Origin of the sequence: Variovorax sp. SPNA7 (genome assembly GCF_033807855.1) — a bacterium.
In the GTDB taxonomy this organism is placed as follows: Bacteria; Pseudomonadota; Gammaproteobacteria; order Burkholderiales; family Burkholderiaceae_C; genus Variovorax; species Variovorax beijingensis.
This window is the reverse complement of record NZ_CP138513.1, coordinates 4,432,309-4,545,240: the sequence shown is the minus strand read 5'-3', so window position 1 is coordinate 4,545,240 and position 112,932 is coordinate 4,432,309. Positions and strand designations below refer to the sequence as shown.

Genomic DNA, 112,932 nt, shown 5'->3' with positions numbered 1-112,932 from the left:
TGCTGTCCATCCTGGCGGGCGACCTGTTCCGCAACACGCCCATCGGCCCGCGCTTCTGGGGCTTCAAGATCACCTACTACGCCTCGTGCATCGGCATCCTGCCGCAGGCCATCAAGACCTGGGCATGGCGCCGGCGCAACCTGAAGGAATCGCTGGAGACCGCAAAGACCTGAGCTTCAGTCCGGGGTTACCGTGTGCTGCGCCAGCGCTTCGAGTGCACGCACCAGCGCCGAGTGGTCCTGCTGGCCATGGCCCAGTGCGGCGCAGGCGTTCATGAGCTGCGCCGCGCCCGCCGTCTGCGGCAGCGCCACGCCCAGCGCCCGTGCGCTCTGCAGCGCCAGGTTCAGGTCCTTCTGGTGCAGCGAGATGCGAAAGCCCGGCGCGAAGGTGCGCTTGATCATGCGTTCGCCGTGCACCTCGAGGATGCGCGAGCTCGCGAAGCCGCCCATCAGCGCCTGCCGCACCTTGGCCGGATCGGCGCCCGCCTTGGAGGCGAACAGCAGCGCCTCGCCCACGGCCGCGATGTTCAGTGCCACGATGATCTGGTTGGCCACCTTGCAGACCTGGCCGTCGCCCACGTTGCCGACCAGCGTGACGTTCTTGCCCATCTTCTCGAGCAGCGGCCGCACCTGGCCGAAGGTGCCTTCGTCGCCGCCGCACATGATGGTGAGGCTGGCGGCCTTGGCGCCCACTTCGCCGCCCGAGACCGGCGCGTCGATGTAGCCGCAGCCCAGCGCGATGATGCGCTTGGCGAAGCCCTTGGTGGCAATCGGATCGATGGAGCTGCAGTCCACCACGATCTTGCCGCGCGAGTCCTTCAGGCCCTCGGCCACGCCCTGCGTGCCCGGCTCGCCGAACAGCACTTTTTCCACGTCGGGCGTGTCGGGCACCATGATGAAGATCACGTCGGCCTGGCGTGCCACCTCGGCCGCCGAAGCGCAGATGGTGGCCTTCGAGATGAAGGGCTCGGGCGTGTTGCCCTGTGTGTTCACGAAGAGCTGGTGCCCCGCGTCGAGCAGGTGGCCCGCCATGGGCGCGCCCATGATGCCGAGGCCGATGAAACCGATCTTTTGCGATTGCGACATGTCTCTGTTTCCGATCTGAAGTTGTCTTTTATTGCGTAAGCGCTTCGCGCCAGCCAAGGCCGTTCACGGTGTCGCTGCGCGGCTTGTATTCGCAGCCGATCCAGCCGTCGTAGCCGATCGAGTCGATGTGCCTGAAGAGCCATGGGTAGTTGATCTCGCCCGTGCCCGGCTCGCCGCGCCCGGGGTTGTCGGCCAGCTGGATGTGGCCGATGCGCGCGAGGTGCTTCGTGAGCGTGTTGCCGAGTTCGCCTTCCATGCGCTGCGCGTGGTAGATGTCGTACTGCACCCGCAGGTTGGAAGAGCCCACCTCGTCGATCAGCGCGAGGGCCTGGTCGGTGCGCGTGAGAAAGAAGCCCGGGATGTCGAAGGTGTTGATCGGCTCGATCAGGAGGCCGAGGCCCGCCGACTCGAGCTCGCCGGCGGCAAGGCGCAGGTTCTCGACCACCGTCCGGTGCGCGGCCTCGGTGCTCACGCCGGCCGGCACCTTGCCGACCAGGCAGTTGAGCTGCGGGCATCCCAGCGCGGTGGCGTAGTCGATGGCCATGGCAATGCCCTCGCGGAACTCGCCGGTGCGCTCCGGATGGCAGGCGATGCCGCGCTCGCCCTTGTCCCAGTCGCCGGCCGGCAGGTTGTGCAGCACCTGCTGCAAGCCATTGGTGCGCAGCGCGGCCGCGAGCTCCTTCTTTTCGAAGGGGTAGGGGAACAGGTATTCCACCGCCTCGAAGCCGGCCTTGGCGGCGGCCTCGAAGCGCTGCATGAACGGCAGCTCGGTGAAGAGCATCGTGAGGTTGGCTGCAAACTTGGGCATGGCGTGTCGCTCCTCTTCAGTCCAGCATCTCGGCCGCGACGGCGGTCGGTGCATCGGCCGGATGCTCGGCCAGCGGCTCGAACTCGGTGATGTTGTCGATCTCGGTGCCCATCGCGATGTTGGTCACGCGCTCCAGCATCACCTCGATGACGACCGGCACGCTGAACTCGGCCATCAGCGCCTCGGCGCGCTGGATGGCCGGTGCGATCTCTTCCTGCCTGTTCACGCGGATCGCCTTGCAGCCCAGGCCCTCGACCACTTTCAGGTGGTCCACGCCGTAGCTGCTTTCGATGCCCGCATCGGGCCCCGCGTTGATGTTGTCGAACGCGAGCTGCACGCAGTAGTCCATCTCGAAGCCGCGCTGCGCCTGGCGGATCAGGCCGAGGTAGGAGTTGTTGACCACGATGTGGATGTACGGCAGCTTGAACTGCGCACCCACCGCGAGCTCCTCGATCATGAACTGGAAGTCGTAGTCGCCCGAGAGCGCGACGATCTTGCGCGTCGGGTCTGCGGCGCGCACGCCCAGTGCGGCCGGAATGGTCCAGCCCAGCGGGCCGGCCTGGCCGCAGTTGATCCAGTGGCGCGGGTTGTACACGTGCAGGAACTGCGCAGCCGCGATCTGCGAGAGGCCGATGGTGCTCACGTAGCAGGTGTCGTTGCTGAAGTTGTTGTTCATGCACTGGTACACGCGCTGCGGCTTCATCGGCACTTCGTCGAAGTTGGTCTTGCGCAGCATGGTCTTCTTGCGCTCGATGCACGACCTGGCCCACTCGCGGCGGTCGCGCAGCCTGCCGGCGGCCTTCATCTCCTCGGCCACTTCGACGAAGAGCGCGAGCGCGGCCTTGGCGTCGGACACGATGCCGAAGTCGGGCGTGAACACGCGGCCGATCTGCGTGGGCTCGATGTCCACGTGCACGAAGGTGCGGCCCTTGGTGTAGACGTCGACCGAACCCGTGTGCCGGTTGGCCCAGCGGTTGCCGATGCCCAGCACGAAGTCGCTCGCGAGCATGGTCGCGTTGCCGTAGCGGTGGCTGGTCTGCAGGCCGCACATGCCGGCCATCAGCGGATGGTCGTCGGGAATGGCGCCCCAGCCCATCAGCGTGGGAATCACCGGCACGCCGGTGGTCTCGGCAAAGCGCACCAGCAGGTCGGCCGCGTCGGCGTTGATGACGCCGCCGCCGGCCACGATCAGCGGGCGCTCGGCGGCCTGGAGCATGCCGATGGCCTTCTCGATCTGGGCGCGCGTGGCGGCGGGCTTGTAGGGGGTGAGCGGCTCGTAGCTGTCGATGTCGAATTCGATCTCGGCCATCTGCACGTCGAAGGGCAGGTCGACCAGCACCGGGCCCGGACGGCCCGAGCGCATCAGGTGGAAGGCCTGCTGGAACACCTGCGGCACCTGGCCGGGCTCGCGCACGGTAACGGACCACTTGGTGACCGGCTTGGAGATCGACTCGATGTCGACTGCCTGGAAGTCTTCCTTGTAGAGCCGTGCGCGCGGCGCCTGGCCGGTGATGCAAAGAATGGGAATCGAATCGGCCCAGGCCGAGTACAGGCCCGTGATCATGTCGGTGCCCGCGGGGCCCGAGGTGCCGATGCACACGCCGATGTTGCCGGCCACGGCGCGGGTGTAGCCCTCGGCCATGTGCGAGGCGCCCTCGACGTGGCGCGCGAGGATGTGCGAGATGGTGCCGCGCTGGCGCAGCGCGGAATACATCGGATTGATGGCCGCGCCGGGCACGCCGAAGGCCTGCGTCACGCCTTCCTTTTCCATCACCAGCACGGCGGCCTGGACCGCTTTCATTTTTGCCATGGGACTGTCTCCTTGAGTGGCGTCCACTGTAGGAAGCGCGGGCCATTCGAAGAAGACGGCTGCGGGCCATAAAACCTATTCCAATGTGGAATAAGTGATTACGATGCCGGCCATGGACAGATTGTTGGCAATGGAAATGTTCGTGCGCGTGGTCGAGACCGGCAGCTTCTCGAAGGCGGCGCTCGAGTTCCACACCACCCAGCCCACCGTGACCAAGCAGGTCGCGGCCACCGAGGCGCGGCTGAAGGTGCGGCTGCTCAACCGCAACACGCGCGGCGTGAGCCTCACGGAGCCGGGCGCGCTCTACTACGAGAAGTGCAAGAACATCGTGCGCGAGGCCGAGGAGGCCGAGAGCATCGTGCAGCTGCGCCAGAACCAGGCGCAGGGGCTGCTGCGAATCGGCACCTCGGTGGCCTTCGGCCGCCGCGTGGTGGTGCCGCTGGCGCTCGAATACATGCGCCGGCATCCGCAGGTGCAGCTCGACCTGAGCTTCGAGGACCGCTACGTCGACCTCATCGCGCAGGGCATCGACGTGGCCATCCGCATGGGCAAGCTGGCCGATTCGTCGCTGGGCGCGCGCTACCTGGGCACCAACCCGTGGGCCATGGTCGCGGCGCCGGGCTACCTCAAGAAGCACGGCACGCCCAGGCGCGCGCAGGACCTGAGCGCGCACGTGGCGCTGATCTACAGCAGCGTGGTGGGCGACGAGTTCTGGCGCATGCACACGCCCAAGGGCGATCCGGTGACGGTGCCGGTCTCGGGGCGCTTCCGCTCCAACAACCTTTCCGCGGTGCTGGCCGCGGCGCGCGACGGCCTGGGCATTGCGCTCATGCCGCGCTACGTGGCGAGCGAATCGCTGGCCTCGGGCAAGGTGCTCGAAGTGCTGGGCGATCACAAGCTGCCCGAGCAGGAGATCCACGCCGTCTTTCCCTCGCCCAAGCTGGTGCCGGGCAAGGTGTCGGGTTTCGTCGCCTTCCTGCAGGGGCGCTTTGCCGAAGGCTGGTGGGGCGGCTGAGCGCGCCCACCGCCTGCTTCAGGCCGGCACGAAGGCGCCGTGCAGGCCCAGCGGAAGGGCGTAGGGCAGGGTGGCTTGTGCCACTGGGCCCGCCGCCAGCTGATCGGCCGCGAAGCACGACAGCACGGTCTTCTGCCGGCCGAAATCGAGCACCGTGCCCAGCACCCAGCCCGGCCTGGTGCCGTCCGGCACGAAGACGTGCTCTTCCACCATGGCCTGCGCGCCGTAGCTGAAGCGCTGGCTGCGGCCGCTTTCGACGTCGGTTCGCGCGATTGCGCCGAAGCCCGGCACGTCGAGGCGCGTCTGGGTGGCATGAACCACCTGGCGATGACGCAGGCCGACGCGCCGCGGGTCGATGCGCGGAAACTCGGCTTCCTGCGCCAGCGCCTGCTGCGTGGCCCGGCCGGTGCCGAGGTTCAGCGTGGCGACGGTCAGCCGCGGGTGGGTGCTCTTCACACGGCGCGCGCGCATCACTTCGCGGTTGGCCGTGAACACCGAATCGGCGTTGTCCGAACGCACGTAGTCGATGTGGATGAGAGTGCCGCGCGGCGTGTCTTCTTCCCAGGCATTGCCGACGTGGAACAGGAAGCCGGCCGGCAGCGCGAGCAGCTGGCGCCGCTCCCAGTTCTGCTTGTCGACCACCAGGACGCGCATGCCGAGTTCCGGCCGCCAGACATGGGCGTCGAGAAAGCTCGCACCCGCCTCCTTGCGCTTGCCGTCGTAGACCAGCGGCGGCATCAGGAACACCAGGTGCCGCTCGGTCACGGCGAAGTCGTGGACCATCGGCATGTCGGCCACCGGCACCACGGCTGCGCGCCGCAGCGTGCCTTCGGGCGCAATCTCGTACAGCGCCAGCAGGCCCTGGCCGGAGCTCACGCCAAAGTTCCACACCGTGCCGTCCGGATCGACCTTGGGATGGGCCGAGAACGGCATCCCAGCGAGGTCGGCCCGCCAGGTCTTCACGCCCAGCGTGTCCAGCGTGCGCGCATCGACGCGCGTGGCCGAGCCGCCTTCCCAGAGCGCCAGCACCTCGCCCTGCATCGGCAGCACGCTGGTGTTGGCGACGTTGATGCTGTCGGCCGAGGTCGGCGGCTCGACGCCCGGCGGCATGGTGCCGAAGGCCTCGAACAGGCGGCGCCCGGCCCGCACCTCGGCCACGCGCTTGGGCGTGGCGACATAGCGGCCCTGGTGCCGCACGTCGGCGCCGTCGATCACGAAGCGGTGCACCATGCCGTCGCCGTCGAACCAGTGGTGGTAGCGCTCGCCGCCCAGGTCGTGGCCGGCCGGGCCGATGCGGAAAAGCGTGCCGGCCACGGCATCGGGAAAGCGCCCGCGCACCGTGGCGCGGGTCAGCGGCAGGTCGTCCGGGGGCGTGGCGAAGCCGGTCTTCCAGGGCGCATCGGCGGCTTCGAACCGGGCTTGCCAGTCGTCGGCAGTGCCGGCCGCACGGGCCAGCGGTGCCAGGAGGGGCAGGGCGCCGGCCGAGGCCAGCAGGCGCAGGAGTTCGCGTCGTTCCATGGCGTCTTGCTCCTCAGCGCAGGTGAATGACGGTCTGCAGGCCGGCGTCGACGCTGATCGCCGCGGCCTCGAAGGCGGGCGCGGCGCGGTTGCCCTTCGCGTCGTTCGAGAAGCCGTAGCGCTCGGTCGGCATGCCCATGAGGTTGGTGTCGAGCTTGCCATTGCCGTTCTCGTCGGCGAACGCACGCAGCGCGTACCGCCCCGGCGCCAGTCCTGTGAACACGAGCCGGGCCTTGCCGCCCTGCATCGGCGCGGTCTGCGAGGCTGCGGCCTTGCTGTCGGCGTAGCTCGTGGCGTCGTTGTACAGCGCCACGTACAGCGTGGCGTCGGTGGCCGGCCCGTCGGCCACGTTCACGTTCAGGTCGGCCGCGAGCGCGGCCAGCGGGGAGAGCAGGGCGGCGGCGTACAGGGCGCGCAGGCCCGGCCGGGGCAGAAGAATGTTCATGAGAGAGGCCTCGTCGGAAGTTGGAGGCCCCGACGATCCCGCAAGCGCCGCGCGCCGCCCAGCGCCATGCGACGAAGCGCGCCAACACCCGCGCGAAATGCACCCGGCCGGCGCAGGGCGTGCCCGCTTCGGCGGCCTCTCGGGCCCGCGGCCGCGAGCCAGCCGGGCTTCAGCTGCCCTTCTTGTCTTCGCCCGGGCTGGTCTCCAGCTGGCCCGACTCCACGAACAGGCTCCACGCCGCCATGAACAGCGCCGCGATCACCGGACCGATCACGAAGCCATTGATGCCGAAGATCGCCATGCCGCCGATGGTCGACATCAGCACGATGTAGTCGGGCATCTGCGTGTCCTTGCCCACCAGCACGGGGCGCAGGATGTTGTCGACCAGGCCGATCACGAACACGCCCACGAAGACCAGGATGCCGCCCTCCCAGAAATGGCCGGTGGCCAGGAAATAGATGGCCACCGGCCCCCAGATGAGCGCCGCGCCCACCGCGGGCAGCAGCGAGAGAAAGGCCATCAGCACGGCCCACAGCAGCGCGCCCTGCACGCCCAGCAGCCAGAAGGCCAGCCCGCCGATCGCGCCCTGCGCAATGGCCACCGCCACGTTGCCCTTGACGGTGGCGCGGATCACGGTGGTGAACTTGTTGAGCAGGTAGTGCGTGTGCGGCCTGGCAAGCGGCACGGCCTCGCGCATCGACTTGGAGAGCGCCGAGCCGTCGCGCACCAGGAAATAGAGCAGGTACAGCATCACGAAGAAGCTGATGACGAAATCGAAGGTGTTCTGGCCGATGGTCAGCGCCTGGCCGGCGATGAGCTGGCTGCCCTGCGCCGCGCCCGCGGAGATGCGGGCCTGCCAGGCCTGCATGTCGCCAAGGTTGAACCGGTCGAACAGGCTCAGCAGCCACTGCGGCAGGGCGTTGAGGATCTGCTGGAAGTAGGCCGCGAAATTGATCTGCCCCGAACGGATGCTCTGCGTGACCTGCACGATCTCCTGCACCAGCGACACGCCCACCATGGCCAGCGGAAGAATCACGATGAAGAGGCAGATGGCCAGCGTCGACAGCGCCGCGGCGTTGTGCCAGCCGGGCATGGCCTTCAGCAGCCGCTTGTAGAGCGGCGTGAACAGGATGGCCAGGGCCACGCCCCACAGCACCGCGCCGAAGAACGGCATCAGCACCCAGAGGAAGGCGACCGTGACGGCGGCGAGCAGGGCGAGGAACACGCCGCGCTGGAGTTGGGGTGAATTCATAGGTGATTCGGACTGTAGCCGAGCCTGAATGCACCCCCGTGTCGGTCGGCACGCCCTTGTGCGGCGCTGCTGCCGGAGCGCCGGCGGGTCAGCGCCTGGCGCGCGGCAGCGCCACCGGCGCCAGCGTGGCGCGCAGCCGGGCGGGCGCGTCGGGCCCGGCCGTGGTTTCGACCTCGAGCGAGCGCTCGACATTGCCGATGTGCTCGATCATCAGCTGGCGCGCCCGGGCCGTGTCGCCGGCCTCCAGCGCAGCGACGATCGCGCCGTGCTCCGCGCAGGACTGCCCGGCCTCGTGCCTGGACTGGTAGAGCGTGGCGGCCAGCGTGGTGCGGGCCGTGAGGTCGCGCAGCACGTCGACCAGCAGCTGGTGGCCCATCTGCTCGGCCAGGCAGACGTGGAAATCGGCCAGCAGGAAGGCGCGCGTGGCGGCATCGGCGCCCTCGATGGCGCGCTGCTCGTCGGCAATGTGGTCGCGCAGCTTGCGGATGGCCTGCTGCAGCGGCCGGCCCTCGCTTTCGGCCAGGATGCCCGCCTCCACGATGCGCCGCGCCGAGAAGGCGTCGCGCGCTTCCTCGGCCGAGGGCTCCACCACGTACCAGCCGCGGCGCGACTGCACCTCGACGAAGCCGCGCGCCTGCAGTTGCATGAGCGCCTCGCGCACCATGGTCCGGCTCACCGCGAAGTTCTCGGCCAGTGCCTGCTCGCCCAGCCGTTCGCCCGGCGCGAGCTTTTGCGCCAGGATGGCCTCGACCACGCGCTCGGCGATGGAGGTGGGATTGACGTCGGTGGCCATCGCGCGTTTTCAGCGGCCGCCGGCGCCCGCGCCCAAGGGGGCTGCCGGCACGTCGGGCTCGGCCAGCGGCTCGTCGTCGGGCGAGTAGCTGCCGTCGAGCACGGCATGGGCCCGCTCGCGGTCGATGTCGCCTTCCCAGGCCGCGATGGCCACCGTGGCCACGCAGTTGCCGATCAGGTTGCCCAGCGCGCGCGCAATGCCCATGAACCAGTCGACCGAGAGCACCAGCACCAGGCCGATGGCCGGAATGGCGGGAATCGCGTGCAGCGTGGCGGCCAGCACCACGATCGCCGAGCCCGGCACGCCGTGCGCGCCCTTGGAGGTGACCAGCGCAATCGCCAGGATGGTCAGCAGGTCCGCCATCGAGATCGGCGTGTTGGTGGCCTGCGCGATGAACACCGCCGCGAGCGTGATGTAGATCGAGAAGGCGTCCAGGTTGAACGAGTAGCCCGTGGGAATCACCAGGCCCACCGTCGAGTCGCGGATGCCCATGCGGCGCAGCTTGGCCATGATCTGCGGCAGCACGCTGTCCGACGAGGTGGTGGCGAAGACGATGGCGAGCTCCTCGCGCAGGTAGCGCAGCAGCTTCCACAGGCTGAAGCCCGACATGCGCATGACCAGCCCGAGCACCACGAACACGAAGACCAGCACCGCGCCGTAGAACAGGGCCACCAGCATGCCCAGCTGCTTGAGCGAGCCGATGCCGTACTTGCCCACCGTGAAGGCAATGGCGCCCAGCACGCCGAGCGGCGCCAGCTTGATGATGATGCCCATGATCTTGAACAGCACCAGCGACAGCGCGTCCACCACCGCGCCCACCGGCTTGCCGCGCTCGCCCAGCAGCGACAGCGCGCAGCCGAACAGCACCGCGAACAGCAGCACCTGCAGCACGTCGCCGGTGGCAAAGGCGGCGACCACCGTGGTGGGGATCAGCTTCATCAGGAACTCGACCGTGCCGCCGCTCGTGAGCTTGTCGGCGTTCGAGGCATAGGCGCTCATGGCGGCGGCGTCGAGCTTGCCCGGGTCCACGTTCATGCCCACGCCGGGCTCGAACACGAAGGCCAGCACCAGGCCCATGGCCAGCGCGATGGTGGTGAGCACCTCGAAGTAGATCAGCGCCTTCACGCCGACCCGTCCCACGCGCTTCAGGTCGCCCGCGCCCGCGATGCCGTGCACCACCACGCAGAACACCAGCACCGGGATGATCATCTTGATCAGCTTGATGAAGCCGTCGCCCAGCGGCTTGAGCTTGACGGCGAACTCCGGCATGAAGAGCCCGGCGAGCACGCCGAGCACCAGGGCGATGACGACCTGGCCGAAGAGCGATTTGGCGAAGCGAGGCATGGAAGTCTCCTTGTATGTCTTGGCGGTGGTTGCATGCAAGGATCGCTTCTCTTGCATACAAGCAATGTAGGCAAGAAGACTTCCAGGGAGCCAGAGGGTATTCCCGGCTTCCAGTGTTGTTAACAGTCCTCAGGAATGTAACCAGACTGTTCACGTCATTTATCGAGAGTTACATTCACTGGAACACTCGAGAGCGACATGAACGAAGAAGGCCAGAAGGCGCTGCAGCCAATGATTTACCTGCCCGTATCGGGCAAGTTTGTTATTGCGTTGATTGGCGCCTGCGCCTGGATGTGGTTCTCGATATGGGCCGCGGGCCCCTGGCTGGCCGACCTGACGGATCGGGTGGGGATGGCCCTGGCCATTTTCCTGGTGTATGGCATTGCCGTTGTTCCGGGCTTCATGAATGCATTCCTGGCCATCAGCCTGCTGCTGGACAAGAGGCCGGCGCATCCCGCGTTGGCCGTCTATCCCCCGATCTCCATCCTGATTGCCGCCTACAACGAGGAAGCGTCCATCGACGAGACGCTGGTCAGCATCGATCGGCAGAACTACCCGGGCGAACTGCAGGTGATCGTGATCAACGACGGGTCCGCGGACGGCACGTCGCTGGTCGTTCAGCGTGCCCGGGAGCGGTACCCGTGGCTGACCTTCCTGGACCTGGAAAAAAACGGCGGCAAGGCGCGCGCGCTGAACATCGGATTCAAGGAGGTGGCGCACGACCTGGTCATCACCGTCGATGCCGACTCCTTCCTTTACCGCGGCGCTTTGACCAGCATCGTCGAGCGCTATCGCGCCGACCCGCCCCATACGCGGGCCGTGGCGGGAAAAATCCTGGTCCGCAACTCGCGGCTGAACTGGATCACCCGCTGCCAGGAATGGGACTACTTCCATGGCATTGCCGCCATCAAGCGCGTGCAGTCGCTGTTCCAGGGCACGCTGGTTGCGCAGGGTGCGTTTTCCATCTACGACCGGGCTGCGCTGATCGAGGTTGGCGGATGGCCCGAATGCGTGGGCGAGGACATCGTGCTCACCTGGGCCCTGCTGAAGGCCGGCTACCGGGTGGGCCACTGCGAGGACGCGTGCCTGTTCACCAATGTGCCCACCACCGTCAAGCAATTGGTCAAGCAGCGCCAGCGGTGGGCGCGCGGCATGGCGGAGGCCTTCATCAAGCATCCGGGGATCCTGGTCAAGCCGCGCCTGTCGACCTTCTTCATCTATTGGAACCTGCTGTTTCCGTGGCTGGACCTGGCATGCACCATCGGCTTCATTCCCGGAATCATCCTCGCGTTCTTCGGCCACTACTGGATCGTGGGAATCATGACCCTCGCCTTGATCCCGGCCACATTCGCATTGAGCCTGCTCATGTTCCGGATCGAACGCCGCATGTTCAGGAAGACGGGCCTCGTGGTGCGAAAAAATGTCCAGGGCTTCTTCGTCTACGTCCTGCTGTACAGCCTGATCCTGCAGCCCGCCAGCGTGCTCGGCTATCTCGATGAACTGTTCAGGAAGCCCAAGGCCTGGGGCACCAAATGACGGGGTTGCCGAGGTATCTTGCCGTCGCTTCCCTGGGGTGCCTGGTGCTGGCCGCTCCCTGCAGGGCGGAGGAAGAAAAGGCAAACGAGAAGCCGGCCGGCATGGCCTTTGGCCCGGAGTTCTTCCTCACCGGCGACAGCGACAATTTCCAGTCGCGGCGGGTGTCGGTGGAGTTCTTTCCCGCCTTTGAAAACGCCGACCGCTACCTGGGGTTCCGGCTCGGCGACTACCAATACAAGCAGGACAACTGGCAAAGGGCCGGCAAGAAGATCTCCTTCCTGGCCCGCTCGGTCGAAACGAAGACCACCGACGGAGGCGCGATCGAGGTCGGCGCGTTCGAGCAGGGCGGGCACACGCTGCTCACCCTCGACGGCAGCTACCGCCTGTCGCCCACGAAGAGCACGGCGGTGGAGTTCCTGGTGACGCGCGACTGGGTGGAGACCCCGAAGTCGCTGGACCGCGGCATCGATTTTTCGTTTGTCGGGGTGGCCGTCGACCAGGGGCTTGGAAGCCATGTGACCCTGGTCGGTCTCGCGGCGCAGCAGTATTTCTCGGACGGCAACCGGCGCGACCACGGCCGCCTGCGGCTGATCTACCAGCCGTCGCTCGACCTGGGCCTGACCCTGCAGGCGCGCTATCGAGCCTACCGCAGCAGCCACGAGGACGTGGACAGGGCCTATTTCAATCCGAAGAACTACAGCGAGGCGATGCTGGCGGTCGGCTGGCGGCAGCGTTTTGCGGGCTGGACCCTCGCGGTCACGGCGGGGCTCGGCACCGAGACGATCAATCACGAATTCCGGCAGCCGACGCGGCTGCTGGACGTGAACCTGCAAAGCCCCGTGAGGGGATCGCAGGTCTTTCGCTTCGGCGCCGGCTACAGCCGCAGCACCACCTTCTCGGGGCCCAGCTACCAGTACCGGTACCTGCGCGGGGAGTGGGTAATCCTTTTCTGAGGCCGGGCGCCTCTTGCCCGGCTACTTGTCGTGGTGCAGGTAGGTCGCCTGCTTCGGCAGCAGCAGGCTCACCATGAAGGCCACGCCCATCATCGCGGTCACGTACCAGTAGAAGTACGACTCGTGGCCGATCGACTTCAGGCCCAGCGCCACGTATTCGGCGCTGCCGCCGAAGATGGCGTTGCCCACCGCATACGACAGGCCCACGCCCAGCGCGCGCACTTCGGGCGGGAACATCTCGGCCTTCACGATGCCGCTGATCGAGGTGTAGAAGCTCACCACCGCGAGCGCCAGCGTGATCAGCACGCCGGCCATCAGCGGGCTGCCCACGCTCTGCAGGTTGCTCAGCACCGGCACCGTCATGAGCGCGCCGAGCGCACCGAACAGCAGCATGTTGCTGCGCCGGCCGATGCGGTCCGACAGCGCGCCGAACAGCGGCTGCATGCACATGTAGATGAACAGGCAGGCGGTCATCACGTTGCTGGCGGTCTTGATCGACATGCCGGCCGAGTTCACCAGGTACTTCTGCATGTAGGTGGTGAAGGTGTAGAAGATCAGCGAGCCGCCGGCCGTGTAGCCCAGCACCACGAAGAAGGCGCGCTTGTGGTGCCTGAACAGCTCGGCGACGCTGCCGGCGCCCTTGGCGGCGCGGGTCTGCGTGCTGGCGGTCTCGGTCAGCGTGCGGCGCAGCATCAGCGCCACGATGGCCGCCACGGCGCCCAGCACGAAGGGAATGCGCCAGCCCCAGGCCCTGAGCTCGGCTTCGTCGAGCACCTGCTGCAGCACCACCACGACCACCACGGCCAAGAGCTGGCCGCCGATGAGCGTGACGTACTGGAACGACGAGAAGAAGCCGCGCTGGCCGCGCATGGCCACTTCGCTCATGTAGGTGGCGGTGGTGCCGTACTCGCCGCCGACCGACAGGCCCTGCAGCAGGCGCGCGGCCAGCAGCAGCGCGGGCGCCCAGGCGCCGATCTGCGCATAGGTGGGCAGGCAGGCAATGACCAGCGAGCCCACGCACATCATGACGACCGAGGTCACCATCGAGGTCTTGCGGCCCTTGCGGTCGGCCAGCCGGCCGAACAGCCAGCCGCCGATCGGGCGCATCAGGAAGCCGGCAGCGAACACGCCCGCCGTGTTCAGCAGCTGGACCGTGGGGTCCGACTTGGGAAAGAACGAGGGCGCGAAATAGATCGCGCAGAAGGCGTAGACGTAGAAGTCGAACCACTCCACCAGGTTGCCGGACGAGGCGGCAAAGATGGCGAAGATGCGCTTGCGCTTTTCCTCGAAGGTGTAGGGCGTGGTGTTGGGCGCGTTGGCGCTGGTCGCGTCCGGGCTGGAGGCACCGGCGGTGGCGCTGGCAATGGCGGTCATTCGGGGGTCCTTGTCTCTGGCTGGGGCCCCCCGCGGAGCCGCGGAAAGCCGTGCCGGCAAGTCTGTCCGGCCGGGGCCGCGCTGTCGTCCGTAGCCGCCCGCCGCGGCGCTACGTACGTGTACGCAAGGGTAAATACCTAGAAAAAGTTACAAATCGTGCTCGCGCAGGAAGCGGTCGAGCTCGTGGCTGTTCGACAGGCCGAGCTTGGCGAACACATGGGCGCGGTGCGTTTCCACCGTGCGCTGCTCCAGCGGCGCGAGCTCCAGCGCAATGCGCTTGTTGGGCAGGCCCTGGGCGACCAGCCGGGCCACCTGCATCTCGCGCGGCGTCAGCTTGGACCACAGGGCCTCGGCGGCCTGGCGGGCCTGCCGGCGCACGGCGATCTCCTCGGCCTTTTGCAGCGCCTTGGCGATGCTCTCGAGCAGGCGCTCGTCGTTGCAGGGCTTCTCGAGCCAGCCGAAGGCGCCGTTCTGCACCGCCTCGACCGCCATCGGAATGTCGCCGTGGCCGGACAGGAAGATCACGACCAGCGGGCTGTCCTGCGCGCGCAGCGCATCGAACACCTGCAGCCCGCTCATGCCCTCCATGCGCAGGTCCAGCACGACGCAGCCCGGGCGCTGCAGGTCGGCGCCGGCCAGGAAGGCCTCGCCCGAGGCAAAGGCCTGCACCGCATGGCCGCGCGACAGCAGCAGGAGGCCCAGCGAGCGGCGCACGGCCTCGTCGTCGTCGACGATGCACAGGTGGTTGGCAAGGGCGGTCACGGGGCTGAGATTTCCAGTTCGAGGGTGAAAACTGTGCCACCACCGGCCCGGTTGGCAAAGGACAGCCGGCCGCGGTGGGCTTCGACGATGGTGCGGCAGATGTTCAGCCCCAGCCCCAGCCCGCCGGCCTTGGTGGTGAAGAAGGGCGCGAACACCTGCTCGGCCAGCGCGGCGTCGATGCCGGAACCCCGGTCCGCCACGCGGATGTGCACGCGGCCTTCGAGCAGCTCGGCCTCGACCTCCACCACGCGCTCTTCGGGCGGCGTGGCCAGCATGGCGTGCAGGCTGTTGGACAGCAGGTTCAGCAGCACCTGCTCGAGCAGCACACGGTCGCCGCGCACCGGGGGCAGCGAGGGCGCGATGCGGACCTCCGCGCGCGCCTGGCGCAGCCGCATCTCGCCCTGCAGCAGTGCCAGCGCATTGGTGACCAGTGCCGCCACCGCGCAATCCTCGGTGCCGGCGGTGCGCTGGCGCACGAAGCCGCGGATGCGCCGCACGATCTCGGCGCTGCGCCGGGCCTGCGCCACGGTCTCGTCGAGGCTGCTGGCCAGCAGCTGCTGGTTGCCCTGTTCCGCGAAGGCCTTGGCCGCGCTCGCGAAATTGCTCAGCGCCATCAGCGGCTGGTTCAGCTCGTGGGCCAGCGTGGAGGCCATCTCGCCCAGGCTGGCGAGGCGCTGCGCATGCTGCAGCTGCTCGTCGTTCTGGCGCTGGCGCAGCTCGGCGCGCTTCTGCTCGGTGATGTCCACCACCGAGCTCATCCAGCCGCTGTGGCGGCCGTCGGCATCGATCAGCGGCGCGGTGTAGACCATGGTGATCACCTCGTGCCCGTCGCGGTGCTGCAGGCGCGACTCGAAGCCCGAGCGCGCGGGCTGCCCGCTCATCATGGCCTGGTAGTGCAGCCAGTGCTGCGCCACGTCGTCGGGATGCCAGTAGGGGTAGGGCGGCAGGCGGCCGAGCAGTTCGTCGGCGCCGTAGCCGGTCATCTCGCAGAAGGCGGGGTTGACGTAGATGATCCGTCCTTCGAGGTCGCGTGCGCGCATGCCCACCAGCAGCGAGTCTTCCATCGCCTTGCGGAAGGCGTGGGCCTCGTCCAGCGCGTGCGTGCGCTCGCGCACCCGCAGCTCCAGGTCGCGCCGCGCGTCGCGCTGCTCGGCGAAGCGGCGCTCGCGCAGCTGCCAGTACAGCCCGCCCAGCAGCAGCACGCCCGCGCACAGCAGGCCCAGCATCCAGGTGCGCTCGCGCGCGCGGGCGACCTCGGCGTGGTCGGCCATCACCGTCAGCGTCCAGCCCAGGTCGGGCAGCGGCTCGTCCAGCGCGAGGAAGCGGCGCGCCTTGCCGCCGACCTCTGTGCGCACGAGGTAGCCCGGATGGCCCTTCTCGCGTTCCGCCGTCCACGGCAGCGGCGAGAAGCCGGTGCGGGCGCCGTACTGCTGCTCGCGCTTCATGCGGTCCAGGTCGGCGGCGGCGAGCGGCCGCGTGGCCTGGTACATCCAGGCCGGCACCGAACTCAGGAACACGATGCCGCGCGCGTCGGTCAGCAGGATCGGCTCGCGCGCAAAGGTCCAGGCCTCCTGGAGCTGGCGCAGGCTGATCTTGACCGTCAGCACGCCCAGCACCGCGCCGGCCTCGGAGCGCACCGGCGCGGACATGAAGAGCCCGGGCTCGCCGGTGGTCTGGCCCACGCCGTAGAACAGGCCGCTGCGGCCCGCGCGTGCGTCGATGAAGTAGGGCCGGTTGGCATAGGACTCGCCGACAAAGCTCTGCGGCGTGGCCCAGTTGCTCGCTGCCAGCGTGAGGCCCTGCAGGTCGATCAGGTAGAGCGCATCCGAGCCCGCATGGCGGTTCACCTCCTCGATGTAGCGATTGGCGCGCTGCTGCGCCGCCGGGTCGCGCGGATGGGCCAGCACGTCGAAGACATCGGGGTGCATGCCTGCGGTGCGCGGCAGGTAGCCGTACTTGCCGGCGGCATCGCGCAGGCCCAGCGCGTGGACCTCCATCGCGCGGCGGATCGAGTCCGCCTGGAAGCTCGCCTCGCGGGCCGCGGCCCACTGGCCCGCCGCGCCGATCAGCAGCAGCGCCACGGCCACGGCGGCCGTCCAGGCGAGCAGCGTGCGCCAGCGGCGGGGGCGCGAGCGGGCCGTCGGTGTGGCGGGCGGGAGGGGAGGCAGGGGCGGCATTGGGGTGGGCCGACCGGGGCGGCGACCGGGGATTTTGCCCCGATACCCGGATCGGCCGGCGGGGCCGCCGTACCATCGCGGCCATGCGAACCCTTTCACTCCCGGCCGGCGGCGAGATGCCGGTGCTCGGCCTCGGCACCTGGCGCATGGGCGAGATCGCCAGCCGCCGTGCGGCCGAGGTTGCCGCGGTGCGCGAAGCCATCGCGATGGGCTACCGGCTGATCGACACCGCCGAGATGTACGGCGAGGGCGGCGCCGAAACCGTGCTCGGACAGGCCATGGCAGAGGCCCTGCGCGCGGGTGACGTGCGGCGCGAGGCGCTCTTCATCGTCAGCAAGGTCTACCCGCACAACGCGAGCTGGCGCGGCACGCCCGAGGCCTGCGAGCGCAGCCTGAAGCGGCTTGGCCTCGACACGATCGACCTGTACCTGCTGCATTGGCGCGGCAGCCATCCGCTGCGCGAAACGGTCGATGCGATGCAGGCGCTGGTGGCCAAGGGCCGCATCGCGCGCTGGGGCGTGAGCAACTTCGACACCGACGACATGGAGGAGCTGGCGCCGCTCGTCGGCTCAGGCCCCGGCTGCGCGGCCAACCAGGTGTACCTGTCGCTGGCCGAACGCGGCCCGGAGTTCAGCCTGCTGCCCTGGCTGCGCGAACGCGGCATGCCGCTGATGGCCTACAGCCCGATCGACCAGGGCGCGCTGGCTTCGGACGACGCATTGCAGGAGCTGGCCGCGCGGCTCGGCATCAGCGCCGCGCAGCTCGCATTGGCCGCGGTGATCGCGTGGCCCGGCGTTGCCGCGATCCCGAAGGCCGTGCGCAGCGCGCACCTGCAAGAGAACCTCGCCGCCGCCGACCTCGAGCTCGATGCGGCAACCCTCGCCGAACTCGACCGCCTGCATCCGCCGCCGCGCCGCAAGGCGCCGCTCGCGATGATCTGAGCAGGCCCTAGTGCGCTTCGGCCTGCTTGGCGGCGGCGATCACGGCCTCTTCGTCGTGCTTCGCGCCATTGAGGAACAGGTTCAGCAGCACCGCGCTGATCGATGCCAGCAGGATGCCCGACTCGATCAGCGAATGAATCGCATGCGGCATCCACTGCTTGAAGTTGGGCGCAATGAGCGGAATCATGCCGATGCCGATCGACACCGCCACGATCATCGCGTTGTGGCGGTTGGTCTTGAAGTCGACGCCCGAAAGAATGCGGATGCCCGTGGCCGCCACCATGCCGAACATCACCAGGCCCGCGCCGCCGAGCACCACCGTGGGCAGCGATTCGATCAGCGCCGCCATCTTGGGCAGCAGGCCCAGCACGACCAGGATCACGCCGCCGGCCACGCAGACATAGCGGCTCTTGATGCCCGTGACGGCCACCAGCCCCACGTTCTGCGAAAAGCTGGTGTACGGAAAGGTGTTGAAGATGCCGCCGATCAGCGTGCCGAGGCCGTCGGTGCGCAGGCCCTTGGCCAGGTCCTTCTGCGTGATCTTCCGGTCGGTCATTTCGCCGAGCGCGAGGAACATGCCGGTCGACTCGATCATCACCACGATCATGATCAGCGTCATCGTGAGGATCAGGACCGGATCGAACTGCGGCATGCCGAAGTGAAACGGCAGCACCACGTCCACCCAGGCCGCCTTGCCGACCTTCTCATAGGTCATGAGCCCGGTCGCCGAGGCCACCACCGCGCCGATCACGATGCCCAGCAGCACCGAGATATTGGCGATGAAGCCCTTGGCGTACTTGACGATCAGCAGGATCGACACCAGCACCAGCGCGGCCACGCCGAAGCCCGAGAGGTCTGCGTACTTGGGGTTGGGCACGGTCGGCATGATGGCAAAGCCCTTGGGCACCGCAGGGATCGAGCTGCCCGGCGAGGTCACTTCGGCCAGCCACTTCGCATACACCGGGTCCACCAGCGCGGGCGCCGTCGGCCCCACCGGGTTGCCGAAGATCCAGTTGATGCCCACGCGCATCAGGCTGATGCCGATCACCGCGATGATGGTGCCCGTGACCACCGGCGGAAAGAAGCGCAGCATGCGGCTCACCAGCGGCGCAATCAATATCGACACCACGCCCGCGCCGATGATCGCGCCGAATAGCAGCTGCGCGCCGTTCTGGCCCGGGTTCGCGTTGGCAATGGCCACCATGGGCGCGACCGATGCGAAGGTCACGCCCATCATCACCGGCAGCCTGATGCCGAACCACTGCGTGGCGCCCAGCGCCTGGATCAGCGTGGCGATGCCGCAGCAGAACAGGTCGGCCGAGATCAGTAGCGCCACCTCGTCGGGCGAGAGCTTGAGCGCGCGGCCGACGATCAGCGGCACCGCAACGGCCCCCGCGTACATCACCAGCACATGCTGGAGGCCGAGGGCCGCGAGCTTGCCCGAAGGCAGTCGCTGGTCCACCGGATGGACTGTGGAAAGGGTGTCGGCCGTCATTGCGTTTCTCCTGCAGCGGCAAGGGGAAAGGTGCGTGGACGGCGCGGTGCCCGTGGCGTCCACTCGTTGTGTACGCCAAACTGTATACAATTTATGCCGCAATCCGGATGCAGGTAAACCCGGATCAGTTTTCCATCTTCAGCCGCCGCATGAGCCAGTCCGCGGTGAACTCGAAGTGCTCACCCATGTTCGACTCCGCCGTGTGGCCGTCCTCCCCGAACACCAGTTGCGTCACGTTGAAGCCCAGCGCCGCAAGGGATGCGGGCTCGTCCCTGGAGACGAGGTCTTCGCGCGCGCCGTTCACCATGAGAATGGGTTTGCGCAGTTGCGCCGCGGTCGGCTTCTTCAGCTGGCGCGAGAGCTGGAATGCTTCGTAGTACTCGCACATCGCTTCGCGCGGCGTGGTCTGCGGATTCATGTTCGCAAACATGGTGTAGGGCGCGACGATCCATGCAGGAGCCACCTTGCAATGCGCTTGCCCAAAGCTCGAATCGCTGGGGCCGCCCACATTGACGATCGCCTTGTAGAAGTCGTTGCGCAGGCCGCCAAGCGTTCCCAGGTAGCCTCCCATGCTCCAGCCGTACACGGCCGCCCGGCTCGCGTCCAGGTCGCCGCGGGCCTTGATGTAGTCCGCCACCGTGTCGAACATCGCATGGGACTCCGGACGGAAACCGAGCTGGTTCTCCCCGGTGTCCGGGTTCTCCACAATGATGGTGGCGAAGCCGCGGCCCATGAAGTAGTCGCTGTGCCGGATCATCTCGGTCTTCATGTTGTCGAGGCCCCCAAGAATGACCAGCACCGGCAGCTTCTCGTTGCCGCCCGGCTGTGCCGGCGGTGCCCGGAAGTAGCCGATGAATTCCTTCGCGCCGGTCTTGAATGCGATCCGCTGCAGCGGCTTTCCCAGCAGCGCGTGGGCTCGTTCGGTCGCCTGCAGGTCCGCCGCGGGAACACGCTTGGGAAGCCGGTTCATCCGAAGGTAGAAGGCGGCCTTCCTGTATTCGGCCGATGCGGCGGCGCCGTTGCCCCGCTCTTCGAGTGCGCGGGCCCGTTCCAGGTGCACCTGGGCCGGCTTGTTGAAAGTTGCTTGCCAGGCTGCCTGCGACGGCCCGGCGTGTTCCGGCAGCGCCGCGGCGATCTCGTCGAAGCTGCGTGCTTCGATGCCGGCATCCTCGAGCCACCAGCAGATGTTGAATTTGAACGAAGGATGCATGCGGGCGATGCCTCCCGGGTACTCCGCCTGCCCCTTGCTGCAGAACTCGGCCATGCTGCCTGCGGTCCTGGCGGCAGGGAGGCCCTGGGCCGCGGAATTCTGCGGCGCTGCCGCGATGCAAAGAACGGCTGCGAAGGCCGTCGAGAGTTTCATGATCAGTCTGTTGGTCACGGTCTTTTTCCCTTGTTCAGGACTCGGTTCGGGTCGGCACGCCGGGCAGCCAGCCATTGCCGCGATACCAGGCGAGCGTGTCGGCAACGGTCTGCTCGATCGGGCGAAACTTCAGCTGGAGCTTCTGTTCGCTCTTCGCGTGATTGAAATGGCTGCGCCCCGCCTCCTTGCGCATCAGCCGCACAGTGGCCAGGCTGAGCAGGATGGGCTTGCCGGTGATCCGCGCGTAGAGTTCCTGCACCGCCGCCAGCAGATAGAGGAGCGGAAAGGGCAAATGGCGCGTCGGCGTCTTGATGCCTGCGATCTTCCCCACCAAGGGCACCAGTTCCTGCATCGTCATGTGGCGGCCGGCCGCCAGGTAGCGTTCGCCGCGCTGCCCGTGCTCCGCGGCCGAAATCAGCGCCCTGGCCACATCGCGGGCGTCGACGACGGAAAAGCTGCCGGGTACCAGCCCGGGCAGTTTTCCGAGCACCACGTCGTTGACGAATTGTCCTGACGAGGTGGGGCCGATATCGGCCGGTCCCCACATCCATCCTGGCAGGACGAAGCTCGCATGCATGTCCGGGTGCGTGCCCAGAAAGGCCGACACGACCTGGTCGGCCAGTATCTTGCTGCGGTAGTAGTCGTCGCCGGCGTCGGCCAGGTCGCGCAGGCAGGTCTCGTCCATGGGCACGCCCGGCTCGCCGTTGAGCACCGCGATGGACGAGGTCTGGACGAAGCGCCGGATGCCGGCACCGTAGGCCTTCTCGATGAGCTGCCGCGTGCCGTCCACATTGATGCGCTTGAGCTCTTGCCAGTGGCTGCCGCCCTTGAAGTTGTCCCGGAAGAACGCGGCGGTGTGGAACACCACGTCGCATCCTTGCAGCGCGCCGGCGAAGGCGGGCACATCGGCCATGTCGCCCAGCACCAGTTCGACGCCTTTCATGCCCGCAAACTGCTGCTGGCCCTTGGCCTGCGAGCGCACCAGGGCCTTGACGGAGACGCCTTGCGCGACCAGTTCGCGCACCAGGTTGTTGCCGAGAAGGCCGGTAGCGCCGGTGACGAACGCGGACCTCAAGGCCTTGGTTTTTTCCATATCAATCGAATTTCAAAAATCAAACGAGTTTTGAATGTAGCCGCGGCATTTTCAAATATCAAGTGATTTCTGAATCTTGGCGGGCCGATATCCAAAGTTCATGTGATATCTTTTGAGGCATGAGCCCGACGACAGCAAGAACGCGTCTGACCCGCGAGGAAAGCCGGGCGCAGACGCGCGAGCGCCTGATCGAAACCGCGCAGCAGCTGTTTGTGTCGAACGGCTATGGGGGCGCATCGATCCGCGACATCGCGGACAAGGCGGGCTACTCCCAAGGCGCCTTCTATTCGAACTTCTCGAGCAAGGAGGACGTCCTCCTGGAGTTGCTGCGGCGGCACATGGAGGCGGAAGCGACGCAGCTTTTCAGGGTCATGGGCAACGCGCAGCAAGAGCCCGGCCAGATGCTGGCCGAACTGGAAGCCTGGGCTTCCACGCTCAATCACGATGCCGACTGGTGCATGCTTTCCATCGAACTTCAGCTGCATGCCAACCGCAGCCGAAGCTTCGCTGCGGAATACCAGAAGGTGTGGGTCAGGCACCGGTCCGAGCTCGGCGCCGTGATCGGCCAGTTGTTCGACAAACTCGGGCGCACGCCTCCTGCCGCACCGGACGAACTGGCCGCTGCCTTCATGGCCCTGTCGCATGGGCTGGCACTGCAGAGGATCAGCACGCGCCCGGATCCCTCGGGACGGCTGATCATGGTGTTCCTGCGCGGACTGATCGCAGGTGCGGAAGACCTGGGAACGGCCGCTGCCGCACCGGCCGGCTCTCCTGCGCGCGCGCCAGGGAAGCGCGCTCCGAAAGCCAGGCGCTGAATTGCCCCCGCTAGGCGAGCAGGGCCTTCACCAGGTCGAGCTGGCGGTCGGGCTTCTCGGTGCCGAGTTCCAGGCTGGCCTCGATGCGCTCGAGGTGGTCGATCATGCAGAGCACGGCGCCTTCCACGTCGCCCTTGCGGCAGATGCGAAGGAAGTCCGAGTGCTCGTCCGACGAGCAATGCGGGTCGTTCGACGAGTGGTAGAGCATCGCGATCAGCGAGCTGCGCGCCACCAGTTCGCGCACCAGCTCGGCCAGCGTCTTGTTGCCCGTGGCCTCCGCCAGCGCCACGTGGAAATCGCCCAGCACCTTCTCGCGCACCGTGCCCGTGGTGGTGGTCTGGCGCAGCGCGGTGCGCTCGAACTTGATGTGCTGCTCCAGCACCTGGTAATCGCGCGGCCGTGCACTGGCAATGAACAGGCGCACCACTTCGCTTTCGAGGATGCGGCGCACCGCGAACACCTCGCGCGCCTCCTGCACCGTGGGCTGGCACACGAACGCGCCTTTGTCGGGAATCATCTCGATGAGCTTGTCCTTCGAGAGCATCAGCAAGGCCGCGCGGATCTTGGTGCGGCTCACCGAATAGACCCGGCCCAGCGCCTCTTCGCGCAGCCAGGTGCCGGGCGGCAGGCGCTTCTCGACGATGGCGGTGGCGATGTCCTGCGCGATGCTTTCGATGGAGCTGCCCTTGTCGGTGGCGGTTGCGCCGTTCTCGGCCGCAGCGGCAGTGGACGTGGCAGGGGAGGCGGTGGATTTGGTGCTGGCGCGGGGCATGCGCAGATTGTGGCTCAGCGGGTGGCTGCCGCGTTCGCGCCGGGCGCCGCCGTCAGCCGCGCAGCGTGAAGCCCTCGAGTGCGCCCTTCATGGCCTTGGGCAGCGGATGGGCCAGTTCGCCGCGCTTGCTGGTCGAGAGCTTCAGCGCGACCAGCGATTCGACCAGCCTGGTGGCCGCGGCCACGCCGTCGATCACCGGCACGCCGAGCAGGCCACCGATGTGCTCGCACAGGTCGGTCATGCCGGCGCAGCCCAGCACGATGCAGTCGGAGCCGTCTTCCTCGAGCGCGCGGCGGCATTCGTCGACGATGCGCTCGCGCGCCTTGGAGCCGGGCTCCTCGAGTTCGAGCACCGGCAGCTCGCAGGCGCGCACCCTGGCGCAGAAGCGCTCCATGCCGTAGACCTCGGCCAGGTGCCAGGCCTGGCCCATCGTGCGGCCGAGCGTGGTCACCACGCTGAAGCGGCTGCCCACCATGCTGGCCAGGTGCATCGCGGCTTCGGCAATGCCCACCACCGGACCGCGTGCCAGTTCGCGCGCGGCCTTCAGGCCTGGATCGCCGAAGCAGGCGATCACGTAGCCGTCGATGCCCTCGCGCTCGCCGGCCGCAATTTCCTGCAGGAGGCCGGGCACGGCCAGCGCCTCGTCGTAGTGGCTTTCGATGGAAACCGGCCCCATGGCCGGGCTGACCGCGACGATCTCCGTGCCGGCGCTCGCCACCGCGCGAGCGCAGGCGCCGATCTTCTCGGTCATGCTCCAGGTGGTGTTGGGATTGATGATCTTGATGCGCACGGCGCGGCCCTTTCTCTTTCAGTGTTTCAAGTCTTGTAGTTGCGGTTCAGCAGGGCGTAGATGACGAAGCCCAGTGCCATGCCGATGAACCATGCATAGTTCGCGCCACCGCGCAGCACCGGCACCATCACGCAAAGGATCGGCACCAGCGCGGAGGGGACCAGCGCCTGGATTGCCTTCGGGTTGTAGCCGCCGCTGTACCAGTATTCGCCCTTGGGACTCATGGTGTAGAGCGCGTCCACGTCGATGCGCTGCTTGCGCACGATGTAGTAGTCGGCAATCAGGATGCCGAACAGCGGGCCGATGAACGAGCCCAGCACGTCGAGCGTGTAGTGGATGACCTCGGGGCTGTTGTAGAGGTTCCACGGCGTGAGGAACACCGAGCCCACCGCCGCGATCATGCCGCCCGTGCGCCAGCTGATGTGCTGCGGCGCCACGTTGGAGAAGTCGAAGGCCGGCGAGACGAAGTTGGCCACGATGTTGATGCCGATGGTGGCAATCATGAAGGTCAGCGCACCCAGCACCACGGCGGTGGTGCTGTCGATCTTGCCCACGGTGTGCACCGGATCGGTGATCAGCTCGCCGAACACGGGCAGCGTGGCCGCGGTGGTGATCACCGTCAGCAGCGAGAAGAACACGAAGTTGATCGGCAGGCCCCAGAAGTTGCCCTTCTTCACCGCGTCGAAGCTCTTGCCATAGCGCGAGAAGTCGCCGAAGTTGAGCATCGGGCCGCTGAAATAGCTCACCACCAGCGCAATGGCCGAGAGCATCACCGGCAGCGCGTCCCAGCCCTGGAACTTGATGCCGCCCAGGTTCAGGTCGATGTTGCTCCAGCCGGCCTTCCACACCAGCCAGCCGCACAGGATGGCCATCACCACGTACACCGCCGGGCCGGCCCAGTCGATGAACTTGCGGATCGCTTCCATGCCGTGCCAGAACACGAAGGCCTGCAGCACCCACATGATCATGAACGCCAGCCAGCCCAGCATCGACAGGCCCGCAAAGCCGTGCTGCGCCACGTCGGCATACGGTGCGAGGTTCGGGAACATGTGCAGCGCCAGCACCATGAAGGCGGCCGAGGCCAGATAGGTCTGCACGCCGTACCAGGCCACTGCGATCAGCCCGCGGATGATGGCCGGGATGTTGGCACCCAGCACGCCGAACGAGGCGCGGCACACCACGGGGTAGGGCACGCCGGTCACCTGGCTCGGCTTGGCCACCAGGTTGCAGAAGAACTGCACGATCACGATGCCCACCAGCAGCGACACCAGCACCTGCCAGCTCGACAGGCCGAGCGCAAACAGGCTGCCGGCCGTGATGTAGCCGCCCACGCTGTGCACGTCGGACATCCAGAACGCAAAGATGTTGTATTGGCCCCAGGTCTGCTTGCGCAGCGGGGCCAGGTCTTCGTTGGTCAGCCGCGGGTGGTAGCCGGGCTTGATCAGCGCATTGGATTCGGCATGCGGCGCATGGCCGGCTTCGCTCGCCCCCGCGGGGGCCTGGCTGACGACTGTGCTCATGGTCTTTCCTCGTGCGAATGGGTGGATGGAGGGACCGTTTCCAGCGCAAATTTCCGCACCGGCTATCGGGTGCGTTATTTGTATACAAAAACCGTGTGCAATCAAGTCCATCCGGCAAATCATATATCCGTAGATTCCCTGAGATGGTGCTGATGCTCAATAAAGTGCGTCGGGAAAATAAAGTGCGTCGCCATGTCGACGATTCCGTCGCGGGGCTGGGGAGTTCGCTGCGCCTAGTAGCGAATGGCTGTTTTCATCTGTCGATGCGACCGCAGTTACACATACTTCTCCGACAACACCAGAGGCATCGCAGGAAAGTCGAATGGGTCGATGCTTCCGATCTCTACGCCTGTACTCTCTGACCCAAGCTGACAAGGACCTTGTAGCGTTCGGTGTAAAATACTGTATATAAATACAGTAAAAATGCGTCCAGCCACCGTCACTACCGAATTCATGCCGAGCGCGCGCAGGCCAGTGCCGAGCGCGGGGGCGCTTGGTCGAGCTTGGCAAACTGTGCAATCGGAGAGAAGACCGATATCGGAAGACACAGTCCCCCTCGCAGGCGCCTATGGTCGGCCGTTACCTTCATTGAGGGGGCCTCGCCCGCCTAACGAAAACGTGCGTAACAAGTTCGATACAGTCGGCCTCATCGCCAGACAAAGGTGGAGGGGGAACTGCATGGGAACAAAGAAGCTTGCAATAGAGCTGCTTTTGAAGCGCCAGGACGTGATTCCATACGTGCGGCAAGTCGTCGAGGCAGCAGAGAGCGATCGGGCAGCACTGGGGTGGTTTCCATTCAAGGTATTTGAAGAAGCCGCGATAAGCGAGAAGCTGATCGTGACGCTCGCTCGTGAGGGTGATCAGGTCAGCTACGCTGGACATCTGCTGTTCGCCACCACGTTCCCGCGCGGGCATATCATGCAAATCCATGTGTCTTCCAGCTACCGCCGGCAGGGAGTCGCAAAGAAGCAACTGGATTTCCTCAAGAGTCATTTGGCGGGACTCAACTACATCTCCATCGGGGCTCGAGTCGCCGAAGACCTACGCATGTCGCAGGAGTTCTGGCAAAGCCAGGACTTCTATGCCCATGGAACAACTCCGGGCGGAAAAACCCGCGGCCGAACTCTGGTCCTGCGCAGCCACGAACTGCCGACCCGGCAGCTCTTTGCGACGAGCGGGCTGACGCACCGAGATCCGCTTGGCCTGGCGGTCGACCCCGCGACTGCGACGAAGCTGTACCTGCTGGACCTCAACGTCCTGTTCGACCTTGGACCGCGGAGGGCGCGACATCAGGACGTCGTCGACTTGTTTGCACTCGAGCGTCTAGGTGTCTGCCGCTTGGCACTGAGCACGGAGTTCGATGCCGAACTAGCTGTGAAGCGTCAAGAGGTTGTTTCTTGACGAGTTGAGTCTGGACATGGGCGCGATGCCGCCGATACCGCTGTGCGGGCGATGCCAGTTGTAGTGGTGTTGCCAGCTTGCCAGGGCATCGGTTCGATGGGCCGAGTTCTGGTAGGTCCAGCCGTAGGCCCACTCTCGCAACGCGGACTGGATGAACCTCTCTGCCTTGCCGTTGGTCTGCGGCCGGTAGGGCCGCGTGAAGCTGTGCTTGATGCCCAGTTCAATGCAGGTTGCCCGGAAGTCGCGCGAGCGGAAGGCTGAACCGTTGTCCGTCAGCAACCGCTTTACGATGATGCCCAGGCGGGCGTAGTAGGCCACCGCATTGCGCAGGAACAGGACCGCCTGCGCTTGCTTCTCGTCCGGGTGCATGGCGGTGAACGCCAGCCTGGCGTGGTCATCGATGGCCACGAACAGCGTCTCCCAGCCCGCGCCGTCGACCGAATCTCGCCGATTGCCGGTGACGCGGTGGCTGGGCCGCTCGATGCGCCCGAGCTTCTTGGTGTCGATATGCAGCAGATCGCCGGGTGCTTCGTGCTCGTAGCGCACGACGGGCTCCACAGGCTGCAGGTCGCTCAGCTTGGACATGCCGGCGCGTGCCAGGACGCGGCTGACCGTGGACTCCGAGACGCCCACGCTGCGCGCAATGCGAGCCTGCAGCATTCGACGTTTGCGCAGTTCGACGATCAGCAGGGCCTTGCCCGCATCGATGGCCCTGGGAGAGCGCATGGGCCTGGAGGACGCATCGGCCAAGGCGGCCTCACCGCCCGCAAGGTAACGGCCAAGCCACTTCCTGGCCGTTGGCGCAGTGACGCCGTGTGCAGCCGCGGCTCGCACGGCATCCAAGCCTTCACGAGTCATCTGTTTGACCATCTCAAGTCGGCGGGCAAAGGTAAGTCGGGCATGCTTATGGGTGTTCATCCGGTTGGGCGTCCTGAGTGGATTGGGTGTTTGGCGACTTCCAGTCTCTCAAACCCAATCCGGATGAACACCGGATACAACCTATTGGAGCTTCACAACTAGCCCGCTCGGCGACCAGCGGCAAAACGGATCCGATGCAAGGCCTGGGTCAAATCTTTCCGAAGTTCGCAGCACCTTCAGGCGATGACTGGGATCAGTTCGTCAAAGAAATCGGCCCCATGGTGTTCCCGGAGCGCCATGCGGCAGAGAAATTGACGAAGAACGACCTGTCGGACTTGCGCCATCTCGCGACTGTCATTCATCACAATCTTGCGGGTCTGGTCACGAGCGATGGTTCGATCCGTGATGCCGCAGCGATGCTGCGCATCCGCTACGGGATCGAGGTTCTCTCTCCCGCAGCTTTCAAGATTCTTGGGGAGCTGGATTCCGGGATCGGTGCCATCACTGCAAGTACCCGAGTCACATTGGATCTGGAAGAGCTTGCATCGGGTCAGGAGCAGGGTGTTCGAGCCCTGTTGACCGATCTGGGCGTCTCGGTGAGCGGCCAGTCAAGCCATTGGGCTGCGGATGATGGACGCAACAGAGCATGCCATCGCTACATCGTGCTGGAAGGACCGCGCGTCATCGGCTATCTCATGTGGCCCAGCAGCTTCCGGGGTAGTACATGCGATGCCTTCATCGCGATCGATGAAAGCTCGGCATGTGCCAAGGATGCTGCACGCCTGATGATCGTTCACCTCACGGGGCGAGCAAAGGAGCAGGTTCAGCGCGTTCGTCTGAACCTCGCCCCGCAACAGGCTTCAGTGAGAGAAATCGCGTTGGAAATCGGTTTCACTGGCACAGACAAGACGCAGGAGCTGAACAAGGTTTCATTGAACGGTGTTCTTGTTCCCGAGAACTGGGCCGCACTGCGCGCCGAACTGTTGAAGGTGAGTGAGATTGGGCTCCCGAAAGCGATGCCCACTTTCCGGGATGCGGACCAATACTTCGAGCTGCAGCGCCCGGATGGCCAGCGTACGCAGTTGACAACCTTCGCCCTGGAAACCTTGCTCTCTCCGGCATTGATTTGCATGGCCGGCAGACCGGGTGTGCTCGTGCCGATTCAGCGGGATTATTCCGAGCATCTTCTCGATCACCTCGATCAGATGCAACTGCTCCCGCATGGCAAAGCGTTGCTGTATCAACAGCGCCACTACCTGAGTGCTCCCAGGACGCTCAAAGTGTTCCAGCGCGGCAGTCTCATGCTCTTCTACGAGTCGAACAAGGGTAAGGGCCTGAAGGCCGTTGTCGCAATCGCAAGAGTGATAAATGCGTACCTGAGCTCAGAAGGCGCCGTCGAGAGAGCAGACCTGGAGCGATCCGCGCTGGAACCAAGCGACCTCGTGGCGATCGGAAAATCTGAAACCAAAGCCGTGGTCGTCTTCGACAATCTGATGAAGTTGCCGCATCCGGTGCCGCTCGAAAGCCTCCGACGATTCGGTTGTGGCCAGGCAACCCAATTGCTCACGAGTCGTCCACTCACTCCTGATCAAATCCGAAACATTCTCCTTGAAGGACTCCAACATGAGCGCTCCGCAGAACGTCCTGATCTCTCTTGAAGAGCGGCACGCGGAAAAAATTCTTGATGGAACAAAGACCGTCGAGCTGCGCCGTCGCCCCATGCACGTCGCAATCGGTGCGACTGTCTGGTTCTATGTGAAAGTGCCGGTTGGCAGCGTGATCGGATGCGCCAAGGTGGCGGGCGTCCACACGCTTGCACCAAGCACGCTCTGGAATCGTTTCGGCCCGGTCTCTGGCCTTCAGCGCCGTGAATTTTTCGATTACTTCTCCGGGTTGCCGACGGCGTTTGCCCTGAACCTCAAGGAGCCCTGCAGGCTTGCAAAGCCGATTCCACTCAGCGAGCTGCGCGATGTTTCGAGCGGATTTCACCCACCGCAGTTCTTCGCGAACGTCGCGAGTGATGGCCCTCTGCTCTTGGCCATGAGTCGCGGTCTGCAGTCAAAGCGCTCAACTGGGCTGCGGCACGAACCAGCCCTTTCCCTCGTGTAGTTCCCTAGCGATCAAGTTGCGAACGCCATCTAACTCGGTGCCCCTAAGTCGGCTTTCTTCCACCACCATACTTGTGCAACGTCATCTGTGTGGGAATGGCTGAGTCGTTGTCATCATTGAGTTATTTGCTCCGTGCCGTACTACTTCACGGAGTAATTAAAGTGCGCATGAAAAATTAAAAAATCATGTGTGCGAAATAGTTTCCTCTACAAGAAGAGCGGCGATGTCATTTGATCGGAGGGTGGCAGCATTTCCACCTGGCGCAGAAGAAGAGTGGGGAATCGTCATCGACCAGTTGCGTGCACGCAGTGTCAGAAGCTAAGATGGCTCGGCATAGATCACTTTTGACTTTACGAATCCCCCATGTTCAAGCTCTCGGCCACTACCGCCAAATGCGTCAGCATCGATGCAGGTGTGGTTATGCGCGTGGTGATTCGCTCGGGATGTTCAGGCCAGTCGGCGAACCGAATAGCAGTGGTGGCATCGCCTCTTCTCGCTCTCGTTCCCCAGTCTTAAGGAGCTGACATTTTTGGCTCCATCTAGGAGCCCAGAATGTTCAGCCGAATCAGTTTTCTCCTCCTCTCTCCCTTGGGCACGCTGCCCAAATTGATGTTCCTTGGCGACTCGGCCGTAGTCAGGAAATCAAGCGGCTCAATCCCACGCAGATCGCCGACCTATGAGACACCACTGTTTCTGCTGGGGGCGAGGCCTCAATGGTGAAAGCGATGCCGATCCATGACGCCCCCGGCCGCGCCGGTGACTCCATCGATCTGCTGTTCCTGGATGTAGACGGTGTTCTTCATCCTGTCGGCGGGGACTACTCGTTCAGCAGCAGGTTCTTCAGCCATTTACCGCGGCTGGAAGCGCTTCTTCGAGAGTTCGAGTCTGTCGACGTCGTCATCTCGTCGGATTGGCGTCTGGCCGAAAGCATCGAACAACTGCAGCGGTATTTCAGCGATGACATCCGGCACCGGATCATCGGAGCGACGCCGCAGATTGACCCAAGTGTCGTCATCCGACACCGACGCCAGTTGGAGATCCAGGCTTGGCTCGACGGGAACGGCCGTAGCGACGCAGAGTGGGTCGCGCTTGACGATTGGCCCTCGAGCTTCGACGCAGGCTTCGCGCGGCTCGTGCTCACCGATCCCAAGCGGGCATTTGATCAGGACAGCTTCCAAGAGCTGCGCTCGCACTTCCTGCGGTTTGCGGCTGACCGATGCTTCGTCGCCACTTCGGCGCACATGAAATGAAACCACTTACCCCGTCAGGCCCCCATGCGCGATCCGAGCACAAGCAGTCAGCGCCAAAGCTGATGTTCTTCGGTGACCCTCACGGCGACTTCGCGCCCGTGATCACCGCGGTCGAACGCTTTCGGCCCGAGGCCATCGTGCTGCTGGGCGACATCCAGGCGCGCCAGCCCCTGCATGTCGAACTGCAGTCGATCCTGGACCTCACCGAGGTCTGGTTCATCCACGGGAATCACGATACGGACTCGGGCTCGGACGCCGCCTACGACAACCTGTGGGGATCGAAGCTCGCGCATCGAAATCTCGATGGCCGTGTGATCTCCGTCGCCGGGTACAGGGTCGCGGGCCTGGGCGGCGTCTTCCGCAGCAAGATCTGGGATCCGCGACGGCCGATTGAGGAAGCTGCGTTCCAGTCGAGCGATGCCATGCGCCGAACCATGAAGCGCGAAGAGCGCTGGCGCGACGGCATCTCGCGTCGGCACCGATCATCGATCTTCCCAGCCGTCTACCAACACCTACTGCGGAGCGGTCCTGCCGACATCCTGGTGACGCACGAAGCGCCTTCGGCTCATCCGCACGGCTGGCGGGTGATCGACCAGCTTGCCGAGAAGCTCGGCGTTCTGTTGGTGGTACATGGCCATCATCACCAGAACATAAATTATGCCGAGGAGGGCTTGATGCCCGCTGCGGCACCGTTTCGCGCCTTCGGGGTAGACATGGACTCGTACCTAGCATGGCCACGGGATCCGCACGAGAAGACTGGGTTTGGAAGTCCTTCACAAGACTTGCTGAATCTCGCTGAGCAAGTGTTCGGCGCAGAGGCCCGAGTATGGCTGGACAAGCCGCACGAATGGCTCGATGGCCAAACGCCAGCAGCGTTCGCCGCCGGAGGCGGTTCGAAGAAGGTGCGATCGATCCTTAACGCGATTCAAAACGGCGGGGTCGTGTGATCAACGCCGCGGCGCCCTTCTGCGCCTTCGACGCCGACATGGGCTTGTGCGTGACGTGGCCACTTGGCGGAAGCCGGCTGGGAGGTCCGGAGTGATCCTGTTCCTCGACTTCGACGGCGTGCTCCATCCCGAAGGGGAGGACCACATCCACAATGGCGGCGTCGACTTCTGCTTCCTGCCCCGGCTCGAGGCGCTCCTGCGCGAATTCCCGCATGTGAGGATCGTCATCAGCTCGAGTTGGCGCGAACAGCTTGCCTACCAGACACTCCTCAAACCGTTCTCCGAAGACATTCGAATCCGAATCATCGGCGCGACACCGCCTCGCGAATTCGGGCTTCCCCACCCATTCGCCCATCGCGAAGGAGAGATCCTCGCCTGGCTGCAGCTTCATGATGCCGTCGATGAGTCATGGGTGGCACTCGATGACGCCGCATGGCAGTTCGACAGGTACAAGGATCACCTGGTCGTCTGTGGGTCGTTCATTGGATTCGACGACAAGGCGAGTGCGGCGCTTCGGGCTCGCTTCGAAGAGGCATCCCGATGAAAGTACTGGTTCTTTCAGACCTTCATCTCGAGTTCGCCCCCTTCGAGCCAGCACCTGATCTCCAGTTCGATGTCGCCATCCTCGCCGGTGACATCCATTCGCCAGCAGCGGCTGCCCTCGAGTGGGCAGCGGACCGGTTTCGCGGCAAGCCAATCATTCAGATCGCTGGCAATCACGAGTACTACCAGTCAGTGATGCACCGAGAGCTGGTGGAGATGCGAAGCCGCGCCAAGGAACTCGGCGTCCATTTTCTCGATTGCGACGAGGTCGTGATCTCCGGCGTGCGCTTTCTTGGCTGCACGCTGTGGACTGACTTCCGCCTACGCATCGAAAATCCAGGCTTCGCGGGGCAGCCAGTGCGTCTGCTGTCCGATCGCCAGCGCTCCATGACGGAGAGCGCACGATACCTTGCCGACTACTCCGCCATCCGCATCGACGATCCGCAGACCTCCAACTCCCGCGGCACGCGGCGCTTGGTGCCGGCGGACACCTTGGAGATCCATCGGCGGCACCGCTCGTGGCTACGGGCGAAGCTGTCCGAGCCATTCAACGGGTCTACGGCGGTCGTCACCCACCACGCGCCGCACCGCAACTCTCTGGCTCCCCGGTTCGCTGGTGACTGGCTTTCGGGTGGATTCGTCAACGAGATGCCGCCCGACTTCTTCACGGTCCCGACACTCTTCGTGCACGGGCATACGCATGACAGCTTCAATTACGGAGTGGGCACATGCCGGGTGGTGTGCAACCCGCGCGGGTACTTGAACCGGAGGGGGCAATTCGAGAACAAGGATTTCGATCCTGGGCTTGTCATCGATGTTCAATCCTGCGCGTGAGACCACGATCGTTCAGATCCATCTGCGCGGCGAATGGCGCGCCGCTGCCACCGTTCAGGCCCTGGGCTCTAACCGTTGCCGCGTGGAATATCTTCCGGAGTACCTCTTCGGCGTCGACGACCCGGTGCCGATCGCATCCGGTCTGCCTCTCGAGTTGGAGCCGGACCGGTTCGTTGACGGCCCGACCGGGCAGGAGGTCGATCGGCGAGCCAGTGCATTCCTCTACGACCTCGTTCCGCAAGGAGAAGGTCGAAAGCACCTCCTCCAACGCTTACGACTCCAGGACGCAGAGAACCTGGTTTTGCCGCTCGTCATGGCCGGCGCCTTCAATCCCATCGGCTCCTTGAGATTCGACTCGGCGCTGCGGTTCTTTGATGAGGGGACACGGAACGCCGCCGGCACAGCAAAGACAGCTGGCTTCTCGGCGGAAGAGGTACTCGGACCCACCGATGAATTCCTCAACCATCTATCGACGCATGCAATGCTGGCATCTGGTACCACCGGGGTCCAGGGCGTGTCCTCCAAATACCTTCTAAGCACCGACAAAGAGGGGCGTTGGTTTCCAGATATGGCGCTGCCTGATGACCGTGCGCGCACTCATTGGCTTCTCAAGCTGCCACGCGGCAAGAGCACCGCGGATCGAACCGTGCTGCGAAACGAAGCCGCTTATCTGCGTTTGGCTGCGGCATGCGGGCTGTGCATGACTTCGGCACCGGAAGTGCGCGGCGACGTGCTGTTCGTGCGTCGCTTCGATCGCCAATTGGTGGAAGACCGCCTGCACCGCTTGCATCAAGAAAGCCTGGCGAGCGTGTGCGATCTGCGCGGTTTTGGATTTCCCAGAAGTCAGCAGACGCTATTGCGCGGACTGCGGTCCGTGGTGACCGATCCGCTCGGCGAGACGATCGAGTTCATGTTGCGCGACGTCCTGAACCTTGCCATGCGCAACACCGACAATCATGCGCGCAATACTGCTGTTCAGCGGCTGCCGAACGGCGTGGTGCAACTCACGCCCATCTTCGACTTTGCTCCGATGTTTCTTGATCCCGAGATCATTTCGCGTAGTTGTCACTGGCGAGCCGACGACGGCAAGGTGCAGCGCGTCTGGACGGAAGTTGTCGAAGGCCTGCAAGTAGATGACTGTGAGCGAGGCGCGATCGCGGAGGCCCTGCATCGCTTCGCGCCCAAGGTGGCAGCTCTGCCCGAAATGGCGAAAGATTGCGACGTCCAAGCGCAGGTCATCGAGGCCTGTCGGATGACCATTGATGCCCAGGCGCAACAACTCGAAGAATTGGCAGCCTTGATGCCCAGAAGGAAGGGATCAGTGACTAGTGTCATTAAGGAACGTCTGATCAAGTCCGCCGATGAACGATCGGAACGTTGATCACGCCTCGCAGCCGGAGATCGCCAAGTTGCTCGCGAGCCATGCGGAGTTCCGGCTGCCCGGCTCCTATCCGCGGAAATATTGAAGTCACCATCGAGCGACGCCGGCAGGGCCTGCCCGGCCCCCGGTCCGATCGCCGGGAAGAGAAAGTCCGCTCAGGGGTCTTTCTCCAGCATGCAGTCGATGAAGGCGCGCAGTGCGGCAGGGAAGTGGCGCCGGCTGGGGTGGTACAGGAACAGGCCAGGCCTTGCAATCGACCAGTCGGCGAGAACCTCCACCAGCCGCTCCTGGGTGAGCAGTGCATCGACGCGTTCGCGATCGAAGGCATAGACGATCCCCAGCCCTTGGAGTGCCGCAGCGACGCCAGTGTCCGAGTGGTTGGTGACCAAGGGTCCTTCCACCGCCACTTCGATCCGCTTGCCCTTTTTTTCGAACTCCCAGCGGTAGGCACTCCCGTCGCCCTGCAGGCGCCAGTTGATGCAGGCGTGGCCGTGTAGGTCGGCGGGGGACCGCGGTTTGCCGCGACGCTCCAGATAGTCCGGGGATGCCACGGCCACCATCTTCACGTCCGGCGTCAAGCGCACCGCGATCATGTCCTTCTCCAGCTTGCCCCCGACGCGGATGCCCGCATCGAAGCGACCGGCGACGATGTCGCTCAGGCCGTTGTCGACCACGATGTCCAGTGTCACTTCCGGGTGCGTCCGGTGAAACCGGCCCAGCCGGGGGCCGATCACCTGCCAGGCGGCCATGCCGAGGGTGTTGATGCGCAGCGTGCCGCGCGTCTGACCCGCCATCGCGCTGGCTTCATTCACCGCATCGGCCATGTCCCGGAAGAGCGGCGCGATGCGCCCGTACAGCTGCGCCCCGGTCGCGGTGGGGGCCACGCTGCGGGTCGTGCGGTTCAGCAGCCGCGTACCCAGCCGCGTTTCCAGCTGTCGGATGGTCTGACTCAGCGCCGAAGCAGACAGCCCCAGATGCTCGGCGGCGCGGGCAAAGCTCGCGCGTTCCACCACGGCAGCAAAGGCCTTGAGCTCGGCAAACTCCGATCCGCGCATTCTGTATCACCTTCTACATAGCTCGTGAAGATTCTAGGCGATTCACTTATTGATGCTCGGCGCGCATCCTGAGGTCTTCACATCCAAGGAGTCGTCACCATGAGTACCCTGATCCTTCCCGCTCCGATCGCCGCCTACTTCGCGGCCGATCGGCAGAACGCCGAGGCCCTGGCCCGCTGTTTCACGCCTCAAGCCATCGTGAAGGACGAGGGCCGCACCCACACCGGCCGCCGCGCCATCCAGGAATGGAAGAGCGCGACATCCACGCAGTACGCGTACACGGTCGAGCCATTTGCGCTGGACCACGCGGGGGAGTTCCAGGTCGTGCGGGCGCACGTGGCCGGCAATTTTCCCGGCAGTCCGGTTGATCTTCGATATCGCTTTCGCCTCGAACGCGGCTTGATTGCGTCGCTGGAGATCACGGCATGAGCTTCGATCTTCAACTCCAGGGCCAGCGCGCGCTGGTCACCGGCGGCACCAAAGGCGTTGGCGCCGCCGTCGTTCAAGGCCTGCGCGACGCCGGTGTGCAGGTGATGACCACGGCCCGCGCCGCGCCCGCGCGGCCCATCGGGGGCGTGATCCATGTGACCGCCGATCTGGCGACGGCTGAAGGCGCCGCCAAGGTGGCGCACTCGGTGCTCGGGCATTGGGCCGGCCTCGACATCCTGGTGCATGTGGTCGGCGGCTCCAGCGCACCGGGCGGCGGCTTCGCGGCCCTGGACGATGCCCAGTGGCTCGCCGAACTGAACCAGAACCTCATGCCGGCCGTGCGGCTCGATCGTGCGCTGCTGCCCGCCATGCTCGCGCAGGGCTCTGGCGTCATCGTCCACGTCAGCTCGATCCAGCGCCTGCTGCCACTGCCGGAATCGACGACCGCGTATGCGGCGGCCAAGGCGGCCTTGTCCACCTACAGCAAGGCGTTGTCGAAAGAGGTGACGCCCAAGGGCGTGCGCGTGCTGCGCGTGTCGCCCGGATGGATCGAGACCGAAGCGTCGGTGGCGCTGGCCGATCGCCTGGCCCAACAGGCCGGCACGGATTACGAGGGTGGCAAGCAGATCATCATGCAATCGCTCGGCGGCATTCCGCTGGGTCGACCGGCCAGGCCGCAGGAAGTTGCCGACTTGATCACGTTCCTTGTGTCACCCCGGGCGGGCTCGATCTCAGGGTCGGAACACCTGATCGATGGCGGGACCGTCCCGACGGTCTAGGCAAGGCCGCGGCCATCACCGGCACGGTACGAAAGCAGCTGGCTGCACACGCGTGCGATGGCGAGGGACTGCGTGCGTGGCAACGCCTCCCGCGGCGCCATTCGGATCGGACATCTTTATTGCGCATCTGCAGCGTGTCACGAAACGCCGTTTTGAAGAACAGCAATTCTTGCGCGTAAAGCTTCAACTTTGGCGTGATATTCGCAACCCTGTTCAACACGTTCTTTCCTACCATTTCGCTTCTCCCATCCACTCACAGGACATCCCATGAACTCACTGATTCGCAAGCTTTTGATCGCAGCCGCGACAACCGCCAGCATCGTCGGTCCCGGTGGCGGCGCCCATGCCCAACAGGTGCAGGCGAAAAACGTCGTGCTGGTGCATGGCGCCTTTGCCGATGGTTCGGGCTGGCGCGGCGTCTATGACGAGCTCATCGGCCGAGGCTACCGAGTCACCATCGTTCAGAACCCGCTGACGTCTCTGGCCGACGACGTGGCGGCGACGCAGCGCGCGCTCGCGCGCCAGGACGGTCCCACTATCCTCGTGGGTCACTCGTGGGGGGGCACGGTCATCACCGAAGCGGGCATCCATCCGAAGGTGGTGGGTCTTGTCTATGTCTCCGCGCTGTCGCCCGACGCCGGCGAGACCACAAGCGAACAGTACGCGGGATTCACGGCCCCCGACTTCGTGATCGACACGCAGTCGGACGGATTCGGATTCGTCAATCGGGAGAAGTTCAAGATCGGCTTCGCCGGCGATGCCAGCGATGCGGACGCCGCGTTCCTGCGTGATTCGCAGGTGCCGATCAACATGTCGGTGTTTGCGACCAAGCTCAATCACGCCGCATGGCGGACCAAGCCAAGCTGGGCGGTGATCGCGACCGAGGACAGGGCCTTCGACGTCCGGATGTTGCACAAGATGGCCAAGCGCATCGGCGCCACGGTTCAGGAGGTCAAGGCAAGCCATGCGGTATTCATGACCCAGCCGAAGGCAGTCGCCGACGTGATCGATCGAGCTGCCAGGGAGGGTGGGCGCCGGGCCCAGTGATTCCCTTGAATGCGAGATGGCCGTTGCGCGCTCGCTTCGTCTAAGGAAGGTCTGATCAAGAGCACGTTTCTTGCATGAATGACTGAACCCTGCAAAGGAGCAAGAGCGATGAGCCAGATCAGTTTTGCGGATGCCGAGCAAGCGGGCAAGAGGAAGAAGACGAGGCGCGAAGTCTTCCTTGCCGAGATGGAACTGGTGGTGCCGTGGAAGGCTCTTCTCAAAGTCATCGAGCCTCACTATCCAGTGGCAGGCCGAGGCCGCCGTCCCTACCCGCTGCAAGCCATGCTGCGCGTGCACCTGATGCAGAACTGGTTCGCCCTGAGCGACCCTGCGATGGAAGAAGCCTTGTACGAGATCGCCTCGCTGCGCACGTTCGCCGGACTCGGTCTGGAGGCGATCCCCGACGAGACGACCATTCTGAACTTCCGCCACCTGCTGGAAGCCAGCGATCTGGCCGAAGACATCTTCAAGCAGGTCAACGCCCACCTGGCCAGGAAGGGGCTGCTCCTGAAGCGCGGCTCCATCGTAGACGCAACCATCATCGCCGCGCCCAGTTCCACCAAGAACAGCACGGGCGAGCGAGACCCCGAGATGCACCAGACGAAGAAGGGCAACCAGTGGCACTTCGGCATGAAGGCGCACATTGCGGTGGATGCCGAGTCGGGACTGGTGCATACCGTGATGGCGACGGCCGCCAACGAAGCGGACGTGGAACAGGTGGCTGACTTGCTGCACGGCAAGGAAGAGCAGGTGTGGGCAGACTCTGGCTATCGCGGAGCACAGAGCCGAGTCAAGCGGGATGTGCAGTGGCACAATGCGGGCAGGCCCAGCGACATGGCGAAGATGCCCGAGGGCCGAGCCAAGGCCAGAGCACGCAAGCAGGAATACCAGAAGGCCAGCATCCGGGCGAAGGTGGAGCACCCGTTTCGGGTGATCAAGCGGCAGCTCGGCCTGGCGAAGGTGAGATTCAAGGGACTGGCCAAGAACACGGCGCATGTGATCACGCTGTTTGCGCTGTCGAACCTGTGGATGGCCAGGAAGAAACTGATTGCGATGATGGGACAGGTGCGCCTGCAGGCAGCGTGAAGGGAGCAAAGAGGCCTTCAAACACGTGGGATGCCCGGCGCGATGAGCCCGCAAGCGCGGCGGCACAACACGCACACTCGTCATCAAGCCAATTTACGACTTGATCAGATGGTATGGGCGCCCCCTCCCGCTGCTGCTTGCACCGCACTGCGGGTAGTGCCAGATTGACGATCCCACCGTCAACATCGAGATGGAGTTCATCATGGAACGTACCGTCATTGCCGTCGACATTGCCAAGAAGGTGTTTCAGCTGCACTGGGTCGAGATGGATACCGGTTGCATCGAGCGCTTGCAGTTGAAGCGCGCAAGGATGCTGGAGTGGTTTGCCAATCACGCTGCTGCGCTGGTCGTCATGGAAGCTTGCGGCGGCGCACACGACTGGGGTCGAGCTCTGATTGGATCGGGCCATGAGGTACGACTCGTCTCACCCAGGAAGGTGCGTCCGTTCGTGCAGAGGAACAAGACCGATGCCGCGGATGCGCAAGCAATCTGGACGGCGTGCCAGCAGCCCGGCATGCGCTTCGTTCCCGTCAAGACCGAGGCCCAGCAGATCGTGCTGTCGCTGCACCGGCTGCGCGCGCAACTCATGAAGAGCCGCATCATGCAGACGAACGAACTTCGGGGGCTGCTCTATGAGTTCGGCATCGTGCTACCGGAAGGTCACGCGGCACTGCTCAAGGCATTGCCTGACGCCATGTGCGATGCGAAGACCCGGCTGCCAGCGATGCTCATAGATAGCCTGGATGAGCAGCTCGTGCGGGTCCGGCAACTGCAGGCCGACATCGGCCTGATCGAGCGACGGCTCTCGCAGCAGATGCGGGAAATACCAGCCTGCAAGGCTGTCGCCGAAATCCCCGGCATTGGTCTTCTCACAGCCACGGCCGTCATCGCCAGCATGGGCACGCCGACAGCGTTCAAAGACGCCCGGGAGTTTGCTGCATGGATCGGATTGGTCCCTCGCCAGACCGGTACCGGTGGCCGGGTGCGGCAGTTGGGCATCAGCAAGCGAGGCGATGCTTACCTGCGAACGTTGTTGATGCACGGTGCACGAGCCGTCGTGATCAGATCCAAGGATGGACCGACATGGCCATGGTTGATCGCTTTGTTGCAGCGCCGACCGTACAGCGTGGCTGTCGCCGCGGTTGCGAATAAGCTGGCACGAACGATCTGGGCGGTTCTGGCACGCGGTCAAGCCTGGCGCCCCGAGGCGTGGCAGACCGCGCACTGACGACGAAGAGAACGAAGCAACCAGTTTGAAGGAGAGCAAGCGACCACGCGTGTGATGGGACAGACGGGTCGGACCGGGACGGGGACACTCCGATAGGGAACAAGAGCGCCAAGCTCGATGTTCAGATGGGAATCCCGTCAGCGAAAACCATCAGGGCCAGCGGGCATATCCGCCTGCACAACAGGCCGGATATAAGACTGCAGTCCTGCCTCCTGAATCTTCACACAGCGAGTTCTTGTAATCCCGGGGCGCCCATATAAGACATTCCCTAAGCCACGATACGCCAGCAATCTTTGCACTCGACTGGTCTTGAGGTCTGGCTGGAGCCCCCCGGGGGCTCCAGCCAACTCTTGCGCCACGCCGCTGCTTTGCACAGCAGTTTTCGGCTTTGAAAGTCATCATTCGAGTCCAAAGGCTGGCTGAGGATGCTTGGTACTGATCTGGGATCAGCAGCGATGCGTGGCCATCTTGATCAGGCGTGCTCAGGGCGTTAGAAATTTGTAGAGCGCTGCCGGATTTCGGACAAGCAACTGCTCCAGCAGATCGGGACTTGGCGCAATTTCCGCAAGCGCATCGACCAGAGCGCCATCGTCAGGAATATGGGTGTGGTTGGGGTGGGGCCAGTCCGAACCCCAGACGCAGCGATCCGCAAAGCGCTCGACCAGGACGCGTGCGAGCACCACGCCATGCCGGTAACGTGCCTCCCGCGGCGCCTTGGCGTCGATACGGTCGATGCCGCTCACCTTCACGTAGAAGCGTGGGTTGTTCAGCAGGCGCAGCAGCGCCTGGAAGTCCGCATGGTCCGGCCCGCGCGTGGCGTCCACGCGGCCCATGTGATCGATCACCACGGGCACCTGGCTGCGCTGGAGCGGATCGCTCAGTTCGTGCACCAGTTCGCTTTCGAAGTGCACCTGCAAGTGCATGCCCACCGCGGCCAGCCGCGGCGTGAGGGCCATCACGGCGTCGATGTTCGCGCCGTGGGCGATGTGCCGCATAAAGTTGAAGCGCACACCGCGAAAACCCAACTGCGCCAGGCGTTGCAGCTCCGCGTCGGGCACATCGGGGTCGACCAGCGCGATGCCCAGGTAGCGCCCTTCACCCGCTGCGATCGCGTCCTCGACCACGCGGTTGTCCGTACCGTGCACGATCGACTGCACGATCACGCAACGCTCGATGCCCATGCGACGGTGCAGTGCAAAGAGCTTTTCCTTGGGCGCTTCCAACGGTGTGGCGCGTCGATCCGCCGCGTAAGGAAAGCGGGATACCGGACCGAACACATGCACGTGGCTGTCGCAAGAAAGCGCGGGCAGTTGCAGGCGCGGCGTCGAAGGGTGTTCAAGATAAGTCCTGACGGGATCGGTGGCGTCGGCAATGGCGGTGGACATGAGGCAGGATCAAAGAAAGGAGGAGGAGGAGAGGCGGCGGTCGGTCGATCGACGCGAAATTCGTGGGGGTGCGCGCGCGTTCGGGGTTGACGCGCTTAGTGCGAGATGTTCAGCGCCACCAGAAAGCGCGACACCATGTTGTAGGCCGCCACGGTGGCGACCAGCTCGACGACGCCCTGCGGATCGTGGCGCGCATTGATGCGTGCCATCAGTTCCGCCGGCACCTTGACGTCGCGCGTCATGCGGTCGGTCAACTCCAGCAGCAGAAGTTCTTCTTCTGAGTACAGCGCAGCAGGCACCGCAGCCTCGCGCAATGCATCGATCTTGTGCTGGGCGAAACCGGCCTTCAGTGCGTGCGGCACATGCGCGTCGAACTCGAAGGCAGCGTCATTCAGCACGGCCACGCGCAGGATGACCATCTCGCGCAGGTCGGCTGGAACACCGGTGCGATTGCGCACCGCCGTCAGCATGGCCTCCCAGCCGGTGGCGATGGGTTCGCTGTTCAGCAGCACCTGGTACAGCAGCGAGATGCGTCCGCGCTCGGCCAGGATGCGCGATTCGATAGCGTTCAGTTCCGACCGAGTGCCGGGTTCCACCAGCGGCACGCGGATGTGGTTCGTGTTCATTCGTCGGCCTTCACGTTGCGTGACTTGATGAGTGTCGCCCACTTGGTCGTGTCGGCTTTCAGCAGCGCCGCCAGTTCCTGCGGCGACGACGACTTCGGTTCCGCGCCGCCGCGCAGCAGCTTGGCGCTGAGTTCGGGATTCGCCAGCGTGGCGCGCACGGCGGTGTTCAACTGCTCGCGCACCGGGGCCGGTGCCTTGGCCGAGGCGAACAAGGCGTACCAGTTGTTCGTGTCGACGGCCTTGATGCCTTGTTCCTCGAAGGTCTTGACCTGCGGCAGCGCCGGATGCCGCTTGCTGGACGCAATGCCCACGGCCTTGAGGCGGCCACCGTTCACTTGCGGTATCACCGCCGCAACGTCGGCGAAAACGCCCTTGACCTGGCCACCCATCAGGTCGGTGAAAGCCGGTGCCATGCCCTTGTAGGGCACATGCAGGAAGCGCGCGCCTGTCGATTCTTCGAGCTGGATCAGCGCCAGGTGCGGGATGCTGCCGGAGCCGGATGAGGCCATCGGGGTCGACGCCTTGTCGGCCTTCGCAGACTTCACGAAGGCGGCCGCATCGGTCGCCGGGTCACTGGCTTGGATGACCAGCACTTCGACGTTGTTCGCGACCAGCGACACGGGCGCGAAGTCGCGCTGCGTGTTGTAGGGCAGCTTGTCATGCAGCGACGGATTAACGGCCGCCGCGCCGACGCTGGTGATCCACAGCGTGCTGCCATCGGCCCCGGAGCGCAGCGTTTCCATGGCGCCCAGCGCGCCGTTGGCACCGGGCTTGTTTTCCACGATCACAGGGCGCTTGAGTTCATGGCTCAGCTGTTCGGCCAGGGCGCGTGCAACGAAGTCCACCGGCCCGCCGGGACTAAACGAGCTGACGATGCGCAGCGGCTTGGCATTGGGTTGCGCAAACGCCGCAGGGACAAGCGCGAGTGCGGCTGTGGCCCATAGGATGTGTCGTTTCTTCACGGATTCGGTCTCCTCGATGCAGGGGGCTTAGTCGCAGCGCGCCGTCATGCCGCCGTCGACGATCAGCTCGGTGCCGGTCACGAAGCGGGCTTCGTCGCTGGCCAGGTACAGCGCGGCGCTGGCCGTGTCGCGTCCGTCGCCCATGAAACCCAGTGGAATACGTTTGACGCGCGAGGCGAGCAGCGATTCGACGTCGCCGCCGGTGCGTTGTTTTGCTAACCGCACTTCGACCATCGGCGTGTGCAACTGACCCGGCACCACGGTGTTCACGCGCACGCCGTCGGGCGCATGCTGCACGGCCACCACGCGCGACAGATGGATCACACCGGCCTTGCTCGCTGCGTAGGCGACCTGCGCGCTCCCGGTCCAGCGCAGTCCCGACGTGGACGCCACGTTGACGATCGCGCCGCGCTTGCGTTCAACCATCAGCGGCAGCACGTACTTGCAGGTCAGGAACACGCTCTTCAGGTTGATGTCGATCTGGCTGTCCCACGCCTCTTCGCTGAGTTGCACCGGCCCGCCCGCGGCCGAGCCGCCGACGTTGTTGATCAGGATGTCGGGTGCGCCGTATGCCTGCAGACAGGCCTGCACCATGGCCTGCACGCTGGAAGCGCTCGTCACGTCGCAGAGGCAGGTCGTGATGGAGGCTGCGGCATCGCCGGCCAGCGCCAGGGTCTCGTCAAGCCGGGCCTGGTCGCGATCGACCGCCAGCACCTTGGCGCCTTCTTCCGCCAGGCGAACCGCCATGGCGCGGCCGTTACCCCAGCCGGCGCCGACGCAGCCGGCGCCGGTGACGATGGCGACCTTGGATTCGAATCTGCTCATGCTTGCTCCTTGTTATACGCAGCGACGAACGACCTCGTCGCCCATCGGATACAGCAAGTGTCTGCAGGGCGGGCTCCTAGTTAAACTGGATAGCGCCTATATCGACTATGTTCGAAAGCTATGGACCTGAGACAACTCGAATACTTCGTGGCGGTCATCGAGCACGGCAGTTTCAGCCGGGCCGCGGCGGCGCTGAACCTTGCGCAGCCGAGCGTCAGCCGCCAGATCGCGGTGCTCGAGGAAGAGCTCGGCCAACGATTGCTGGAGCGCACGGGACGCGGCGTGACGCCGACCCCGGCGGGCCAAACGCTGCTGGCCCATGCACGAACCCTGCTGAACACCGCGAGCCAGGCCGTGGCCGACCTCAAGGAATTGCACGCCGAGCCCGTCGGCCGCGTGGTGGTCGGGCTACCGCATCGCGTGGCCATGGGGCTGTGCGTGCCGTTGATCCGGGAGTTCCGCCAGCGCCTGCCCAATGCACTGCTGTCGGTGGTCGAAGGGCTGAGCCTGTCGTTGCGCGACAGCATGATCGACGGCCGGATCGACGTGGCGCTGTTGTTCGATCCGGCGCCCACGCCCCTGCTGTCCTATGAGCCACTCATGCGCGAGCGCATGGTGCTGGTGGCACCGAAGAAGTACCGCCTGCCCGCCCAGGTCAGCCTGGCGGGGCTCGCCGCGTTTCCGCTGGTGCTGCCTGGCACGCACAACCCCATCCGTGCGCTGGTCGATGCCGTGCTGCTGCCGCGCCGCATCTCGCTCAACGTGGTGGCCGAGGTCGGTGCGGTGCACACCGCCATGACGGTGGTCGAGGAGGGGTTGGCCTGCTCGATCCTGCCGGACAGCGCTTTGCCGATGAGCCTGCATCCTGAATTGATCCAGGCGGTGCCCATCGGCCCGCCCGCCATGCGCAATTCGCTGGTGCTGGCCCTGCCGCGCGCGCGGCCGTCAAGCCGGCTGGTGACCGAGACGGTGAAGTTGCTGCGTGAACTCGATTTCCGGAAGCAGCGATCGGCCTGACGATTGCCGCGCGCGTCAGGTGGTGCCGGCGTTCGGCGTGGCTTCGAACATCGTCCGGCGCGTCTGCGTGAAGTGCGGCCGCATGCGTTCGCTCCAGGGCGTGTTCCGCACGGCCAGCCAGGCCGGCGAGCCGAGCGTCTGCGCGGTGACAAGGTCGTAGCAGGCCAGCGACTTCGGCCCCGCATCGTGGTTCCACCAACGCTGCGCCTGCACGCATCCCGGCACGCGCGCGAGGCCCGGCAAGTGCTCGGTGTCGTACCACTGCTGCAACTCGTCTTCGAAGCCGGGTTCGGGCGTCATCTCGACGGCGTAGTGGAAGGGCGCCGCCTGGCCGTGGCTGGTGCCTTCGAGCTGCTGCAGGCGTTCCAGCCGCGATACGCGGGCGTGCGGGCCCGCGCAGGCCTGGAGCGCGTCCATTGTCTCGGCCGACACCGCCAGGCGTCGCGCGAGCGGCAGGTACAGCCAGCCGCATTGCGAGTCATCCGACCAGGCGCCGCGGCCGATGCGGCAGGCGAGGGCGGTCCAGGCGGGCAGCTGCGACAGGCGCCGAGCGGTCTCCGGCAGATCGGGCTGCGTGAGCCGTAGCAGCAGCGCATCGCTGACCCGACAGTCGTCGGCCATGCGCTGTCTCAGCCTCGCTTGCACAGCAGCCCACCGTCGACCGGCAGGAGCACGCCAGTCACATACCGGGCCTCGTCGGAGGCGAGGAACACGGCGGCACTGGCAACGTCCCAGCCCGTACCCATGCGCTGCATGGGCACTAATGCCTCGCGCTCGGCGCGGACCACGTCGCGTGACACGCCGCGCTCCTGCGTGCGCCGCTCGATGGCCATGGGGGTATCGATCAGGCCCGGCAGGATGGCGTTGGCACGCACGCCGTGTCCGGCGTTCTCCATGGCCAGGTGTTGCGTGAACGCGTTGACGGCGCCCTTGCTGGTCTTGTAGGTCACCGTCGGCCGCGCGGCCATCGAGGCGGTTGACGAGACGTTGATGATGCTGCCCGCCCCTTGGGCCACCATCTGCGGCAGCACGTGCTTGCAGGTCATGAACATGCCCTTGAGGTTCATGGCCATGATCTCGTCCCACATGTCGGCATCCATCTCGGCCGTGCGCCGATCGCCCCTGGAGCGGCCGACGTTGTTGTGCAGGATGTCGATGCGCCCGAACCGCTCGAGGCAAGCGGCGGCGATGGCGCGGCAATCGTCCTCGCGGGTGATGTCGGCACGCAGCACGCTGGTGGGCTGCCCGTAGGCCACTACGGCCTCGCGCGTGGCCTCGGCCAGCTCCTGCCGGATGTCCACCAACAGCAGCGATGCCCCCTCCTGTGCGAAACGCTCGGCCACCGCTCGGCCATTGCCCACGGTGTCGCCAGGCAACTGTCCTGCGCCGACGATGATTGCGACCTTGCCCTGGAGCCGGCCCTGGAGGGTGTGTTGCATGCGGTGTTCCTCAATCGATGGTGACCTTGCCGTCGACAACGACCTTTCGCCAGCGCGCTTCTTCGATGCGCATCAGCCGGGTCATCTGTTCGGGTGTGCCGGCAGCCACGGTCAGGCCTTCGTGCGCGAGCCGTTCCCTGTAGGCTGGCGTACCTGCGGCCTTGCGCACCGCGGCGTTAAGTGTTTCGATCACGGCGGGTGGCGTGCCGGCCGGGGCGAACAACGCGTACCAGACATCGGCCTCGTAGCCCGGCAGCGTCTCGGCAATGGTCGGCACGTCCTTGTAGGCGGGGCTGCGCTGCGTCGAGGTGACACCAATGGGCCGCATCTTGCCGCCGGCCACCAGCTTCGCGACGCCCCCGGCCGTGCCGAACAGCAGGTCGACCTGGCCGCCGATCAGGTCGTTGTATGCCGGGCCCGCGCCGCGATAGGGCGCGTGCGCGATATCGACCTTGGCCATATGCTTGAAGAGTTCGCCAGCAAGGTGCACGGCAGACCCGTTACCCGACGAGGCGTAGGTCAGCTTGCCCGGCGCTGCTTTGGCCGCGGCGATCACGTCGGCCACGCTCCGGTACGGGCTTGCAGCGTGCGTGACGAGCACGCTGGGCCCGGTGCAGATCAGCGCGACCTCGGTGATGTCCTTCTGCGTGCTGTACGGCAGCTTCTTGACCAGGGAGTCGTTGATCGCGATGGCCGAGGTTGTCATCAGCAGTGTGTAGCCGTCAGCCTGCGCCTTGGCCACGATGTCGGTGCCGATGACCGTGCCGGCGCCCGGCTTGTTGTCGATGATGAGCGCCTGCCCCAGTGCGGCCTGCATGCCGGCGAGAAGCGTGCGGCCCACCACGTCGGTGCCGCCGCCCGGTGTGAAGGGTACGACGATGCGGATGGTGCGCGAGGGGAAGGGTACCGCGGCCGAGGCGCCGAGGCAGGCCAGTGTCAGCCCGGCGGGTGCCAGTGTGCTGGCGCGCAGCAAACGGCGGCGTGTGGCCGAGAAGCGAGGGGAAGGCATGGCGTGGCTCCCGCGGTTCAGAAATCGATGCGGATGCCCGCATCCTTCACGGCCTTGCCGATCTTGACCAGATCTTCGGCAATCAGCTGCTTGAACTGGGCGGGCGTGGACTGCGTGGGCACGAACGACATCTCGGCGAATTTGGCTTTGAGCGACGGCGCTTGCACGGCCTTGCCGATTTCGGCGTTGAGCTTGTCGGTGATCGCGGCGGGCAGGTCGGCCGGGCCCCAGATGCCGTACCACGAGAGCAGCTCGAACCCGGGCACACCGCTCTCGGCGAGCGTCGGCACATCCGGCAGCGACGCGAGGCGCGTCTTGCTCGTCACCGCCAGGGGGCGCAGCCGACCCGCCTGCACGAACGACGTCACGCCCGGCATGGGCGAGATGGCAGCCGAGACATGGCCCCCGACCACGTCGGTCAGCTGCGGCACGGCGCCCTTGTACGGCACGATCTCCATCTGCAGACCGAGTGCGCGGTTGACCATCTCTTCGCTCAGGTGGCTGGTGGTGCCCAGGCCGGACGTGGCCCAGGTGTACTTGCCGGGGTTGGCCTTGGCCAGGCGCACGAACTCCGCCATGGTCTTGGCCGGCACGGCGTTGTTGACCGCGACGATCAGCGGCACAAAGCCGATCTGGCCGATGGGCGTGAAGTCGCGTTCCGCGTCGTAGGTCTTCTTGGCCACCACCAGCGGCAGGTAGGCCTGGCTGGACGCATTGAACAGCAGCGTGTAGCCGTCGGCCTTGGCCTTTTTCACGTTCATCGCACCTAGCAGGCCCGAAGCGCCCGGCGTGTTCTCGATCACGATGGGCTGGCCGAGCTGGCGCTGCAGCTGGTCGGCCACGAGGCGGCCCACGTGGTCGATCGAACCGCCCGGCGTGTACGGGATGACCATGCGGATCGGCTTATGGGGGTAGTCCTGCGCGTGGGCGGCAGGGCCTGAGAACAGCAGTGCGGCGCTCGCGAGGGCGACCGTCAGGGCGGTGCGGTGGGTGTGCTTGAACATGGTTGTCTCCGTTGGAAAGTCGGGTGCGCTGCCCGCCGTTCTCGTGAGGGCGATGCGGCATGCCTTGGCAATCGGGTGCTCCTGGCCGAGGAGCCCCGTGCTTCTATGCGGCGGTCTGTGCGAGGTACACGCGGTGGGCGAACGCGCCGACGGCCAGCGCCATGGCACGCGGCTGCTCGGGCGCCATCGCATGGCCCGCGTCGCGGATCACCTGCTCGGTCACGCGCGCGCCCAGATAAAGCTGCATGACGTTCGGAATCACCACGGCATCGTGCTCAGCCTGGAGGTCCAGGATGGGCACCTGCGTGCCGGCCGAGAAGTAGTCGTCCACCGGTGTGTGGATGCGTGCATGGCTTTGCGCCTTGTGCGTGGCCGCACTCCAGCCGTCGAGCCACACGCGTGCGTCGTGGCCCGGCGCGAAGAAGGCGCGCTGCAGGCAGTCGAGGCGCTGGTGCTCGGGCAGCGTCATGTCGCCCGCGCCGTCGATCGCATCGCGCAGCCGGCTGTACGGCTGCTCGGCCGATCCCGGTGGCAACTTGCCGGCGGAGGCCGCTGCCATCACGACACCGCACACCAGGTCGGGACGGTCGGCCGCGAGCATGCGCGCGGGCTGGCTGCCCCAGGCATGGCCCACGACGACGACAGGTCCGGTCTTCTCGTGGTCGAGCACGGCGGCCACATCGGCCGCGAAGTCGTGCATGGTCAGCCCGTGCAGGGGGCCCTCGCTGCGCTTCATGCCGCGCGGCTCGGGACGGATCACACGGAAGCCGTCGATTTGCAGCAGTCTGGCGACCTCGTCGTAGTCGCTGCCCGAGCGCGCCAGCGACGGAAGGAGGCAGATCACCGGGCCCGCGCCCTGGTCGGCGTACTCGATCTGCACGTCTGCGTCGGTGGCCGGCGGGCGGTAGCGCACCAGGCGACGTGATGCTGCGTTTGTCTCTGTGGTTGCTGGGGTCATGCCCGAAGTCTCGTGGTGCAGGCAGATGGCGATAAGGATGATGCGCCTATAGCAGCTATGTTTTTTGCCTATCGAGCCGAGGTGCTCCAAAGGATGGAACGCATGCCTGTGCGCGGCGTACTTGCGTCGGTACAAGCGGCCGGTGCGAGCGGCTTCCAGAGCCCCGGACGACGGGATCAGTCCTTTGCCAGCGACTTCGCCACGCCACGATGAACACGGCGATCACCGGCCGATACGACGTTTCGCCGGGCTCGCGCACCGTGAGGCCGAAGTGGCGGCGCAGGTCGTCGTAGCGGCCGATGCGGCGCCCGTCGATGAAGACCTGCGGCGTGGTTTTCACGTGCAGTTCGGCCTTGAAGCCGTCGGTCTGCTGGCGTGTTTTCAGCCACCGGTCATCGACTTCGTAGCCCTTGCGCTCTTGTGACACAGTAAGATTAGGTTGAGGTGGCTCCTTAGATAATTCAAGTCAACCTGTGAACTTGGTGCCGTTGACTCGGATTGGCACTCCATTTTTTTCTCCTCCAACCCACGCGACTCATGCCTGCACTGGCATGCGGTGTAGCGCATCGTCCGCACGGACCTCTGCGGGCTTTAGAAGAAATGCGGAGAGCGCTGGCACCAGGACCAGTGCGCCTAGCATGTTCCACAAAAACATAAACCCGAGCAGCAGTCCCATGTCAGCCTGGAACTTGATCGGTGATAGTAGCCACGTGCCCACTGCGAGTCCCAGTGTGATCCCCGTCAGTAGCACGACCTTCCCAGTGAAGCTCAGCGCTTTGGCGTACGCCTCCGCTACCGTGGCACCGCCTCGCAACTGGGCGAGCATGACGCAAAGCACGTAAAGCGCGTAGTCCACACCGATGCCGACGCCCAACGCGATCGCGGGTAAAGTGGCAACCTTGACGCCGATTCCCATCCAGACCATGAGGGCCTCGCACATCACCGACGTCAAGGCCAGAGGGACCAGCGCCACGACCACCGCTCGCCACGAGCGAAACGTCACCAGGCACAGAAGGCCGACGGCGCCATAGATCCACCACAGCATCTTCCGCGATGCGTCCCGCACCACATCGTTGGTCGCCGCCTCGATGCCGGCGTTGCCCCCCGCCAACAGAAACTGCACATCCCTGCCGTTATGCTGCGCGGCAAAGCGTTCTACCGCTCGAGTGACTTCCGTCAGGGTGGCCGCCTTGTGGTCTTTCAGAAACACGTAAAGCGGCAGCAGATCGCAGCTCTGGTTGAACAGCCCGCGAGGCGCCCGTGTGGTGACGGCATTGAGTATGCCCTGGTTGGGCAGGAGGTCGTACCAGGCGAGATGACCCTCGTTCATTCCCACGATCATGTTCTTGCTCAGCCCAGCCAACGACCGGGTGCTTTCGACGCCCGGCAGTTCTCGCAGCGCATGTTCGAGCATGTCCATCGAGGCCTGCACTTCGTAAGTGGCGCACAGGTTATTCCCCGTCTTGACCATGATGACCAGAACATCGGAGCTAATCGAGTAGTTGGTCACGACAAAGTTGTTGTCCTGGTTGTAGCGCGAGTTCGGCCGTAGTTCTGGTGCCCCAGGATCCACGTCGCCGATCTGCAGCCGTTGACTCACGGCGTAGCTGCCGGCAGCAATCGCGCCGGCCACGAGGATGGTGACGGTGGCCCATCGCCGGCCAGTGAATCGCACCAGCAGGCGCTCGAAGCGGAGTGTGCGCGACTCGGCTCGCAGCTTGAGCGCTGCAGCCCGGACGCTCACGCCAGTGAAGCTGAGTAGGACAGGGAGCAATACCAGGTTCGTGAACACGAGCACTACAACGCCAATGCTCGAGGTGATCGCGAGTACGCGAATGGCCTGGATGTCGATGAGTGTCAAGACGGCGAAGCCCACCGCGTCGCAGATCAATGCGGTCAGGCCTGCCGCGAACAGCCGGCGGAAGGTATAGCGCGCAGCAACGAACTTGTGCATGCCACGGCCGATGTCCTGCATGATTCCGTTCATCTTCTGCGCGCCATGGCTCATGCCGATCGCGAACACCAGGAAAGGCACCAGCATCGAATATGGATCCACAGCCAACCCAAGAACTGGCATGAGCCCCAGTTGCCAGAGCACCGCCACCAGCGAGCAGAACACGACGATCAGCGTGCTGCGAACGCAGCGCGTGTACCAGTAGACCACTGCGGCGCAGACCAGGACCGCGGCCGCGAAGAATGCCGCGACCGTTCTGGCACCGTCGATCAGGTCGCCGATCAGCTTGGCGAAGCCGATGATCCGCACCTCGGTTCTGTCGTCGCTGTACTTCTGCCGCACCCGCTCGAACGCATCGGAGAGGGCGGCATAGTCGAGTGCCCGGCCGGATCGCGGGTCGGACTCGAGCAGCGGAACCTGCAGTGCGGTAGAGCGGTAGTTCGCGGCGACGAGCTGGCCGATCTCCCCGGAGCGCTCGACGTTGTGCCGGATCCGGGCCACGCTGTCGGGCGAGCCGTCGTAGTTGTCCGGTACTACAGGGCCGCCGTCGAGCCCCTCTTCGGTCACCGCGACCCAGCGCGTATTGGGCGTCCAAAGCGATCTCATGAAGGCCCGGTCAACGCCGGGGATTAGGAGCACGTCGTCATTGAGGCGTCGCAACCTGTCCAGATAAGCCGCATCGAAGATGCTGCCCCCCTTTGCCTCCAGCGTCAGCGTCACGCGGTTTCCGAACCCCTTCAGGTCGTCGCGATGCGCGAGCCAGTTCTGGATGTATGGGTGGTGCGCGGGGACCATGCTTTCGAAGCTGGCATTCACCCGTGTCTTCGGAACTTGCCACACGAGGAGAACCGTGACCAGAAGACACAGGACGAGCACCACCTTGCGGTGGTTGAAGAAGGCACGCTCAGCCAACGATCCGCTGCCGCGGTCGAAGCCATCGATGTGGTGTTCGGTAGGTCGGTTCATTTGGTTGCGTGCTGGGGACGCATCGCGGCCTCGCTCAGACGGATAGCATCGAAGCGCACCGGCCCGCCAAGACTTGCCAGCATCCAGGTGCCTGCGGCTGTGCGTGCAATGGCCGTATACGCAGCAGGCGCGATGCCGGGCGCGACGCGCAACGACGTGGCGGAGGAGGTGCCAATCAGCACCTGTCCTTCCTGGTTGGTAAAGACGGCGCTGGTTCCTGACAGTGCTGTGGCGGAGTTGATGGAGGCCGCCGACGGGGCCTCCAGCTTGGTCCAGGATCTTCCCTGGTCCATGCTGCGGAAGGCGTTCCCCCGCAGTCCGAAGATGTAGAGATCTCCTCCCTCCAGGGCGAGTGCCCCGAAGTAGCTCCCCTTGTAGGGTGCAGGGATGGGACTGAATCGCCGACCATCGTCGGTGGACTTCAGCAGCAGCCCTTGCTCGCCGGCGACGATGACGGCAGTGCCGTTCCGCGCCAGGGCGTACAGGTGAAGGCCTCGCGGATTCTCAAGGCTCTCTAACGCAGGCTCCCAGCGATTCCCGCCGTCTTCGGTGCGAAAGGCTAGGCCGTACGCTCCCACCGCCAAGCCGCGGTCCGAGTCCATGAAGACGACATCGAAGAACGGCTTATCCGCGCCTTCGCTCTGTAACTGGGACGCCACGGGAGCGAGCCGTCTCAAGGCGCGATCGGCGGCGTTCTCGACGTACTTTGCGGCCGCCAAGCGCGCCGCCTGAACGCCATCCAGCTGCTTGACCCAGTTGGTCCCCGCATCGTCGGTGCGCAGAATCACGCCGCCATGCCCCACGGCCCATCCCGTGGACGAGGACACGAAAAACACCCGCGTCAGGGTCACGCGCACGGGTGTGCGGGCTTGCACCCAGGTCCGGCCATCGTCGTCGGAGTATGTGACCAGCCCTCGCTCGCCCACCGCCACTAAGCGCTTTCCGGCCATCGCGATGCCCAGCAGCGCGGACTTGCCGAGGCGCGACACTACGGGCGCGGGGCGATCCCACGCGGCCTGCGGCGGGCTCGCGGAGGCTACCGGCGTCCCCGCCGTCAAGATGAGCAGCCCGGCGAGCATAGTGCGGTGGGCCTGTAGGAAATTGGTGGGCATGGTGGTGCGCCGTCTTGTCATGTCCTGGCCCGCGTGCTGGCGCTTGAAGCGACGAAGGCCGCGATGTGATCCGCCACCTCGCAGGGCCGTTCGAACGGAGCCATGTGTCCACATTCTTCGATGACGTGGCAGCGCGTGGGCTGGATGAGTCGTCGAGCGTTGTCGAGCTGTGAGATGGGCGTGACGCGATCCTGGCGTCCCCACAGGAGGAGTGTCGGAAGCTGCAGGGCTCCTGTTGCCTCGTACAGCGGCGTCCGCGCCGCCAAGCCGAAGTTCTGCAGCGTGGAAAAGACGGCGAAGAGAGAGCCCTCGTACTGGAACGCGTCTTCGATCATGGATTTAAGCTCGGCCGCGCTTCGCTGCTCGGCCACGTTGTGGTCCAGATGTTTGATCAGCATCCGACGGCCCAGTGATCGCGCGACGAATCGAGTCAGTCTGTCGCTGCGAGTGATCCACAGCGGCAACCCAGGCTTGGTCGCCAGCCCCGCCGGCCCCGCAAGCGAGAGCGTCGCCAGCGTCTCGGGGTGGTGCCCGGCATGGATCATGGCGATGAGGGCTCCCATCGACGTGCCGACGAGATGGAAAGGGGTTACTCCGACGGCGCACGTCAGCTCCGCGAGCTGCCTTGCGAACAGCGACTCGTCGTAGCGAGCGTTCACCCGATCCGAGTAGCCACGTCCATAGCAACTGTATGCCAGGGTTCGGAAGCCCCGGCGCTGGAGCTCCGCCGCCGCCCTGTCCCAGTAGAACAAAGGAATCGTCAGTCCACCAATCAGCACGACGAGTTCGCCGGTCTCGGGACCCGCGAGCTCGTAGTGGGTGACGCCGTCACTCAGCTCGATGAAGCTGCCACGCAGGGCCTTACGAGACAGGGGCCCGAGCTTTCGACCTTCACCGGGCGCCGCGAAGTAGCTCATCGCATAGGTATTCATTTGCAGCATAGGCAGAGAACATCTCTTCGTATTAACGGATACAATGTATCCATTAATTTGGCGTTTTCTATCCATAGGAACCCTAGGACGTCACGCGGCCGTTCGCCGAAGAGGAGATGGATCTATCTCAGGGCGATATGTGAGACAGCGAAATCGGCATTGGACGTGCGCAGCGCTCGTTCCTAGCCTTCGCGTTCGTACGCCGCCATTCACATCCAAGGAATCAATAGAACCTATGCACTCTCGCTGTGGGACGCAGCATCGCCAGAGTCAAACTGGTCGTCGGCGATCCACTCGCCGAGCGTACGACGCAGGGGTCGATGGCGGAGGCGTGGCCGCGGGACAGCTCGATGCGCGGGTGAGAGCTTCGCTACCGGAAGGCCCGACGCTGCTGCTCGGTGAGCGAAAGCTCAAACGACCCGGTGCCTTCTATCAGCCAATCCTGTTCGATCTTCCTACCAGCGCGAAGGCGACGACTTCAACGCGGCAGGTGCGCTGAGTTCCAGCCGGATTGGTCACCTGTGCCGGAGCAGCGAGGGCATCGAGGAGTTCATCGAGCGGCTCGCGAAGAACGGCGTCGAGTTCACCGAAAAAGGCGCACAACTCGAATCTCTATCAGCTGTTCATGTGCGAACCGATCGACGGCATCAAGATCGAGCTGAACTTCGCTTGGCACGAAGCCCTCCGCCTGACCCTCACCTGAAGCTCCGCTGACTTAGGGTTGGCATGGATGGCCGCACACTTATTATTGGATACGATGTATCCAATAAATTATGCGACCCCACTGCGTCGACGTTGGCTGCACAGATGGTGGCCTTCTTCGGCTTTCTCTCATCAATCACTACCCATGGACTACCTCTTTCCTCCTCCCGCCGTTGTCAGCTTGCCCATCACCGCGAGACCCGATCGCTTTCCCGTTCACCGCGTCTATTGCGTTGGGCGGAACTATGAGGACCACGCGAAGGAGATGGGCTTCACCGGCCGTGAACCGCCCTTCTTCTTTCTGAAGCCGGCCGATGCGCTACTGGTCGTTCCGGAGGGCGAGACCGGCAGCATGGCCTATCCGACGCTCACGCAGGACCTGCATCACGAGATCGAGCTCGTGGTGGCGATCGGTAAGGGCGGCAACTCTATTCGACCTGAGCGCGCAATGGAACACGTCTGGGGATATGCGATCGGACTGGACATGACACGCCGCGATCTGCAGAGCGACATGAAGAAGCAAGGGCGGCCGTGGTGCATCGGCAAGGCATTCGAGCAGAGTGCTCCCGTCGGACCAGTGACTCCCATGGCGGAAGCTCAGCGCGTTCTGAGCGCGGAGATCGCCCTCTCGGTCAACGGAGCCGATCGGCAACGCAGCACGACCGCAAAGCTGATTTGGGACGTTGCCGAAACCATCGCACACCTGTCGAACGCGTGGACCCTGCAGCCCGGAGACCTGATCTTCACCGGGACACCCGAAGGCGTGAGCGCGGTCAGCCGCGGCGACACCCTCGTGGGCCGCGTGGCAGGCCTGCCGTCGCTGAGAGTTCAGATCGTCTGAGCAATCTGGTTCGAGGAAGACCCGGTGATCGCACCGGCAGTTTTGGAGAAACCTCATGAGAAAAAGCGTACGTCGAGACAACCGCCGGCTGCCCCAGCTGCGGCAAGTTTGCATTGCTGCCCTCACGGCGGCCTTCGGCTCCGCGCAAGCGGCGGAATTCGATACCGGCACGGAGCTTAAGCTGCGGTGGGACAACACCGTCAAGTACAGCGCTGCCTGGCGCCTCGCAAAGCCCTCGCCGGCCCTCAGCGGGCCCGCCAACCCGAACGGCGACGATGGAGATCTGAACTTCGCCAAAGGCATGGTGTCCAATCGCGTGGACCTGCTGTCGGAGTTCGACCTTAGCTATCGCGACTTCGGTTTTCGCGCGAGCGCGACGGCGTGGTTCGACGAGCTGTATCGCCGCGGAACCGACAACACGTCCCCTGCGACGTCGAACACTCGCCCAAACAACGCTTTCGATCCGGCCACGGCGACCCTGCACGGAAAGAAGGCCGAATTGATGGACGCCTTCGTGTTCGGCCAAACCGAACTCGGCGACGGCCGCCTGCTGAGCTTCCGGCTCGGGCGGCATGCGTTGCTCTATGGGGAAAGCCTGTTCTTCGGCAACAACGGCATTGCCGGCACCCAAGGCCCCACCGACGTGATCAAAGCACTTCAGGTGCCGTCGTCTCAAGCCAAGGAAGTTTTCATGCCGGTCAACCAACTGTCGGCGCAACTGCAGCTGAATCCGAGCGTGACCCTGGGCGGCTACTACCAGTTCGAATGGAGGCGCAATCGAACGCCGGCTGTAGGCAGTTTCCTTTCCGCCGCGGACTTCCTGGACACGGGCGGTCGCAGGATTCTGCGCGGAGCACCGCTGGTGCCTGGCGGTGGTCCGCAAGTCCTTAACCGCACCGCCGACGTCGAAGCTTCCGATTCGGGGCAGTTCGGTGCCCAGTTGAAGTGGCGGCCGGATTTCGTGGATGCGGACGTCGGGTTCTACTTCACCCGATCCAACGGCAAGAACGCCATCACCCACGCGCGCCCCGCCGTTATCCCGGCCGTGGGCGTGGTCGATCCGTCGATCTTCAATCCGATCACCGGCCAGGTGGGGACGTACTCGCTGGTGTTCCCCGAAGGGATCAAAACCTTCGGCGCCAGCGTCAACACAACGCTCGGCCCCGTCAATCTGGGGGCGGAGGCCTCGGTACGTTTCAACTCCCCACTGGTGACCGCGGCCGCACCCGTGCTACCCGGTGAAGCCGCGGTCACCGGCGGCAGAGGGGCATTGTTCCCGGTGGGGAAATCTGCCCATATGCAGGTTTCCGCCATCTACGTTGCGCCGCGGACGTCCGTGTGGGACAGCGCAACGCTGATGACCGAGATCGCTTGGAACCGGCGCCTCAGCGTGAAGCGCAACCCTGGCCTGATTGACCCGAACAGCACGCGCGACGCCACCGCCGTCAGGGTCTCGTTCGAGCCAACCTATTTGCAGGTCATTCCCGGCCTGGACATCTCGGTGCCCATCAGCATCGGCTACGGGCTGTCTGGACGCTCCTCGGTGGTACCCGCCTTCAGCGTGTACCACGGCGGCAACGTTTCCATCGGCATCAACGCCGAGTACCAGAAGCTCTGGAAGTTCGGTCTCAGCTACGTGCAGTTCACTGGCGCCACCAAGCCCGTCACGGTGGCGGACGGCCGTTCTCCCTCGGGCCTGGTTTACACCTTCGGCCAGCCCCTGGCTGACCGGAAATTCATCGCCATCAATATCCAACGCTCGTTCTAAGGAGACATCATGCTGAAGAAGATTTCACAAGGGACCGCTGTCATCACTCTGCTGGCAGCAGCCGGCATAGCGAATGCCGGCGTCTCGGGGGACGAGGCCGCGAAGCTCAAGACGACGTTGACGCCGCTCGGCGCCGAACGGTCTGGCAACGCCGCGGGAACTATCCCTCCCTGGGACGGTGGCCTCACCAAAGTCGCCAAGCCGGGCGAGCCGGTGGTCGACCAGTTCTCCGACAAGCCGATCCTGACACTGAACGCTGCGAATTTCGAGCAGTATCGAGCCAACCTCGCGGAGGGCACGATGGCCATGTTCAAGAAACACCCGGACTTCCGGATGCAGATCCATAAGACCCAACGCACAGCGGCCGCGCCGCAATGGGTCTACGACAATACGTTCCGTAACGCGACCGCGGCCAAGAGCACCCAGGAGGGCCTGTCCATCTCCGGCGCGTACGGCGGCATTCCCTTCCCTATTCCGAAGACCGGTACCGAGGCGATGTGGAACCACCTTCTGGCCTACCAGGGTGAAGCCACCCGCATCCACTTCCGCGCATGGATGGTCGAAGCCAGCGGCAAGCGCATCCTGGCCAGTGAGGGCATCACCGAGCGCCAGTTCCCGTACTACGATCCCGAATCCAACCTCGAGAAGTCCGGGGGCGTGGCCGGAATGTCGCGCAACCTCCAAGTCGCGCCGCCGTTCAAGGCCGGCGAACAGATCCTGGTGAAGGAACCGCTCGACCAAGTCGGCGTTGGACGTCAGTCATGGCAATACCTCGTCGGCCAGCGGCGCGTGCGCCGAGCCCCCAGCATCGGGTACGACACGCCGAACCTCGTGACCTCGGGTACGACGATATTCGACGAGGTGGCCATGTTCAACGGTGCAATGGACCGCTACGAATGGACGCTGGTGGGCAAGAAGGAAATTTTCATCCCGTACAACCGCAACCGCCTGTTTCTGGCTAAGGACACCGACGTGCTGACGCCCAAGTTCGTCAACCCCGATCTCTCGAGGTGGGAGCTTCATCGCGTGTGGATCGTAGAGGCGAGCCTAGGGGCCGGCAAACGGCACGTCTACGCCAAGCGTCGCTTCTACCTTGACGAAGATACCTGGGGCGTGATGCTGGCCGAAGCCTACGATGCCCAGGGGCAGTTGTGGCGCTATTCCGAGAACGTGCCTTTCGCCGCAGGAAATCCGGGACAGGGCTGGGCCGGCGAACTGCAGTTCAACATGCTCGACGACAGCTACGTCTCCACGATCACGATGGTGGAGCCCTTCCGTACGGTGGCCAAGAGGCCGGCCACGTACTTCTCACCCGAGGCATTGGCTGGGTCCAGCGCTCGTTGAGAGAGCACGTTGAGATACAGCCAGCTGCCCGAAATACTGTCGTGACCGAATCCCGCATCATGTACTTCCCCCCCGCCCGCCGATTCACATTCACGCCCTTTAGGGCGGCTAACAAAACGGCTCAAGAGTTCGCAAACAGATGACGCTGAAAGCCAATGAAAGCAGAGCGACATGAACGTCAATGCGACGCTCGAAGCGAGTGCGCAGCTTGCTGAAGGCTGCGAGCCAAGGGTGCGTGCGCTCGACGACCCAGCGGTGGCGACCAAGCCGGTCATTGCGTTCGATGCCTTTGCGAGCAATGCGGTCTCGAATACCGCGGCGTTTGAGATGAGCACGGCACCGCCGGTAGTCGTATCCCTTGTCCGCATGCAGCTTGCCGGGCCAGCGGCGCGGTCTACCTGGTTTGCCGCGCACCGCCGGCAAGGCGTCAACCAGCTCATCGAACACCACCGAATCGTGACAGTTGGCTCCGGTGACGCAGAACATCAACGGGATGCCTTGGCGGTCTGTGATGAGGTGGCGTTTGCTGCCAAGCTTTCCTCTGTCCGTGGGGTTGGGGCCCGTGCACGGGCCCCCCGGGGGTGGCCACGCTAGCCCCATAGATGCTGACCCGGCTGAAATCGAGCTTGTCGGCGCTGCGCAGTTCGTCCAGGTTATCGGGAGGCGTTGTTTCGCACCATCACCAATTTCGGGGCAACCAACCTTGAGCCCACGTTCAAACGGCTCGGTGCGACCGATGTTCCGGGGCAGATCCTGTGGGGCGAAAACGACCAGCTCCTGTCAGTCGATGGCGCGCAACAAATCAACGGTTGGCTCGGAGGCCGGGCCAAAGTTGTATTGCTGCCCAATGTTGGGCACATGGCCATGCTTGAAGCGGGTGATAAATCCATTCCGCTTGTGCTCGAGTTCTTCGCTGGAATGCGCAAAGACTCGGTTCGATGAATGCGTGGCCAAGTAATTCCTACAAGTCACGTTCAAGAGCGGGTCGATGATTCTTGCCGAACCTGAATATACCGTGACGCTCCAAGCGCGCGAATTCCGATAGAACCAATTCGTGAACAATGGATAGCGATGAGTTGGATCGAGCGTCAAGACGTGTGGCGAGAACAAGCAGACGGTTCAGCTGTATACCAGAGACTTCTGACATGACAATGTCGTGATCCTGACGATCCTCCTTGAATGTCGAAACGGGCATTACGGTGGCCCATCGGCCACGGATAACTAATTCACGAATCGAATCGACGGAATCAATCTCGGCGTGCACAGATAGTGTCTTGCCGAGGCTTGCCAATTGCCGATCAACAATGCTGCGATGCAGGCTTGTCATGAGCAATGGAATTCGTGCAAGCTGAGCGACAGAAACGATCGGGTCGAGCCGCATCTTTGCATGCGAGACCAGCGCGAAGGGTTCACCGAGCAGGGGCTGAAGCGCCAACGGGCGGCCGGGCTCGGGATTGGTGACTATTGCGACATCGACTACGCCCCGCTCAAGCCAGTCCAGAAGAGCGGGAGTGAAAGCCTCTCGAATACGCAACGCGATTCCTCCCTGCATATCTGTGCAGGAGTCAAAAACCCCCGGAAGAAGTATCCGCGAAAGAGTAGGTGGTGCGCCTAGAACTACCGGACTTCTCTCTGCATCCTGGGTACGTGCGAGCCGCCGTGTGAGCTGATTCGCTTCAGTAAGCATCCGCTGCGCGGACTCATAGAAAGTCACCCCGGCCGGCGTCAAGCGTACTCCGCGCGGCAAACGCTGCAGAAGCACAACCCCCACCTCACTTTCTAGGTCTCGCATCTGGCGAGTCAGGGCTGGCTGCGCAATGGGTATCGCGGCAGCTGCGGCAGTAAAGCTTCCCGAGTCGGCGATTGCCACAAAGTAGCGGAGTGTTCTGAAGTGCATTGGGTGCTCGGGTCCTGACCTTTTGGCGTGATCGAGTTGATGCGATAACAAGATGATATGGCAAAGGGCAGAGACAGTATTGGACTGATACCCCGCTGCTTTGTACTCTCGACCGATGCCTTCTTTCCCAATCGCTGATCAAGTGGGGGCGCCTCAACGCCGCCGCGCAGCCCGCTCATCTCTGTGTTCATGAACCCCATCTTCGTGTCACCCGAAGCGCTGAAGCGTTTCATCCAATCTGCATTCACCAGCCAGGGCCTGCCCGAAGCCGATGCCGCGCAGGTCGCGCGCCTGATGGCCGAAGCCGACCTGCAAGGCTCCGAGGGCCATGGCGTGATTCGCCTGCCGCAGTACATCAAGCGCATACAAGCCGGTGGCATCAACAAGCACCCGAACATCCACGTCGTGCAGGAGCGCGCGGCTATGGCCTTGGTCGATGGCGACAACGGCATGGGCCACCTCGTGGTCTCGCGCGCCGTCGACATCGCTATCGAGAAGGCCCGCACCGCCGGCGTGGCCTGGGTCGGTACGAGATACAGCAACCATGCCGGTCCGGCATCGCTGTATGCGCGCCGCCCGCTGGAGCACGACATGCTCGGCCTGTACTTCGCTGTCGGCAACGCCAACCACCTGCCCCCCTGGGGCGGCACCGACATGCTGCTATCGACCAACCCGATCGCCGCCGGCATTCCCACCGGAGAAGAGCCGCCTGTGGTGCTCGACATGGCGACCACCGTGACCGCGTACGGAAAGGTCAAGGCGAAGGCAAAGCGCGGCGAACAGATGCCCGTGGGCTGGATGATCGACCGACAGGGCAAGCCGCTGCTCGACCCGAACCGCGCCAGCGAGGGCTTCCTGCTGCCCATCGGTGACCACAAGGGCTACGGCCTGGCGCTCATCGTCGGCCTGTTGGCCGGCACCCTCGGTGGTGCGGCCATGGGCCGCGACGTGATCGACTTCAACGCGGACTTCAAAACTACCACCAACACCGGCCAGGCCGTCCTGGTGATCGACCTCGCCGCCTTCGGTGACCCCAGGGTGTTCAAGGCATCGGTCGACAAGCTGGTGCGCGATATTCGTGGCAGCAACCGGCTGCCAGGTGTCGGGCGCATCTGGCTGCCCGGCGAACAGAGCCACGAGAAGCGCGCCCGCTACCGCGAGAACGGCGTGCCGATTGCCGGCGGCCTCATCAGCGACCTGCAGAAACTGGCGACCGACCTCGGCATCGCTCCCTTGGAAGAAATGGTGCTGGCATGACGATCACCTCCTTCAACCCCGCCACCGACGCCGTCCTGACTGAATACGACGCACACGACGCCACGGAGATCGAGCAGAAACTCGAACGCGCGGCGAAGGCGCAGCGCGAATGGGCGCGCACGCCCGTGGCCGAGCGTATGGCGCTGCTGCGCCGCGTGGCACAGACGCTGCGCGAGCAGAAAGCTGGACTTGCCCCGCTGGCCACACTGGAGATGGGCAAGCCGCTGGCCGAATCCGTGGGCGAAGTCGAGAAGTGCGCCTGGAACTTCGACGTGTATGCCGATGCTGCGCCCAGCATGTTGCAGGACCAAGTGGTGCCTAGCAGCGCCACCGATAGCCGCATGGTGTATGACCCGCTCGGCATCGTGCTGGCCGTGATGCCGTGGAACTACCCGTTCTGGCAGGTCATGCGCGCCGCGGCACCCGTGCTCGCCGGCGGCAACGGCATGGTGCTCAAGCACGCGAGCAACGTGCCGCAGTGCGCGCTGGCACTGGAAGCCATGTTCCAGAAGGTCGGTGCACCCGCTGGCCTGTTCACCACGCTGCTCGTCGGTTCGGGCGAGGTCAAGCGCCTGATAGAGGACCATCGCATCTCCGCCGTCACGTTCACCGGCTCTACGCCGGCCGGCCGCAGCATCGCTTCGCAGGCTGGACGGGCCCTGAAGAAGCAGGTGCTCGAACTCGGCGGCTCCGACCCCTTCATCGTGTTGGCCGACGCCGACGTCGAGGCCGCCGCCACGGTGGCGGTGAAGGCGCGCTTCCAAAACACCGGGCAGAGTTGCATCGCGGCCAAGCGCTTCATCGTCGAACACGCCGTGGCCGACCGCTTCGTCGAGGCCTTCGTGGCCGGCACGCGCAAGCTGGTGGTTGGCGACCCGATGGCCGACGGCATCACACAGGGCGCGATGGCTAAGCGCAGCCTGCGCGACGAACTGCACGCCCAGGTGGAAGCCAGTGTGCAGCAAGGCGCAAAGCTGCTGCTCGGCGGCAAGCCCGTGGCAGGCCCCGGCGCGTTCTACGAGCCCACCGTGCTCGATGAGGTCACGCCCGACATGACGGCCGCGAGCGAAGAAACCTTCGGACCCGTCGCTGCCATCCTGCGTGTGGGCGACGCCGCTGAAGCCATACGCGTGGCCAACGGCACCCCTTTCGGGTTGGGCGCCGCGCTTTGGACCGCTGACTTCGACCGCGCGCGCCGGCTGACGCACCAGATCGACGCTGGCGCCGTGTTCGTCAACGGCTTGGTCGCCTCCGACCCTCGCTTGCCCTTCGGCGGTACCAAGGAATCGGGCTACGGCCGCGAACTCGGCGTGCTCGGCCTGCACGAATTCACCAACATCAAGACCGTGTGGACTGGGCCTGCGCGCAGCTAATCAGTCCACGAACAGCTTCACAGGAGAACCTTCATGACCACGACCGCCGTCAAATACGCCGTGCTACGGCCCGATCAAATCAAGAGCCATGATCGCGGGGGAGGTGCGCGCACCACACCGCTGGTGCTGCCCTCTGTGGGCGCGAGCACGTTCATTAACGGCATCACCGAATTCAGCCCGGGCACCGCGATCCCGTTCCACAGCCATAACTGCGAGGAAAGCGTGATGCTGCTTAGCGGCCATGCATACCTCGATATCGACGGCGAAGTGCAGGAACTCAAGCCGCTGGACACCACGTTCATTCCGCCGAATGTGCCCCACCGCTTTCGCAACATGTCGGAGACCGAGCCGATGAAGATCCTCTGGATCTACGCTTCCGTCAATGCGACGCGCACGCTGGTGGACTCCGGCGATACCCGCCCGGTAGCGGCCGAACATAGCAAGTGAACCTTCCAACAACACAAGAGGACAACCATGGGACTGCGCTTTCTCGAACACCTGCTCATCCTCACGCACGACCCCGAAAGTACGCGCGACTGGTTCGTGGAGAACCTGGGGTTTCGCAACGGGTACCACCCGGAATTCGGCTTCCCGGTGTATTGGCTCTACATCGGTGAGCAGGACGTGATCCACATCGGCAAGGCCCGCTACTCCAACCACCAGGACACCTACCTGAAGACGCCCACCGACGGCGACAAGGATTTCTCCGCCGCCGGCGCTATGGGCTCGGGGCGCATCGACCACCTGTGCCTGAACTGCGAGGGCATCGAGGAATTCATCGACCGCCTGACGAAAAACGGCGTGGAGTTTAGCGAGCGCAAGGCGCACAACTCCAACCTCTACCAGCTCTTCATGCGCGAGCCCATCAACGGCATCAAGGTGGAACTCAACTTCGCCTGGCACGAAGCGGCACGCATCGGCCGCGTTCCGGCCTGGACGGACGCTGGCGAGAACAGCAAGTCAGCGGGAGATGTCACGACCACCGAGACACCAGTCAAAGTGTCCTCATTCTGAACCGCGGCTGTCAGGTCCGCCGCAGAGCGGGCCGGGCATGCGGCCTCTTTCACGCAGCGATACGGAGACAAGCCATGAGCCAACAACACACGACGCAGAAATACCACCTGCCACGCGAAGCAGCGTGCGCTCTAAACCGCCGTTCTGTCCTGGCCAGGGCCGTCGGCGGCCTGTGCGCCCTGCAAGGACTCGGCATGCCCTCGGCCCACGCCCAGCCGGCCAACTGGCCATCCCGTCCCATCCGCATGGTGATCCCGCAGGGGCCCGGTGGCGGAATTGACATCCTAGGCAGGCTGATCAGCCCCAAGCTTGCCGAGGTCCTCCATCAGCCTGTCGTGGTGGAAAACAAGCCGGGTGCATCTGCCAACATCGGTGCGAACGAGATCGCCCAGTCACAGCCCGATGGCTACAACGTGCTATATGGCATCAGCCAGATCGTGTCGTTCAACCCGCACATCTACCCCAAGCTCAGCTACAACCCTCTCACCGACTTGGTGCCGGTGACGCAAACCAGCACGGTCGGCTTCATCCTGGTGGTGAACAACAACCTGCCCGTCCAGTCGGTCAGCGAACTGGTGGAACACGCCAGGAAAAACCCTGGCAAGCTGAACTACGGCAGCTGGGGCTCTGGCTCGGCCCACCACATCGGCATGGAATTGTTGTGTGGCAAGGCCGCTGTCAACATCGTGCACGTTCCCTACAAGCAGGCGCCGATGACCGACCTGATGGGCGGCAACATCGACATGCAGCTGGAAGTGCCACCGACTATCCGGCCGTTTATCGCCGAGGGCAAGGTACGCGCTCTGGCCTACACCGGCACGGCCCGGCATCCAGATTTCCCCGATTTGCCTACAGTCGCCGAGACCTTGCCGGACTATGAACTGATCTCCTGGCACGGGGTCTGGCTTCCCAAAGGGGCCTCGCAAGCGCTGGTCGACCGCTTCAACACGGAGTTCGTCCGCATCGTGAGGTCTCCAGAGACCCAGAAGAAGATGCAGGAGTTCTTTTTTACCCCCACCGGCACCAGCGCCGCCGAGTTCCAGAGGGTCATCCTGGCCGAAAACAAGAAGTGGGGCCAGGTCATTCGCGAACGCAATATCCGCCTGGATTGAGCGCAACCGCCACGCACCCTGTTCCATCGATCTGCCTTCCGACCATGAACATCCAAGCCGTCAGATTCCACAACCCAGGCGAACCCAGCGTCCTGCAACTCGAGGAACTGGACCTGCCCGAGCCCAGTGCCAACGAGGTCCGCATACGCCATACAGCGATCGGACTGAACTACCAGGACGTTTACGCCCGCTCCGGCCAATACCCGGTGCCTACACCTAGCGGGCTGGGAACCGAAGCCGCCGGCGTTGTGGAAGCAATCGGGCCCCAGGTCACCGACTTCAAGCCGGGCGACCGCGTGTGCTACATCAGCGGGCCGGTGCTCGGCGCCTATGCCACCCACCGCAACTACCCGGCCGAGCGCTTGCTGCATGCACCCGCGCACACCAGCGACGAGCAACTGGCCGCCATGATGCTCAAGGCCATGACGGTCGAGTACCTGATGCGCCGCTGCTATACCGTGCAGGCCGGGCAGTACGTGCTGATGCACGCGGCCGCCGGCGGTGTCGGCCTGCTGGCCGGCCAATGGGGACGGCACCTGGGTGCGCACATGATCGGCGTGGTCGCGGGCCCTGACAAAGCCGCGTTGGCCCGGGCCAACGGCTACGAACATGTGATCGACCGTCTGACCGAGGACGTGGCCGCTCGTGTTAAGGACATCACCGGTGGCGTGGGCGTGCCGGTGGTCTATGACTCCGTGGGCAAGAACAGCTTCGAGCAGTCGTTGGCCAGTCTGGCGCTGCGCGGTTTATTCGTGTCGTTCGGCACCACCACGGGCGCGCCGCCGCCAGTGGCTGCCGCAACGCTGCAGAAGATGGGCTCGTTGTACTTCACCCGCCCGACCCTGGTGACCTACACCGCCGCCACCGAAGACCTGCGGGCCTCGGCTGCGGCCGTGTTCGACCTGCGCGCCCGTGGACTGCTCGACGTTTCCATTAATCAGCGCTACGCCCTGGCAGATGCCGCTCGGGCACACGCCGACTTGGCGGCCGGTCGCACGTCGGGGTCGAGCATCCTACTGCCGTGAGCACGTCCATGCCGGCCTATTGGATTTCTCGTTGCCTCGTGCGCGACCCCGTCCAATATCAGCGGTACACCGACCGCGTGCCCGCGATCATTGCCGCGCACGGCGGCAAGGTGCTGGCACGTGGCGGCCGCTACCGGGTCATGGAGGGCCCCGAGACCTTCCACCGCTTCGTCGTGATCGAGTTCCCGACGCTGGAGGCCGGCGTTGCGTGCTTTCAGTCACGTGCCTACACCGAGGCTGCGGCTTTTCGCCGTGGCGAGGCGGGCATCGTGGAAAACGTCATCGTCGAGGGCGGTGATCGCCCTTTCCCTGGAGCCCCTTCATGATCGTCAACCGGCGCCAGTTCCTGCCCCGGCCGGCATGCCCGGCCCAGGCGGCTACTCCGACGGCTCCATCACCATCATCCTGTCCCTGCAGGCAGCTTAGGTCTCCAACGTCGAGGTGTGCCATATGGCCGAGCGGCTAAGCAGCCGTATGAACGGCAGCAGCTTCGTAGTGGAGAACGTCGCAGCCGGACTAGTTGGGCTACAACGGGCGTGCAATGCCAGCGCCGACGGCAAGACCGTCGCGGCGCTGGACAACAGCATCGTCGCCATCCTGCCTCACGTGCGGGCTAAGCACATTGAAGGGCCGTCCGCGTTGCAGCTTCTTGCCCATCGGCAGCGTCGCCAACATTCCGACCTCTTTGGCCCGTCCGGGCAAGTCGCCGATACCTTCGGTGGACGACCTGTTCACCGCCGCGAAGTCGCAGCTCATCACCTACTGGGCCGGCGGCGTGGGCAGCCCGCAGCGCTTGGCTACGGAGATGCTCAAGGTCGACAGCGACTTGCTGCCGCACCGAGTGCCCCGTCGCGCCGCCATTCCGACAACGCGGGCCGCGGCCTCAGTCGAGGTGCAGGCAATGCTTATAGCGCTGTCGCTGACCTGGGCCTACCTGTCAACGTCCAGTCGGGTGAAGCACTTAGCCGACCACCGCTGTTTCGGTGCGGGCGACTCGGGCCGCCCACGTCCAAGACTTGTTCAACCTACCAACTCCTTTCGAGATATGAGCTACGTGTTTCCACCCCCTGTTCCCGTCAGCGTGCCCGTTGTGGGCCAGCCTGAGCGCCTCCCCGTCCACCGCGTCTACTGCGTCGGCCGCAACTACGAGGACCACGCGAAGGAGATGGGCTTTACCGGGCGTGAGCCCCCCTTCTTCTTTATGAAGCCTGCAACTGCAGTAGTTGCGGTTGAGGACGGCACTGCCGCAAAGGTAGCCTACCCATCGCGTACCAAGAATCTCCACTATGAAGTTGAACTGGTCGTTGCCATCGGCCGTGGTGGTGTCGCGATAGCACCCGAGGACGCTTTGAGCCATGTCTATGGATATGCCGTTGGCTTGGATCTGACGCGTAGAGACCTGCAAAACGAGATGAAGCAGCAGGGTCGGCCATGGTGCATTGGTAAGGCTTTTGAGCAAAGCGCACCCGTTGGAGCCCTCAGGCCTGCGGCGCAGTTCGCAATTTCAAATGACGCCAACATCCACTTGGAAGTCAACGGAGTGCGCCGCCAATCCAGCCATCTCGGCAAGATGATTTGGAGCGTTACCGAAATCATCGGCCATGTTTCACAGGCATGGGAATTGCGCGCGGGGGACCTCATATTTTGCGGAACCCCGGAAGGTGTTGGCCCCGTGCTAGCTGGTGATGCGCTGGTAGGCCATATTGATGGGCTGTCCGATCTGCGCATCGAGATTGCCTGAGCGCATTCTTCTATTGCTAATATTTACAACCAGGAGGCAGCAATGTTAAGCGCTCATACTATTTCTAGAGATGCTCCATCTTTAGGGAACGAGCCTCGCGATCTCAGTGGAATCAAGACCGGATTGATTCTGCTGGTCCTCGGCATCTCCTCGAAACCCTCGATGAGTACAGCCCGCTCAACCGTGCGGGAGCGGCATTGCCGATCCCATCGGTGCTTCATCGAGCGGGATCTTTTCGCGTGCTAGCAAAGAACTTGAGCACAAGAGGAATGGATCGATCACCTGCCTCAAGCATCGCCATGTGGCCAACATTGGGCAGCAATGCGACTTCGGCCCTCCCCCCCAACCAAGCATTTATTTTCTGAGCGCCATCGACCGACAGGATCTGATCCTCTTTACCCCAAAGGATCTGCACAGGCACAGCGGTCGCGGCAAGCCGGGTGAACGTAGGCTCCAGGTTGGTCGCGCCGAAGTTGGTGATTGTCCGAAACAGCGCCTCTCGATAGCCCTTGAAGAGAGCGCTGCGGCGAATGCCGTCCTGGACGAGGTCAACTGCAGATTCTTGCGGTGTCGCAAAGTGCGCACCCACCCGCCCTAGTGTCAATCGATCTTGCTGCAGCCAGAATAGATACCGCCCGAGCACAGGGACCTTCAGCAGGGAGACGATGGGTTCCGATGCCGGTGCATATCCTGCACTTGCATGAAGCGATAGCGCTCGCACGCGGCCAGGATGCGCAGCCGCCCAGTAGGCGGAAATTCCGCCGCCCAACGACGGACCTATCAAGTAGATTGGGCCGTCTATTTTGAGTGCCGCAAGCAACTCGTCTATCTGACGGGCGTAGGTCGCCTGGTCATAGTCGAATGCATCCGAACGATCTGAGCCGCCGCGCCCGAAAAGGTCATAACGCAGTGTTCTGTATCCCGCTTCACGGAAGGCAGACGCAGCCTTATCAAAGTACTCCACCGCCTCTGTCGTCAAGCCGCCGACAAACAGGACGAGTGGTGCGTTCTCCGGCCCCTCCAGGATGTACCGGGTGGTCCCCATGCTGGTCCTGACAAAGCTGCCGGCAAACTCCTTTCGGGCAGAAGCATCCAGAAGTCGGTCTTCCGAATTGTGCCAAGCCTGAGTGATTGCCCAGAGATTGAGCAACAGCAAGCAGACAGCAAAGATCGTCAGAAAGCGCTTCACCAGTTATCTCCGAAAAAAAGCGTCGCAGCGCGCGCTCCATGCATCCACGATTGCAACTTCAATTCTGTGCTGGCGCGCCAACATCGCATCCGCGACGCGAGCCCTTTATTATGGATACATAGTAGCCATAAAAAGACGATAGGTCAAGCGATGAGAAGATTTGCTGCGCCCGTGTGTGGAGCGCGAGAAAATTCACTCTCTACGTGCTGCGGGTTGACCCGTTAAGTGGAATCGGATCGTCGCCGATTCGCTCGACAAGCTTCCCATGTCATTCCGAGATGCCGAGCCGCCGGTCATCCAGGAGACCCTCATGCACCTTCGCACGCTGCGCTATTTCGTTGCTGTCGCCGACGCTGGCAGCCTGACGGCGGCTGCGGCCGCGATACCGATCGCTCAACCCGCCTTGACACGCCAGATGCGCGATCTGGAGGCCGAGCTGGGGGTTCGCTTGTTGCAACGCTTGCCGCGCGGGGTGAGGCTGACGCAGGCAGGCGTGACGGTGTACGAGGCGGCCCAGCGCATGCTCGGCGAATCCGACCGCATGGGCCAGAAGCTGGCACGCGGCCAGCTGCGCGAGGAGGCGAGCGTGGTGGTCGGTGCCTCGCCCACTTTGGCGCGCCTGCTGGTGCCCGGGGTGTTCGAGAGCTGCAGCCGCATGCTCGACGGGGTGACACTTCGGGCGCGCGAGGCATTCACGCCGACTCTTCTTGAATGGCTGGAGCGCGGCATCGTCGATATGGCCGTAGTCACGAATCCGGAGCCCGGCCGCGCGTTGTCGTTCCACCCTTTGCTGGCGGAACCCTTTGCACTGGTGTCGCACAACTCCATGCGCGTCGATCCGGTGGTGCAGGTCGGGCAACTCGCCCGGATTCCCTTGTTGATGACGAGCCTGCCCCGGGGGATTGTCGAAAGCCAGCTGCTTGCGTTGGGTAAGCCGCTGAACGTGCGCGCGGAGATCGATTCCATCGATTCCATCCGCGAACTGGTGTCGCGCGGGCGCTGGGCAACGATCATGCCCGTATCGGTGTTTAAGGATGCCAAAGGGCCGCTTCCGGAAATCGTGCTCTCGGAAATCTCGGGGGTGCAACTCAACCGTCAGCTGGCGCTGGCCATGCGGATCGACCCTCAACCCAACCCGGCCCTGTCGCTCGTTCGGGAACTGATCGACTCCGAGTTTTTGCGCCTATCTCATCGAGGCGCGTTCAGCTTCGGGTTGTCCCCCGGAGACTGATCGATACAGAGATAGGCCCCGCCTTCCATACGGACGCACCGACTGACATACCGCTGCGTGATGCCCCGTGGGGTTTCTCCCGGGTGATTCGACCCTTGAGGGACAACCAATTATTGGCTACAATGTAGCCAATATGACGAACTGGACCCTCCCACAGCCGGACTCCTCCTTCGTGGAGGTCGACGGCCTGCGTATCCACTACAAGCGGGCCGGTGCAGGGTCGCCGGTGCTTGTCGTCCACGGTTCCGGTGGCTCGCTGCACAGCGTGGCGGCAGTGTCGGCCGCGATGTCCGTGTTCTCTGACGTCATCCGGCTTGACCTGCCCGGGTTCGGATTGACTGGTCCGCGCGCCGATCGCGATTACCGGATGCGCACTTATGCCGAGACGGTGTGCCGGTTCATGGATGCGATCGGGGTTCCTCAATACGCCGTGGTAGGCCACTCGCTGGGAGGCAACATCGCCTGGAACCTTGCGCTGGACCATCCGGACCGTGTGACAGCGCTGGTGCTCATCAATGCAACGGGCTACCCGGAAAAAACGCTGCCGGCAGCCTTCAAGCTCATGCGGAATCCGCTGCTCAGGCCGTTACTGCGCCGATGGACGCCGCGTAGCGCAGTGGCTGGCAATTTGCGCAAGCTGGTGGGCCCCGGCTCCAACATCGTGGACGACGCCATGATCGACCGGGTCCACGCGTTGTCCAATCTTCCCGGCAACCGCTCGGCCCTGGTGGACATGGTGAACATCGACCACGCGGACCGAAGCGCGGAGATCCGGCGCATCGTCGCGCCGACCCTCGTGCTGCGAAGCCGGTCGATCGACGGCCAGCACTTTGCGCGCGACATCCCGGGTAGCCAGGAGCTGGTCCATCCCGACGCTGGACACCTGCTGCCGGAGGAGCAGCCGCAGTGGGTTGCCGGCGCAACCGCCCGGTTCCTGAAAACCCTTGAGCAGACTGAAAGACTCACCCCATGAAAGACGATGGACTCACCGACGTCCTGATCGCCGGCGCCGGACCTTCCGGTACCGCCCTGGCCATCGACCTGGCACGCCGTGGCATCAGCGTCCGCATGATCGACCGTGGTGCCCAGGCATTCGGCGGCTCACGCGCCAAAGGCGTGCAGCCCCGCAGCATGGAGGTATTCGAAGACCTTGGCGTGCTGCGGGATGTCCTGCGCGGAGGCAGTCTCTATCCCAAGATGGGCATCCACCTGGGGCCCGTCACCATCCCGTTGCGGATGTTCAGTCACAGCGAGGCCAGTGACGACGTTCCGTATCCCAACACCTGGCTGATTCCACAGTTTCGCATCGACCGGGCACTTCACGAAGCGTTCGAGCGGCTGGGCGGCAGCGTCGAGTACCGCAAGGAGCTTCAGTCATTCACCCAGGAGCCGGATCGCGTACTCTGCGAGCTTTCGACACCGGGCGGCCCAGAGCGGATCGCCGCGCGCTACATCGTCGGCGCCGATGGCGGATCGAGCGCGGTGAGGAGGCAGCTCGGACTGGGCTTCATCGGATCGACCGACGAGGACGATCGCATCCTCATCGTGGACGCCGCCACTTCGGGCCTGTCGCGCGACCGCTGGCACATCTGGCCCGGCGCGAAAGGGCGTTTCATCGGCGCTTGCCCGCTGCCGCACAGTGAGATGTTCCAATGGATGATCCGCCTGTCCCCGCAGGAAGCACCTCCGGATGCCCTGCCAGCCATTGCCCAGCGCATCCAGTCGCGGATTCGAAACCCGCGCATTCAATTGAACAGCATCCAGTGGCAGTCCGTGTTCAGACCCAACATCAGGCTGGCCGAACGCTACCGTTGCAACCGGGTCTTCATCGCAGGCGACGCCGCGCACGTGCACACCCCCGCAGGAGCACAAGGACTCAACACCGGCATCCAGGACGCGTACAACCTCGGCTGGAAGCTTGCGCAGGTCCTGGCGGGCGCACCGCCGGAGTTGCTCGAGACCTATGAGGCCGAGCGGCAACCGATCGCGGCGGGCGTGCTGGGCCTTTCCACCCGGAAATACCAGGGCATCGCCAAGCTCGACCCGTCGAGTCTGCGCCGCGGCAAGGATGAACATCAGCTGCAGCTGACCTACCACGCCGGACCATTGGCCCGCGGCGGCAACGCCACGAAGACGCTGCGTGCCGGGGACCGTGCCCCGGACGCACGTTTGCGCCGGCTTGTCGACGGCGCGCCGGTGCGGCTCTTCGAAGTCCTGAGGGGAGGGCACTTCACCGCGGTCGCATATGGCCCGCGCGCGGCTCAGGAACTCTCGCGCCTGCGGTGGTCGGAGCGCGGTGCGACGCTGAAGCGGGTTGTCATCAGCGCTTACGGTGCCGCGGCGGACGTCGGGCTGATCGACTCGTCACGTTCGTTCGAGCGGATCTACGGCGTGGCCGGCGACACGCTCATGCTGATCAGGCCGGACGGCTACATCGGCCACATCGGGACGACAGACCTGCTCAACGGGACAGCCGCCGCAGCAGCCGCCATGACACCCAGCATCGATCAGCCCCGCCCCACGCCCTTGGCATCAAGGGCGTTTGCCAAGGAACTCGTGAAATGAAACCGCTGCTTCTCACCGGCGCGCAGGTCATCACCATGGCCGCTGGCCGGCCCGACGTCGAGTGTGTCGACATTCTCATCAAGGGCGATCGGATCGCCGCGATCGGCGAGGGCCTCACCTCGGACGGTGCCGAGGTTGTCGACCTGCGCGGGCGGATCGTCATCCCTGGTCTGATCAACGCGCATCTCCACACGTGGCAAACCGCACTGCGCGGCGTGGGCGCGGACTGGACGCTGCTCGACTACCTGTCCAACATGCATGGAGGCGTGGCGGGGGGCTATGGCCCCGACGACATGCGCATCTCGACGTTCGCGGGCGCACTGAACCAGATCAACTGCGGCGTCACGACGGTGGGCGACTGGTGTCACAACACGCCGTCCCCGGACCATGCGACGCAAGCCGTGCAAGGCCTGGCGGATGCGCGCATCCGCGCGGTGTTCATGCATGGAACGCCCTATTCGGCCGCTGATGCGCCTCATCCGCTCGGCGAAATCGATGCTCTGATGAACGGGCCGATCCGCCGCCACCCGCTTCTCACGTTGGGAATGGCGATCAAAGGGCCGCAGCTCTCCACGCCGGCCGTGGCGCTTGCGGACTTCCGCGCGGCCAACGAGCGCGGCCTCGTCGTGTCCATGCACCAAAGCGGCGGCCAACCGACCCCGGCCTGGACGGCGGTGCGCGACGCGGGCCTGATCGGACCGCGCACGAACATCGTGCACGGCGCAGACCTCAGCGACGAATGGCTCGAGACCTTTGTAGACGCCGGAGCCAGCTTCACCATCACCCCCGAGAACGAGCTGGGGCAGGGACATGGCATCCCGATCACGGGACGACTGCTGAAACTAGGGTCCGCACCATCGCTTGGAACGGACGTCGACGCGATCGTTTCCAGCGAAGTCCTGATTGCAGCGCGCATCGCCGCGGCGCATCAGCGCGGCATGGACCACCTGATGCAACGCCAACTCACGGGAACCGGCACCGAGAAAGCAACGATCACCAGCAAGCAGATCCTGTCCTGGGTCACGGTGGAGGGCGCACGTGCCCTGGGCCTGTCGGAAGACGTCGGCTGCCTTCTGCCCGGCATGCAGGCCGACCTGGTGGTGGTCGATGCAACTGCGTTGAATCTTTGGCCGGCCCACGATGCCGTAGCCGCGGCCCTGCACGCCAGCATCGCGAACATCGAATCAGTCATGATCGCCGGCGAATGGCGCAAGCGCGACCACGAGCTGCTGGACCTCGATCTCGACGACGTCGCCGATCGTCTGCTGTCTTCTGGAGAGCGCCTGCTCCAACAACTGAACAAGCGCGGAATGCTGGCCGGGTTGAAGCGTCGTGTCGTACGTCGGGTCGTCGGACGGCGGCTGGCTCAGCAGGCACGTCGGTGACCCTCGCGCTTGGGCATCAGCATCGCCTTGCGCACAGTGTGCGCGAGACGGCCATGCGCCGCGCCACCGCGGGCACGCTCAGCCGCTCGCCGGACGGCAGATGACTTGCGAGGATCGCGGCGCGCAAGGCGTTGGCGACCTGTTCAGCCAACGGTACGGTGGCGGTTCAGCCTCTCGGTTAGATTGAAATCGCCCAGCAGGAGGATCAGCATGGCAAGGACGCGGCGCGATGTAAGCGTCCGGCGAAGTCAGCTTGACTTCGCCGATCACGCTCAGTGAGCAGCAGCCAAGGGCGTCCAGCGATGCGGCAGCAGCTCCTCGATCCGACTGGCGGGCTGTGTCGGCAGCCGCTCCAGAACGTCCTTGAGGTAAGCGTACGGGTCGTGGCCGTTGACCTTGGCCGAGTGCACCAGGCTCATGACCGCTGCGGCCCGCTGGCCCGCACGTAGGCTGCCGGCGAACAGCCAGTTCGACCGTCCAAGTGCAATTGGCCTGATCTGGTTCTCGACCCAGTTGTTGGAAATGGGCACGTCGCCATCGTCGATGTAGCGCGTCAGCGCCTTCCACCGCTTCAAGCTGTAGTCGATGGCCTTGGCGGTAGCCGAACCGTCGGGCACGAGTTGGCGCTGTGCCAGCAGCCACTTGTGCAGCGCTGCGGCCACCCTTCGCGACTTGCGCTGCCGCACGCGTCGTCGCTCCTGAGTTGTGGCTGCGGCGAGGTCTTCCTCGATCCTGAAGAGAACCTGGAAGTACCTCAGCGCCTGCTGGCCGACCTTGTTGGCGTGGTTGGCCCACAGCTCGTGGAACTTGCGCCGGGCATGCGCGACGCATCCAGCCTCGGTGACGCCGCGCTCGAAGCTGGCTTTGTAGCCGGAGAACCCGTCGGTCACCAGCGTGCCGCGCCAAGCCTGAGCGCCGGTGCCGTCCTGGCGCAGGAAGCCGCGCACGTTCTCCCCGCCACGGGTCTGCGCGAGGTTGAACACCACGGCCCGGGTCGCGTTGAAGCTGGTGGTGCAGTAGGTCCAGATGTAGGCCTTGTGGGTCTTCTTGTTGCCAGGCTTGAGCATGCCCACCGGTGTCTCGTCGGCATGCAGCACACTGTGGCGCATCAGCTCGTTCGTCAGCGCGTCCACCAGCGGCTGCAGCTGCGCGCCGCATTCACCGACCCACTGCGCCAGGGTGGAACGCGCGATCAGCATGCCGGCGCGCTCAAAGATGCGTTCCTGGCGGTACAGCGGCAGATGGTCGAGGAACTTGGCCACCAGCACCTGGGCCAGCAGCCCGGCGGTGGGGATGCCCTTGTCGATGACGTGTGCGGGCACCGGCGCCTGGACCAGCTTCTGGCAGCGCGCGCAGGCCCACTTGCCGCGCACGTGGCGCTCCACCGTGAACACGCCGGGTTCGTAGTCCAGCCGCTCTGCGATGTCCTGGCCGATACGCTTCATCGCGCAACCGCAGGCGCAGGCCGTGTTTTGCGGCTCGTGATGCACGTCGCGGCGCGGCAGGTGCGCCGGCAGCGGCTCGCGCCTGGGGTGCTGCTTGGTCTTCTTGTCCCTGGCTCCCTGCGCGTCGTCATCGGCCTGTTCGAGCTCGGCCGTCAGCTGCGCGATGTCGCTGTCCAGCGTCTCTTCGATCAGGCTCTTTTGCTCGGCGCTCATGCCGGCGCAGAACTTCTCGCTGGTGACGGCGTACTTCAGCCGACGCAGGTTGGCGACCTCGTGCGTGAGCTTGTCGATCAGCGCCTGCTTGAAGGTGGCTTCACGTGCATGGCGTGCGAGCAGCTCGTCCTTGGCCGCCACTTCGGCCATCAGCGTCAGCAGCGCTTGGCGCATCTGCTGCGGATCCAGGGCGTCGAGTTGCTGCAGGGCAATCACGGATCGTGATCTTGCCCACCCATGACGCGCTGGTCCATCGGCAGATTCGGCAATTGCGCAGCGTTACAGCACCCGGATGACGCCGGCCTCGCCAACGCGTTGCCACGGCAGGCCCAGCACGAGAGCACCGAACTGCGCATGGCTGAGCGCGGCCGTGGCAGCGCCTTCCTTCGGCCAGACAAACTTTCCGCTGTTCAGGCGCCGCGCGGCCAGCCACACGCCGATGCCGTCATGCACCAGCACCTTCATGCGGTTGGCGCGCCGGTTGGCGAACAGGTACGCGTGATGTGGGCGTGCCTGACCGAACACGTTGACGACGCGGGCCAAAGCGGCCTCTGTCCCGGCGCGCATGTCCAGCGGGTGCACGGCCAGCCACACCGCGTCGATCCGGATCACCGCAGCAGCTCGCGCATCCAGCCTGCGCATTCGGTGGCGGCCGCCATCGGCCAGGACACCGTGATCGTCGTCGCACCGCGGCGCACGTCAATGCGTATCTCCGCGGGCTGCGCGACAGGCTCTGGCATCCGGACCGGGACGAACGTCGATGCAGCCGCTGCAGGCTGGGCTGTCATCATGGCTTGTGGCAACTCGGCTTCGCGCACCCAGCGGCGCAGCAAGTTGGCATTGATGCCGCGCGCCAAGGCCACCGAGGCCATCGACATGCCGGCCTGCGACGCTGCAGCCACAGCATCGGCTTTGAATTCGTCGCTATGCAACCGTCGGCGCCGACGGCCTGGCGAGGACTGCTGTTCGATAGGGTCCACGAGTCCGCCAAGAGTTCTGGTGGACACGAGCATCCTTTGCTCCTACCGCGCTTTCAAGATGACTTCGCCGGACGCTTAGTGCGACAGGAGACTGTCGGAGAGTAGTTGATGAAAGTTCGACACAGGAAAGGAGTAGTGATCCACCCTGACCCCGAGTCATGCGGTGCTATCCGCGAGGATGTCACTGAAGCGTTGACAGGGGAGAGTGCGGGCCAGCCATTGAGCCGCGAAATCAGGCAGTCTAGGGCGCCGACGCGGTTAAGCGAAGCGGAAGGCAACACCGACGAGGGCGCTACACGCGAGTCCTCGGCGGGCCCTGCGCGGTCGAAGACCCTGCGCACGCACAGAAGCTCTCTGTACAGGAACTGGGAGATCTCGCCAGTGCCCGCCGAGCCGGAATATGGATCGGTGGGCGGGTCGGGGAAGGCCGTTGGCCGCAAGCCCGGCATTCACGCTGGCGAGAAGTCGGATGCTTGCGTAGTACCGATGAACGACCCGAACAACGGTGCCGCCTCCAAAGCGGTGCGGGCGGAGGGTCGGGAGGGAAGGCGAGCAGCCAAGAGGAACACTGAAGCGCTCCCTGCGCCCCGGACGCAGAGCCGGACCCGCGCATCGATGGGGCTCGACGGTGTACGTGAAGCAGCCCGGGCCGCCAAGGCCGCGGGTAAGGAGGTACGGTTCACGGCGCTGCTGCACCACATCACGCCCCAACTGCTGCACGACAGCTTCATGCAATTGAAGCGCAATGCGGCGGCCGGCGTCGATGGAGTGAGGTGGCGCGAGTACGAGGAAAGAGTCGACGAGCGGATCGGCAAGTTGTGGGGTGCGGTGCATTCTGGCCGCTACCGGGCGTTGCCCTCCCGCAGGGTGTACATCCCCAAGGCGGACGGCAAGCAGCGCCCGCTGGGTATCGCAGCGCTGGAAGACAAGATCGTCCAGCAAGCTGTGGTGACGGTGCTCACGCCGATCTATGAAGCGAACTTCCTTGGCTTCTCGTATGGCTTCCGGCCAGGGCGCAACCAGCATCAAGCGCTGGACGCCGTGGTGGTGGGCATACAGACGAAGCGCGTGAACTGGGTGCTCGACGCTGACATCAAGGCATTCTTCGACACCGTCGACCACGCCTGGATGATGCGATTCCTCGAGCACCGAATCGGTGACACGAGAGTCTTGCGATTGATCCGCAAGTGGCTGACGGCCGGCGTTGTCGAAAACGGGAACAAGACCGACGTGCGGGTGGGTACCCCGCAAGGGGCAGTGATCTCGCCGCTACTGGCGAACATCTATCTGCACTATGTCTTCGACCTGTGGGCGCATCGCTGGAGAGGCCGCCATGCAAGAGGGGACGTGATGATCGTTCGGTGCGCCGACGACAGCGTACTCGGGTTTGAGAGCAAGAGCGACGTGGACCGATTCCTTGAGGACATGAAGGTGCGGTTCGCCCAGTTCGGGCTGACGCGGAACGAGGACACGACGCGCGTGCTGCAGCTCGGTCGCTTCGCGGCCCAGGCGCGCGCCAAGCAAGAGCTTGCAAAGCCACCGACGTTCGACTTCTTGGGGTTCACCCACATCTGTGGGAAGTCCCGGTCGAACGGCTGGTTCCAACTGAAGCGACTGACCTCGGCGAAGCGAATGCGTGCCCGCCTCAAGGCGATTCGAGAGGCGCTGATGCGCCGCATGCACGAGCCGATCCCCGTGGTTGGTCGCTGGCTGCGGCGCGTGGTCCAAGGCTACTTCAACTACCACGCCGTACCGGGCGATGTTGACCGCTTGGACGCGTTCCGCAAGGACGTGTCTTGGGCGTGGCTATATGCGCTACGACGGCGAGGGCAGCGTGGACGAATGCCTTGGGGCCGGTTCGGGCGTCTGGTCGAACGCTACCTCCCGCGGGCTCGGGTGCTCCACCCGTATCCGCATCAACGCTTTGCGTCATGACTCAAGGCAGGAGCCGTATGCGGTAGTGCCGCACGTACGGATCTGTGCAGGGGGCGGGGAGTAATCCCCGTCCCTACCGCGACCGATGCAGCGAAAAGGTCGGCCACCTTATCGGTTTCGAGGCTCCTGCGGCGAGGTTTGTCGGGGGAGACCCATGCGGCATTGACCGTGTGCAGGACGGCAACTCCGCTCACCCCAGTCATCAAGGCATTTCTGCGGTCTGATTCGTCGCCCAGCGCGCCCTACGCGCGCACGAAGCCTTAGGCGCGACGGGCGGGGGGCTGTTCGCCGCGAAGGTGTTCTAAGCCCGCGATGATCAGATCTAGTCCGAAAACGAACTGCTGCTGAATGGAGATGCCTGCGAGCTGTCCTGCGAGCTTCACGGTATGCGGATAGTGCGATTTGTCGAGCGCCGAAAAGAACCGCTTCAGATCCGAAGCGTGCGCAGAGACCTCAGTGTCCCGCGGATGCTGCTGGGTAGCGAATCCAACAACGTAGTTCGCCATGGTCACATAGGCTCGCGCCGCAAGCTCGGGGGAGAAGCCGTTCGCGGCAAGCAGAGAGAGCCATCTCTCCCTGCCCGCTAGACCATTCGCGCCAAGCGGAATTTGGGCCACGAGCAAGGGGATGATCTTCGGATGCGCACTCAGTATCTTGAAGAATGCCGTCGCGCCGGATACGTACGCCTTCTGCCATGGCAACTTGGCCAGCCGAAGCGGATCGATCTCGACTTCACCCAGCACACGATCGACGACATGGACCAGAATTTCGTCCTTGCTCGCCACGTGCCTATACAAAGTTGCAGTGCCCGAGTTGAGGCGCTCGGCGAGCATCCTCATATTGAATGCCTGAGGGCCGACTTCGTCCACGGCCTCCAGCGCCGTCGAAATGATCTTCTCGAAGGAGACGGGAGGACGGCCCCGCCCGCCGACCCGCTCGCTGCGGTCAGGCTGCTGAATCCACCACGCCGGGCTTCCCGGAACCACTTCTTCATTGACTTTGTCGGACATGCCTGGGACTCTACACTTTCGCAGTCACCTTCATGAGCCAGCCGGCTTGGGAATTAAGCCCCCACCCGTCCGCGCAACGGAGCCAAATCCAGTTCGAAACAGGGAGACCTAAACGAATTAGTCTTACTGTGTCATAAATGAAATAATGCGATTCTCTCGTCTTCGCACCGGAGGATTGATGAATGCAGCCGAGCGCTTCGATAGCTACCTGAAGCACCTGAGCGCGGGCCTGGGTCACATGGACCGGCATGCCGGCCTTCGCGGTTACTGCACGGGCCTGATGCTCCCGCTGTCGCGCAAGAGCGTTGAGCCCATGGCCGCGCGATTGGACCCGATACACGCCAGCGCACGGCATCAAGCACTGCACCACTTTGTGGCCAGGGCTGAGTGGTCTGACACGCAGATGCTGCGGCGCGTATGCCAGTGGGTGGTGCCCAGGATGGACTTCCGCCAGGGCGGCTGGTGGATCATCGACGACACCGGGTTCCCAAAGAAGGGGCGTCACTCGGTCGGTGTCACCCGTCAGTACTGCGGGATGCCAGGCAAGCAGGACAACTGCCAGGTGGCCGTGAGCATCTCGCTGGCAAGCAAACAGAGCAGCTTGCCCGTGGCCTGGCAGTTGTATCTGCCCGAGGACTGGGCATCAGATCCTGAACGCCGCATCAAGGCCGGCGTTCCCGATGAAGTGCGCTTCGCCACGAAGACGCAGATCGCGTTGCAGCAATTGCGCACGCTGTTGAACGAAGGTGCACCGCGCCGCTGCGTGCTGGCCGATGCTGGCTACGGCGTGGACAACGCCTTCCGCCAGGCGCTCAGCGACATGGGCTTGCTCTACGCGGTAGGCATCACATCTGCTGTCGTGGTCTGGTCGCCTGGCGTTCAGCCGCTGCCACCCAAGCCTTACAGCGGCATGGGCCGACCACCAGTGATGCCCAGGCGCACGGCGGCACTGCAGCCCATGAGCGTCAAGGCATTGGCGCAGTCATTGCCAAGCCGAGCGTTCCAGAACATCAGCTGGCGCGAGGGAACCAACGACACACTGAACGGCCGCTTCGCGGCCGTGCGGGTGCGCCACGCCGGCGGCAATACGGGCAAGGCGCGCCTGCGTCCCGAGCAGTGGCTGCTCATCGAGTGGCCGGCAAGCGACGCTGAACCGAGCAAGTACTTCCTGTCCACCCTGCCAGAGGACACGCCGATCAACGAGTTGGTCGACATCGCCCATCAGCGTTGGCGCATCGAGCGTGACTACCAGGATCTGAAGCAGGATTTCGGCCTCGGCCACTACGAGGGCCGAGGTTGGCGGGGATTCCATCATCACGCCGCGTTGAGCATCGCGGCCTACGGGTTCTTGATGGCTGAACGCCTCGTTGCCGACAAGTCTGTCGGCGGCAAAAAAAACTTCATCGAACGCCAAGTGCCTGCCCTTCCCGAGGATTACGTCCCCCGCGGCAGTCCTGCGCGCGCAGCGCCACGTGGCGACGTCGATCACGACACTGCGCCATCGACTGAGCTACCAGGTGATCGCTCGTCTCGGGCAGTGCCCCTGCTGCGGAAGGGCAGGCGTAAAGCTACTCTTGTGACACAGTAAGACTAGGGAACAGGCCCGCAAGGGCAGCAGCAAGAGAGATTCAAACGACTCCACCGACTGACGCCCCTGACCCATGACAGGGCGCTGCGGGCTTCGCTCTTCGCGCCCTATGAGTTCGATCCCGGAGCCTAAAAAAGGAGATCACAGAACAAGCAAGGCCATAGACTATCCACAGCCATCCTGCGGCGTGGCAGGAGCCGATCAAGCATCGCGACCGGCAAAGGCTCGGTGGCGATGAGGAATACGTCGACGGGTACGATTGTGCCTCGGATCCAGCTCAGGGTCCCATGTGCCGGGTTCCGCTCGCCAGCAGAGCCTGCTCGGCGTCAAGACGACCCTTGCTGTTTCGATCTGGCGGACGACATGCTGCGCTTCTGAGGCCGGTGCGTGCGAGCTTGCACGCTGCCGACGACACTCGTGGCGTAGGAATCAGTTGGGACGAATCTGTTGTGGCGCGCTGCGCTGCCTGAGCACTTGAGTCGCAAACGCGGAAGGGGTCGCGGCTTCTTCCGTTGGCGCGACAGGCATCGCGATGGCCGTTGTTGCGGTCCCTCCATGTGCCTGGTGCGCCAGCAGGGCTCGAACTCGGCCCACGAGCGCGGCTCTGTTGGTGACGCGCAGCTTCTTGAAGGCATTGCCCAGATGGAAACGTACCGTCGGATACTCCAGGCCGAGCCGGCTCTGGATCTCCTTGTCGGGACAGCCGCAACTGACAAGCCATGCCACTTCGGCCTCGCGCTTGCTCAGACGTCCTTCGCGCTGCAGCGTCGCCTCCGCGGATTCGCCTTCCTCGACGGCGGGTGCGGATTCCTTCCAGCCCAGCCGTGAAAGCGCGGCGGTGATTGCCGGCTCGACGAGGTTCAGGATCTCGATTTCGCCGGTATCGAAATTCCCCCGCTCCCGATTGCGCCAAATGCGAACGTCCCCGACACACCGCTCCCGGTCGTAGAAATAGACATTCACTCCCCAGTACATGCGGTCGCGACGAAGGAAGTCATTGAAGAACTCCGTGCGTGACAGGTCTGTCTGGCAGAGCACCTGCGTTGCCAAGGTCGGCTTGCGACGCTGCATCATGGGGTAGGTCAGCGGGTCCACGAAGCGGAAGTAGTCGTCCCAGGACCGCAGGTTTTCCTCGGACATGTTGAGCGCGGTCGTTCGACCGAAGCGCTGTCTTTCGCCGTCCCACACCATCGACACATAGGTGTCCGCACGAAGGAGGTCGAGCAATGGAAGTGCCATGCGCTCGCGCAGCTCGTTACCGTCGGTCGCGTTCGCGACCAGGCGCATGAGATCCGACAAGGCTCTGGTCTGACTGGTGGAGAGGTGCATGGTCGATTCCAAGCAAGCTTCATGCGCGGGGCACCAATGCTAGGCAGTGAGGGGGTTTTCACCAGTCCGGTCTGACCCTACGTTCCGACCGGAAAGCGAGACCCCTAACGATTTCTATAGGTCCCCGGCAAAGCCCCGCTGCGTACATTGAATCGTCACAAACGCTGAACGAGCCATGCACGCGATCGACCTTCCTCTCTCTGCCATTCGTAAGCTCCTCGACGAAGCGACCGTTTCAAGCCTGGATCTGGCTGAGGCCTGCATCGCGCGATCGCAAGCCAACTCGGCCCTCAATGTGTGGGTTTGCTTCGATCCCGAGGCGCTGCGGAAAGAAGCGCGCGATGCGGACGGCCGTCTTGCGGCTGGCGAGCGTCTCCCTTTGCTCGGCATTCCCATCGCCCTGAAGGACAACATCGAAGCGGCCGGCATGGCCTGCGGGGCCGGCACGGCGTCATTGAACGGAAAGCAGCCCCAAGCGGATGCGGAGCTGGTCGCCCGCCTGCGGGCGGCGGGGGCCGTGATTGCGGGCAAGGTGGGCATGCACGAGCTGGCGTTCGGCATCACCACCAACAACGCGGTCACCGGTGCCGTCAGAAACCCCTGGGACCGCGCCAGGATTCCCGGGGGCAGCAGCGGAGGCTCGGGCGCCGTGGTCGGCGCGCGCATTGTCCCCGCCTCCATCGGCACGGACACGGGTGGGTCGGTCCGCGTACCGGCGGCGCTCTGCGGGGTCAGTGGCTTCCGGCCGACGGTCGGGCGCGTGCCGGGGCAGGGCATCGCACCCATTTCGCTCACGCGCGACACCGCGGGGCCGCTGGCCTACACCGTGGCGGACTGCGCCCTTCTCGATGAGGTGATGACGGGCGAGAAAAGCGGGCAGGTGAAGGTCGCGCTCGACGGGCTGCGCCTTGGTGTCCCGAGGCTTCCGTTCTGGAATGACCTGGAGCCCGGACTCGAACAGGCGGCCGAATCCGCCCTCGAGACGCTGCGGCGGGCCGGTGTCGAACTCGTGGATGTCGAGATGCCCGACTTGAGCGAGCTCAATGCCCGTGTCAGCTTCCCCGTGGTGCTCTTCGAGTTCGTGCGCGACATGCGGGAGTACCTCGACGCGCGCGGCCGCGGCGTCACGCTCGAGGAGATGATTGCGGCCGTCGGCAGTCCGGACGTCCGCGGCGCCGTCGGCACGCTGCTGGCCGGCGGGGGCATTCCGCAAGACGTCTACGAGAGCGCGCTCGAGGCGAGGGCGCAGATGCAGGCCCTCTACGCGCGGACATTCGAATCGCACCGGATCGAAGCGCTGGTCTTCCCGACGACCCCGCGCGTGGCGGCCTTCATCGGTGAAGACGAGACGGTCGACCTGAACGGCACGCAGCAGCCCACCTTCGGGACATTCATCCGCAATACAGATCCCGGAAGCAATACATCGCTGCCCGGCGTGACGATCCCGCTGGGCCTTGCGAACAACCTGCCGGTGGGTCTCGCACTCGATGGGCCCATCGGTTCCGACCGCCGTCTGCTGGCGATCGCCGAGGCTGTCCAGTCGGCGCTTCCGCCCGCCCCTCAACTCGAAACACCCAACTGAAACCCCGAAGGAGCATTCCATGGATCGTCGTCATTTCCTGCAAGCAACGCTGGCCGCAGGGGCAGCTTCCGCACTGCCCGCAGCCTTCGCGGCCGACCCGCTCAAGGTGGCCGTGATGATTCCCCAGAGCGGGCCCGGGGGCTTGTTCGGCCCGTCGTGCAAGGCGTGCGCCCAGATGGCCGCGACCGCACTGAACACCCGTGGCGGCCTGCTTGGCCGCAAGGTCGAGCTCCTGTACGGAGATGCGGGCCTCGCGCCCGCGGAAGCAGGCCAGGCCGCGCTGAAACTCTGGAAGGGGCAAAAGGCGGGTGCCGTCATCGGCATGCACGACAGCGCGGTGCGCGGAGCGCTCGTGGGTTTGTTCAAGGGCCAGGTACCGTACCTGTACACGCCCGTCTATGAAGGCGGGGAGTGCGCGAAGGGCACGTACGTCAAGGGCGAGACGCCGCAGCAACAGCTCGAGCCTGTGATCCCATGGCTGGCAGCCGAACGCAAGCCGACCAAGTGGTACATGATCGGCAACGACTACATCTGGGGCCGGAACACCAATGCCACCGCCCGGGCCTACATCGAGAAGACCGGCGCCAAGGTGGTCGGGGACGAGTACCTTCCCTTCACCGTGGACAACTTCGATGCGAGCCTCGCGCGCATTCGCGACAGTGGTGCCGATGCCGTGCTGGTGTCGCTGGTGGGCGGCGCTTCGGTGACCTTCAACAAGTCGTTCGCGAGCTTCGGTCTTTCGGACAAGGCGATTCGCCTGGGCACGCTGATCGAGGAGAACACCCTCGCGGGCATAGGCTTCGCCAACGCGCGCAACCTCTATTCGAGCTCCGGCTACTTTGCGAACATCGACACGCCCGCGGCGAAGGCGTTCGCTGCGGACTATGCCAAGGCGAATGGCGCCAATGCGCCGGCATTGAACGGCCTCGCAGAATCGACCTACGAAGGCTTCCTGATGCTCGAAGCACTTGCCAAGAAAGCCGGCAGCCTCGATCCGGCGAAGCTCGATGCCGCTTCCGAAGGAACGACCTACAACGGTCCGAGAGGCACGGTGACCGTCAAGGCGCGCCACGTGGAGCAGGACATCTACGTGGCCGACGTCACGGACAAGGGCTTCCGCGTGGTGAAGACCTTCCCGAAAGTCAGTGCCGGCCAGACTTGCAAGGTCTGACCATGCTCGACGGCAACATCGCGCTGCACGGCCTGAATCTGGCCTACGAGCTGGCCACGCTCGCGCTCACGACGCTGGGCCTGGCCATCGTCTTCGGCCTGCTCGGCGTCATGAACATGGCGCACGGGGAGTTCGTGATGCTCGGGGCCTATTCGGTGGTGACGGTGCAGAAGCTGGGGCTGCCGCTGGTGGCCGCGGCGCCTCTGGCGGTGGTGGTGTGCGGCGTGCTCGGGTACGTGGTGGAGCGCTGGCTCATACGGCCGCTCTATTCGCGGCCTTTCGATACGCTGCTTGCGACCTGGGCGCTCGCCATGCTCCTGAGAAAGCTCGTCGAAGCGGTCTTCGGCAGAGAGTACCGAAACGTCGAATCGACGTTGACCGACCCGATGACGGTTTTCGGTTCGCAGTACCCTGCCTATCGCCTGGCGCTGATCGTTCTGGCGATCGTGGTGATGGCGGGGCTCTACCTCTGGTATCGGCGAAGCGCGGCCGGGCTTCGAGTGCGTGCGATGACGGCAAACCCTGTTCTCGCGCAGGCGCTGGGCATCAACACCAGGCGCCTCGCTTCGCAGGCGTTCGTCATCGGCGTCGTGTTCGCCGGACTGTCGGGGGTGCTCCTGGCGCCGTTGATCCGCATCGAACCGGGCATCGGCGTCGACTACCTCCTGGACGCTTTCTTCGTGCTGGTCGTGGGCGGCCTCGGCACCCTGGGCGGCATGTTCGGCGGTGTCGGAATCATCGGCGGCTCGCAGGCAATCACCAGCAGCGTGGCAGGGCAGACCAGCGGTTATGCGGTCGTGCTGATGCTCTCAATCCTCTTTCTGTGGCTCAAGCCCAATGGCCTTTTTTCGCGACGCTAAATCGGCGGCCTTGCTGGCCGCGGTCCTGGTTGCGCTGCCGTTCGCGTCCAGCGAATTCGTGGCCTACCAGATCGCCCTTTTCCTGATCTACGGGATTGCCGCGCAGGGCGTGGCCCTCTGCTGGGGGCGCCTTGGATTCCTGCCCTTGGGGCACGCGCTCTTCTTCGGGCTGGGTGCCTACCTGTTCGGCGGAATGCTCAAGGGAGCGGAGTCGAACCCCGCCTTGTACCTGGCGCTGCCCCTTGCCGTAGCGGCGCCGGCGTTGCTCGCCTATGTCATCGCACGCCTGGTCTTCGCCAGAAGCTCACGCAGCGGGCCCTATTTCTCGCTCATCACCCTGGCTTTGACCATGCTGGGCTTTCTTGCGGCGCAGCAGTGGAGCGGTCTCACCGGCGGCTTCAACGGCATGGCGAACATTCCGGACATTCCCGGCACGTCCCGGTACGAGACCTTGTACTGGCTCGTGGCGGCAGTCGCAGTCGTCTCGACCCTCGTTCTTGCGATGCTGGCGGCCCGGCCCATCGGAGTGATCTGGGAGGCGGTGGCGCAGAACGAGGAAAGGCTCCAACTGCTCGGGTACGCCACGGACCGGGTCAAGGCGAACGCCTATGCGTTCTCCTCCCTGCTCGCGGCGGCGGCGGGTGCGCTGTTCTCCGCGCACCAGGGCATCGTGACCCCGCAGGCGATGAGCTTCATCCTCTCGACCGAGTTCGTCATCTGGGCCGCCGTCGGTGGAAAGGGCAGCGCGCTCGGGCCTTTGCTCGGTGCCACCGTGGTGGGCTACGCGTCCGCCGAGCTTCGCGAGCAGTTTCTCTACTGGGAAGTCGCGGTGGCGGCCCTCTTCATCGTCGTGGTGCTGTTCCTGCCGAACGGGGTTGCGGGCCTGCTTAAGCTTCGGGCCGATCCGCGCCACGGCAAGGAATCGCCGGCCCCGGCGGCGCATGACGCGGCCGCGTCCGCGGCGCCTGTTTCCTTGACCCTCCATGAGGTGAAGACGGCCCAGTCGGGCGTGACGATTCTCGATGGGCTTTCACTGGCCCTCGAAGGGCCCGGTATCCGCTGCGTCATCGGCCCCAACGGCGCGGGGAAAACCTCTTCGTTCAACGTCATCACGGGTCGGCTTCCTCTGCTCGGCGGTGGCGTCGAACTCAACGGCCACGACATCGGCGGGTTGTCTGCGTGGCGCGTGGCGCGCAAGGGCATCGGACGCAAGATGCAGGTGCCATCGGTGTTTCCCGACCTCACGGTGCGAGAGAACCTGGGACTGGCTGTCTGGGCCGGACGGGCCTCTGCCGTCGACACGCTGAGGCTGGCCACACTGGGATGGCACACCCGGCTTCTCGCCGACATCCTGAAAGAGTTTCCCGCCCTCGCATCGCAGCTCGACGCTCCGGCCGGCACGCTGGCGCAAGGGCATCGGCAAGCGCTGGAACTGGCGATGACGCTGCTTCCCGAGCCGAAGCTGGTGTTGCTGGACGAGCCCTGCGCGGGCCTGTCACCCAATGAGACGCATCAGATGATCGACGCCATCAAGACCCTGGTGAGCCAGATCGGCGCGGCCGCGCTGCTGATCGAGCATGACATCACGGCAGTGGATGCCATGGGAGGTGATGTGTATGTGTTGCACCAGGGGCGCCTTCTAGACAAGGGTTCGCTCGCGGATATCCAGGCCAGCGCGGCGGTGCGAGCGGTGTACGCAGGAGGTCGCAAATGACACTGGTCTTCAACGAATTGGTATGCGGCTACGGTGACACCGTTGTGGTCCGGGGGGTATCTGGAGAAGTTCAGCCCGGCCATGCACTCGCCATCGTGGGAAGAAACGGCGTCGGAAAGAGCACGCTCCTGAAGGCGCTGGCTGGCCAGCTGCCGCTCACGAGCGGTGACATCGACTGGAACGGCCAGGCGCTCGGCGACAAACCGCTTCACGCCCGGCTTGGCCTTGGAATCGCATTCGCGCCCCAGGAGAACGTCGTGTTCGGCGAACTGACGGTTGCCGACAATCTGTGGCTGCACCTTGACGACCGGAACGCCGAACGCTACGCGGAGGTCTTCGAGCACTTTCCGCTGCTCCAACGCCGGCTGAACCAGCGGGCGGGGTCGCTGAGCGGCGGCGAGCGGAAGCTGTTGTCCTTCGCCCGGACCCTGGGGCTGAAGGCAAAGCTCGCGATGCTCGACGAACCCACCGAGGGTGTCCAGCCGGAAAACATCGACCGAATGGCCGCGATGGTCAATCGCAGGAAGGCCAGCGGCGATTCATTCATCATCGTCGAGCAGAACCTGGAGTTCGTGGCAGCCTTTGCCGACTCGGTCTTGGTCCTGGATCACGGCGAGGTTGTCTTGCAAGGCAGCTTCGCTGCCCTGGGCCGCGAGCGGATCGAGCAGCACATGGTCGTCTGAGCATCTTCGCTCGATGCTGCTTCACGCTGCCGTCAGCGCGCGAAGCGCCTCGAGCAGCTTGACCGAGGGGCCCGGCAGCATGCCGGCGCGCCGGCGAAAGGCGGTCAGGACTCTCTTGTCGCTTGCGCCGGGAATGTCGAGTGCATCGATCAGCCCGGCCTTTCGCTCCGCGTCGTACATCGGCGCCGGCATCCATCCCAGAAAGCCCGAGTGGCCGATCAGGCTCTTGAGCGCCATGACCGAGCGCGTCTCGACGACCACGTTGGGCAGCGCAAGGTTGTGCCGCGCAAAGACGCTCTTCATGTGCTCGAACGGTGCGGTTCCCTTCGGAAGGATCGCCCAGCGCTCGGTCAGGGTGTCCGACAGCTTCAGCTTCTTTTTCTTGCGCAGCGGGTGGTGACGGCCAGCCACGACGTAGCTGGTGTCTTCCCATCGGCAGTCCTTGACGGCGACGATCTCGGCGGTGTCTTCGGTGTCGACCCCGAGCGCCAGGTCGATCTCGTGCGAGACGAGCGCGTCCGCCAGCCGGTCCCAGACGCCTTCGATGATCTGGACCTGAAGATTCGGCCACTTCCTGCAGGTCCGGCCAATGGCCGAAGGAAGTACGAGGCAGGCGATGCTGCCGACCGCACCGACGCGGATCGTGCCCTTCGCCAGCCCGAGCATGGCCTTGATGTTCTCGCTGGCGTGCTCCGATTCCCGCTGCAGCAGCAGTGCATGCGGCTGCAGTGCGCGGCCCACATCGGTGAGCTGCATTCCCTTCGAATGTCGCTCGAACAAGGGCGCCCCGGCTTGCTCTTCCAGCCTGCGGATCGTGCGGCTCAGCGCGGGTTGGGTGATGTTGAGCGCCTCGGCCGCTCGCCCAAGGCTTCCCGAAGAAACGATGGCGTTGAAGGCGGCGAGGTGCTGCAGATCGAAAGTCATGCCAAACAGTAATGACTTTTTCTCTAAAAGGCAATTTTCAAGATGGGCGCGCGATTTCACACTCCCGCCATCGAGACAGCATTGCGAGTTCGCGGTGCACAGCAGGAAAGCACGAAATGACCGGACCCGTACCGCACGCCGCTGCCGCGACGCCCGCGCAACCCGCCAGCACCACCACCGTTCGCGAGGCCGTGTTCGACCTGATGCGTCGCTTCGGAATGACCTCCGTGTTCGCGAATCCGGGGTCGACCGAACTGCCCATGTTCCGCGACTTCCCGAGAGATTTCCGCTACGTCCTCGGCCTGCAGGAGGCCTGCGTGGTCGGCATGGCGGACGGCTATGCGCAAGCGACCCGGAACGCTTCGTTCGTGAACCTCCATTCGGCTGCCGGCGTGGGCAACGCCATGGGCAACATCTTCACCGCCTTCAAGAACCGCACGCCCATGGTGATCACCGCCGGGCAGCAGGCGCGTTCGATCCTTCCCTTCGACCCGTTCCTGTCGTCGGCCCAGGCCACCGAACTGCCGAAGCCCTACGTCAAATGGAGCATCGAGCCTGCACGCGCCCAAGACGTGCCGCTGGCGATTGCCCGGGCCTACTACCTGGCCATGATGCCGCCTTGCGGTCCGGTGCTGGTGTCGGTGCCTGTGGACGACTGGGACCAATACACCGAGTTGGTTCCGACACGGACCGTGAGCACTCGAACCCGCCCGGAGCCGGAGCTCATCGCCCGGATCTCGGCCTCGCTGGAAGCAAGCGAGCGCCCGGCGTTCGTGGTGGGCGCCGCAACCGACCGAGACGACGCGTGGAACGAAGTCGTTGCATTGGCGGAGGCCCACAACGCCCGCGTGTGGGTCGCTCCGATGTCCGGACGTTGCAGCTTTCCGGAAGACCATCGCCTGTTCGCCGGCTTCCTCCCGGCCATGCGCGAGCGCATCGTCGAACTGCTGGAGGGCCACGATCTCATCCTCGCCATCGGCGCACCGGCCTTCGCATACCACGTCGAAGGCGCGGGCCCTCATGTGCCTGCCGGTGCCGTCCTGTGCCAGTTGACCGAGGATCCCGATACGGCGGCCTGGGCGCCTGTCGGCATCTCGGCAGTCGGCAGCATCCGGTTGGGATTGCTCGATCTGCTCGCGCTGCCGCCGAGGAAGACCCGCCCGCTCCCCCCCGCGAGAAAGGCCGCGCCCCGCGCGGAGCCGACGCCGTTGATGTCGGTCGCCTACGTGCTGCAGACGCTCGCCGAAGCAAGGAAGCCGGACCACATCGTGGTCGAAGAAGCGCCAAGTGCAAGGCCCGTGATGCAGGCCCACTTGCCGTTCACCCGCAGCGAGACCTTCTACACGATGGACAGTGGCGGCCTCGGCTACGGCATGCCCGCGTCCGTGGGCGTTGCCTTGGGCAAGCCCGGCAGCCGGGTCATCTGCCTGATCGGCGACGGTTCGAGCATGTACTCCATCCAGGCGCTGTGGAGCGCGGCACAGAACAAGCTGCCGATCACCTTCGTGATTCTGAACAACCGCCGGTACGCCGCACTCCAGGATTTCGCGCCGGTGTTCGGCTTCTCGCCCACCGATGTCGTGCAGGGCACCGAACTGCCCGACCTCGACTTCCAGTCGCTGGCCAAGGGGATGGGATGCGCCGCAGTGCGTGTGACCGACCCGGCCGACCTGCGCAAGGCGCTCGACGAGGCCCTGTCCAGTGGCGCGCCCGGCGTCGTGGAGGTCCGGGTCGCCTGACCCCGCCAGTCATTGCCGTTCCAGCGCGCGACGCATTCTTTCAAATCAACCTACGGAGACAAGCCGATGAAGATTTCGATGTTGATCAATGGCGAGCGCACGGACGCTCGCAACGGCGCAACCTTTGAGCGGCGCAACCCTCTGGACGGCAGCGTGGCGACGACCGCACCCGCGGCCACGACGCAAGACGCCGTTGCCGCGGTGGATGCTGCGGCGGAGGCCTTCAAGACCTGGTCCACCACCGGCCCCGGCGAACGCCGGGCGCTGCTCATGAAGGCTTCACATGCGCTGGAAGCCAAGGCGGAGGCCTTCGCCGCGGCCGTGGCCGCCGAGACCGGCGCATCGGCCATCTGGGCCGGCTTCAATGTTCACCTGGCGGCAGGCATGCTGCTGGAGGCCGCCTCGCTCACCACCCAGATCAGCGGCGAGGTCATCCCCTCGGATGTACCGGGCAATCTGGCGATGGCCGTGCGGCAGCCGGCGGGCGTCGTTCTTGGCATCGCTCCCTGGAACGCGCCCGTGATCCTGGCTGTGCGCGCCATCGCGACGCCGCTGGCTTGCGGCAACACGGTCGTTCTCAAGGGCAGCGAAATCTGTCCCGCCACGCATGGGCTGATCATCGAGGCGCTGCAAGAGGCCGGGCTCCCCAAGGGCGTGGTGAACTTCGTGACCAACGCGCCGGCGGACGCTGCTGCCATCGTCGAAGCGATGGTGGCGCACCCCGCGGTTCGACGCGTCAACTTCACGGGCTCCACCCACGTCGGCAAGCTCATCGCGGCCACCTGCGCCAAGTACCTCAAGCCCGTCGTGCTCGAACTCGGCGGCAAGGCGCCTTTGGTCATCCTGGACGACGCCGACGTTGATGCTGCCGTCAACGCAGCGGTGTTCGGTGCATTTGCCAACTCCGGACAGATCTGCATGTCGACCGAACGCGTCGTCGTGGACGAGAGCATCGCCGATGAATTCGTTGCCAAGCTCAGCGCACGGGCCGCGAGCCTTCCGCTGGGCGACCCGCGACAGGGACCTGTGGTGCTCGGTTCGGTGGTTGACATGAGCACGGTCAACCGCTGCAACGAACTGATCGACGATGCGCTCTCCAAGGGCGCCAAGCTCGTCATCGGCGGCAAGGCGAAAGACACCCTGATGCCCGCGACGCTGCTCGATCACGTCACCTCGGAAATGCGCATCTTCCGGGAGGAGGCTTTCGGCCCTGTGAAAGGCATCGTTCGGGTCAGCGGTGTGGAAGCGGCCGTTGCCTGCGCCAACGACAACGAGTACGGCCTTGCGGCCGCGGTGTTCGGCCGGGATGTGGCGCGAGCCATTCAGGTGGCGGGGCGCATCGAGTCGGGCATCTGCCATGTGAACGGTCCCACCGTCCACGACGAAGCACAGATGCCGTTCGGCGGCGTCAAGGGCAGCGGTATCGGCCGTTTCGGCGGAAAAGCCGGCGTGGAAGCTTTTACCGAACTGCGCTGGCTGACGGTGCAGACCACGCCGCGCCAATACCCCTTCTAGCAGACGCACCGGCGTCCTCGCTGGGCGCCATGCCAGTGTCGGCAAGACGCCGAGGTGGACGAGCCGACACATGCCGCAGCGAAGCTGCTGCACCCCGATTCTTAAAACCGGAGACAAGAGAAATGAAGTTTGCTTCGATGAGCCGCCGGGTTCTAGCCTGCGCCCTGATCGCCATGGGCGCCACGCCTCTCGTGGCGCTCGCACAGGATCAAAAGCCGATCGAATGGGTTGTCGGCTATGCAGCTGGCGGCGGCTCCGACACCGTGGCACGAACGATTGCCGAGGAGATGGGCAAGTCGTTGAAGCGCACGATCATCGTGAACAACAAGCCCGGCGCTGCAACGAACATTGCCGCCGACTACGTGGCGAAATCCAAGGACTACGGGAACATCATGTTTACCGCCGATTTCGCCACGCTGGCGGCCAATCCGGCGCTGTTCGCCAAGCTGCCCTACGACGCGGAGAAGGACTTCATGCCGGTGGGCATGCTTGCACGATTTCCGCTTTTGCTGGTCGTTCATCCGAGCAACCCCGCCAACAACCTGAAAGAGTTCGTCGCATGGGTCAAGGCCAACCCCAACGGTGCGAATTTCGCATCGGCGGGGGCCGGCAGTCCCCAGCACCTGGCCGCGGAGCTGTTCAGGGAACGCACCGGTCTCGCGCTGCAGCATGTGGCCTATCGCGGCGGCGCGCCGGCGGTCATCGATCTTGTGGGAGGCCAGGTCCCGTTCGCGCTCATGGACAGCGCCACGGTCCAGCAGTACGTGGTCTCGGGCAAGCTCAAGGCGCTCGGCGTGGCCAGCAAGGAACGCCTGAAGAACTTCCCTGACGTTCCCACGCTCTCCGAGCAGGGGCTGACCGGTTTCGATGCATCCGCCTGGCAGGGGCTGGTCGTTCCCAAGGGAACGCCGCCCGAAACCATCGCCACCCTGAACAAGACGCTGCAGGCTGCGCTTGCCTCCACGCTGGTGAAGGCGCGGCTGGAAACCCTGTCGCTCGAAGCACTGCCCGGTACGCCGCAACAGATGACGACCTATGTGCATGCGGAACGCGAGCGATGGGGCGCGCTGATCCGCAAGAACCAGATCCGCCTCGACTGAAAACCACCTCATGAAAACGCAAGTCGCGATCATCGGAGCAGGTCCTGCAGGACTGATGCTCTCCCACATCCTCCACCTCCAGGGCATCGAGTCGATCGTCCTAGAGACGCGCAGCCGCGAGGCGATCGAGGCCACGATCCGCGCCGGCGTGCTGGAACAAGGGACCGTCGATCTCATGAAGGAGATCGGCGCGGGTGCCCGCATGGAACGCGAGGGCTTCCGGCATGAAGGAACGATCCTGCGTTTCGACGGCATCGACCGCCGCATCGATTTTCCCGAGCTGACCGGCGGCAAGGCCGTGATGGTCTATGCGCAGCACGAGGTCATCAAGGACCTGGTGGCGGTGCGCCTGGCATCGGGCGGCGACATCCGGTTCGAAGTGGCGGACGTGAGCCTGCAGGGGCTGGACTCCACCTCGCCGAGCGTTCGCTTTCGGCAGCCCGGCGGCGAGCTGCAAACCATCGAGGCCGATTTCATCGCCGGTTGCGACGGCACGCAAGGCGTCAGCCGGCCCTCGATTCCGAAAGGCGTGTTGAAGGGCTTCGAGCGGCTCTATCCGTTCGGCTGGCTCGGCATCCTCTGCAAGGCGCCTCCGTCTTCCGACGAGCTGATCTATGCATTGAGCGAGCGCGGCTTCGCGCTCGTCAGCACCCGTTCGCCCGAGGTGCAGCGCATGTACCTTCAATGCGAGCCGACGGACAGGATCGAGAACTGGTCGGACGACCGCATCTGGAGCGAGCTCCGCGCTCGCCTGGCCACCCGCGACGGCTGGGCTCCCATCGAAGGCGAGATCTTCAGCAAGACCGTTGTCGGGATGCGCAGCTTCGTGACCGAGCCGATGCAGTACGGCCGTCTTTTCCTGGCGGGGGACGCGGCGCATGTGGTGCCCCCGACCGGGGCGAAAGGTCTGAACCTGGCGGTCGCCGACGTGCGGGTCCTCGCTCGCGCGTTTGCGGAGTTCTACAAGTCGGACCGCGAAGACCTCCTCGAACGCTACAGCGACACCGCGCTGCGACGCATCTGGAAGGCGCAGCGCTTCTCCTGGTGGATGACCTCGATGCTGCATCGCTTCCCGGGTGCCGACGAATTCCAGCACAAGGTGCAGATCGCGGAACTCGACTACGTCACCGGTTCGCGCGCCGCTTCGACCGCCTTGGCGGAGAACTACGTCGGGCTGCCGTTCGACGAACTCGCCTATTGACTCGTGCACGACCGCTCGCCAAGAGGCGGAAGCAAAAAGTCGACCCATCCCTGAGCGCCAGGCAAAGCCGGACGCCCGACGTGGAGACAAGACATGACCCATCACTTCTCTTCGGCGATCGACGCCGGCTCGCGGGGGCACCCATGAACGCCACCACTGCAACGTTCAAGGGCCATGCGGACATCGGCCGGCTGTTGGACGACGGCCGCTACACGACCATGCAGAAGGTCGTCGTTTTCCTGGCCGCGCTCTCGATCGTGATGGACGGATTCGATGGCCAGCTCATCGGGTTCGCGATTCCGTCGATGATCAAGGAGTGGGGCATCACGCGTGAAACCTTCGTCCCGGCGGTGGCGGCGGGCCTGATCGGCATGGGCATCGGAAGTGCGTGCGCGGGGCTGTTCGCCGATCGCTTCGGCCGCCGGATGGCCGTCATCGCAAGCGTCTTCCTGTTCGGCGCGGCCACATGCGCGATCGGCCTTGCGCCCGACGTGCTGACCGTGGCGGTGCTTCGATTCATTGCCGGCCTTGGCATCGGCGGCGCGCTGCCGAGCTCGACCACGGTCACCGCCGAGTTCACGCCGGCCCGCCGAAGAACGCTCGCCGTCACGGCAACGATCGTCTGCGTGCCTCTCGGCGGCATGCTGGCGGGCCTCTTCGCCGCACAAGTGCTGCCGGCCTTCGGATGGCGCGCACTGTTCTTCATCGGCGGTACCTTCCCGATGGTGCTGGCGGTGCTCCTGTTCTTCACGTTGCCGGAGTCGCCGCGGTTCCTCGCCCGCCATCCGGCCCGCTGGGGCGAACTGGGCAGACTGCTTGGACGCATGGGGCGCCCCATGGCTCAGGACGTGACCTACACTGACGCCGCTGAACAAGTCGTCGAGAAGCGCGCCGGCTTCGGCGCACTCTTTTCGAACGGCCTGGCCCGCGACACGCTCGCGACCTGGGCTGCGTTCTTCATGTGCCTGACGGCCGTGTACACCGCCTTCAGCTGGCTGCCGACGATGCTCGCGTCGCAGGGGCTTTCGATGAGCGTCGCCGGTTCGGGACTGACGGCCTACAACCTCGGGGGCGTGATCGGTGCGCTGGCCTGCGCGGTGGCAATTTCTCGCTTCGGATCGCGCTGGCCGCTGGTCCTGTGCTGCGCAGGCGCCGCCGCAAGCGCGTTCGCCCTGCAGACCCTGAACGTCGGAAAAGACACCAGCCTGCTCATCTTCGGGTTCGGCGTGCACGGCATGTTCGTGAACGCCGTGCAGTCCACCATGTACGCGCTGTGCGCATTCATGTACCCGACCAGCGTGAGAGCGACGGGGACTGCGTCCGCACTGGCATTCGGGCGCTTCGGCGCCATCCTGAGCGCCTTCGCAGGGGCCGCCGTGATCACGGCGGGCGGGGCCACGGCGTATCTGGCGTTGCTGGGTACGGCGATGTTCTTCGCCATGGTCGCGCTGCTCGTCGTTCGCCGGCACATTCCCAGGCGCGAAGCGCTGTTGCGGCGTGGTCGAGACCAGAGCTTGCCAGGCGTGTTGCCGCCGCAAAGTATTTCGCGGGAGAGGTCATCATGAAGATCTCGATCGTCGGCGCAGGGGCGATGGGGTCGCTGTTCGGTGGCTTGCTCGCCGAGTCGGGCAACGAAGTCACGCTGATCGACGTGAACGACGCGCACATCGGCGCGGTCCGCACCGAGGGGCTTCGCCTGGCGACCGATGGCGGCGATCGGCAGGTCACGGCGCTGAAGGCCGTGCGCCCGGAAGATGCCGTCGGCTTCCCCGATCTGCTCCTGGTATTCACCAAGACGCTGCACACCAGCGCGGCCCTGTCCGGAGTGCGGCATCTGATCGGTCCAGGCGTGCATGTGCTGTCGCTGCAGAACGGCTTGGGCAATATCGAGAAGATCGCCGGGTTCGTGCCGCCGGAGCGCGTCCTGATCGGCGTCACCACATGGCCGGCGGACATGGTCGGCCCCGGCCACGTGCACTCGCACGGCAAGGGCGTCGTGCGGCTCATGGCGGCCGACGGAATCGATCGCCCCTTCGTTTCCGAAGTGACCGAAGTGCTCACGAAGGCCGGGCTCGATTGCACCTCGGACAGCACCGTGTGGGCGGCGATCTGGGAGAAGGTCGCGTTCAACGCCGCACTGAACAGCATCTGCGCCGTATCCGGCTGCACGGTTGACGAACTCGGCAAAGTACCCGACGGCAGCCGCCTCGCAAACGACGTTGTCACCGAAGTCCTGTCCGTCGCACTGCGCCTGGGCATTGATGTCGATCCCGCCAAATGCTGGGGCAATGTGGCGAGCGCCATCGCCCAACACAAGGGACACAAGCCCTCCATGCTGCAGGACGTGTTGGCCGGCCGCCGTACCGAGGTGGAGAGCATCAACGGCGCCGTCGTGGCGCTGGCCGGTCCCCTGAACATCACGCTGCCTGTCACGGAGACATTGTTGGCTCTCGTGCGCCTTGCGCAAGCGCGCGCCATCGCCTGACGCCGCAATCGATACGAGACACGCGCACCGCCGCTCAGGAAATTCTCATGCTGTTGAACATCGAAGACTATCGACGCAGAGCCCGCGCGGTGCTGCCGCGATTCGTCCATGACTACATCGAAGGATCTGCCGACGATGGCCATTGCATGCGGCGAAACGCGGGTGATCTGTCGTCCATCGAGCTCACGCCGCGCGTGCTGCGCGACACCACGCAGGTCGACACTTCCGTCGAGGTCTTCGGCCGGAAATGGGCGCTGCCCATCGGCATTGCGCCGACCGGGCTCAACGGCCTGGTCCGGCCGGAGGGAGACCGCCTGCTGGCGGCCGCGGCCGCCGATGCGGGCATTCCTTTTTCACTGTCGACCGCTTCCAACATGCGGCTGGAGGATGTACGCGCAGCCGCTCCAGGCGGCGTGCAGTGGATGCAGCTGTACGTCATGCACCGCGAGATGGCGAGCCAGATCGTCGAGCGTGCCCAGAAGGACGGCTACCAGGCGCTGGTGCTGACGGTGGACGTTCCCGTCAGCGGCAACCGAGAACTCGACCTGCGCAACGGGTTCCGCATGCCGTTTCGGCCGACACCCCGCCTGGCCTGGGACCTGGTGAGTCACCCCATGTGGTCGCTTCGGATGGCCCCGCGCGGCGCGCCGGACTTTGCCAATCTGACGCCCTCGGGGAGCGGCGCGGGTTCGACCAGCATGCAGGCGGCCTTGCTGGCCCGCGCCATGGACCGGTCGCTCGTCTGGGAATCGCTGGCGTGGCTTCGCGGAATGTGGAAGGGACCGCTCCTTCTCAAGGGCGTGCTCCATCCGGACGATGCACGCATGGCGGTCGACCACGGCATCGACGGCCTGATCGTGTCGAACCATGGCGGCCGCCAGAACGATGCGTCTCCCTCGGCGATCTCGGCGCTGCCGCGCGTCGCGGGTGCAGTCGGCGGACGCATTCCCGTGTTCATGGACGGCGGAATCCGCCGTGGTGGCGATGTCGCGAAGGCCCTGGCCTTGGGGGCAACGGCTGTGTTCGTGGGCCGGCCCACGCTTTACGGCCTGGCGGTGGGCGGGCAGCAGGGCGCGGCAGCCGTGCTGAAAATCCTGGCCGACGAGCTGGTGCGCAGCATGACCCTGCTCGGTGCCACAACGGTGCGCGATCTGCCGGCTCGCCGGGTGGCGGGTGGCGCTTCAGGCGGTTGAAGCGGCGCCGCTTGCGCGGTAGGCGCGGGGCGAGAGGTCGAACCGTTGCCGAAATGCCCGGCTGAAGTGGCTCAGATCGTTGAAGCCGTGCGCCATCGCGATCGCCGAAATACCGAGGCTGGCGCGCGCCGGATCCTGCAGATCGGCCGCCGCGCGCTCCAGGCGCCGGCGCCAGATGTACCGGGTCAACGATGTGTTCTCGGCTTCGAACAACTTGTTGATATAGCGCGGCGACAGATTCAACGCGGTGCTCACCATGGACGTGTCAAGTTCGCACACGTCGAGATGGCGCTCCACGAAGTCCCTCACGCGCATCAATGCGGTGGCCCGGTATTCGGAAAGCGGCAGCGGTGAGGCCAGGATGACCTCGTCCAGGGCGGCAGCCAGCAACTCGGTGAAGTTCCTCGCCACCTTTTCCGACGCGGCCGGCGGCAGAAGCGAAGCCTGCTTGCTGAAACTGACCAGGTACCCGAAAAGGATCGGGCACATCTGGCTCGATTCACCGAGGCTTCTTGCCGTGATGCGATGGATGCTCCCGGCCCGGTGCGCGATGGCCGAACGCGCCAGCTTGATCGTGATGATCTTGAACGTGTCGTCGAATCTGAGCGAATAGGGGCGCTGTGCGTCGCAGATGGCGCCATCGCCCGCCCTCAGCACCACGCTTCTTCCATCCTGCTGCGCCATGGCCACGCCCGAGAGGACGAAATTGAAGATCAGCGATTCTTCGCTGGTGCGCGCTATGGCCGAAGGCTGGCGCTCGACGCGGTGCGCCGAAGCTTCGATCCGGGCAACGCTCAGCCCCTCGAGGCGCGATCCCTCGACGGAGGCCTCGAAGGCCATGCCGCTCACTGGCCTGCACTCGAGATCGACCAGCGCACGGCACACGACGTCCTGCCAATAGCCAAATTTGTCGTGCTGATCGAGGCCGGCAGTGGAAGCGAGGATCGAGGTCGAGTTGACGATGGAAGTCGACATGGCGGCCCGCCTTGGGGCTGACGTTGCACTTGCTGGGTGCCCGGGTAGCGCAGGCCCGGTGCATGAGTCCGGATGTCCGGAGTTTGATGGAAATCACGCAAGGTTGATGCCAAGTAAACCCTAGGTCACGCCTCGGTGACGCGCTTGTTTCGGCCCGCGGGCAGGGCCGTTCCAGTCAACTTTTGCGGCCGAGCCAGCAAAGTCGCGCGCGCCGGAAAAAAGCAAAGTTCGGGCAGGCCTTCGCAGAGGGCTGTAACCGCAACGGAGCGCACTTTGAAGACATCTACTTACATGCAGAACGCCGGCTACACCGGTCTCCTGGGCAACCGTCGCCAGCTGCTTCGCGGCGCGGCAGCGCTCGGCGCGGTGGCGGCCCTCGGCCAGGCCGGCAAGGTCTGGGCAGCCGACAAGGACACGATCAAGATCGGCTACATCAGCCCCAAGACGGGGCCTTTCTCTCCCTTCGCCGAGGCCGATGACTTCATCCTCGACCAGGTGCGCAAGTCGCTCGCGGACGGCCTTGTTGTCGGGGGGAAGAAATACAAGGTCGAGATCCTGGCGCGCGACGACCAGAGCAGCCCCGACCGGCAGTCCAACCTGGCGGCCGAGCTCATCAATAAGGAGAACATCGACCTGATGCTGGCGCAGGTGGCGATCGGCCCCAACGCATCGCAGCAATGCGAACTGAATGGCGTGCCCTGCATCTCGACGGTCGGCCCGTGGCAAGCGTGGATGTTCCCGCTCAAGGGCGATCCGGCCAAGGGCTTCAAGAGCGTGTTCCACTTCTTCTGGGGCCTTGAAGACATCTCCGACGTGTATCTCGACATCTGGTCCGCTGTGCCGTCGAACAAGGCGGTCGGATCGGTCTTCAGCAACGACGTGCCGGGCAACGCCATGGGCGACCTGAAGCTCGGCATGCCCGGCGCCTTCGCCAAGGCTGGCTACAAGGTCGTGGACATCGGCCGGTTCCCGGTGGGCGCCGACGATTTCTCCTCCTACATCCAGGCGTTCAAGAAGGACAACGTCGAGATCGTCACCGGCCTGTTCAATCCGCCCGAGTGGGCTTCGTTCGTCAAGCAGTCCGCGCAGATGAACTTCAAGCCGAAGGTCGCGACTGTCGCCAAGGCTCTGCTCTTCCCGGGCGGGGTCGCCGCGCTCGGGCCGCGCGCCGATGGCATGTCCACCGAGATCTGGTGGACGCCCGCCTATCCGTTCAAGTCGAGCCTCACTGGCCAGACGGCCAGGCAATTCGCCGATGCCTACACCGCCGCCACGAAGCGCGAGTGGACCCAGCCGATGGGCGTCGTCCATGCGCTGTTCGAAGCGGGCATCCAGGCGCTCAAGGCCAGCGGCAACCCCAAGGACCCGGTCAAGGTGGCCGACGCCGTGCGCGTGATGAAACACGACACCATCATCGGCAGGCTCGACTTCACGTCGAGCGGCATCAAGAACGTCTCCAAGATGCGTGTCGTCGGCGGCCAGTGGCGGGTGAACGCGGCAGGCAAGCCGGAGCTCTTCATCACGAACAACAAGACCGCGCCGGAGATTCCCGTGCAGCGCAAGTTCGAACTCCTGAAGCTGGGCTGAGGAGCTGCCATGCTGCTCGAACTGCGTGACGCAACCAAGCGCTACGGCGACATGGTCATCATCCCGAAGCTCTCGCTTTCCGTCGAGGAGGGCGAATTCATCGGCGTGATCGGCCCCAACGGCGCCGGCAAGAGCACGATGTTCGGGCTCATTTCCGGCAGCACGCGCTGTGACGGCGGCAGCGTCTTTCTCGATGGCATGGACGTCACCACGCTGGATGCGGCGCAGCGTTGCCGCGCGGGCATCGGGCGCACCTTCCAGATTCCGCAGCCGTTCGAAGGCATGACCGCCTACGAGAACGCCCTGGTCGCCGCGAGCTTCGGCAGCAGCGGGAACGGGAGTGCCGCACAGGCCCTGGCGGTGGATGCGATCGAACGCTGCGGCCTCGCGCCGGTCGCGGACAAGCTGGCAGGCACGCTCACGCTGCTTCAGCGAAAGCGCCTCGAGCTTGCGCGTGCGATTGCCACGCAGCCGCGCCTCTTGTTGCTCGACGAGGTGGCCGGAGGCCTGACCGACGGCGAGATGCAGCAATTGCTGCAGCTGATCGTCACGATCCATCAAAGCGGCGTCACCATTCTCTGGATCGAGCACCTGGTGCACGCGCTGGTCTCGGCGGCGGACCGTCTCGTGGTGCTTGCCAGCGGCGCCGTCATCTGCGACGGCGATCCCGGATCGGTCATGGGCGACCAGACCGTGCGGGACACGTACCTCGGCTCCGACATCGGCGAGGAGGTCGACCATGCTGCGCACTGACCGTCTCGATGCGTACTACGGCCTGTTCCAGGCGCTGTTCGGCTTCACGTTCGAGGTCAGGCCAGGTGAAACCGTCGCCCTGATCGGATCGAACGGGGCGGGCAAATCGACGCTGCTTCGTTCGATCGTCGGTTCGGTGCGCACTCGCCCGGACGGGGTCCTGCTCGACGGCCGGCCCGTGGGCGGGGAGCCGGAGCGCAAGCAGCTCGATCGCGGCATTGCACTGGTGCCCGAAGGCCGGCGGCTGTTTCCCAGCCTGACGGTCCGCGAAAACCTTCAGCTGGCGATGCGCAACGGCCGCAAGGGGCCATGGACCGTCGAGCGCCTGATGAAGGAGTTTCCGGTGATGGAGGCATTCCAGCACCGTCCCGCGACGGCGTTGTCGGGCGGCCAGCAGCAGCTCGTGGCTCTTTCGCGCGCGCTGGTCTGCAATCCCGACTACCTGCTGTGCGACGAGATCTCGCTGGGCCTCTCGCCGGTCGCCGTCAACGAAGTCTATGAACTCCTGGGCCGTGCACGCAGGGACGGGCTGGCGGTCGTGCTGGTGGAACAGAACGTGAAGCGCGCGCTTTCCGAGTCCGACCGCTTCTATTGCATCCAGAAAGGCCGCGTGGTGCTGGAAGGCAGCTCCGAACACGCGGACCACGCGCAAGTTGCCCAGGCCTACTTTGGAATCTGACATGCAAGCACTACTCGAAACCATCGCAGGCGGGCTGATGCTCGGCGCGCTCTATGCCCTCTTCGGGCTGGGCCTCAGCCTGAGCCTCGGCGTGATGAAGATGATCAACATCGCGCATGGCGACCTGATCGTCCTGGGCGCCTACCTGTGCAGCACGGTGATGCAGCTCCTGGGCACAGGTCCGTTCATCTCGTTGCTCGCCGTGGTCCCGATGATGTTCGTCATCGGCTATGTGCTGCAGAGGGTCCTGCTCAATCGCGTGGTGGGCAGGGGAGCGCTTTCGCCGCTGCTGCTGACCTTCGGGCTCTCGATCGTCCTGCAGAACCTCCTGCAGGAGGTCTATACGGCCGATACGCGCAGCCTCCAGGCCGGCGAGTTCGCCCTGCAGGGATTCGACCTGGGCGGGGTGTCCATAGGCCTGCTGCCGCTCGTCTCGACGTTGATCAGTGTGGCCATCTTCGCGGGCACCAGCTGGTTGATCGGCCACTCGCATCTGGGCCGGCAGGCGCGCGCCGTCGCGGACGACCCCGGCACCGCGCGGCTGGTCGGCGTCAACGACCGCAACTTCTTCGCACTGGTCACCGGCTTCGTCCTCGCCGTGATCGCGCTGGCGTCGGTGATGTACGGCATCAGAACGCCGTTTTCGCCCACGGCGGGGCCCGAGCGCCTGCTGTACTCGTTCGAGGCCGTCGTGCTCGGCGGCCTCGGCAATGTCTGGGGTACGTTCGTCGGTGGCTTGATCATCGGCGTGGCGCAGCTCCTTGGTGCCAAGGTGTCGTCGGGCCTCGGCCCGTTCTTCGGACACCTCGTCTTCCTGATCGCGTTGCTGGCCCGTCCGCAAGGGCTTTTCGGAAAGGGTTCGCGATGAACTCGATCGCACTGATGAATGGGACCCGGCCGCGCAAAGCGGGCAGGGCGGTAGTTGGCGTCGTGTTGCTCGCCGTGCTGGGCGCCCTGGCCTTGGCACCGTGGTTCACCAGCTTCGCGACCCAACGTCTCCTCGTGGAAGTCTTCACCGTCTTCGCGATGGCACTGGCCTGGAACCTGCTCGCAGGCTACGGCGGGCTGGTCGTCGTGGGGCACCAGATGTTTGTCGGCGTGGGGGCCTATGCCCTTTTCGCCCTGTCCAACAGGTTGGGAATCAACCCTTGGATCATGCTGCCGCTCGCGACGGCGGCGACCGCACTCTTCGCATTGCTGAGCGCGCTGCCGATGTTTCGGCTCAGCGGCGCGCATTTCGCGGTGGGAACATGGGTGCTCGCGGAGATGCTGCGGATCCTGACGCTCAACAACGAATGGCTGGGAGCAGGGGGCGGTATGCCGCTCGAGGCGCTCGGGAGCTTCGATCGTTGGACGCGCAACGCGGGTGTCTATTGGTCCGCGCTCATCACCGGCGTCGGCGCGCTCTTCATCGCCCGCCTGATGCTCAGGGGCAAGCTGGGCCTGGCGCTGATGAGCGTGAGGGACTCGGAGGCCGCTGCGGCCGCATCCGGCGTTTCGATCCAGCGGGCCAAGCTCGCGCTGTGGGTCATCGCCGGCTCCATCACCGGGCTCGCGGGAGCAGTGGCCTACATGAACACGCTGCAGGTGACGCCGGATGCGACCTTCTCGTTGAATTGGTCCGCTGCAGCCATCTTCATTGCAGTCCTGGGCGGTATCGGGACACTGGAAGGCCCGATCCTGGGAACGATCCTTTACTTCCTCTTGCGTGAGTCCTTCGCCAGCTACGGCTCGTGGTACTTCATTGGCCTCGGGTCGCTGGCCATCGTCACCATGGTGTTCGCACCCGGCGGCGCCTGGAGCCTCGTCACCCGGCGATGGGTCATCGATCCTTTTGGCGTGCGACGCGACATGCCTCGCCGCTGACCTCATCCCCTTCAGTTCACTTCCGGTCAAGGAAATCCAGATGTCCGAAACAGCATTCAAGGTCGCCGTCGTCCAGGCTTCCCCGGTCTTTCTCGACGCGAGGGCGTCAACGGAAAAAGCCATCGACCTCATTGCCGAAGCAGGCGCAAACGGCGCCAAGCTCGTGGCCTTTCCCGAAGTTTTCATCCCGGGCTATCCGTGGTGGCTGTGGCTCGGAACGCCTGCATGGGGGATGCAGTTCGTCTCCAGATACCACGCAAATTCGCTCCGGTCCGACGGACCGGAACTCGCGGCAATCGCCGCGGCTGCCAAGAGGTCGGACATCAATGTAGTGATCGGTTTTTCCGAGATCGAGGGTGGATCCTTGTACCTCAGCCAAGCGCTCATCAGTGACAAGGGCGAGATGGTGTTCAAGCGCCGAAAGCTGAAACCCACGCACGTCGAGCGCACGTTGTTCGGCGAGGGTGACGGATCGGACTTCCAGGTCGCCGACAGCAGCGTTGGCCGGCTGGGTGCGTTGTGTTGCGCGGAGCACATCCAACCGCTCTCCAAGTACGCGATGTACTCGATGCACGAGCAAGTGCACGTCGCTTCCTGGCCGTCGTTCACGCTGTACCGCGGCAAGGCCTTTGCGCTTGGCCATGAGGTCAACCTCTCCGCCAGTCAGATCTACGCGCTGGAAGGGGGCTGCTACGTGCTACACGCGAGTGCGGTCACCGGACAAGACATGTTCGACGTGTTGTGCGATACGCCTGAGCGAGCGGAGCTGCTCAATGCCGACGGAGCCAAGCCAGGTGGCGGTTACTCGATGATCTTCGGACCGGATGGACAGCCATTGGTGGCACACATGCCTCAGGACCAGGAGGGCCTGCTCTACGCAGACATCGATCTCGCCAACATTGCCGTGGCCAAGGCGGCTTACGACCCATCGGGCCACTACGCTCGCGGCGACGTCGTGCGCCTCATGGTCAACAAGAATCCGCGCCGGACCTGCGTCAATTTTGGGGAAGGCGTTACCGACGGAGCCCAATGGACAGAAGCAAAGGCCGATTGAGAAAGGGTCGATAAGCCGCCCTACGTTCACGACTGGCGGCGCGGTCGCACCGGCGCGGGCGCTTCCAAGACCATCGGAACTTCGCTGCAAGAATCAGCGCCGGAGTTTGTTGCGCTGTCACTGCCTTCATCGCCGCCGCCCCAGCACCGGCGCCGGCTGTCGCTCCCGAGGAGATCCGTCTCGAGTTCAAGCGTGGGGCGATGGCCGTAAGTGTGACGTGGCCTATCAACCGAACCAGCCCCAACCTCCATGACAACCAGAAGCAGTATTCGGACTGCCGCGCAGCCCTGGGCAACGGCCTGCCGATCCTGTGGTGGCAGACGCCGATGGGCGTGCCTTCCGATACGCCTGGCGGCACCGACCAGCACTACCGCGACAACCACGTCGACTACATGCTGACCCACGCCCAGGAGTACGGCGACATGCACACCATCGGGATCGTCTTCAGCGCTGGCGGCGGTCACCAGACCTCGATCAGCACAGACGGGGGCCAGTTCGCGCGCCTCTCGGCGCAGTATCTCGCGCGAGGCGGCGCTGCGTTGAAGTAGCCGGTTCCGATCTTCCTATCGCGCCGAGGCACCGCCATCGACCGGGATGACCGTCCCGGTCATGTAGCTGGAAGCGGGTGAGGCCAGCAGCAGGGCCAGTCCCTTGATCTCGTCGGCCTGGGCTACGCGGCCGAGGGGAATGTGGGTCCGCATGCGCTCGGCCGACTCGGGAAGACGCAGGCGGCCGCCGTTGATGTTCGTGGCGAAGGGGCCGGGTGCAATGGCGTTCACCAGCACGTTGTGCGGTGCCAGTTCGATGGCGGCCTGCCTGACCAGGTTGTTCGCCGCCGCCTTGGAGGCGACGTAGGCGTATCCCGAAAGCGATTCCGAGCGCAGGCCTGCGATCGAGGTGGTCACGACGATGCGTCCCTCCCTGCGCGGCTTCATGTGCCGCGCCGCCGCGCGCACGGTGTGCAGCACGCCGTCGAGGTTGATGCGCAGGACCTTGTCCCATTGCGCGAGGTCGATGTTCTCCAGTTGGCCCGCCTCCACGACGAAGCCGCGTCCGGCACTAATGCCCGCGTTCGCGAACACGCAGTGGATGGCGCCATGGCGTGACGCCATGTCGTTCACCAGCCCATCCACGGCGTCGGCATCGGCGACGTTCAGCGTCGCGCCTTCCACCAGCGGGTAGCTCGACTTCAGGCGCTTCACCTGGGCATCGAGCGCCTGCGCATCCACGTCCGTCATGAGCGTGCGCGCGCCGGCCTCGAGCATCGTCTCGGCGAATGCCAGGCCGAGACCGCTGGCGGCGCCCGTGACCAGGACGCTGCGCCCGGTGAGGTCGAAGAGCGAAGCCAGGCTCATGCCGCCTCCGTAGGCTTCTTCACCGGAAGCAGAGCCTCCCAGTGCTCGGCCGCTTCGACCATGTAGTGGACGGTCAGCACCACCTTCTTGAAGAGCCACTGGCCGTCGACGCGCACGTAGGTGTCGTCGAACCGGCCCACCACGTAGAAGCTCTTGCCGCCGTGCACGGGGCGGCCGTCCAGGTAGGACTGGCCCGTGCCCGTGTCGCCATCAACGCTCACCTCGTGCTGATGAATGAACTGCCGCGCGTACTGCACGGGAAAGTTCTCGAAGAAGGTGCGGATGGCGTCGCGCCCGAAGACCTCGGGGCGTCCGTTGTAGATGACGCTGGCGTCCTGCGCGAACAGTTCATGCAGGCGAGGGCCCTGGTCTTCATTGACCAGCATGTGGTAGCGCGCACGCAGGACGCGAATCGCTTCCACGCTTTCGAGTTCGTCGACGCGGCGCCGCAGGGCCTGCAATTGCTGCGCGATCTGCGCGAGCGTGTTGCCGGGTTCGGTGTTCATTCGGAGTCTCCTGGAGAGAGTGCCCGGCCCTGGCGGTGCAGGGCCGGTGCGGTGATGGATGAAGCGCGCCGTCTCATCCCGCTTCGGGATGCTCCTTGCCGAAATCGTCGAGGATCGCGTGCATGCGCTTGTGGACCGACGCGCCCTTGTGGCTGTGCGGTATGACATAGAAGCGCCCCGCGCGAATGGCCGCCAGCGTCGCCGAGGCGACGTCCGTCGCGTCGATGGGGGATGCCGCCATGCCCGCGCGCACCCGCTCGTCATAAGCTGCCGCGGGTGCGACGGTGTCTGCGAGAGTGCCAGGCCGGTTGCGCTGCGACGCATGGATGCCGGTGGGCAGCAGCGAAGGGCAGACCACGGTCACGCCGATCGGCGAACCGGCCTGCTCCAGGTCGCGCGCGAGGCATTCCGAGAAGGCCACCACCGCGTGCTTGCTTGCGCTGTACACGGCGGAGCCCGCCAGCGTCGCGAGTCCGGCGGCGGACGCGGTGTTGATCACGTGGGCGGGCCGGCCGCGTGCGCGCATGCGCGGAACGAAACTGCGCACGCCATTGGCGACGCCCAGCACGTTGACGCCCAGCACCCATTGCCAGTCCGCTTCGGTCGCGGCCCAGGCCGGCCCGAGCACGGCGACGCCCGCGTTGTTGAACAGCCAGTCGACACCGCCGAAGCGGTCCTCGCAGGCCTGCGCGAAGGCCTCGACGTCGCTTGCGCGGCTCACGTCGCATCGTTGCACCAGCGTGGGCACGCCCATCGATCGAACGAGCGCCCCGGTGGCGGCCAGCGCCTCCGCCTCCACGTCGGCGAGCGCCACGGCCATGCCCTCGCCCGCGCAGGCCAGGGCTAGCGCGCGGCCGATGCCGCCGCCGGCGCCGGTGACGGCGGCCACGGCGGGTGCAGCGAGTGTGTGCGTGACGCTCATTCCAGCGTCACCCCGGCCGTGCGCAGGACGTCCGTCCACTTGACCGCCTCACGCGCCACGTAGGCCTGGAACTCGGGATGCGGCATGTCGATGACGAAGCCTCCGGCCGATTCGAGCGTGCCCTTGATTTCCTGCGAGCGGAGGGTTTCCGACGTCTCCGAGGACAAGCGCTTCACGATGTGTTCCGGCGTCTTCGCAGGCGCGAAGAACCCGCCCCAGCTCAACGATTCGACGCCCGGAAAGCCGGCTTCGGCCATCGTCGGAACTTCCGGCAGCATCGGCATGCGCTGGCCGCGCGTGACCGCCAGCGCACGCAGCTTTCCGCTGCGGATGTGCGGCGCGGCCGTCTGAAGGAAGTCGAACATCGCATCGACGTTGCCCGAGACGAGGTCGACCAGTGCGGCCGAAGTCGCCTTGTACGGCACGTGGGTGAAGCGCGCCCCGGTGCGCGTCTGCAGCAGCTCCAGGCACAGGTGCCCTCCGGTGCCGTTGCCGCCGGAGCCGAAGTTCATCTTGCCCGGATTCTTCTTCGCGAGCTCGACCAGTTCGGCCACCGAGCCGATGCCGAGCTTCGGATTGACCACCAGGACGTGTGGGTTGCCCGACAGGCCGTGAACGGCCACGAAGTCCTTCACCGGGTCGTAGCGGATCGTCTTGTACAGCGCGCTGTTGGTGCCCTGGGTGCCTTGCGTGCCCAGCAGCAGCGTGTAGCCGTCGGGCGCCGCGCGCGAGACGAACTCGGCGCCGATCGAGCCGCTCACGCCGACCTTGTTGTCGACCACGATGGGCTGGCCGAGGCGGGCGGCAAGCACGCGCGCGATCACGCGGGCCTGCAGGTCGACGACGCTGCCCGCCGAGAACGGAACCACCAGCGTGATGGGCCTGGTGGGGTAGTTCTCCTGGGCGCGCAGCACCGGCGCGAGCGGAAGCAGGGCGGTGGCGACGGTGAATTGCCGGCGGTTGAGGTTGAGGGTCATCTGTGTCTCCCGGGTCAGTTCTGCCTGAGGATCTCGGTCCACGGGGCGTGGCCTGTCAGCACGTCGCCGCCTTCGAGGTCGACCTCGAAGTTCTCGAGCACGCGGCACACCAGCATGTAGTAGCCGATGGTCATCACGATCTCCACGAGCTGCTGGTGCGGCAGCTCGGCGGCCAGCGCATCGAACATCTCGTGCGGTGCCTTGACCTGGCGCACCACGGCATCGGTGAAGTCGAGCACGCGGCATTCGATGCGGTCGAACGGCTCCCTCGCGACGCTGCCTTGCGGGTGTTCGAGCACGGCTTCGACCTGGACGGGCGGTACGCCCGCCTGTGCAGCCACGCGCTGGTGCTGGGTCACCTCGTAGCTGGAGCCGCACAGCGCACCCACGCGCAGGATCACCAGTTCGCGCAGCGTCACCGGCAGCGAAGAGCGCCGCAGGATGCTGGAGCCCAGGGCGAGAAAGCCCTGCGCGGTGGCGCCGCCGTGGGCGACCATGCGGTAGATGTTGAGCGGCGGGCGCCCGTCCAGCTGCGCGCGGAGTTCCGCGGGGGCCTCGGCCATATCGAAGTAGGGAATGCGTGCCATGGGTTCTCAATCGAGTCGGATGCCGGCGGTGCGAATCACTTCGCGCCACTTGGCGGTTTCACTGCGCGCGAAGTCGGCCAGAGCCTGGGGCGTGCCGCCCTGGGGCTCGATCGTCAGTTCGCGCATGCGGTCGGACACCGCCGCGGTCTGCAGCGCCCGGTTCACTTCCTGGTTGAGCCTGTCGATGATCGGCGGCGGCGTGCCGCTGGGGGCCCACAGGCCGCCCCAGGCCGCGAGCTCGCAGTCTGGCAGGCCCAGTTCCTCGAAGGTCGGCACCTGCGGCAGGAGCGGCAGCCGTCTGCGCGAGGTGACGGCCAGCGGGCGGATCTTCTCGCTGCGGATGTAGGCAAGGTTGCCCGCCACGTTATCGAAGATCGCCGGCACCTGCCCGCCGAGCACATCGGTGAGCGCCGGAGCGCTGCCCTTGTACGGAATGTGCGCGAGCTGCACCTTGGCCGCGCGGTTGAGCAGCACCAGCGACAGGTGGCCGCTGGTGGCGTTGCCGGGCGTCGCCACGGCGATCCGCTCGGGGGCCGCCCTGGCCATGGCGAGAAAGCTCTTCAGATCGCGCGCTTCGAAGGCCGGGTTGACGCACAGCACGTTGTAGACCTTGCCTTCGAGCGCGACGGGCGCGAAGTCCTTCACCGGGTCGTACTCCAGCTTCGGATACAGGCTGACGTTCATCGCGTGGGTCGCGTTGGTGCCGTAGAAGAGCGTGTAGCCATCGGGTGCGCTGCGCGCCGCGACCGCGGCTGCGATGTTCCCGGAGGCCCCCGGCCGGTTGTCGACGATCACCGGCTGGCCCAGTTGCCGGGCCAGTTGATCGGCGAGGCGGCGCGCGGACTGGTCGGCCGAACCGCCCGCCGGAAAGCCCACGATCAGGCGCAGGGGTCGGCCGGGGTAGGCCTCGTCGCGTGCCGCCATCGCCGCGCCCAGGTGCGGCGCTGCGGCGGCGCAGGCGGCCGCCTGGAGGAATCGGCGTCGTTGCAGCGGCTGCATGGCGGATCTCAGGCGCGCGGCGCGGCGATGCCGCCGGTCAGGCCGCCATCGACGACCAGCGCGTGGCCGTTCACGTAGGAGGCCTCGTGCGACATCAGGAACAGGGCCGAGTACGCGACTTCCCAGCCCGTGCCCTGGCGGCCGAAGGGCAGCGGCATCGCGAGGCGGTCGGACCTTCGGCGCGTCGCCGCGCGGCCGATGGGCGTGTCCATCAGTCCGGGCAGGATGCTGTTGCAGCGCACCCCCTTGGCCTGCCCTGCCATTGCGATCGAGCGCGCGAGCGACACCTGGGCTGCCTTGGTCGTTTCGTAGGCCGGATTGAAGCTGGAGTTGCGCAGCGCGGCGATCGAGGACAGCAACACGATGGCGCCGCCGGGTGCCATGTGCCGCAACGCCTGCTGCCCGAACAGCATGCATGAGCGCACGTTGGTGGCGTGCTCGCGGTCCCAGGCTTCGGCGGTCTGGTTGTCCAGCGACAGCCCGCTGGCCACGCCCACCACCATCACCAGGCCGTCGAGGCCACCCATCTTCTGCACCGCGCGCTCCACGCTCGATGCGGCCGCGTCCGGCTGCGCGACATCGGCCACCTCGGCATGGACCGTCGCGCCCGATGCGCGCACCAGCTCGCAGGTCTGCTGCAGCGAGGCAGGGTTGATGTCCACACAGGTCAGCGTCGCGCCCTCGTGGGCGAACAGCAGGGAGATCGCCCGGCCGTTGCCCACGGGCGGCTCGGGATCGTCGATGTCGCGCTGGCCCGCGCCGAC

At 65.0% G+C, this 112,932-nt stretch carries 107 protein-coding genes and 1 pseudogene (2 of these 108 cut by a window edge); 57 read left to right on the top strand and 51 right to left on the bottom strand.

All coding sequences use genetic code 11. From position 1 onward, the window contains the following. A protein-coding gene (locus RZE77_RS21135) for an NAD(P)/FAD-dependent oxidoreductase (protein ID WP_319439134.1) crosses the window boundary here: on the top strand, positions 1-173 show its end. Its footprint begins 1,162 nt before the window's first position; only the last 173 of its 1,335 coding nucleotides appear in the window; its start codon lies beyond the left edge, outside the window; the stop codon is at positions 171-173. 3 nt (positions 174-176) lie between these two features. On the opposite strand, the gene RZE77_RS21130 is transcribed toward RZE77_RS21135, so the two are convergent. The 3 genes from RZE77_RS21130 to gcl are packed head-to-tail and all read right to left on the bottom strand — an operon-like array spanning position 177 to position 3,703. Further along, entirely contained in the window at positions 177-1,085 is a 909-nt protein-coding gene (locus tag RZE77_RS21130; protein WP_027730731.1) for a 2-hydroxy-3-oxopropionate reductase, read from the bottom strand. Positions 1,086-1,113: 28 nt separating this feature from the next. Then, positions 1,114-1,893: a hydroxypyruvate isomerase gene (gene hyi / locus RZE77_RS21125; protein ID WP_319439133.1), complete on the bottom strand. Its 780-nt coding sequence runs from the start codon at positions 1,891-1,893 to the stop codon at positions 1,114-1,116. A 16-nt stretch (positions 1,894-1,909) separates the two neighbouring features. Next, positions 1,910-3,703 (bottom strand): glyoxylate carboligase, encoded by a 1,794-nt coding sequence (gene gcl, locus RZE77_RS21120; protein ID WP_319439132.1) that lies wholly within the window; start codon positions 3,701-3,703, stop codon positions 1,910-1,912. A gap of 112 nt (positions 3,704-3,815) precedes the next feature. On the opposite strand from gcl, the gene RZE77_RS21115 reads away from it, so the two are divergent. After that, positions 3,816-4,718 (top strand): LysR family transcriptional regulator, encoded by a 903-nt coding sequence (locus RZE77_RS21115; RefSeq protein WP_309926993.1) that lies wholly within the window; start codon positions 3,816-3,818, stop codon positions 4,716-4,718. A gap of 18 nt (positions 4,719-4,736) precedes the next feature. Here RZE77_RS21115 and RZE77_RS21110 read toward each other — a convergent pair whose 3' ends face one another. The 5 genes from RZE77_RS21110 to RZE77_RS21090 form a co-directional block, all read right to left on the bottom strand. Then, a complete protein-coding gene (locus tag RZE77_RS21110) occupies positions 4,737-6,236 on the bottom strand; it encodes a carotenoid oxygenase family protein (RefSeq protein WP_319439131.1) in 1,500 nt (499 codons plus the stop codon). A 13-nt stretch (positions 6,237-6,249) separates the two neighbouring features. Then, a complete protein-coding gene (locus tag RZE77_RS21105) occupies positions 6,250-6,681 on the bottom strand; it encodes a DUF2141 domain-containing protein (RefSeq protein WP_319439130.1) in 432 nt (143 codons plus the stop codon). Between the two features lie 169 nt (positions 6,682-6,850). Next, positions 6,851-7,933 carry an AI-2E family transporter gene (locus RZE77_RS21100; RefSeq protein WP_319439129.1) on the bottom strand — a complete coding sequence of 361 codons (1,083 nt, stop codon included), beginning with the start codon at positions 7,931-7,933 and terminating at the stop codon, positions 6,851-6,853. 88 nt (positions 7,934-8,021) lie between these two features. Continuing rightward, positions 8,022-8,726 (bottom strand): GntR family transcriptional regulator, encoded by a 705-nt coding sequence (locus tag RZE77_RS21095; RefSeq protein WP_018905322.1) that lies wholly within the window; start codon positions 8,724-8,726, stop codon positions 8,022-8,024. A gap of 9 nt (positions 8,727-8,735) precedes the next feature. Continuing rightward, positions 8,736-10,070, bottom strand: coding sequence for a C4-dicarboxylate transporter DctA (locus RZE77_RS21090; protein WP_319439128.1), 1,335 nt, complete (start codon positions 10,068-10,070; stop codon positions 8,736-8,738). Positions 10,071-10,268: 198 nt separating this feature from the next. Here RZE77_RS21090 and RZE77_RS21085 point away from each other — a divergent pair, with 198 nt between their 5' ends. After that, a complete protein-coding gene (locus RZE77_RS21085; RefSeq protein WP_319427251.1) occupies positions 10,269-11,606 on the top strand; it encodes a glycosyltransferase family 2 protein in 1,338 nt (445 codons plus the stop codon). A 44-nt stretch (positions 11,607-11,650) separates the two neighbouring features. After that, on the top strand, positions 11,651-12,559 hold the full coding sequence (locus RZE77_RS21080; protein WP_319439127.1) for a porin family protein: 909 nt from the start codon (positions 11,651-11,653) through the stop codon (positions 12,557-12,559). A 21-nt stretch (positions 12,560-12,580) separates the two neighbouring features. Here the strand turns inward: RZE77_RS21080 and RZE77_RS21075 are convergent, their stop codons facing one another. From RZE77_RS21075 to RZE77_RS21065, 3 genes are all read right to left on the bottom strand, one after another. Continuing rightward, positions 12,581-13,933, bottom strand: coding sequence for an MFS family transporter (locus RZE77_RS21075; RefSeq protein ID WP_319439126.1), 1,353 nt, complete (start codon positions 13,931-13,933; stop codon positions 12,581-12,583). Positions 13,934-14,080: 147 nt separating this feature from the next. Next, positions 14,081-14,695, bottom strand: a complete 615-nt coding sequence (locus RZE77_RS21070) for a response regulator transcription factor (RefSeq protein ID WP_319427248.1) — start codon at positions 14,693-14,695, stop codon at positions 14,081-14,083. After that, a complete protein-coding gene (locus tag RZE77_RS21065) occupies positions 14,692-16,872 on the bottom strand; it encodes a sensor histidine kinase (RefSeq protein ID WP_319439125.1) in 2,181 nt (726 codons plus the stop codon). Before RZE77_RS21065 ends, RZE77_RS21070 begins: the two co-directional genes overlap by 4 nt. An 83-nt stretch (positions 16,873-16,955) precedes the next feature. Here RZE77_RS21065 and RZE77_RS21060 point away from each other — a divergent pair, with 83 nt between their 5' ends. After that, on the top strand, positions 16,956-17,813 hold the full coding sequence (locus tag RZE77_RS21060; RefSeq protein ID WP_319439124.1) for an aldo/keto reductase: 858 nt from the start codon (positions 16,956-16,958) through the stop codon (positions 17,811-17,813). 7 nt (positions 17,814-17,820) lie between these two features. Here the strand turns inward: RZE77_RS21060 and RZE77_RS21055 are convergent, their stop codons facing one another. The 3 genes from RZE77_RS21055 to RZE77_RS21045 all read right to left on the bottom strand — a co-directional run bounded on the left by RZE77_RS21055 (position 17,821) and on the right by RZE77_RS21045 (position 21,764). Continuing rightward, entirely contained in the window at positions 17,821-19,308 is a 1,488-nt protein-coding gene (locus RZE77_RS21055) for a nucleobase:cation symporter-2 family protein (protein ID WP_319439123.1), read from the bottom strand. A 124-nt stretch (positions 19,309-19,432) separates the two neighbouring features. Then, positions 19,433-20,689, bottom strand: coding sequence for an alpha/beta hydrolase family protein (locus RZE77_RS21050; protein WP_319439122.1), 1,257 nt, complete (start codon positions 20,687-20,689; stop codon positions 19,433-19,435). Positions 20,690-20,705: 16 nt separating this feature from the next. Next, positions 20,706-21,764 (bottom strand): SDR family oxidoreductase, encoded by a 1,059-nt coding sequence (locus RZE77_RS21045; protein ID WP_319439121.1) that lies wholly within the window; start codon positions 21,762-21,764, stop codon positions 20,706-20,708. 119 nt (positions 21,765-21,883) lie between these two features. On the opposite strand from RZE77_RS21045, the gene RZE77_RS21040 reads away from it, so the two are divergent. Further along, entirely contained in the window at positions 21,884-22,579 is a 696-nt protein-coding gene (locus RZE77_RS21040; protein ID WP_319439120.1) for a TetR/AcrR family transcriptional regulator, read from the top strand. Positions 22,580-22,589: 10 nt separating this feature from the next. Here the strand turns inward: RZE77_RS21040 and RZE77_RS21035 are convergent, their stop codons facing one another. From RZE77_RS21035 to RZE77_RS21025, 3 genes are read right to left on the bottom strand one after another with little or no spacing between them, the layout of a single operon-like run. Continuing rightward, a complete protein-coding gene (locus tag RZE77_RS21035) occupies positions 22,590-23,351 on the bottom strand; it encodes a GntR family transcriptional regulator (protein ID WP_319439119.1) in 762 nt (253 codons plus the stop codon). Between the two features lie 52 nt (positions 23,352-23,403). Next, the gene (locus tag RZE77_RS21030; RefSeq protein WP_319439118.1) at positions 23,404-24,141 is read right to left on the bottom strand and encodes an aspartate/glutamate racemase family protein; all 738 of its coding nucleotides are present in this window, start codon (positions 24,139-24,141) and stop codon (positions 23,404-23,406) included. Positions 24,142-24,167: 26 nt separating this feature from the next. After that, entirely contained in the window at positions 24,168-25,661 is a 1,494-nt protein-coding gene (locus RZE77_RS21025; RefSeq protein WP_319439117.1) for an NCS1 family nucleobase:cation symporter-1, read from the bottom strand. 678 nt (positions 25,662-26,339) lie between these two features. Here RZE77_RS21025 and RZE77_RS21020 point away from each other — a divergent pair. After that, positions 26,340-27,062: a GNAT family N-acetyltransferase gene (locus RZE77_RS21020; protein ID WP_319439116.1), complete on the top strand. Its 723-nt coding sequence runs from the start codon at positions 26,340-26,342 to the stop codon at positions 27,060-27,062. On the opposite strand, the gene RZE77_RS21015 is transcribed toward RZE77_RS21020, so the two are convergent. Continuing rightward, the gene (locus RZE77_RS21015) at positions 27,030-27,980 is read right to left on the bottom strand and encodes an IS481 family transposase (RefSeq protein ID WP_319439115.1); all 951 of its coding nucleotides are present in this window, start codon (positions 27,978-27,980) and stop codon (positions 27,030-27,032) included. The genes RZE77_RS21020 and RZE77_RS21015 overlap by 33 nt on opposite strands. 26 nt (positions 27,981-28,006) lie before the next feature. On the opposite strand from RZE77_RS21015, the gene RZE77_RS21010 reads away from it, so the two are divergent. The 7 genes from RZE77_RS21010 to RZE77_RS20980 all read left to right on the top strand — a co-directional run bounded on the left by RZE77_RS21010 (position 28,007) and on the right by RZE77_RS20980 (position 34,984). Continuing rightward, positions 28,007-29,578 carry a hypothetical protein gene (locus RZE77_RS21010; protein ID WP_319439114.1) on the top strand — a complete coding sequence of 524 codons (1,572 nt, stop codon included), beginning with the start codon at positions 28,007-28,009 and terminating at the stop codon, positions 29,576-29,578. Further along, positions 29,544-30,029, top strand: a complete 486-nt coding sequence (locus RZE77_RS21005; protein WP_093218227.1) for an ASCH domain-containing protein — start codon at positions 29,544-29,546, stop codon at positions 30,027-30,029. The genes RZE77_RS21010 and RZE77_RS21005 overlap by 35 nt, the downstream gene beginning before the upstream one ends. A 713-nt stretch (positions 30,030-30,742) precedes the next feature. Further along, complete coding sequence (locus RZE77_RS21000) at positions 30,743-31,279, top strand: HAD domain-containing protein (RefSeq protein ID WP_319439113.1); 537 nt, start codon at positions 30,743-30,745, stop codon at positions 31,277-31,279. Next, entirely contained in the window at positions 31,276-32,226 is a 951-nt protein-coding gene (locus RZE77_RS20995) for a metallophosphoesterase (protein ID WP_319439112.1), read from the top strand. The genes RZE77_RS21000 and RZE77_RS20995 overlap by 4 nt, the downstream gene beginning before the upstream one ends. A 91-nt stretch (positions 32,227-32,317) precedes the next feature. Then, complete coding sequence (locus RZE77_RS20990) at positions 32,318-32,770, top strand: HAD domain-containing protein (protein ID WP_319439111.1); 453 nt, start codon at positions 32,318-32,320, stop codon at positions 32,768-32,770. Further along, complete coding sequence (locus tag RZE77_RS20985; RefSeq protein ID WP_319439110.1) at positions 32,767-33,603, top strand: metallophosphoesterase; 837 nt, start codon at positions 32,767-32,769, stop codon at positions 33,601-33,603. Before RZE77_RS20990 ends, RZE77_RS20985 begins: the two co-directional genes overlap by 4 nt. Next, positions 33,584-34,984 carry a type II toxin-antitoxin system HipA family toxin gene (locus RZE77_RS20980; RefSeq protein ID WP_319439109.1) on the top strand — a complete coding sequence of 467 codons (1,401 nt, stop codon included), beginning with the start codon at positions 33,584-33,586 and terminating at the stop codon, positions 34,982-34,984. Before RZE77_RS20985 ends, RZE77_RS20980 begins: the two co-directional genes overlap by 20 nt. A 155-nt stretch (positions 34,985-35,139) precedes the next feature. Here the strand turns inward: RZE77_RS20980 and RZE77_RS20975 are convergent, their stop codons facing one another. Next, the gene (locus RZE77_RS20975) at positions 35,140-36,039 is read right to left on the bottom strand and encodes a LysR family transcriptional regulator (RefSeq protein WP_319439108.1); all 900 of its coding nucleotides are present in this window, start codon (positions 36,037-36,039) and stop codon (positions 35,140-35,142) included. A gap of 99 nt (positions 36,040-36,138) precedes the next feature. Between RZE77_RS20975 and RZE77_RS20970 the strand changes: the two genes are divergently transcribed. The 5 genes from RZE77_RS20970 (at position 36,139) to RZE77_RS20950 (ending at position 40,608) form a co-directional block, all read left to right on the top strand. Next, positions 36,139-36,468 (top strand): nuclear transport factor 2 family protein, encoded by a 330-nt coding sequence (locus RZE77_RS20970; protein ID WP_062472395.1) that lies wholly within the window; start codon positions 36,139-36,141, stop codon positions 36,466-36,468. After that, positions 36,465-37,247, top strand: coding sequence for an SDR family oxidoreductase (locus tag RZE77_RS20965; RefSeq protein ID WP_319439107.1), 783 nt, complete (start codon positions 36,465-36,467; stop codon positions 37,245-37,247). Before RZE77_RS20970 ends, RZE77_RS20965 begins: the two co-directional genes overlap by 4 nt. A gap of 267 nt (positions 37,248-37,514) precedes the next feature. Further along, positions 37,515-38,294, top strand: a complete 780-nt coding sequence (locus RZE77_RS20960) for an alpha/beta fold hydrolase (RefSeq protein ID WP_139701817.1) — start codon at positions 37,515-37,517, stop codon at positions 38,292-38,294. 108 nt (positions 38,295-38,402) lie between these two features. Next, entirely contained in the window at positions 38,403-39,380 is a 978-nt protein-coding gene (locus RZE77_RS20955; protein WP_319439106.1) for an IS5 family transposase, read from the top strand. Between the two features lie 202 nt (positions 39,381-39,582). Further along, the gene (locus tag RZE77_RS20950; protein ID WP_319439105.1) at positions 39,583-40,608 is read left to right on the top strand and encodes an IS110 family RNA-guided transposase; all 1,026 of its coding nucleotides are present in this window, start codon (positions 39,583-39,585) and stop codon (positions 40,606-40,608) included. A gap of 482 nt (positions 40,609-41,090) precedes the next feature. Here the strand turns inward: RZE77_RS20950 and RZE77_RS20945 are convergent, their stop codons facing one another. The 4 genes from RZE77_RS20945 to RZE77_RS20930 form a co-directional block, all read right to left on the bottom strand. Further along, positions 41,091-41,993: an amidohydrolase family protein gene (locus RZE77_RS20945; RefSeq protein WP_319439104.1), complete on the bottom strand. Its 903-nt coding sequence runs from the start codon at positions 41,991-41,993 to the stop codon at positions 41,091-41,093. 95 nt (positions 41,994-42,088) lie between these two features. Beyond that, a complete protein-coding gene (locus RZE77_RS20940; RefSeq protein ID WP_319439103.1) occupies positions 42,089-42,619 on the bottom strand; it encodes a carboxymuconolactone decarboxylase family protein in 531 nt (176 codons plus the stop codon). Continuing rightward, positions 42,616-43,581 carry a Bug family tripartite tricarboxylate transporter substrate binding protein gene (locus RZE77_RS20935; protein WP_319439102.1) on the bottom strand — a complete coding sequence of 322 codons (966 nt, stop codon included), beginning with the start codon at positions 43,579-43,581 and terminating at the stop codon, positions 42,616-42,618. Before RZE77_RS20935 ends, RZE77_RS20940 begins: the two co-directional genes overlap by 4 nt. A 27-nt stretch (positions 43,582-43,608) precedes the next feature. Beyond that, entirely contained in the window at positions 43,609-44,406 is a 798-nt protein-coding gene (locus tag RZE77_RS20930) for an SDR family NAD(P)-dependent oxidoreductase (protein ID WP_319439101.1), read from the bottom strand. A gap of 120 nt (positions 44,407-44,526) precedes the next feature. Here RZE77_RS20930 and RZE77_RS20925 point away from each other — a divergent pair, with 120 nt between their 5' ends. Further along, a complete protein-coding gene (locus tag RZE77_RS20925; RefSeq protein WP_319439100.1) occupies positions 44,527-45,423 on the top strand; it encodes a LysR family transcriptional regulator in 897 nt (298 codons plus the stop codon). 15 nt (positions 45,424-45,438) lie between these two features. On the opposite strand, the gene RZE77_RS20920 is transcribed toward RZE77_RS20925, so the two are convergent. The 9 genes from RZE77_RS20920 to RZE77_RS20880 all read right to left on the bottom strand — a co-directional run bounded on the left by RZE77_RS20920 (position 45,439) and on the right by RZE77_RS20880 (position 54,797). Beyond that, positions 45,439-46,044 (bottom strand): hypothetical protein, encoded by a 606-nt coding sequence (locus RZE77_RS20920; protein ID WP_319439099.1) that lies wholly within the window; start codon positions 46,042-46,044, stop codon positions 45,439-45,441. Between the two features lie 8 nt (positions 46,045-46,052). Continuing rightward, positions 46,053-46,862 (bottom strand): SDR family NAD(P)-dependent oxidoreductase, encoded by an 810-nt coding sequence (locus RZE77_RS20915; protein WP_319439098.1) that lies wholly within the window; start codon positions 46,860-46,862, stop codon positions 46,053-46,055. Between the two features lie 10 nt (positions 46,863-46,872). Further along, the gene (locus RZE77_RS20910; protein WP_319439097.1) at positions 46,873-47,871 is read right to left on the bottom strand and encodes a tripartite tricarboxylate transporter substrate binding protein; all 999 of its coding nucleotides are present in this window, start codon (positions 47,869-47,871) and stop codon (positions 46,873-46,875) included. Positions 47,872-47,888: 17 nt separating this feature from the next. Continuing rightward, on the bottom strand, positions 47,889-48,875 hold the full coding sequence (locus RZE77_RS20905; RefSeq protein WP_319439096.1) for a Bug family tripartite tricarboxylate transporter substrate binding protein: 987 nt from the start codon (positions 48,873-48,875) through the stop codon (positions 47,889-47,891). Positions 48,876-48,978: 103 nt separating this feature from the next. Further along, positions 48,979-49,833: an alpha/beta fold hydrolase gene (locus RZE77_RS20900; protein ID WP_319439095.1), complete on the bottom strand. Its 855-nt coding sequence runs from the start codon at positions 49,831-49,833 to the stop codon at positions 48,979-48,981. A 55-nt stretch (positions 49,834-49,888) separates the two neighbouring features. Further along, entirely contained in the window at positions 49,889-50,260 is a 372-nt protein-coding gene (locus tag RZE77_RS20895) for a thioredoxin domain-containing protein (protein ID WP_319439094.1), read from the bottom strand. Positions 50,261-50,368: 108 nt separating this feature from the next. Beyond that, a complete protein-coding gene (locus RZE77_RS20890; RefSeq protein ID WP_319439093.1) occupies positions 50,369-52,753 on the bottom strand; it encodes an efflux RND transporter permease subunit in 2,385 nt (794 codons plus the stop codon). Beyond that, on the bottom strand, positions 52,750-53,865 hold the full coding sequence (locus RZE77_RS20885; RefSeq protein ID WP_319439092.1) for a WD40/YVTN/BNR-like repeat-containing protein: 1,116 nt from the start codon (positions 53,863-53,865) through the stop codon (positions 52,750-52,752). The genes RZE77_RS20890 and RZE77_RS20885 overlap by 4 nt, the downstream gene beginning before the upstream one ends. Before the next feature lie 17 nt (positions 53,866-53,882). Beyond that, the gene (locus RZE77_RS20880) at positions 53,883-54,797 is read right to left on the bottom strand and encodes an alpha/beta fold hydrolase (protein WP_319439091.1); all 915 of its coding nucleotides are present in this window, start codon (positions 54,795-54,797) and stop codon (positions 53,883-53,885) included. A gap of 847 nt (positions 54,798-55,644) precedes the next feature. Between RZE77_RS20880 and RZE77_RS20875 the strand changes: the two genes are divergently transcribed. The 3 genes from RZE77_RS20875 to RZE77_RS20865 are packed head-to-tail and all read left to right on the top strand — an operon-like array spanning position 55,645 to position 59,452. Continuing rightward, positions 55,645-56,340, top strand: coding sequence for a fumarylacetoacetate hydrolase family protein (locus tag RZE77_RS20875; RefSeq protein WP_176659040.1), 696 nt, complete (start codon positions 55,645-55,647; stop codon positions 56,338-56,340). 55 nt (positions 56,341-56,395) lie between these two features. Next, the gene (locus RZE77_RS20870; protein WP_319439090.1) at positions 56,396-58,108 is read left to right on the top strand and encodes a DUF1302 domain-containing protein; all 1,713 of its coding nucleotides are present in this window, start codon (positions 56,396-56,398) and stop codon (positions 58,106-58,108) included. Between the two features lie 9 nt (positions 58,109-58,117). Then, positions 58,118-59,452 carry a DUF1329 domain-containing protein gene (locus tag RZE77_RS20865; protein WP_319439089.1) on the top strand — a complete coding sequence of 445 codons (1,335 nt, stop codon included), beginning with the start codon at positions 58,118-58,120 and terminating at the stop codon, positions 59,450-59,452. 108 nt (positions 59,453-59,560) lie between these two features. Here RZE77_RS20865 and RZE77_RS20860 read toward each other — a convergent pair. Beyond that, positions 59,561-60,104: pseudogene (locus RZE77_RS20860) on the bottom strand (IS5 family transposase); the annotation flags it as partial. 14 nt (positions 60,105-60,118) lie between these two features. Here RZE77_RS20860 and RZE77_RS20855 point away from each other — a divergent pair. Beyond that, entirely contained in the window at positions 60,119-60,394 is a 276-nt protein-coding gene (locus RZE77_RS20855) for an alpha/beta fold hydrolase (RefSeq protein ID WP_319439088.1), read from the top strand. 19 nt (positions 60,395-60,413) lie between these two features. Here RZE77_RS20855 and RZE77_RS20850 read toward each other — a convergent pair whose 3' ends face one another. Next, complete coding sequence (locus tag RZE77_RS20850) at positions 60,414-61,349, bottom strand: LysR family transcriptional regulator (protein ID WP_319439087.1); 936 nt, start codon at positions 61,347-61,349, stop codon at positions 60,414-60,416. Between the two features lie 189 nt (positions 61,350-61,538). Here RZE77_RS20850 and RZE77_RS20845 point away from each other — a divergent pair, with 189 nt between their 5' ends. The 7 genes from RZE77_RS20845 to RZE77_RS20815 all read left to right on the top strand — a co-directional run bounded on the left by RZE77_RS20845 (position 61,539) and on the right by RZE77_RS20815 (position 67,456). After that, entirely contained in the window at positions 61,539-62,606 is a 1,068-nt protein-coding gene (locus RZE77_RS20845; RefSeq protein WP_319439086.1) for an Ldh family oxidoreductase, read from the top strand. Beyond that, positions 62,603-63,979, top strand: coding sequence for an NAD-dependent succinate-semialdehyde dehydrogenase (locus RZE77_RS20840; protein ID WP_319439085.1), 1,377 nt, complete (start codon positions 62,603-62,605; stop codon positions 63,977-63,979). Before RZE77_RS20845 ends, RZE77_RS20840 begins: the two co-directional genes overlap by 4 nt. Before the next feature lie 33 nt (positions 63,980-64,012). Further along, positions 64,013-64,426, top strand: a complete 414-nt coding sequence (locus RZE77_RS20835) for a cupin domain-containing protein (RefSeq protein ID WP_319439084.1) — start codon at positions 64,013-64,015, stop codon at positions 64,424-64,426. Positions 64,427-64,453: 27 nt separating this feature from the next. Continuing rightward, positions 64,454-64,993, top strand: a complete 540-nt coding sequence (locus tag RZE77_RS20830; protein ID WP_319439083.1) for a VOC family protein — start codon at positions 64,454-64,456, stop codon at positions 64,991-64,993. 74 nt (positions 64,994-65,067) lie between these two features. Continuing rightward, positions 65,068-66,105 (top strand): Bug family tripartite tricarboxylate transporter substrate binding protein, encoded by a 1,038-nt coding sequence (locus RZE77_RS20825; RefSeq protein ID WP_319439082.1) that lies wholly within the window; start codon positions 65,068-65,070, stop codon positions 66,103-66,105. 44 nt (positions 66,106-66,149) lie between these two features. Continuing rightward, the gene (locus tag RZE77_RS20820) at positions 66,150-67,130 is read left to right on the top strand and encodes a quinone oxidoreductase family protein (RefSeq protein WP_319439081.1); all 981 of its coding nucleotides are present in this window, start codon (positions 66,150-66,152) and stop codon (positions 67,128-67,130) included. Then, positions 67,127-67,456, top strand: a complete 330-nt coding sequence (locus RZE77_RS20815; protein ID WP_319439080.1) for a DUF1330 domain-containing protein — start codon at positions 67,127-67,129, stop codon at positions 67,454-67,456. The genes RZE77_RS20820 and RZE77_RS20815 overlap by 4 nt, the downstream gene beginning before the upstream one ends. Positions 67,457-67,655: 199 nt before the next feature. On the opposite strand, the gene RZE77_RS20810 is transcribed toward RZE77_RS20815, so the two are convergent. Beyond that, on the bottom strand, positions 67,656-67,805 hold the full coding sequence (locus tag RZE77_RS20810) for a hypothetical protein (RefSeq protein WP_319439079.1): 150 nt from the start codon (positions 67,803-67,805) through the stop codon (positions 67,656-67,658). 370 nt (positions 67,806-68,175) lie between these two features. Between RZE77_RS20810 and RZE77_RS20805 the strand changes: the two genes are divergently transcribed. Then, positions 68,176-68,871 carry a fumarylacetoacetate hydrolase family protein gene (locus RZE77_RS20805; RefSeq protein WP_319442393.1) on the top strand — a complete coding sequence of 232 codons (696 nt, stop codon included), beginning with the start codon at positions 68,176-68,178 and terminating at the stop codon, positions 68,869-68,871. Positions 68,872-69,088: 217 nt separating this feature from the next. Here RZE77_RS20805 and RZE77_RS20800 read toward each other — a convergent pair whose 3' ends face one another. Then, positions 69,089-70,060, bottom strand: a complete 972-nt coding sequence (locus RZE77_RS20800) for an alpha/beta fold hydrolase (RefSeq protein ID WP_319439078.1) — start codon at positions 70,058-70,060, stop codon at positions 69,089-69,091. A gap of 310 nt (positions 70,061-70,370) precedes the next feature. On the opposite strand from RZE77_RS20800, the gene RZE77_RS20795 reads away from it, so the two are divergent. The 4 genes from RZE77_RS20795 (at position 70,371) to RZE77_RS20780 (ending at position 75,241) form a co-directional block, all read left to right on the top strand. Further along, entirely contained in the window at positions 70,371-71,291 is a 921-nt protein-coding gene (locus RZE77_RS20795) for a LysR family transcriptional regulator (protein WP_319439077.1), read from the top strand. Between the two features lie 133 nt (positions 71,292-71,424). Then, positions 71,425-72,264, top strand: coding sequence for an alpha/beta fold hydrolase (locus RZE77_RS20790; protein WP_319439076.1), 840 nt, complete (start codon positions 71,425-71,427; stop codon positions 72,262-72,264). Next, complete coding sequence (locus tag RZE77_RS20785; RefSeq protein ID WP_319439075.1) at positions 72,261-73,856, top strand: FAD-dependent oxidoreductase; 1,596 nt, start codon at positions 72,261-72,263, stop codon at positions 73,854-73,856. The genes RZE77_RS20790 and RZE77_RS20785 overlap by 4 nt, the downstream gene beginning before the upstream one ends. Then, positions 73,853-75,241 carry an amidohydrolase family protein gene (locus RZE77_RS20780; RefSeq protein ID WP_319439074.1) on the top strand — a complete coding sequence of 463 codons (1,389 nt, stop codon included), beginning with the start codon at positions 73,853-73,855 and terminating at the stop codon, positions 75,239-75,241. Before RZE77_RS20785 ends, RZE77_RS20780 begins: the two co-directional genes overlap by 4 nt. A 16-nt stretch (positions 75,242-75,257) precedes the next feature. Here RZE77_RS20780 and RZE77_RS20775 read toward each other — a convergent pair whose 3' ends face one another. The 4 genes from RZE77_RS20775 to RZE77_RS20760 form a co-directional block, all read right to left on the bottom strand. Next, on the bottom strand, positions 75,258-75,392 hold the full coding sequence (locus RZE77_RS20775; RefSeq protein WP_319439073.1) for a hypothetical protein: 135 nt from the start codon (positions 75,390-75,392) through the stop codon (positions 75,258-75,260). Positions 75,393-75,513: 121 nt separating this feature from the next. Then, positions 75,514-77,115 (bottom strand): IS66 family transposase, encoded by a 1,602-nt coding sequence (gene tnpC, locus RZE77_RS20770; RefSeq protein ID WP_405546268.1) that lies wholly within the window; start codon positions 77,113-77,115, stop codon positions 75,514-75,516. 63 nt (positions 77,116-77,178) lie between these two features. Further along, positions 77,179-77,511 carry an IS66 family insertion sequence element accessory protein TnpB gene (tnpB, locus tag RZE77_RS20765; protein ID WP_319439072.1) on the bottom strand — a complete coding sequence of 111 codons (333 nt, stop codon included), beginning with the start codon at positions 77,509-77,511 and terminating at the stop codon, positions 77,179-77,181. Then, positions 77,508-77,912, bottom strand: a complete 405-nt coding sequence (locus RZE77_RS20760; RefSeq protein WP_319439071.1) for a transposase — start codon at positions 77,910-77,912, stop codon at positions 77,508-77,510. The genes tnpB and RZE77_RS20760 overlap by 4 nt, the downstream gene beginning before the upstream one ends. A gap of 453 nt (positions 77,913-78,365) precedes the next feature. Between RZE77_RS20760 and ltrA the strand changes: the two genes are divergently transcribed. Beyond that, positions 78,366-79,814: a group II intron reverse transcriptase/maturase gene (gene ltrA, locus RZE77_RS20755; protein ID WP_319439070.1), complete on the top strand. Its 1,449-nt coding sequence runs from the start codon at positions 78,366-78,368 to the stop codon at positions 79,812-79,814. 260 nt (positions 79,815-80,074) lie between these two features. Here ltrA and RZE77_RS20750 read toward each other — a convergent pair whose 3' ends face one another. Further along, positions 80,075-80,824 carry a TetR/AcrR family transcriptional regulator gene (locus RZE77_RS20750; protein WP_319439069.1) on the bottom strand — a complete coding sequence of 250 codons (750 nt, stop codon included), beginning with the start codon at positions 80,822-80,824 and terminating at the stop codon, positions 80,075-80,077. A 178-nt stretch (positions 80,825-81,002) separates the two neighbouring features. Here RZE77_RS20750 and RZE77_RS20745 point away from each other — a divergent pair, with 178 nt between their 5' ends. Next, positions 81,003-82,412 (top strand): IS701 family transposase, encoded by a 1,410-nt coding sequence (locus tag RZE77_RS20745; RefSeq protein ID WP_319439068.1) that lies wholly within the window; start codon positions 81,003-81,005, stop codon positions 82,410-82,412. A gap of 429 nt (positions 82,413-82,841) precedes the next feature. Here RZE77_RS20745 and RZE77_RS20740 read toward each other — a convergent pair whose 3' ends face one another. After that, complete coding sequence (locus RZE77_RS20740) at positions 82,842-83,741, bottom strand: helix-turn-helix transcriptional regulator (RefSeq protein ID WP_319439067.1); 900 nt, start codon at positions 83,739-83,741, stop codon at positions 82,842-82,844. Between the two features lie 175 nt (positions 83,742-83,916). Between RZE77_RS20740 and iaaH the strand changes: the two genes are divergently transcribed. The 5 genes from iaaH to RZE77_RS20715 are packed head-to-tail and all read left to right on the top strand — an operon-like array spanning position 83,917 to position 89,751. Beyond that, complete coding sequence (gene iaaH, locus RZE77_RS20735; protein ID WP_319439066.1) at positions 83,917-85,323, top strand: indoleacetamide hydrolase; 1,407 nt, start codon at positions 83,917-83,919, stop codon at positions 85,321-85,323. A gap of 19 nt (positions 85,324-85,342) precedes the next feature. After that, positions 85,343-86,494, top strand: coding sequence for a substrate-binding domain-containing protein (locus RZE77_RS20730; RefSeq protein ID WP_319439065.1), 1,152 nt, complete (start codon positions 85,343-85,345; stop codon positions 86,492-86,494). 2 nt (positions 86,495-86,496) lie between these two features. Further along, positions 86,497-87,354 carry a branched-chain amino acid ABC transporter permease gene (locus tag RZE77_RS20725; RefSeq protein WP_319439064.1) on the top strand — a complete coding sequence of 286 codons (858 nt, stop codon included), beginning with the start codon at positions 86,497-86,499 and terminating at the stop codon, positions 87,352-87,354. Then, a complete protein-coding gene (locus RZE77_RS20720) occupies positions 87,332-89,068 on the top strand; it encodes a branched-chain amino acid ABC transporter ATP-binding protein/permease (protein ID WP_319439063.1) in 1,737 nt (578 codons plus the stop codon). The genes RZE77_RS20725 and RZE77_RS20720 overlap by 23 nt, the downstream gene beginning before the upstream one ends. Beyond that, positions 89,065-89,751: an ATP-binding cassette domain-containing protein gene (locus RZE77_RS20715; protein WP_319439062.1), complete on the top strand. Its 687-nt coding sequence runs from the start codon at positions 89,065-89,067 to the stop codon at positions 89,749-89,751. The genes RZE77_RS20720 and RZE77_RS20715 overlap by 4 nt, the downstream gene beginning before the upstream one ends. Positions 89,752-89,772: 21 nt before the next feature. Here RZE77_RS20715 and RZE77_RS20710 read toward each other — a convergent pair whose 3' ends face one another. Next, complete coding sequence (locus RZE77_RS20710; protein WP_319442391.1) at positions 89,773-90,675, bottom strand: LysR family transcriptional regulator; 903 nt, start codon at positions 90,673-90,675, stop codon at positions 89,773-89,775. Between the two features lie 116 nt (positions 90,676-90,791). On the opposite strand from RZE77_RS20710, the gene mdlC reads away from it, so the two are divergent. From mdlC to RZE77_RS20675, 7 genes are all read left to right on the top strand, one after another. After that, positions 90,792-92,414, top strand: coding sequence for a benzoylformate decarboxylase (mdlC, locus tag RZE77_RS20705; protein ID WP_319439061.1), 1,623 nt, complete (start codon positions 90,792-90,794; stop codon positions 92,412-92,414). 66 nt (positions 92,415-92,480) lie between these two features. Continuing rightward, entirely contained in the window at positions 92,481-93,929 is a 1,449-nt protein-coding gene (locus tag RZE77_RS20700; protein ID WP_319439060.1) for an aldehyde dehydrogenase, read from the top strand. A gap of 122 nt (positions 93,930-94,051) precedes the next feature. Next, on the top strand, positions 94,052-95,029 hold the full coding sequence (locus RZE77_RS20695) for a Bug family tripartite tricarboxylate transporter substrate binding protein (protein WP_319439059.1): 978 nt from the start codon (positions 94,052-94,054) through the stop codon (positions 95,027-95,029). A 10-nt stretch (positions 95,030-95,039) separates the two neighbouring features. After that, a complete protein-coding gene (pobA, locus tag RZE77_RS20690) occupies positions 95,040-96,230 on the top strand; it encodes a 4-hydroxybenzoate 3-monooxygenase (protein ID WP_319439058.1) in 1,191 nt (396 codons plus the stop codon). A gap of 143 nt (positions 96,231-96,373) precedes the next feature. Next, a complete protein-coding gene (locus RZE77_RS20685; RefSeq protein WP_319439057.1) occupies positions 96,374-97,795 on the top strand; it encodes an MFS transporter in 1,422 nt (473 codons plus the stop codon). Then, positions 97,792-98,715 (top strand): ketopantoate reductase family protein, encoded by a 924-nt coding sequence (locus RZE77_RS20680; RefSeq protein WP_319439056.1) that lies wholly within the window; start codon positions 97,792-97,794, stop codon positions 98,713-98,715. The genes RZE77_RS20685 and RZE77_RS20680 overlap by 4 nt, the downstream gene beginning before the upstream one ends. Before the next feature lie 47 nt (positions 98,716-98,762). Further along, a complete protein-coding gene (locus tag RZE77_RS20675) occupies positions 98,763-99,908 on the top strand; it encodes an alpha-hydroxy acid oxidase (protein WP_319439055.1) in 1,146 nt (381 codons plus the stop codon). Here the strand turns inward: RZE77_RS20675 and RZE77_RS20670 are convergent. Then, entirely contained in the window at positions 99,897-100,883 is a 987-nt protein-coding gene (locus RZE77_RS20670; RefSeq protein WP_319439054.1) for an AraC-like ligand-binding domain-containing protein, read from the bottom strand. The two genes, RZE77_RS20675 and RZE77_RS20670, sit on opposite strands and share 12 nt — an antisense overlap. A gap of 273 nt (positions 100,884-101,156) precedes the next feature. Between RZE77_RS20670 and RZE77_RS20665 the strand changes: the two genes are divergently transcribed. From RZE77_RS20665 to RZE77_RS20635, 7 genes are all read left to right on the top strand, one after another. Continuing rightward, positions 101,157-102,470 carry an ABC transporter substrate-binding protein gene (locus tag RZE77_RS20665; RefSeq protein ID WP_319439053.1) on the top strand — a complete coding sequence of 438 codons (1,314 nt, stop codon included), beginning with the start codon at positions 101,157-101,159 and terminating at the stop codon, positions 102,468-102,470. A gap of 9 nt (positions 102,471-102,479) precedes the next feature. Then, positions 102,480-103,223: an ABC transporter ATP-binding protein gene (locus tag RZE77_RS20660; RefSeq protein ID WP_319439052.1), complete on the top strand. Its 744-nt coding sequence runs from the start codon at positions 102,480-102,482 to the stop codon at positions 103,221-103,223. Beyond that, positions 103,210-103,902: an ABC transporter ATP-binding protein gene (locus RZE77_RS20655; RefSeq protein WP_319439051.1), complete on the top strand. Its 693-nt coding sequence runs from the start codon at positions 103,210-103,212 to the stop codon at positions 103,900-103,902. Before RZE77_RS20660 ends, RZE77_RS20655 begins: the two co-directional genes overlap by 14 nt. A 1-nt stretch (position 103,903) precedes the next feature. Next, positions 103,904-104,770, top strand: coding sequence for a branched-chain amino acid ABC transporter permease (locus RZE77_RS20650; protein WP_319439050.1), 867 nt, complete (start codon positions 103,904-103,906; stop codon positions 104,768-104,770). Then, complete coding sequence (locus RZE77_RS20645; RefSeq protein ID WP_319439049.1) at positions 104,767-105,768, top strand: branched-chain amino acid ABC transporter permease; 1,002 nt, start codon at positions 104,767-104,769, stop codon at positions 105,766-105,768. The genes RZE77_RS20650 and RZE77_RS20645 overlap by 4 nt, the downstream gene beginning before the upstream one ends. A gap of 40 nt (positions 105,769-105,808) precedes the next feature. After that, positions 105,809-106,822, top strand: coding sequence for a nitrilase (locus RZE77_RS20640; protein WP_319439048.1), 1,014 nt, complete (start codon positions 105,809-105,811; stop codon positions 106,820-106,822). A gap of 212 nt (positions 106,823-107,034) precedes the next feature. Beyond that, entirely contained in the window at positions 107,035-107,370 is a 336-nt protein-coding gene (locus RZE77_RS20635) for a hypothetical protein (RefSeq protein WP_319439047.1), read from the top strand. Between the two features lie 15 nt (positions 107,371-107,385). Here RZE77_RS20635 and RZE77_RS20630 read toward each other — a convergent pair whose 3' ends face one another. The 7 genes from RZE77_RS20630 to RZE77_RS20600 form a co-directional block, all read right to left on the bottom strand. Next, positions 107,386-108,177 (bottom strand): SDR family NAD(P)-dependent oxidoreductase, encoded by a 792-nt coding sequence (locus RZE77_RS20630; protein WP_319439046.1) that lies wholly within the window; start codon positions 108,175-108,177, stop codon positions 107,386-107,388. Further along, positions 108,174-108,683 carry a nuclear transport factor 2 family protein gene (locus RZE77_RS20625; RefSeq protein WP_319439045.1) on the bottom strand — a complete coding sequence of 170 codons (510 nt, stop codon included), beginning with the start codon at positions 108,681-108,683 and terminating at the stop codon, positions 108,174-108,176. The genes RZE77_RS20630 and RZE77_RS20625 overlap by 4 nt, the downstream gene beginning before the upstream one ends. Before the next feature lie 73 nt (positions 108,684-108,756). Beyond that, a complete protein-coding gene (locus tag RZE77_RS20620; protein WP_319439044.1) occupies positions 108,757-109,605 on the bottom strand; it encodes an SDR family NAD(P)-dependent oxidoreductase in 849 nt (282 codons plus the stop codon). After that, positions 109,602-110,582 (bottom strand): Bug family tripartite tricarboxylate transporter substrate binding protein, encoded by a 981-nt coding sequence (locus RZE77_RS20615; RefSeq protein ID WP_319439043.1) that lies wholly within the window; start codon positions 110,580-110,582, stop codon positions 109,602-109,604. The genes RZE77_RS20620 and RZE77_RS20615 overlap by 4 nt, the downstream gene beginning before the upstream one ends. Positions 110,583-110,596: 14 nt before the next feature. Beyond that, positions 110,597-111,169 (bottom strand): carboxymuconolactone decarboxylase family protein, encoded by a 573-nt coding sequence (locus RZE77_RS20610; protein WP_319439042.1) that lies wholly within the window; start codon positions 111,167-111,169, stop codon positions 110,597-110,599. Between the two features lie 6 nt (positions 111,170-111,175). Continuing rightward, positions 111,176-112,168 (bottom strand): Bug family tripartite tricarboxylate transporter substrate binding protein, encoded by a 993-nt coding sequence (locus tag RZE77_RS20605; RefSeq protein ID WP_319439041.1) that lies wholly within the window; start codon positions 112,166-112,168, stop codon positions 111,176-111,178. Positions 112,169-112,176: 8 nt separating this feature from the next. Next, positions 112,177-112,932: the 3' portion of an SDR family NAD(P)-dependent oxidoreductase gene (locus tag RZE77_RS20600; RefSeq protein ID WP_319439040.1), read on the bottom strand. It continues 102 nt past the right edge of the window; the window shows 756 of its 858 coding nt (coding positions 103-858); its start codon lies off the right edge, out of view; its stop codon occupies positions 112,177-112,179.

Coding starts and splice junctions, on each gene's coding strand:
- RZE77_RS21045 (WP_319439121.1), bottom strand. CDS start 21,764: ATGGAAAAAACCAAGGCCTTGAGGTCCGCGTTCGTCACCGGCGCTACC.
- RZE77_RS21055 (WP_319439123.1), bottom strand. CDS start 19,308: ATGACGGCCGACACCCTTTCCACAGTCCATCCGGTGGACCAGCGACTG.
- RZE77_RS20715 (WP_319439062.1), top strand. CDS start 89,065: ATGACACTGGTCTTCAACGAATTGGTATGCGGCTACGGTGACACCGTT.
- RZE77_RS20615 (WP_319439043.1), bottom strand. CDS start 110,582: ATGACCCTCAACCTCAACCGCCGGCAATTCACCGTCGCCACCGCCCTG.
- RZE77_RS20670 (WP_319439054.1), bottom strand. CDS start 100,883: ATGTCGACTTCCATCGTCAACTCGACCTCGATCCTCGCTTCCACTGCC.
- RZE77_RS20950 (WP_319439105.1), top strand. CDS start 39,583: ATGGAACGTACCGTCATTGCCGTCGACATTGCCAAGAAGGTGTTTCAG.
- RZE77_RS20995 (WP_319439112.1), top strand. CDS start 31,276: ATGAAACCACTTACCCCGTCAGGCCCCCATGCGCGATCCGAGCACAAG.
- RZE77_RS21000 (WP_319439113.1), top strand. CDS start 30,743: ATGGTGAAAGCGATGCCGATCCATGACGCCCCCGGCCGCGCCGGTGAC.
- RZE77_RS20790 (WP_319439076.1), top strand. CDS start 71,425: ATGACGAACTGGACCCTCCCACAGCCGGACTCCTCCTTCGTGGAGGTC.
- RZE77_RS20660 (WP_319439052.1), top strand. CDS start 102,480: ATGCTGCTCGAACTGCGTGACGCAACCAAGCGCTACGGCGACATGGTC.
- RZE77_RS20980 (WP_319439109.1), top strand. CDS start 33,584: ATGTTCAATCCTGCGCGTGAGACCACGATCGTTCAGATCCATCTGCGC.
- RZE77_RS20650 (WP_319439050.1), top strand. CDS start 103,904: ATGCAAGCACTACTCGAAACCATCGCAGGCGGGCTGATGCTCGGCGCG.
- RZE77_RS21095 (WP_018905322.1), bottom strand. CDS start 8,726: ATGGCCACCGACGTCAATCCCACCTCCATCGCCGAGCGCGTGGTCGAG.
- RZE77_RS20960 (WP_139701817.1), top strand. CDS start 37,515: ATGAACTCACTGATTCGCAAGCTTTTGATCGCAGCCGCGACAACCGCC.
- RZE77_RS20625 (WP_319439045.1), bottom strand. CDS start 108,683: ATGAACACCGAACCCGGCAACACGCTCGCGCAGATCGCGCAGCAATTG.
- ltrA (WP_319439070.1), top strand. CDS start 78,366: ATGAACGACCCGAACAACGGTGCCGCCTCCAAAGCGGTGCGGGCGGAG.
- RZE77_RS20875 (WP_176659040.1), top strand. CDS start 55,645: ATGGACTACCTCTTTCCTCCTCCCGCCGTTGTCAGCTTGCCCATCACC.
- RZE77_RS21060 (WP_319439124.1), top strand. CDS start 16,956: ATGCGAACCCTTTCACTCCCGGCCGGCGGCGAGATGCCGGTGCTCGGC.
- RZE77_RS20850 (WP_319439087.1), bottom strand. CDS start 61,349: ATGCACTTCAGAACACTCCGCTACTTTGTGGCAATCGCCGACTCGGGA.
- RZE77_RS20630 (WP_319439046.1), bottom strand. CDS start 108,177: ATGAGCCTGGCTTCGCTCTTCGACCTCACCGGGCGCAGCGTCCTGGTC.
- RZE77_RS20780 (WP_319439074.1), top strand. CDS start 73,853: ATGAAACCGCTGCTTCTCACCGGCGCGCAGGTCATCACCATGGCCGCT.
- RZE77_RS20825 (WP_319439082.1), top strand. CDS start 65,068: ATGAGCCAACAACACACGACGCAGAAATACCACCTGCCACGCGAAGCA.
- RZE77_RS20910 (WP_319439097.1), bottom strand. CDS start 47,871: ATGCCTTCCCCTCGCTTCTCGGCCACACGCCGCCGTTTGCTGCGCGCC.
- RZE77_RS21130 (WP_027730731.1), bottom strand. CDS start 1,085: ATGTCGCAATCGCAAAAGATCGGTTTCATCGGCCTCGGCATCATGGGC.
- RZE77_RS21005 (WP_093218227.1), top strand. CDS start 29,544: ATGAGCGCTCCGCAGAACGTCCTGATCTCTCTTGAAGAGCGGCACGCG.
- RZE77_RS20640 (WP_319439048.1), top strand. CDS start 105,809: ATGTCCGAAACAGCATTCAAGGTCGCCGTCGTCCAGGCTTCCCCGGTC.
- mdlC (WP_319439061.1), top strand. CDS start 90,792: ATGACCGGACCCGTACCGCACGCCGCTGCCGCGACGCCCGCGCAACCC.
- RZE77_RS20675 (WP_319439055.1), top strand. CDS start 98,763: ATGCTGTTGAACATCGAAGACTATCGACGCAGAGCCCGCGCGGTGCTG.
- RZE77_RS20930 (WP_319439101.1), bottom strand. CDS start 44,406: ATGAGCAGATTCGAATCCAAGGTCGCCATCGTCACCGGCGCCGGCTGC.
- RZE77_RS20870 (WP_319439090.1), top strand. CDS start 56,396: ATGAGAAAAAGCGTACGTCGAGACAACCGCCGGCTGCCCCAGCTGCGG.
- RZE77_RS20890 (WP_319439093.1), bottom strand. CDS start 52,753: ATGAACCGACCTACCGAACACCACATCGATGGCTTCGACCGCGGCAGC.
- RZE77_RS21020 (WP_319439116.1), top strand. CDS start 26,340: ATGGGAACAAAGAAGCTTGCAATAGAGCTGCTTTTGAAGCGCCAGGAC.
- RZE77_RS20610 (WP_319439042.1), bottom strand. CDS start 111,169: ATGGCACGCATTCCCTACTTCGATATGGCCGAGGCCCCCGCGGAACTC.
- RZE77_RS20985 (WP_319439110.1), top strand. CDS start 32,767: ATGAAAGTACTGGTTCTTTCAGACCTTCATCTCGAGTTCGCCCCCTTC.
- RZE77_RS20970 (WP_062472395.1), top strand. CDS start 36,139: ATGAGTACCCTGATCCTTCCCGCTCCGATCGCCGCCTACTTCGCGGCC.
- RZE77_RS20830 (WP_319439083.1), top strand. CDS start 64,454: ATGGGACTGCGCTTTCTCGAACACCTGCTCATCCTCACGCACGACCCC.
- RZE77_RS20700 (WP_319439060.1), top strand. CDS start 92,481: ATGAAGATTTCGATGTTGATCAATGGCGAGCGCACGGACGCTCGCAAC.
- RZE77_RS20940 (WP_319439103.1), bottom strand. CDS start 42,619: ATGAACACGAACCACATCCGCGTGCCGCTGGTGGAACCCGGCACTCGG.
- RZE77_RS21100 (WP_319439129.1), bottom strand. CDS start 7,933: ATGAATTCACCCCAACTCCAGCGCGGCGTGTTCCTCGCCCTGCTCGCC.
- iaaH (WP_319439066.1), top strand. CDS start 83,917: ATGCACGCGATCGACCTTCCTCTCTCTGCCATTCGTAAGCTCCTCGAC.
- RZE77_RS20845 (WP_319439086.1), top strand. CDS start 61,539: ATGAACCCCATCTTCGTGTCACCCGAAGCGCTGAAGCGTTTCATCCAA.
- RZE77_RS20810 (WP_319439079.1), bottom strand. CDS start 67,805: ATGTTGGCGACGCTGCCGATGGGCAAGAAGCTGCAACGCGGACGGCCC.
- RZE77_RS20745 (WP_319439068.1), top strand. CDS start 81,003: ATGAATGCAGCCGAGCGCTTCGATAGCTACCTGAAGCACCTGAGCGCG.
- RZE77_RS20805 (WP_319442393.1), top strand. CDS start 68,176: ATGAGCTACGTGTTTCCACCCCCTGTTCCCGTCAGCGTGCCCGTTGTG.
- RZE77_RS20720 (WP_319439063.1), top strand. CDS start 87,332: ATGGCCTTTTTTCGCGACGCTAAATCGGCGGCCTTGCTGGCCGCGGTC.
- RZE77_RS20795 (WP_319439077.1), top strand. CDS start 70,371: ATGCACCTTCGCACGCTGCGCTATTTCGTTGCTGTCGCCGACGCTGGC.
- hyi (WP_319439133.1), bottom strand. CDS start 1,893: ATGCCCAAGTTTGCAGCCAACCTCACGATGCTCTTCACCGAGCTGCCG.
- RZE77_RS20955 (WP_319439106.1), top strand. CDS start 38,403: ATGAGCCAGATCAGTTTTGCGGATGCCGAGCAAGCGGGCAAGAGGAAG.
- RZE77_RS20730 (WP_319439065.1), top strand. CDS start 85,343: ATGGATCGTCGTCATTTCCTGCAAGCAACGCTGGCCGCAGGGGCAGCT.
- RZE77_RS20680 (WP_319439056.1), top strand. CDS start 97,792: ATGAAGATCTCGATCGTCGGCGCAGGGGCGATGGGGTCGCTGTTCGGT.
- RZE77_RS20835 (WP_319439084.1), top strand. CDS start 64,013: ATGACCACGACCGCCGTCAAATACGCCGTGCTACGGCCCGATCAAATC.
- RZE77_RS21035 (WP_319439119.1), bottom strand. CDS start 23,351: ATGCCCCGCGCCAGCACCAAATCCACCGCCTCCCCTGCCACGTCCACT.
- RZE77_RS20725 (WP_319439064.1), top strand. CDS start 86,497: ATGCTCGACGGCAACATCGCGCTGCACGGCCTGAATCTGGCCTACGAG.
- RZE77_RS20740 (WP_319439067.1), bottom strand. CDS start 83,741: ATGCACCTCTCCACCAGTCAGACCAGAGCCTTGTCGGATCTCATGCGC.
- RZE77_RS20905 (WP_319439096.1), bottom strand. CDS start 48,875: ATGTTCAAGCACACCCACCGCACCGCCCTGACGGTCGCCCTCGCGAGC.
- RZE77_RS20975 (WP_319439108.1), bottom strand. CDS start 36,039: ATGCGCGGATCGGAGTTTGCCGAGCTCAAGGCCTTTGCTGCCGTGGTG.
- RZE77_RS20620 (WP_319439044.1), bottom strand. CDS start 109,605: ATGAGCGTCACGCACACACTCGCTGCACCCGCCGTGGCCGCCGTCACC.
- RZE77_RS21105 (WP_319439130.1), bottom strand. CDS start 6,681: ATGAACATTCTTCTGCCCCGGCCGGGCCTGCGCGCCCTGTACGCCGCC.
- RZE77_RS20865 (WP_319439089.1), top strand. CDS start 58,118: ATGCTGAAGAAGATTTCACAAGGGACCGCTGTCATCACTCTGCTGGCA.
- RZE77_RS21040 (WP_319439120.1), top strand. CDS start 21,884: ATGAGCCCGACGACAGCAAGAACGCGTCTGACCCGCGAGGAAAGCCGG.
- RZE77_RS20965 (WP_319439107.1), top strand. CDS start 36,465: ATGAGCTTCGATCTTCAACTCCAGGGCCAGCGCGCGCTGGTCACCGGC.
- RZE77_RS20695 (WP_319439059.1), top strand. CDS start 94,052: ATGAAGTTTGCTTCGATGAGCCGCCGGGTTCTAGCCTGCGCCCTGATC.
- RZE77_RS20760 (WP_319439071.1), bottom strand. CDS start 77,912: ATGCTCGTGTCCACCAGAACTCTTGGCGGACTCGTGGACCCTATCGAA.
- RZE77_RS20820 (WP_319439081.1), top strand. CDS start 66,150: ATGAACATCCAAGCCGTCAGATTCCACAACCCAGGCGAACCCAGCGTC.
- RZE77_RS20885 (WP_319439092.1), bottom strand. CDS start 53,865: ATGCCCACCAATTTCCTACAGGCCCACCGCACTATGCTCGCCGGGCTG.
- RZE77_RS20645 (WP_319439049.1), top strand. CDS start 104,767: ATGAACTCGATCGCACTGATGAATGGGACCCGGCCGCGCAAAGCGGGC.
- RZE77_RS20685 (WP_319439057.1), top strand. CDS start 96,374: ATGAACGCCACCACTGCAACGTTCAAGGGCCATGCGGACATCGGCCGG.
- RZE77_RS21015 (WP_319439115.1), bottom strand. CDS start 27,980: ATGAACACCCATAAGCATGCCCGACTTACCTTTGCCCGCCGACTTGAG.
- RZE77_RS21085 (WP_319427251.1), top strand. CDS start 10,269: ATGAACGAAGAAGGCCAGAAGGCGCTGCAGCCAATGATTTACCTGCCC.
- RZE77_RS20920 (WP_319439099.1), bottom strand. CDS start 46,044: ATGGCCGACGACTGTCGGGTCAGCGATGCGCTGCTGCTACGGCTCACG.
- RZE77_RS21065 (WP_319439125.1), bottom strand. CDS start 16,872: ATGCCGCCCCTGCCTCCCCTCCCGCCCGCCACACCGACGGCCCGCTCG.
- RZE77_RS20605 (WP_319439041.1), bottom strand. CDS start 112,168: ATGCAGCCGCTGCAACGACGCCGATTCCTCCAGGCGGCCGCCTGCGCC.
- RZE77_RS21025 (WP_319439117.1), bottom strand. CDS start 25,661: ATGAGCACAGTCGTCAGCCAGGCCCCCGCGGGGGCGAGCGAAGCCGGC.
- gcl (WP_319439132.1), bottom strand. CDS start 3,703: ATGGCAAAAATGAAAGCGGTCCAGGCCGCCGTGCTGGTGATGGAAAAG.
- RZE77_RS21110 (WP_319439131.1), bottom strand. CDS start 6,236: ATGGAACGACGCGAACTCCTGCGCCTGCTGGCCTCGGCCGGCGCCCTG.
- RZE77_RS20710 (WP_319442391.1), bottom strand. CDS start 90,675: ATGACTTTCGATCTGCAGCACCTCGCCGCCTTCAACGCCATCGTTTCT.
- RZE77_RS20915 (WP_319439098.1), bottom strand. CDS start 46,862: ATGCAACACACCCTCCAGGGCCGGCTCCAGGGCAAGGTCGCAATCATC.
- RZE77_RS20785 (WP_319439075.1), top strand. CDS start 72,261: ATGAAAGACGATGGACTCACCGACGTCCTGATCGCCGGCGCCGGACCT.
- RZE77_RS20945 (WP_319439104.1), bottom strand. CDS start 41,993: ATGTCCACCGCCATTGCCGACGCCACCGATCCCGTCAGGACTTATCTT.
- RZE77_RS20840 (WP_319439085.1), top strand. CDS start 62,603: ATGACGATCACCTCCTTCAACCCCGCCACCGACGCCGTCCTGACTGAA.
- RZE77_RS21075 (WP_319439126.1), bottom strand. CDS start 13,933: ATGACCGCCATTGCCAGCGCCACCGCCGGTGCCTCCAGCCCGGACGCG.
- RZE77_RS20900 (WP_319439095.1), bottom strand. CDS start 49,833: ATGACCCCAGCAACCACAGAGACAAACGCAGCATCACGTCGCCTGGTG.
- RZE77_RS20925 (WP_319439100.1), top strand. CDS start 44,527: ATGGACCTGAGACAACTCGAATACTTCGTGGCGGTCATCGAGCACGGC.
- RZE77_RS20750 (WP_319439069.1), bottom strand. CDS start 80,824: ATGTCCGACAAAGTCAATGAAGAAGTGGTTCCGGGAAGCCCGGCGTGG.
- pobA (WP_319439058.1), top strand. CDS start 95,040: ATGAAAACGCAAGTCGCGATCATCGGAGCAGGTCCTGCAGGACTGATG.
- RZE77_RS20655 (WP_319439051.1), top strand. CDS start 103,210: ATGCTGCGCACTGACCGTCTCGATGCGTACTACGGCCTGTTCCAGGCG.
- RZE77_RS20880 (WP_319439091.1), bottom strand. CDS start 54,797: ATGAATACCTATGCGATGAGCTACTTCGCGGCGCCCGGTGAAGGTCGA.
- RZE77_RS21090 (WP_319439128.1), bottom strand. CDS start 10,070: ATGCCTCGCTTCGCCAAATCGCTCTTCGGCCAGGTCGTCATCGCCCTG.
- RZE77_RS21115 (WP_309926993.1), top strand. CDS start 3,816: ATGGACAGATTGTTGGCAATGGAAATGTTCGTGCGCGTGGTCGAGACC.